At 38.4% G+C, this 115,343-nt stretch carries 107 protein-coding genes, 4 tRNA genes and 4 pseudogenes (1 of these 115 only partly in view); 42 read left to right on the top strand and 73 right to left on the bottom strand.

Going from position 1 to position 115,343, the window contains the following annotated elements; genetic code table 11:
* Positions 1-570: pseudogene (locus E4N78_RS12310) on the top strand (PD-(D/E)XK nuclease family transposase); it begins 430 nt to the left of the window's first position.
* Positions 571-651: 81 nt separating this feature from the next.
* Positions 652-1,179, top strand: coding sequence for a TDE2712 family protein (locus E4N78_RS12305; RefSeq protein WP_002667070.1), 528 nt, complete (start codon positions 652-654; stop codon positions 1,177-1,179).
* Here the strand turns inward: E4N78_RS12305 and E4N78_RS12300 are convergent.
* Entirely contained in the window at positions 1,151-1,918 is a 768-nt protein-coding gene (locus E4N78_RS12300; RefSeq protein WP_255810827.1) for a TrmH family RNA methyltransferase, read from the bottom strand. The two genes, E4N78_RS12305 and E4N78_RS12300, sit on opposite strands and share 29 nt — an antisense overlap.
* A gap of 92 nt (positions 1,919-2,010) precedes the next feature.
* Here E4N78_RS12300 and E4N78_RS12295 point away from each other — a divergent pair, with 92 nt between their 5' ends.
* On the top strand, positions 2,011-2,667 hold the full coding sequence (locus E4N78_RS12295) for an HAD family hydrolase (RefSeq protein ID WP_255810826.1): 657 nt from the start codon (positions 2,011-2,013) through the stop codon (positions 2,665-2,667).
* 19 nt (positions 2,668-2,686) lie between these two features.
* Here the strand turns inward: E4N78_RS12295 and E4N78_RS12290 are convergent, their stop codons facing one another.
* The 5 genes from E4N78_RS12290 to E4N78_RS12270 all read right to left on the bottom strand — a co-directional run bounded on the left by E4N78_RS12290 (position 2,687) and on the right by E4N78_RS12270 (position 8,540).
* Positions 2,687-3,313: a diacylglycerol/polyprenol kinase family protein gene (locus E4N78_RS12290; RefSeq protein ID WP_255810825.1), complete on the bottom strand. Its 627-nt coding sequence runs from the start codon at positions 3,311-3,313 to the stop codon at positions 2,687-2,689.
* 4 nt (positions 3,314-3,317) lie between these two features.
* The gene (gene mgtE / locus E4N78_RS12285; RefSeq protein ID WP_255810824.1) at positions 3,318-4,676 is read right to left on the bottom strand and encodes a magnesium transporter; all 1,359 of its coding nucleotides are present in this window, start codon (positions 4,674-4,676) and stop codon (positions 3,318-3,320) included.
* Between the two features lie 73 nt (positions 4,677-4,749).
* Positions 4,750-5,547: a 16S rRNA (uracil(1498)-N(3))-methyltransferase gene (locus tag E4N78_RS12280; protein WP_255810823.1), complete on the bottom strand. Its 798-nt coding sequence runs from the start codon at positions 5,545-5,547 to the stop codon at positions 4,750-4,752.
* Positions 5,548-5,561: 14 nt separating this feature from the next.
* Positions 5,562-7,352: a DNA repair helicase XPB gene (locus E4N78_RS12275; RefSeq protein WP_255810822.1), complete on the bottom strand. Its 1,791-nt coding sequence runs from the start codon at positions 7,350-7,352 to the stop codon at positions 5,562-5,564.
* Between the two features lie 111 nt (positions 7,353-7,463).
* Positions 7,464-8,540, bottom strand: coding sequence for an IS30-like element ISTde2 family transposase (locus E4N78_RS12270; protein ID WP_255810821.1), 1,077 nt, complete (start codon positions 8,538-8,540; stop codon positions 7,464-7,466).
* Between the two features lie 231 nt (positions 8,541-8,771).
* Here E4N78_RS12270 and ileS point away from each other — a divergent pair, with 231 nt between their 5' ends.
* From ileS to E4N78_RS12250, 4 genes are read left to right on the top strand one after another with little or no spacing between them, the layout of a single operon-like run.
* Complete coding sequence (gene ileS / locus E4N78_RS12265; RefSeq protein ID WP_255810820.1) at positions 8,772-12,074, top strand: isoleucine--tRNA ligase; 3,303 nt, start codon at positions 8,772-8,774, stop codon at positions 12,072-12,074.
* Entirely contained in the window at positions 12,058-12,903 is an 846-nt protein-coding gene (locus E4N78_RS12260) for a hypothetical protein (protein WP_255810819.1), read from the top strand. Before ileS ends, E4N78_RS12260 begins: the two co-directional genes overlap by 17 nt.
* Positions 12,904-12,917: 14 nt before the next feature.
* Positions 12,918-13,163, top strand: coding sequence for an FmdB family zinc ribbon protein (locus E4N78_RS12255; protein WP_255810817.1), 246 nt, complete (start codon positions 12,918-12,920; stop codon positions 13,161-13,163).
* A gap of 6 nt (positions 13,164-13,169) precedes the next feature.
* Positions 13,170-13,529 carry a zinc ribbon domain-containing protein gene (locus E4N78_RS12250; RefSeq protein WP_255810816.1) on the top strand — a complete coding sequence of 120 codons (360 nt, stop codon included), beginning with the start codon at positions 13,170-13,172 and terminating at the stop codon, positions 13,527-13,529.
* Positions 13,530-13,535: 6 nt separating this feature from the next.
* On the opposite strand, the gene E4N78_RS12245 is transcribed toward E4N78_RS12250, so the two are convergent.
* From E4N78_RS12245 to E4N78_RS12210, 7 genes and pseudogenes are all read right to left on the bottom strand, one after another.
* Entirely contained in the window at positions 13,536-14,789 is a 1,254-nt protein-coding gene (locus E4N78_RS12245) for an HD domain-containing phosphohydrolase (protein ID WP_255810815.1), read from the bottom strand.
* A gap of 63 nt (positions 14,790-14,852) precedes the next feature.
* A pseudogene (locus E4N78_RS12235) lies at positions 14,853-16,142 on the bottom strand (cobyrinate a,c-diamide synthase).
* Between the two features lie 3 nt (positions 16,143-16,145).
* Positions 16,146-16,814 carry a precorrin-2 C(20)-methyltransferase gene (locus tag E4N78_RS12230; RefSeq protein ID WP_255810813.1) on the bottom strand — a complete coding sequence of 223 codons (669 nt, stop codon included), beginning with the start codon at positions 16,812-16,814 and terminating at the stop codon, positions 16,146-16,148.
* A 1-nt stretch (position 16,815) separates the two neighbouring features.
* Positions 16,816-17,571 carry a sirohydrochlorin cobaltochelatase gene (locus tag E4N78_RS12225; protein WP_255810812.1) on the bottom strand — a complete coding sequence of 252 codons (756 nt, stop codon included), beginning with the start codon at positions 17,569-17,571 and terminating at the stop codon, positions 16,816-16,818.
* A 151-nt stretch (positions 17,572-17,722) separates the two neighbouring features.
* Positions 17,723-19,195 (bottom strand): M16 family metallopeptidase, encoded by a 1,473-nt coding sequence (locus E4N78_RS12220; protein ID WP_255810811.1) that lies wholly within the window; start codon positions 19,193-19,195, stop codon positions 17,723-17,725.
* Positions 19,192-20,655, bottom strand: coding sequence for a M16 family metallopeptidase (locus tag E4N78_RS12215; RefSeq protein WP_255810810.1), 1,464 nt, complete (start codon positions 20,653-20,655; stop codon positions 19,192-19,194). Before E4N78_RS12215 ends, E4N78_RS12220 begins: the two co-directional genes overlap by 4 nt.
* Before the next feature lie 118 nt (positions 20,656-20,773).
* Positions 20,774-22,018 carry an MFS transporter gene (locus E4N78_RS12210; RefSeq protein ID WP_255810809.1) on the bottom strand — a complete coding sequence of 415 codons (1,245 nt, stop codon included), beginning with the start codon at positions 22,016-22,018 and terminating at the stop codon, positions 20,774-20,776.
* Positions 22,019-22,158: 140 nt separating this feature from the next.
* Here E4N78_RS12210 and E4N78_RS12205 point away from each other — a divergent pair, with 140 nt between their 5' ends.
* The 8 genes from E4N78_RS12205 to E4N78_RS12170 all read left to right on the top strand — a co-directional run bounded on the left by E4N78_RS12205 (position 22,159) and on the right by E4N78_RS12170 (position 28,814).
* A complete protein-coding gene (locus tag E4N78_RS12205; protein ID WP_255810808.1) occupies positions 22,159-22,524 on the top strand; it encodes a GntR family transcriptional regulator in 366 nt (121 codons plus the stop codon).
* A 17-nt stretch (positions 22,525-22,541) separates the two neighbouring features.
* Positions 22,542-23,411: an ABC transporter ATP-binding protein gene (locus E4N78_RS12200; protein WP_255810807.1), complete on the top strand. Its 870-nt coding sequence runs from the start codon at positions 22,542-22,544 to the stop codon at positions 23,409-23,411.
* A gap of 1 nt (position 23,412) precedes the next feature.
* Complete coding sequence (locus E4N78_RS12195; protein WP_255810806.1) at positions 23,413-24,105, top strand: hypothetical protein; 693 nt, start codon at positions 23,413-23,415, stop codon at positions 24,103-24,105.
* Positions 24,106-24,273: 168 nt separating this feature from the next.
* Positions 24,274-24,474 (top strand): hypothetical protein, encoded by a 201-nt coding sequence (locus E4N78_RS12190; RefSeq protein WP_255810805.1) that lies wholly within the window; start codon positions 24,274-24,276, stop codon positions 24,472-24,474.
* A 55-nt stretch (positions 24,475-24,529) separates the two neighbouring features.
* Entirely contained in the window at positions 24,530-25,267 is a 738-nt protein-coding gene (locus E4N78_RS12185) for a DUF6895 family protein (RefSeq protein WP_255810804.1), read from the top strand.
* Positions 25,268-25,390: 123 nt separating this feature from the next.
* Positions 25,391-25,987 carry a hypothetical protein gene (locus E4N78_RS12180; protein WP_255810803.1) on the top strand — a complete coding sequence of 199 codons (597 nt, stop codon included), beginning with the start codon at positions 25,391-25,393 and terminating at the stop codon, positions 25,985-25,987.
* A gap of 62 nt (positions 25,988-26,049) precedes the next feature.
* Positions 26,050-27,750, top strand: a complete 1,701-nt coding sequence (locus tag E4N78_RS12175) for an ABC transporter ATP-binding protein (protein WP_255810802.1) — start codon at positions 26,050-26,052, stop codon at positions 27,748-27,750.
* A 68-nt stretch (positions 27,751-27,818) separates the two neighbouring features.
* Entirely contained in the window at positions 27,819-28,814 is a 996-nt protein-coding gene (locus tag E4N78_RS12170) for a lipoate--protein ligase (RefSeq protein WP_255810801.1), read from the top strand.
* A 1-nt stretch (position 28,815) separates the two neighbouring features.
* On the opposite strand, the gene E4N78_RS12165 is transcribed toward E4N78_RS12170, so the two are convergent.
* From E4N78_RS12165 to E4N78_RS12150, 4 genes are read right to left on the bottom strand one after another with little or no spacing between them, the layout of a single operon-like run.
* Positions 28,816-29,418: an ATP-binding cassette domain-containing protein gene (locus E4N78_RS12165; protein WP_255810799.1), complete on the bottom strand. Its 603-nt coding sequence runs from the start codon at positions 29,416-29,418 to the stop codon at positions 28,816-28,818.
* Positions 29,402-29,794 (bottom strand): DUF1667 domain-containing protein, encoded by a 393-nt coding sequence (locus E4N78_RS12160; protein ID WP_255810797.1) that lies wholly within the window; start codon positions 29,792-29,794, stop codon positions 29,402-29,404. The genes E4N78_RS12165 and E4N78_RS12160 overlap by 17 nt, the downstream gene beginning before the upstream one ends.
* Positions 29,787-31,106 carry an NAD(P)/FAD-dependent oxidoreductase gene (locus tag E4N78_RS12155; protein WP_255810795.1) on the bottom strand — a complete coding sequence of 440 codons (1,320 nt, stop codon included), beginning with the start codon at positions 31,104-31,106 and terminating at the stop codon, positions 29,787-29,789. Before E4N78_RS12155 ends, E4N78_RS12160 begins: the two co-directional genes overlap by 8 nt.
* Entirely contained in the window at positions 31,103-32,572 is a 1,470-nt protein-coding gene (locus E4N78_RS12150; protein WP_255810794.1) for an NAD(P)/FAD-dependent oxidoreductase, read from the bottom strand. Before E4N78_RS12150 ends, E4N78_RS12155 begins: the two co-directional genes overlap by 4 nt.
* A 114-nt stretch (positions 32,573-32,686) precedes the next feature.
* On the opposite strand from E4N78_RS12150, the gene E4N78_RS12145 reads away from it, so the two are divergent.
* The 6 genes and pseudogenes from E4N78_RS12145 (at position 32,687) to E4N78_RS12115 (ending at position 36,737) form a co-directional block, all read left to right on the top strand.
* Positions 32,687-32,759 (top strand) — tRNA-Lys (locus E4N78_RS12145).
* A 166-nt stretch (positions 32,760-32,925) separates the two neighbouring features.
* Entirely contained in the window at positions 32,926-33,321 is a 396-nt protein-coding gene (locus E4N78_RS12140; protein WP_255810793.1) for a rhodanese-like domain-containing protein, read from the top strand.
* A 98-nt stretch (positions 33,322-33,419) separates the two neighbouring features.
* The gene (locus E4N78_RS12135) at positions 33,420-34,040 is read left to right on the top strand and encodes a DbpA RNA binding domain-containing protein (RefSeq protein WP_255810792.1); all 621 of its coding nucleotides are present in this window, start codon (positions 33,420-33,422) and stop codon (positions 34,038-34,040) included.
* A gap of 84 nt (positions 34,041-34,124) precedes the next feature.
* Positions 34,125-35,196 (top strand): annotated as a pseudogene (locus E4N78_RS12130) (DUF2804 domain-containing protein).
* The gene (locus E4N78_RS12120) at positions 35,193-35,888 is read left to right on the top strand and encodes a YgjP family zinc-dependent metalloprotease (RefSeq protein ID WP_255810789.1); all 696 of its coding nucleotides are present in this window, start codon (positions 35,193-35,195) and stop codon (positions 35,886-35,888) included. Before E4N78_RS12130 ends, E4N78_RS12120 begins: the two are co-directional and overlap by 4 nt.
* Before the next feature lie 255 nt (positions 35,889-36,143).
* On the top strand, positions 36,144-36,737 hold the full coding sequence (locus E4N78_RS12115; RefSeq protein ID WP_255810788.1) for a hypothetical protein: 594 nt from the start codon (positions 36,144-36,146) through the stop codon (positions 36,735-36,737).
* Between the two features lie 116 nt (positions 36,738-36,853).
* Here the strand turns inward: E4N78_RS12115 and E4N78_RS12110 are convergent, their stop codons facing one another.
* Positions 36,854-38,953, bottom strand: coding sequence for a methyl-accepting chemotaxis protein (locus E4N78_RS12110; RefSeq protein WP_255810787.1), 2,100 nt, complete (start codon positions 38,951-38,953; stop codon positions 36,854-36,856).
* A 734-nt stretch (positions 38,954-39,687) separates the two neighbouring features.
* Between E4N78_RS12110 and E4N78_RS12105 the strand changes: the two genes are divergently transcribed.
* Both E4N78_RS12105 and E4N78_RS12100 read left to right on the top strand, forming a co-directional pair.
* Entirely contained in the window at positions 39,688-40,572 is an 885-nt protein-coding gene (locus E4N78_RS12105) for a YitT family protein (RefSeq protein ID WP_255810785.1), read from the top strand.
* A 62-nt stretch (positions 40,573-40,634) separates the two neighbouring features.
* Positions 40,635-41,279 carry a hypothetical protein gene (locus E4N78_RS12100; protein ID WP_255810784.1) on the top strand — a complete coding sequence of 215 codons (645 nt, stop codon included), beginning with the start codon at positions 40,635-40,637 and terminating at the stop codon, positions 41,277-41,279.
* Between the two features lie 141 nt (positions 41,280-41,420).
* On the opposite strand, the gene E4N78_RS12095 is transcribed toward E4N78_RS12100, so the two are convergent.
* On the bottom strand, positions 41,421-42,482 hold the full coding sequence (locus tag E4N78_RS12095; protein ID WP_255810783.1) for an SAM-dependent methyltransferase: 1,062 nt from the start codon (positions 42,480-42,482) through the stop codon (positions 41,421-41,423).
* Between the two features lie 115 nt (positions 42,483-42,597).
* On the opposite strand from E4N78_RS12095, the gene E4N78_RS12090 reads away from it, so the two are divergent.
* Both E4N78_RS12090 and amrB read left to right on the top strand, forming a co-directional pair.
* Positions 42,598-45,396, top strand: coding sequence for a DUF3160 domain-containing protein (locus E4N78_RS12090; protein ID WP_255810782.1), 2,799 nt, complete (start codon positions 42,598-42,600; stop codon positions 45,394-45,396).
* Between the two features lie 36 nt (positions 45,397-45,432).
* Entirely contained in the window at positions 45,433-46,308 is an 876-nt protein-coding gene (gene amrB, locus E4N78_RS12085; protein ID WP_255810781.1) for an AmmeMemoRadiSam system protein B, read from the top strand.
* 31 nt (positions 46,309-46,339) lie between these two features.
* On the opposite strand, the gene E4N78_RS12080 is transcribed toward amrB, so the two are convergent.
* The 13 genes and pseudogenes from E4N78_RS12080 to E4N78_RS12020 form a co-directional block, all read right to left on the bottom strand.
* On the bottom strand, positions 46,340-46,747 hold the full coding sequence (locus E4N78_RS12080) for a DUF3887 domain-containing protein (protein WP_255810780.1): 408 nt from the start codon (positions 46,745-46,747) through the stop codon (positions 46,340-46,342).
* A gap of 5 nt (positions 46,748-46,752) precedes the next feature.
* Positions 46,753-47,283, bottom strand: coding sequence for a YdbT family protein (locus E4N78_RS12075; RefSeq protein WP_255810779.1), 531 nt, complete (start codon positions 47,281-47,283; stop codon positions 46,753-46,755).
* A 10-nt stretch (positions 47,284-47,293) separates the two neighbouring features.
* Positions 47,294-48,232 carry an NYN domain-containing protein gene (locus E4N78_RS12070; protein WP_255810778.1) on the bottom strand — a complete coding sequence of 313 codons (939 nt, stop codon included), beginning with the start codon at positions 48,230-48,232 and terminating at the stop codon, positions 47,294-47,296.
* A 12-nt stretch (positions 48,233-48,244) separates the two neighbouring features.
* Entirely contained in the window at positions 48,245-49,660 is a 1,416-nt protein-coding gene (pyk, locus tag E4N78_RS12065) for a pyruvate kinase (RefSeq protein ID WP_255810777.1), read from the bottom strand.
* Positions 49,661-50,268: 608 nt separating this feature from the next.
* Positions 50,269-50,697, bottom strand: a complete 429-nt coding sequence (locus E4N78_RS12060; protein ID WP_255810776.1) for a hypothetical protein — start codon at positions 50,695-50,697, stop codon at positions 50,269-50,271.
* A gap of 35 nt (positions 50,698-50,732) precedes the next feature.
* A complete protein-coding gene (locus E4N78_RS12055; RefSeq protein ID WP_255810775.1) occupies positions 50,733-51,317 on the bottom strand; it encodes an SHOCT domain-containing protein in 585 nt (194 codons plus the stop codon).
* 14 nt (positions 51,318-51,331) lie between these two features.
* Positions 51,332-51,859: an SHOCT domain-containing protein gene (locus E4N78_RS12050; RefSeq protein WP_255810774.1), complete on the bottom strand. Its 528-nt coding sequence runs from the start codon at positions 51,857-51,859 to the stop codon at positions 51,332-51,334.
* 96 nt (positions 51,860-51,955) lie between these two features.
* Positions 51,956-52,450 (bottom strand): hypothetical protein, encoded by a 495-nt coding sequence (locus tag E4N78_RS12045; RefSeq protein ID WP_255810773.1) that lies wholly within the window; start codon positions 52,448-52,450, stop codon positions 51,956-51,958.
* Positions 52,451-52,956: 506 nt separating this feature from the next.
* Positions 52,957-53,195, bottom strand: a pseudogene (locus E4N78_RS12040) (hypothetical protein).
* 18 nt (positions 53,196-53,213) lie between these two features.
* On the bottom strand, positions 53,214-53,837 hold the full coding sequence (locus tag E4N78_RS12035) for a class I SAM-dependent methyltransferase (protein ID WP_255810771.1): 624 nt from the start codon (positions 53,835-53,837) through the stop codon (positions 53,214-53,216).
* 5 nt (positions 53,838-53,842) lie between these two features.
* The gene (locus E4N78_RS12030; RefSeq protein ID WP_255810770.1) at positions 53,843-54,988 is read right to left on the bottom strand and encodes an immunity 26/phosphotriesterase HocA family protein; all 1,146 of its coding nucleotides are present in this window, start codon (positions 54,986-54,988) and stop codon (positions 53,843-53,845) included.
* Positions 54,989-55,015: 27 nt separating this feature from the next.
* Positions 55,016-56,854, bottom strand: a complete 1,839-nt coding sequence (locus E4N78_RS12025; RefSeq protein ID WP_255810769.1) for a methyl-accepting chemotaxis protein — start codon at positions 56,852-56,854, stop codon at positions 55,016-55,018.
* A gap of 155 nt (positions 56,855-57,009) precedes the next feature.
* Entirely contained in the window at positions 57,010-58,377 is a 1,368-nt protein-coding gene (locus E4N78_RS12020; protein ID WP_255810768.1) for an MATE family efflux transporter, read from the bottom strand.
* Between the two features lie 145 nt (positions 58,378-58,522).
* On the opposite strand from E4N78_RS12020, the gene E4N78_RS12015 reads away from it, so the two are divergent.
* The gene (locus tag E4N78_RS12015) at positions 58,523-60,136 is read left to right on the top strand and encodes an ABC transporter transmembrane domain-containing protein (protein WP_255810767.1); all 1,614 of its coding nucleotides are present in this window, start codon (positions 58,523-58,525) and stop codon (positions 60,134-60,136) included.
* Complete coding sequence (locus tag E4N78_RS12010; RefSeq protein ID WP_255810766.1) at positions 60,120-61,706, top strand: ABC transporter transmembrane domain-containing protein; 1,587 nt, start codon at positions 60,120-60,122, stop codon at positions 61,704-61,706. Before E4N78_RS12015 ends, E4N78_RS12010 begins: the two co-directional genes overlap by 17 nt.
* Before the next feature lie 70 nt (positions 61,707-61,776).
* Here the strand turns inward: E4N78_RS12010 and E4N78_RS12005 are convergent, their stop codons facing one another.
* The 14 genes from E4N78_RS12005 to E4N78_RS11940 form a co-directional block, all read right to left on the bottom strand.
* Entirely contained in the window at positions 61,777-63,501 is a 1,725-nt protein-coding gene (locus E4N78_RS12005; RefSeq protein ID WP_255810765.1) for an ABC transporter ATP-binding protein, read from the bottom strand.
* A 313-nt stretch (positions 63,502-63,814) separates the two neighbouring features.
* Positions 63,815-64,315 carry a methyltransferase family protein gene (locus E4N78_RS12000; RefSeq protein ID WP_255810764.1) on the bottom strand — a complete coding sequence of 167 codons (501 nt, stop codon included), beginning with the start codon at positions 64,313-64,315 and terminating at the stop codon, positions 63,815-63,817.
* Positions 64,316-64,464: 149 nt separating this feature from the next.
* A complete protein-coding gene (locus E4N78_RS11995) occupies positions 64,465-66,201 on the bottom strand; it encodes an ABC transporter ATP-binding protein (protein WP_255810763.1) in 1,737 nt (578 codons plus the stop codon).
* Between the two features lie 148 nt (positions 66,202-66,349).
* Positions 66,350-66,712: a VOC family protein gene (locus E4N78_RS11990; RefSeq protein ID WP_253683444.1), complete on the bottom strand. Its 363-nt coding sequence runs from the start codon at positions 66,710-66,712 to the stop codon at positions 66,350-66,352.
* 29 nt (positions 66,713-66,741) lie between these two features.
* Positions 66,742-67,578: a KilA-N domain-containing protein gene (locus E4N78_RS11985; RefSeq protein ID WP_255810762.1), complete on the bottom strand. Its 837-nt coding sequence runs from the start codon at positions 67,576-67,578 to the stop codon at positions 66,742-66,744.
* A gap of 29 nt (positions 67,579-67,607) precedes the next feature.
* On the bottom strand, positions 67,608-68,042 hold the full coding sequence (locus E4N78_RS11980; RefSeq protein ID WP_255810761.1) for a hypothetical protein: 435 nt from the start codon (positions 68,040-68,042) through the stop codon (positions 67,608-67,610).
* Positions 68,039-68,704, bottom strand: a complete 666-nt coding sequence (locus tag E4N78_RS11975; RefSeq protein WP_255810760.1) for a TetR/AcrR family transcriptional regulator — start codon at positions 68,702-68,704, stop codon at positions 68,039-68,041. Before E4N78_RS11975 ends, E4N78_RS11980 begins: the two co-directional genes overlap by 4 nt.
* Positions 68,705-68,929: 225 nt before the next feature.
* Complete coding sequence (locus E4N78_RS11970; RefSeq protein ID WP_255810759.1) at positions 68,930-70,792, bottom strand: ABC transporter ATP-binding protein; 1,863 nt, start codon at positions 70,790-70,792, stop codon at positions 68,930-68,932.
* A gap of 39 nt (positions 70,793-70,831) precedes the next feature.
* Positions 70,832-71,413: an MptD family putative ECF transporter S component gene (locus E4N78_RS11965; RefSeq protein ID WP_253683449.1), complete on the bottom strand. Its 582-nt coding sequence runs from the start codon at positions 71,411-71,413 to the stop codon at positions 70,832-70,834.
* Between the two features lie 17 nt (positions 71,414-71,430).
* Positions 71,431-73,170, bottom strand: coding sequence for an ABC transporter ATP-binding protein (locus E4N78_RS11960; RefSeq protein ID WP_255810758.1), 1,740 nt, complete (start codon positions 73,168-73,170; stop codon positions 71,431-71,433).
* A 69-nt stretch (positions 73,171-73,239) separates the two neighbouring features.
* Complete coding sequence (locus E4N78_RS11955; protein WP_255810757.1) at positions 73,240-73,593, bottom strand: four helix bundle protein; 354 nt, start codon at positions 73,591-73,593, stop codon at positions 73,240-73,242.
* Positions 73,594-73,651: 58 nt separating this feature from the next.
* Positions 73,652-75,268, bottom strand: coding sequence for an ABC transporter ATP-binding protein (locus E4N78_RS11950; protein WP_255810756.1), 1,617 nt, complete (start codon positions 75,266-75,268; stop codon positions 73,652-73,654).
* Complete coding sequence (locus E4N78_RS11945; RefSeq protein ID WP_253683453.1) at positions 75,268-75,972, bottom strand: energy-coupling factor transporter transmembrane component T; 705 nt, start codon at positions 75,970-75,972, stop codon at positions 75,268-75,270. The genes E4N78_RS11950 and E4N78_RS11945 overlap by 1 nt, the downstream gene beginning before the upstream one ends.
* Before the next feature lie 9 nt (positions 75,973-75,981).
* Positions 75,982-76,563, bottom strand: coding sequence for an MptD family putative ECF transporter S component (locus E4N78_RS11940; protein WP_253683454.1), 582 nt, complete (start codon positions 76,561-76,563; stop codon positions 75,982-75,984).
* 297 nt (positions 76,564-76,860) lie between these two features.
* Between E4N78_RS11940 and fabZ the strand changes: the two genes are divergently transcribed.
* Positions 76,861-77,292, top strand: coding sequence for a 3-hydroxyacyl-ACP dehydratase FabZ (fabZ, locus tag E4N78_RS11935; RefSeq protein ID WP_253683455.1), 432 nt, complete (start codon positions 76,861-76,863; stop codon positions 77,290-77,292).
* Between the two features lie 3 nt (positions 77,293-77,295).
* Here the strand turns inward: fabZ and E4N78_RS11930 are convergent, their stop codons facing one another.
* Complete coding sequence (locus E4N78_RS11930; protein ID WP_255810755.1) at positions 77,296-77,973, bottom strand: CAP domain-containing protein; 678 nt, start codon at positions 77,971-77,973, stop codon at positions 77,296-77,298.
* A gap of 101 nt (positions 77,974-78,074) precedes the next feature.
* Here E4N78_RS11930 and E4N78_RS11925 point away from each other — a divergent pair, with 101 nt between their 5' ends.
* On the top strand, positions 78,075-79,667 hold the full coding sequence (locus E4N78_RS11925; RefSeq protein WP_255810753.1) for a UDP-N-acetylmuramoyl-L-alanyl-D-glutamate--2,6-diaminopimelate ligase: 1,593 nt from the start codon (positions 78,075-78,077) through the stop codon (positions 79,665-79,667).
* 29 nt (positions 79,668-79,696) lie between these two features.
* Here E4N78_RS11925 and E4N78_RS11920 read toward each other — a convergent pair whose 3' ends face one another.
* From E4N78_RS11920 to E4N78_RS11910, 3 genes are all read right to left on the bottom strand, one after another.
* The gene (locus E4N78_RS11920; RefSeq protein WP_255810752.1) at positions 79,697-80,347 is read right to left on the bottom strand and encodes a response regulator transcription factor; all 651 of its coding nucleotides are present in this window, start codon (positions 80,345-80,347) and stop codon (positions 79,697-79,699) included.
* A gap of 53 nt (positions 80,348-80,400) precedes the next feature.
* Entirely contained in the window at positions 80,401-81,321 is a 921-nt protein-coding gene (locus E4N78_RS11915) for an ISAs1 family transposase (protein WP_255812336.1), read from the bottom strand.
* A gap of 66 nt (positions 81,322-81,387) precedes the next feature.
* Positions 81,388-81,519, bottom strand: coding sequence for a hypothetical protein (locus E4N78_RS11910; RefSeq protein ID WP_255810751.1), 132 nt, complete (start codon positions 81,517-81,519; stop codon positions 81,388-81,390).
* 134 nt (positions 81,520-81,653) lie between these two features.
* Here E4N78_RS11910 and E4N78_RS11905 point away from each other — a divergent pair, with 134 nt between their 5' ends.
* The 5 genes from E4N78_RS11905 to E4N78_RS11885 are packed head-to-tail and all read left to right on the top strand — an operon-like array spanning position 81,654 to position 84,900.
* Positions 81,654-82,874: a mechanosensitive ion channel family protein gene (locus E4N78_RS11905; protein WP_255810749.1), complete on the top strand. Its 1,221-nt coding sequence runs from the start codon at positions 81,654-81,656 to the stop codon at positions 82,872-82,874.
* A 59-nt stretch (positions 82,875-82,933) separates the two neighbouring features.
* The gene (locus E4N78_RS11900; RefSeq protein ID WP_255810748.1) at positions 82,934-83,404 is read left to right on the top strand and encodes a flagellar basal body-associated FliL family protein; all 471 of its coding nucleotides are present in this window, start codon (positions 82,934-82,936) and stop codon (positions 83,402-83,404) included.
* 32 nt (positions 83,405-83,436) lie between these two features.
* A complete protein-coding gene (locus E4N78_RS11895; RefSeq protein ID WP_255810747.1) occupies positions 83,437-83,790 on the top strand; it encodes a hypothetical protein in 354 nt (117 codons plus the stop codon).
* Positions 83,787-84,428: an RNA polymerase sigma factor gene (locus E4N78_RS11890; protein ID WP_255810746.1), complete on the top strand. Its 642-nt coding sequence runs from the start codon at positions 83,787-83,789 to the stop codon at positions 84,426-84,428. The genes E4N78_RS11895 and E4N78_RS11890 overlap by 4 nt, the downstream gene beginning before the upstream one ends.
* Positions 84,418-84,900, top strand: coding sequence for a hypothetical protein (locus tag E4N78_RS11885; RefSeq protein WP_255810745.1), 483 nt, complete (start codon positions 84,418-84,420; stop codon positions 84,898-84,900). The genes E4N78_RS11890 and E4N78_RS11885 overlap by 11 nt, the downstream gene beginning before the upstream one ends.
* Before the next feature lie 43 nt (positions 84,901-84,943).
* Here the strand turns inward: E4N78_RS11885 and E4N78_RS11880 are convergent, their stop codons facing one another.
* A complete protein-coding gene (locus E4N78_RS11880) occupies positions 84,944-85,867 on the bottom strand; it encodes a M23 family metallopeptidase (RefSeq protein WP_255810744.1) in 924 nt (307 codons plus the stop codon).
* Between the two features lie 175 nt (positions 85,868-86,042).
* Here E4N78_RS11880 and trhA point away from each other — a divergent pair, with 175 nt between their 5' ends.
* Positions 86,043-86,696, top strand: coding sequence for a PAQR family membrane homeostasis protein TrhA (gene trhA / locus E4N78_RS11875; protein ID WP_255810743.1), 654 nt, complete (start codon positions 86,043-86,045; stop codon positions 86,694-86,696).
* 36 nt (positions 86,697-86,732) lie between these two features.
* Here trhA and E4N78_RS11870 read toward each other — a convergent pair whose 3' ends face one another.
* The 5 genes from E4N78_RS11870 to E4N78_RS11850 form a co-directional block, all read right to left on the bottom strand.
* Positions 86,733-88,346: an ATP-binding protein gene (locus E4N78_RS11870; protein WP_255812360.1), complete on the bottom strand. Its 1,614-nt coding sequence runs from the start codon at positions 88,344-88,346 to the stop codon at positions 86,733-86,735.
* Between the two features lie 123 nt (positions 88,347-88,469).
* A tRNA-Ile gene (locus E4N78_RS11865) sits at positions 88,470-88,543 on the bottom strand.
* A gap of 174 nt (positions 88,544-88,717) precedes the next feature.
* A complete protein-coding gene (locus E4N78_RS11860; RefSeq protein ID WP_255810742.1) occupies positions 88,718-89,527 on the bottom strand; it encodes a DUF4097 domain-containing protein in 810 nt (269 codons plus the stop codon).
* Positions 89,508-90,248 carry a YggS family pyridoxal phosphate-dependent enzyme gene (locus tag E4N78_RS11855; protein WP_255810741.1) on the bottom strand — a complete coding sequence of 247 codons (741 nt, stop codon included), beginning with the start codon at positions 90,246-90,248 and terminating at the stop codon, positions 89,508-89,510. Before E4N78_RS11855 ends, E4N78_RS11860 begins: the two co-directional genes overlap by 20 nt.
* A 16-nt stretch (positions 90,249-90,264) precedes the next feature.
* Positions 90,265-91,200 (bottom strand): hypothetical protein, encoded by a 936-nt coding sequence (locus tag E4N78_RS11850; RefSeq protein WP_255810740.1) that lies wholly within the window; start codon positions 91,198-91,200, stop codon positions 90,265-90,267.
* Between the two features lie 227 nt (positions 91,201-91,427).
* Between E4N78_RS11850 and E4N78_RS11845 the strand changes: the two genes are divergently transcribed.
* Together E4N78_RS11845 and E4N78_RS11840 are read left to right on the top strand one after the other, a co-directional pair.
* Positions 91,428-93,413: a DUF3833 domain-containing protein gene (locus tag E4N78_RS11845; protein WP_255810739.1), complete on the top strand. Its 1,986-nt coding sequence runs from the start codon at positions 91,428-91,430 to the stop codon at positions 93,411-93,413.
* A 295-nt stretch (positions 93,414-93,708) separates the two neighbouring features.
* Positions 93,709-95,250, top strand: a complete 1,542-nt coding sequence (locus tag E4N78_RS11840) for a sigma-54-dependent Fis family transcriptional regulator (protein WP_255810738.1) — start codon at positions 93,709-93,711, stop codon at positions 95,248-95,250.
* A gap of 54 nt (positions 95,251-95,304) precedes the next feature.
* On the opposite strand, the gene E4N78_RS11835 is transcribed toward E4N78_RS11840, so the two are convergent.
* The 3 genes from E4N78_RS11835 to E4N78_RS11825 all read right to left on the bottom strand — a co-directional run bounded on the left by E4N78_RS11835 (position 95,305) and on the right by E4N78_RS11825 (position 96,143).
* A tRNA-Arg gene (locus tag E4N78_RS11835) sits at positions 95,305-95,378 on the bottom strand.
* 13 nt (positions 95,379-95,391) lie between these two features.
* Positions 95,392-95,464: transfer RNA gene (locus tag E4N78_RS11830), tRNA-Pro, on the bottom strand.
* Positions 95,465-95,525: 61 nt separating this feature from the next.
* Entirely contained in the window at positions 95,526-96,143 is a 618-nt protein-coding gene (locus tag E4N78_RS11825; protein WP_255810737.1) for a hypothetical protein, read from the bottom strand.
* Positions 96,144-96,294: 151 nt separating this feature from the next.
* On the opposite strand from E4N78_RS11825, the gene serS reads away from it, so the two are divergent.
* The gene (gene serS, locus E4N78_RS11820) at positions 96,295-97,563 is read left to right on the top strand and encodes a serine--tRNA ligase (protein WP_255810736.1); all 1,269 of its coding nucleotides are present in this window, start codon (positions 96,295-96,297) and stop codon (positions 97,561-97,563) included.
* Positions 97,564-97,639: 76 nt separating this feature from the next.
* Here serS and E4N78_RS11815 read toward each other — a convergent pair whose 3' ends face one another.
* From E4N78_RS11815 to E4N78_RS11795, 5 genes are read right to left on the bottom strand one after another with little or no spacing between them, the layout of a single operon-like run.
* Positions 97,640-98,092: a hypothetical protein gene (locus tag E4N78_RS11815; RefSeq protein WP_255810735.1), complete on the bottom strand. Its 453-nt coding sequence runs from the start codon at positions 98,090-98,092 to the stop codon at positions 97,640-97,642.
* Positions 98,089-98,304 (bottom strand): hypothetical protein, encoded by a 216-nt coding sequence (locus E4N78_RS11810; protein WP_255810734.1) that lies wholly within the window; start codon positions 98,302-98,304, stop codon positions 98,089-98,091. Before E4N78_RS11810 ends, E4N78_RS11815 begins: the two co-directional genes overlap by 4 nt.
* Complete coding sequence (locus E4N78_RS11805) at positions 98,297-98,689, bottom strand: YraN family protein (protein WP_255810733.1); 393 nt, start codon at positions 98,687-98,689, stop codon at positions 98,297-98,299. Before E4N78_RS11805 ends, E4N78_RS11810 begins: the two co-directional genes overlap by 8 nt.
* Entirely contained in the window at positions 98,689-99,954 is a 1,266-nt protein-coding gene (locus E4N78_RS11800) for an HD-GYP domain-containing protein (RefSeq protein WP_255810732.1), read from the bottom strand. The genes E4N78_RS11805 and E4N78_RS11800 overlap by 1 nt, the downstream gene beginning before the upstream one ends.
* A gap of 30 nt (positions 99,955-99,984) precedes the next feature.
* Positions 99,985-100,236 carry an EscU/YscU/HrcU family type III secretion system export apparatus switch protein gene (locus E4N78_RS11795; protein WP_255810731.1) on the bottom strand — a complete coding sequence of 84 codons (252 nt, stop codon included), beginning with the start codon at positions 100,234-100,236 and terminating at the stop codon, positions 99,985-99,987.
* A 124-nt stretch (positions 100,237-100,360) separates the two neighbouring features.
* Between E4N78_RS11795 and E4N78_RS11790 the strand changes: the two genes are divergently transcribed.
* A complete protein-coding gene (locus E4N78_RS11790) occupies positions 100,361-101,842 on the top strand; it encodes a Do family serine endopeptidase (protein WP_255810730.1) in 1,482 nt (493 codons plus the stop codon).
* 244 nt (positions 101,843-102,086) lie between these two features.
* Here the strand turns inward: E4N78_RS11790 and lnt are convergent, their stop codons facing one another.
* Complete coding sequence (gene lnt / locus E4N78_RS11785) at positions 102,087-103,661, bottom strand: apolipoprotein N-acyltransferase (RefSeq protein WP_255810729.1); 1,575 nt, start codon at positions 103,659-103,661, stop codon at positions 102,087-102,089.
* A 62-nt stretch (positions 103,662-103,723) separates the two neighbouring features.
* Here lnt and E4N78_RS11780 point away from each other — a divergent pair, with 62 nt between their 5' ends.
* The 3 genes from E4N78_RS11780 to E4N78_RS11770 all read left to right on the top strand — a co-directional run bounded on the left by E4N78_RS11780 (position 103,724) and on the right by E4N78_RS11770 (position 107,681).
* Complete coding sequence (locus tag E4N78_RS11780) at positions 103,724-104,878, top strand: galactokinase (RefSeq protein WP_255810728.1); 1,155 nt, start codon at positions 103,724-103,726, stop codon at positions 104,876-104,878.
* A gap of 65 nt (positions 104,879-104,943) precedes the next feature.
* A complete protein-coding gene (locus E4N78_RS11775) occupies positions 104,944-105,624 on the top strand; it encodes a tetratricopeptide repeat protein (RefSeq protein WP_255810727.1) in 681 nt (226 codons plus the stop codon).
* A gap of 2 nt (positions 105,625-105,626) precedes the next feature.
* Entirely contained in the window at positions 105,627-107,681 is a 2,055-nt protein-coding gene (locus E4N78_RS11770) for a 6-bladed beta-propeller (RefSeq protein WP_255810726.1), read from the top strand.
* 22 nt (positions 107,682-107,703) lie between these two features.
* Here E4N78_RS11770 and mnmG read toward each other — a convergent pair whose 3' ends face one another.
* From mnmG to E4N78_RS11730, 8 genes are all read right to left on the bottom strand, one after another.
* Entirely contained in the window at positions 107,704-109,590 is a 1,887-nt protein-coding gene (gene mnmG / locus E4N78_RS11765) for a tRNA uridine-5-carboxymethylaminomethyl(34) synthesis enzyme MnmG (RefSeq protein WP_255810725.1), read from the bottom strand.
* Between the two features lie 15 nt (positions 109,591-109,605).
* Positions 109,606-110,898, bottom strand: coding sequence for a M18 family aminopeptidase (locus E4N78_RS11760; protein ID WP_255810724.1), 1,293 nt, complete (start codon positions 110,896-110,898; stop codon positions 109,606-109,608).
* Between the two features lie 220 nt (positions 110,899-111,118).
* The gene (locus E4N78_RS11755; protein ID WP_255810723.1) at positions 111,119-111,691 is read right to left on the bottom strand and encodes an electron transport complex protein RnfA; all 573 of its coding nucleotides are present in this window, start codon (positions 111,689-111,691) and stop codon (positions 111,119-111,121) included.
* Between the two features lie 2 nt (positions 111,692-111,693).
* Complete coding sequence (gene rsxE, locus E4N78_RS11750) at positions 111,694-112,353, bottom strand: electron transport complex subunit RsxE (RefSeq protein WP_253697305.1); 660 nt, start codon at positions 112,351-112,353, stop codon at positions 111,694-111,696.
* Positions 112,354-112,923 (bottom strand): RnfABCDGE type electron transport complex subunit G, encoded by a 570-nt coding sequence (locus E4N78_RS11745; RefSeq protein WP_255810722.1) that lies wholly within the window; start codon positions 112,921-112,923, stop codon positions 112,354-112,356. It abuts the gene before it with no gap.
* The gene (locus tag E4N78_RS11740) at positions 112,920-113,936 is read right to left on the bottom strand and encodes an RnfABCDGE type electron transport complex subunit D (protein WP_255810721.1); all 1,017 of its coding nucleotides are present in this window, start codon (positions 113,934-113,936) and stop codon (positions 112,920-112,922) included. Before E4N78_RS11740 ends, E4N78_RS11745 begins: the two co-directional genes overlap by 4 nt.
* The gene (locus tag E4N78_RS11735) at positions 113,936-115,051 is read right to left on the bottom strand and encodes an RnfABCDGE type electron transport complex subunit C (protein ID WP_255810719.1); all 1,116 of its coding nucleotides are present in this window, start codon (positions 115,049-115,051) and stop codon (positions 113,936-113,938) included. The genes E4N78_RS11740 and E4N78_RS11735 overlap by 1 nt, the downstream gene beginning before the upstream one ends.
* A gap of 19 nt (positions 115,052-115,070) precedes the next feature.
* Entirely contained in the window at positions 115,071-115,313 is a 243-nt protein-coding gene (locus tag E4N78_RS11730; protein ID WP_255810718.1) for a biotin/lipoyl-containing protein, read from the bottom strand.
* Between the last annotated feature and the right edge of the window lie 30 nt (positions 115,314-115,343).

Raw genomic sequence — 115,343 nt, 5'->3', positions numbered from 1 at the left:
TTAAAGACGGAGCCCAAGGAAGATGACTTTTTGTACGCTATAAGCCTTTCTGTTTTCGGTTGCGATGTTCCTAAAAACGCAGAGCTTGTAAAGATGCCTGAAAGCTCGATAATTCAATATCTTTATGTTGAATTAAACGAGCTAATAGTTTATACTATGAAAAAGAGATTGGAAGAGTATAGCTTAAAAGATTTTTGGATAAGGTTTTTGGCCAACTATGAAGAAGACAAAAAAAGCGGAATGTTGGAAGAATTGTGTAAATTAGAGGAGGGTATAAAAATGGCAGAAGCAACACTCTTTAGGGTAACTGATGAAGAGAGGCGAATGGCAATAGAACTCTCTGACGAAAAATACCGGATGTATGTGGAAGATGAACGCAGTGCAGCTAGAAGAGAGGGCTTGGCGGAAGGCCAGGAGAAAGGAAGAAGCATAGGATTGGCAGAAGGCCGAGCTGAAGGTTCACATCAAAAAGCCATTGAAACGGCAAAAATCATGAAAAACATGAATTATCCGCTTGAAGATATTTATACAATCACAGGGCTTTCTAAAGAAGAAGTCGGAAAATTATAGGCGGCTTTTAACTGTTACTCATTGAAAAAAAACGGCAATAGGTGTAAACTCTAAGCGGTTAAAACTTATGGAGGTTTCTTTATGAAAAATATAAAGATTGATTTTGATGTTTTGGAAATGATGATTTTCTTTTGGGAAAGCGTAGCTTCAAAGGATAAGATGGGTGACGATTACTTTATGAGCATTGCCGAAAAGCCTCAGATGGAAGTCGTTTACAATGAAGACTTTTCGAAAGATTCCGTCCGCAGGGTTATGTCTGCAATTTCCAATAGGGAAAAACTGAATAACCGCACTTTAAGCGAGAGCCGCTTTTGGAATAACAATATGTGGATTTTGGAAGACTTGCAGACCATGCATAATATGATGGCTCCGATTAAAACGCTAAACCTTGCAGAGCTTACGGAAAAGTACAAGGCCTCAACAAAATTCGATGAGATCGAGCTCATCTTTATTCCTGCCCATGCAGAAGAATTTTATATTAAAGGAAATAAAATTTATATTAACTTTTTTAAACTTATTCCAAATTATGAAGATCCGAAAGATATTAAGATTGCGGGTCTCCCCTTAAAAGAATATGTAATTAAAAAGATCGAGGGTTTGTTGCACTAAGACTATGGCAAAAAAGGGTTGCGGCTTGAGCGACATTTAAGCTTTCCACATTGCCGCTTCCCTTTATTTTTACAAGGTGGGCACAAAGCTTTTTAGCCTCCTCGCTGATTCCCCTCTCTTCATTTCCTAAGACAATAACACAAGCCTCATCTTTTTCGACTAATCTTCCAAGGTCAGCTATTTCGTGGTGAGCTCTTAAGTCCGTACCTATACAGGTGAGCCTTCCTCGGCACTGTCGCAAAAACCAAGCCGTCGATGAAACCTTAAAGATTTTTACAAATTCCATTCCGCCCTGCGCGACCCTATAAGCCGAGGTCGTAATCGAGGCCTGTTTATCTTCTTTTGTTAAAACTATATTTTCTATACCGAAAAAAGCGGCACTTCTTATTATTGCTCCCAAGTTGTTTGCATTTCCTATTTCATCGAGCATTAGAACATGTCCTTTATTTTGAGCCCACATGTTTATTTCTTCATGCTCTAAAACAGGAATTTCAGGCTCAAAGATCATCGCCGTTACACCCTGATGATGCACCGATTCCGAGAGCTTTTCCAATTCATCCTCAGAAACTATTCTATATAACCTTTTATTGGAAGCCAAATACTTACAAACTTCGCCGAACTGCTTTGCTCTTTTTTCCGAAAAAAACAGGCGGGAGATTTTTTCGGGATGATGTTTTGCCAAAGCAAGACAGCTTTCAAAGCCGCAAACCGGCAATTCTTTTTCAAATTTTTTACCCATGGGCTTATCATACACAAAAAGCAGAACAAAGGGAAGTAGACTTTTAACTTTAGCTTGAATAGTTTTTTTATTTTTGTTAGAATAGAGGCCTTATGAAAAAAGCATGTATTTTTGATTTGGACGGGACCTTAACTAACTCCCTTTATTCGATAGCTCATTTTGTAAATACTGAAACGGCTAAATACGGCATACCGCCTGTAGATGCGGAAGAATTTAAAATCTTAACCGGCAACGGAGCAAGAAAGCTTATACAAAGAGTTCTTGAACGTGCAGGAAAAAACGATAAGGCCTTAGAAGAAAAAATTCTTACAGAATATAATGCAGCCTATGATGCCGATCCCGTTTATCTATGTGAGGCCTATCCGGGAATTAAAAAGCTTTTAGCGGATTTAATCAAAAACGGGATTTCGGTCAATGTGCTTTCAAATAAGCCTCATTCCACAACAGAAAAGGTTGTTAAGACAATCTTCGGCGAAAACACTTTTTCATGTATCTTGGGAGCCCGGGATTCGGTGGCCCTAAAACCTGACCCTGCAGGTGTCTATGAAATTTTAAAAATTCTCAAGCTCGAAAAAAAAGATTGCCTTTATATAGGAGACACGGCAACGGATGTTCAAACCGGAAAAAATGCAGGTCTTTTTACAATCGGCGTTTTATGGGGTTTTAGAAAGCGCCCTGAATTGGAACAAGCCGGAGCCGATGCAATAATCTCAAGCCCTGAAGAAATCTTAAAAATAGCCTTAGGCTAATATTTATATAGCCTCTACCTTAGACTCCCAATATTAAGGCAGCCCCTGCACAGACAAGCGGTATCAGTATATTGTCAAAGTCTTTTAAGGGAAGAGCTTCCGTTCCCGTTGCAATGGCTGCTATAAAAAAGCTTTTTATAAAACTCCTGCTTATAGCAAGGGTAGAAATAAAAACGGCTGTAAAGCAGGCGGCACTTCCTGCTATAGTTTTGTCCTTTGAAATGTTTAGGTGCTGCCTTCCAAAAAATTTTCCGACAAGGCTTGCAAGGCCGTCTCCGAGGGCCAAAGCCATAATCCCTATACTTGCTTCCTTAAATGGGAAGATAAGAAGGGCGCTTATAACGCCTATAGAAAGAGTTACTGGACCCAGCACAAATTTTCCCCTATCCCGTTCTCGTGCAGCAAAGCCCGTAATGCTTGAAACCATAAAAATCTGATAGCCCTTTAATCTTAGAATTTCAAAGACTGTATAAAGACATGTTATTATGGATAAGGCTATAACTGTGGGATAAAAAAAATATCTTGCAAAGAGAGGAACAAGGGCTGTACAAAGATGAATAGTTTTTCGGAAGGTTTCCTTTATCAAATCTTCGACCCTTTCATTTTGAGAAAGTTTTTTATACCGCAGATTTCTTAAAAAACTCATAGGCTTAAAACATTCCTGCACACAAAACCGTAGCTATCTTAAAGTAAAGAATCAAACTTACAGTATCTACAATGGTTGTAATCAGGGGGCCTGCCATAATCGCGGGGTCGAGTTTTAATTTTTTTGCCATAATGGGGAGAAGACCGCCGGTAATTTTTGCTACAGTTACGGTTGCAACAAGGGTAGCACCTACAGTAAGGGCTATCATAGGATTTTTCCCGCCTAGGAATACGGATTTTAAAAAGCTAAAAAGGCCTAAGGTAAAGCCCACCAAAACGGCAATGCCCAACTCCTTAAAAAAGACCTTTTTCCAATCCTTTAAGTCGATTTCTCCCGTAGCCAAACCTCGGATAATCAATGTTGAAGATTGACTGCCCGAATTACCGCCCGTGTCCATCAACATAGGAATAAAGGCAGTCAAAATAGTCATTGAGGCAAGCACATGGGTGTAGCGCTCGATTATAGTTCCTGTAAATGTTTCGGATACCATGAGTAAAAGAAGCCAGCCTATTCGGTGTGTTGCAAGTTTAAAGATTCCAGTTTCAAGATAGGTTTCTTCGTTAGGCTGCATAGCGGCCATCCTCTGAAAGTCTTCGGTAGCCTCCTGCTCCATAACATCCATTATGTCGTCGACGGTAATGATACCGATGAGGCGGTTTTCGTTATCGACAACTGGAAGAGCCAAAAAGCCGTATTTCTTAAAAGTGAAAGCAACCTTTTCCTGATCGTCATGGGTGTTTACGCATATATATTCTTTATTAAAAATCTGTTCAATCTTTTTATCCTCATCGGCAAGCACCAATTCTTTAAGAGAAATAAAACCTTCAAGGACTCTATTTTTATCGGTAACATAACACGTGTAAATGGTTTCACTTTCCAAGCCTATCTTGCGGATATAGTCAAGGGCCTGCTTTACCGTCATCCCTTTTTTTAAGCCTACATACTCTATGGTCATAAGACTTCCCGCCGAGTCCTTGGGATATTTTAAAAATTGGTTGATGAGCATCCGCTCTTCCTTGCCCGTATTTTTTAGGATTTTTTTGACGACATTTGCGGGCATTTCTTCAACAATGTCTACCATATCATCTAAGAAGATTTCATCCAATATTGAAACAAGCTCCTTATCGGTAGCGGCGGCTATAAAACGGCTTTGCTGTTCTGTGGGTAAAAGGGTAAAAACTTCGGCTGCCATGCTTTTAGGCAGCATTCGGAACATAAGAATGGCATTTTGTGCAGACTCGGCTTCAAGGAATTCGGCTATATCGACTTCGTTTAACTCGGCCAATGTCCGCTGTACTTCAATATACCGTTTTTCGGATAATAAATATTTTATTTGTTCAAACTTGTTTTCTTTCAATTCCATATGATACCCTCCGAACGATATTTTAGGGAGTATATCATATTTTTAAGAAAAAATATAGGGGCGGAAGATGACCCTATTCCCAAAAGCCGTTGTTTGCAAGAAGAACGGACAGAGCAGAAGTAAGGGCGGTTTCGGTGCGTAAAATGCGTTTTCCCATGGAATAAGAAATAAAGCCTTCGGAAAAAAAAGCTTCCCTTTCATTTTGAGTCCAACCCCTTTCGCTTCCTATTGCGATAAGAATGCTTTCACCCTTTGTCATTCTAAATGTTGAAAGGGAGGGGAAATCGCCTATGTCGAGGAGCACCTTGCTGCCCTTGAACGAGGCGGCCTTTAAATCTTTTAAGGCTTCTTTTACCGAGCCGCAAAAAGAAAATTCGGGCAGCAGGGTCTGGCCGGCTTGCGAGATACCGTCTAAAAGATATTTTTTTATTTCTCCAGGGCTTGAAAGGTTCGATTTTAAATAGGAACGCTCCCCCAATTCCGTACCGCATAGTACGATTTCTGCAAAGCCCAAACTCGCAGCGTCCCTCAGGATACGCCTCAGCTGAATGGGGCGGGGAAAGCCCAGAATTATTTTTATGGGCGGAAGGGGCAGAGGCTTACTCTCAATTTTATCGGCATCTGTGTTATCTAAGTTTTTATCGGGTTCATTCGGACAAAAGGAAAAAACTATTTTTTCTTCTGAAAGGTGAGAGATAAGAGCTTCGCCTATTTTTCCGTTTATGATTCCGGCCTTAAAAACATCGCCTTCTTTTAAGTGCAAAACCTTTTTTATGTGAAGATAGCGTTCATCATTTTTGTAAAAGACACAGCCGCCGTTTATACAATCGGGATTTACACAATCATCATCTGAAAACAAAACAATATTCATTTATTTTCCTTAAATTAGGATGAGCTTTCCTCGCAAATATCCAATTCGGCTTCGGTAAGAATCGAGTAGTCATAGCCTTGCTCGGCTAAAAACTTTTGACGTTTTTCGGCGAAGCCCTCTTCTATAGTTTGGCGGGTTACAATGCTGTAAAAATGTGAATCGCATTCTTTAGGCCTCAAGATTCGGCCCAAACGCTGAGCTTCTTCTTGCCGGCTTCCGAAAACGCCCGAAACCTGAATAGCCACGGATGCATCAGGCAGATCAATTGCAAAATTTGCAACCTTAGAAACCACCAAAACATTTATCTCTCCCTTTCTAAATAAATCATACAAAAGCTCCCGCTCGGCATTCGTATTTTTTCCCGTGATCAGGGGGGCATTTATTTCTTTTGCAATCGTTTCGAGCTGGGACAAGTACTGCCCGATTATAAGGATTTGATTTTCCTTGTGCTTGGTCAAAGGTTTTTTTACTATTTCGAGCTTTGCAGGGTTTTCGCTTGCAATGCGGTGCTTTTCGCGAGTGGTACCCACTGCGTACTCTATCTCTTTTGAAGGAGCAATGTTTACCCGGATTTCGGTACAATAAGCTTTTGCTATCCAGCCCTTTTGCTCAAGGTCCTTCCAGGGCACATCGAATCTCTTAGGCCCGACAAGGCTGAACACATCGCCTTCACAGCCGTCCTCTCTCACAAGGGTCGCAGTAAGCCCGAGCCTTCTTATAACTTGAAGCTCTGCCGTAATTCTAAAAACCGGAGCCGGTAATAGGTGAACCTCATCATAGATGATAAGCCCCCAAGCCCTCTCTCTAAAAATCTTAAAATGAGGGAAGGCCGCATCGGTGTTGGGCCTCCAAGTGAGTACCTGATAAGTCGCTATCGTAACAGGCCTTATTTCCTTTACCTCGCCCGTGTATAAACCTATATCCTCATCTTTTATGTTTGTCTTATCCAAAAGCTCCCGTCTCCACTGGTAAACGGCTGCTACATTGGGGGTTAGAATAAGGGTGCTTGTTTTAAGAAGGCTCATCGTAAGCATTCCGACTATGGTTTTTCCCGATCCGCAGGGAAGAACAATTGTGCCGAAGCCGGTTCCTGCCGACTTATCGCCGACAAAGGAAGAGGCCGCATCCCGCTGATAATCCCTGATTTCAAATTCGGTACCGCTTGAAGTCTTTTCTTTTAGGGAAATATCCAAGGGCTCTCCGTCGCGGAGGGGAACCTCATCCTGCACGGGCCAGCCCTGTTTTAAAAGAGCTTGCTTTACAGTTCCCCTATTTAAAAGGGATATCAAAAAAGAGTTTTCCTCATCGGGGTCTTCTATTAAATATTTTAAAAGAATCTTGCTGCTTTTTAATTCCTTAAAAATAAGAGCATTTTCAGGCTTAAGGCGCAAAAATTCCGCATAGGGAGTTTCGTGCTTTATTCCGTCAGCTTGATTTTCGCCGCTTCCTTCAACATCGGTCTTCTCCTCAGCTCCATTTTTTTCTTCTTGAGGCTTTTCAAGGGGGAGGAGCTTTATTTTACCGTAACGGCCCATCGTTTCTTTCATCCAAACCAAGATAGAGTCGGGAACCTTAAAGCGGGAAAAGCCCGTGAGAGTTTTCATAATAGAATCGGCTGAAAGCCCGACACCTGCCGCATTCCAAAGCGAGAGGGGGGTCAGCCTGTAAGTATGAAGATGTTCAGGCGACTTTTCAAGCTCCGCAAAGGGAATAAGAGCAAAGCGAGCCTCATTGGCTTCCGGGTCGTGAATATCCAAAAGAATGGAGCGGTCTCCTTGAATTATAAGCGGTTTAGATTCTTGCATAGCCTGCCATTATACACTTTTAGAGGGGACAGTTCAAGTTAGGGAAAAGCTTTTCAGTATGAGATATAAATTGTAAGAGGTATTGCCCAAAAAATACCATTTTTATGAAATTCATGTATACATTTGATTGGCCGTTTTATAGCCAAACATCCGTCTAGGATAATTATTTATCCAATTCTCTACTTGTTTTATTTGTATGTCACTATATTTACTTATATCTGCTCCTTTTGGTATAAAGCGTCTAATTAATTTATTAGCATTCTCATTGCTTCCTCTTTCCCAAGAACTATAAGGATGTGCATAATAACAAGTTGTCCTTTTTTCTCCTTCTTTTAAACAAGAGGTTTCAAGGCCTTCTTGGTCTAAAAATTCAGTCCCGTTATCCATGGTTATGCTTTTAAATATTTCTTTAAACTCATCTTTATATTTCATCTCAAGCATATCTATATTTTTTTTAATACTTTCCTGTTTTTTATCGGGGATTTTAAATATTAATTCTTTTCTAGTAACTCTTTCAGTCATAACTTGTAAGCAGCATCTTCCTTTACCTATCACCAAATCCATTTCCCAATGTCCTTTTTCCTGTCTTTTATTTATCTGTTCACTTCTTTGTTCAATACTGCGTCCTTTTATGTTGTTTTTAGCAATTTTGCTTATTTTTTTATATTTTCGTTTAGTTTTATTGCGTTTTACAGGTAAATCTTTGTTTGTAAGCCTAGAAAATTCCCCTCTGTCTATCATATTGTATACAGTTTTGGTGCATATCATAACCGGAAACTGTAAGCCTAGTTCTTTTATTTGTCCTATAGCGGCATCAGGAGAAAATTTATTATCCGCTATACATGTTTCCAAATAATGTAAAAGTTTTTTATCCTTACCTATTTTTAAACCACGGCCTTTTAGTAATTTCATTTTATAGGCTCTTTGTTGTCCTTTTCGTGCCGAGTAAACTGTCTTTTCAAGATAGTCAGGAACTTTTGGATTACGGCTTACATATGGATTTTCTGTTACTTTTATTACCATTCCCCTTTTTATCTCCCTCTGTATCGTTCTTCTATCCCTATTTAAAGACTGTGCAATTTGCCTTGCATTATAGTCGCTTTTGAATAATGCTTCTATCGCATATCTTTCTTTTTCGCTAAGGTGTTTCCATTTTTTACTTTTTATGGTATCATTCTTCTGGTTCATCTGTTCCCCATTATCTTTGTTTTTCCTAATTTCATTATAATGGTTTTTTGGTTCAGATGAACCTTTTTTATTTATTTTTAGGGCAATTTATTTTACAACTTACCCTTTTCAGTATGAGATAAAAATTCGGCTTTTAGTTTTATTAAAACTTAAGAACTAATTAAGGCGTTGTACAATTTTTAAAAAAATAGTATAATTCTTAACTATAATTTTTTATTTTGGAGTTTTCTAATGTATAAACCTGTAGACCCTAAAGCTGATTTTGCAAAACAAGAAGAAGATGTTTTAAAATTTTGGGAAAAAAACGATGTGTTTAAAAAATCCGTTTCATTACGGGATGGGGGAGCTAACTATGTTTTTTTTGACGGCCCTCCCTTTGCTACAGGACTGCCTCATTTCGGTCACTTTGTTCCCGGAACAATTAAGGATATTATTCCGCGATATAAGACAATGAAGGGCTTTAGGGTAGAGCGCCGCTTCGGGTGGGACTGCCACGGCCTTCCCGTTGAAAATTTAATCGAAAAAGAACTTGGGCTTAATTCAAAGACCGATATAGAAAAATATGGTATAGATAAATTTAACGAAGCCTGCCGTGCCAGCGTTTTGCGTTATGTAAAAGAATGGAAACAAACGATTACACGCTTAGGCCGCTGGGTTGACTTTGAAAACGATTATAAGACCATGGAACCGGCCTTTATGGAATCTATTTGGTGGATTATGAAAAGTCTTTGGGAAAAAGGCCTTTTGTATGAAGGCTACTATATTCTTCCATATTGTCCGAGGTGTTCTACGGTTCTTTCAAACCATGAGCTTAACTTAGGCGGCTACAAGGATGTTCATGACCCTGCAATAACCGTACGCTTTAAAGCTCTTTCGCCTGTAAAGACTTCTCCTGCAGGCAAGGCCTTTGAGGGAAAAAACGCTCTTCCTTCCGATACCTATCTTTTAGCATGGACAACCACTCCTTGGACTTTGCCGAGTAACCTCGGGCTTGCTGTGGGTGCGGATATCGACTATGCCTTAATAGAATATGACGGAGCTCACTATATAATGGCCGTGCCTCGGCTTGAAGCTTATTTTGCAAAGAACGGAAAAGAAGAAGCAAAAGAGTATAAGCTGATTTGGACAAGGAAGGGTGCAGAGCTTGAAGGCTTGCGGTATGAGCCCCTCTTTCCTTATTTTAAAAACCTCGCCGCAGATGAAGACGGAAAAAACGCTGAAGCGGGGCAGGGTGCCTTTAGGGTTTTGATAGGCGACTTTGTTACAACCGAGGACGGAACGGGAATTGTTCACACGGCTCCCGGCTTCGGTGAAGACGATAACCGGATATTTAAAGATACCGGAGTTCCGACCGTTTGTCCTGTCGATGCCGAATGTAAATTCACTAACGAAGTTTCCGACTACCAAGGCCTTTTTGTAAAAGATGCAGACAAGCAAATTATGGAAAAGTTAAAAGCCGAAGACAAGCTCTTTAAGCGGGCTCAGATTTTACACTCCTATCCGCATTGCTGGAGATGCTCAAGCCCATTGATATACAGGGCCGTTGCAAGTTGGTTTGTTTCGGTTACAAAGATAAAGGATAAGCTCCTTAATGCTAACTCAAAAATAAATTGGCAGCCCGACCATATAAAGACAGGCCGCTTCGGAAAATGGCTTGAGGGTGCACGAGACTGGGCTATCAGCCGAAACCGGTATTGGGGAAATCCAATTCCTATTTGGAAGTGTGCCGATTGCGGTGAAACAATTTGTGTGGGAAGCAGGGAGGAATTAAAAGATCTTTCAGGCGTGTTCCCTGAAGATATGCACAAGCACTTTGTCGATAAGATAAGTATTCCCTGTAAAAAATGCGGCGGAACGATGAAGCGTGTGCCTGAAGTTTTGGACTGCTGGTTTGAGTCGGGTTCGATGCCCTATGCTCAGCAGCACTATCCTTTTGAAAACAAAGAACACTTTGAAAAAAACTTCCCTGCCGATTTTATTTCAGAAGGTTTGGATCAGACCCGCGGATGGTTTTATACTTTAACGATTTTAGCGGCGGCTCTTTTTGATGAGCCGGCCTTTAAAAACTGTATCGTAAACGGCCTTGTGCTTGCCGAGGACGGTAAGAAGATGTCAAAGTCCTTACGCAACTACACCGATCCCAACGAGGTTATAAAACAATTCGGCGCTGATGCCCTCCGGCTCTTTTTGATGAACTCGAATGTTGTAAAGGCTGACGACTTAAAATATTCTGATGAAGGAGTGCGAGATGTTCTTAAAGGAATTTTAATTCCTTTTTGGAACAGCTACAGTTTCTATATAACCTATGCCAATATAGACGGAGTAAAGCCTCCTCATAATGCAAAGCTTGACGGAAAGGATGAGGGGGTAGAAGAATTTTTAGCTAAATTAAATAATCCCTTAGACCTGTGGATCTTATCGGTAACCGAAAAACTTGTTGCCGATGTAACGGAAGCTCTCGACAAGTATGACCTTGCTCAAGCTATTCCGCCGATGGTAGAATATATTGACCTTTTAAATAACTGGTATATCCGCCGTTCCCGCCGCCGCTTTTGGAAAAGCGAAAATGACGGGGACAAGGCTCAAGCCTACGAGACCCTCTACCGTGCCTTAAAGAAATTTTCTCTTGTTGCGGCTCCGGTAGTGCCGTTTATTACGGAAAGCATTTGGCAGAATTTACGGACCGAAAGCGATGCTCTTTCTATCCATCTTGCAGACTATCCCGAGTATAACGAAAAGATAAGAAACAGTGAGCTGGAATTTAAAATGAAGACGGTTCAAAAGGCTGTTTCAATGGGAAGAGCCCTGCGTTATCAGTTTAACTTAAAGATAAGGCAGCCCTTAAAGGCAGTCGAAATAGTAACTCTCAATCCCGAAGAAAAAAGAGTTCTTTTGGAAATGGAAGAAAGCATAATCGAGGAGCTCAATGTTAAAGAGGTTATCTTCCACGAAAAAGAAGATGAGCTTGTAGAATATTCGGCCAAGGCTAATTTTAAAGTTCTCGGAAAAGAATTAGGCCCCCTTATGAAAAAGGCTGCTGCCATAATTGAACAGATGAATTCAAGTGAAATTCAAAACATAATGGAGGGAGCTACTTTAAGTATCGACATCGAAGGAAAATCGGTAGAAATAACCGCCGATAAAATTGTGATAAATAGAATCGAAAAGGCCTCCTTAAAAATAGTAAATGAAGGAACCCTAACCGTAGGTCTTAATACCGAGCTGACTGAAGAGCTTTTGATGGAAGGTTATATCAGGGACTTGGTAAGAGGTATTCAGACCTTGCGTAAGGAATGCGGCCTTGATGTTACCGATAGAATTAAACTTTATCTTTCAGCCTCTCAAAAAAATGCCGATAATAAAGAGCTGGAAAAAGCTTTTGAGCTTTTTAAGGACTATGTTTGTGATGAAACCTTGACTGTGCAATCCTCTTGGCTTAAAACCGGAGAATTGACAAAGCTCGGTTCCATTAAAACAAGCCTTGTTGAAGCCGGCGATTATGAATGGGAGATTGGAATTGAAAAGAATAATTAGAAATACCCTTGCTGCACTCATTTTTATTTTGGTTTTTGCTTCATGTAAAACCGCACCGCCTCTTCCGGGGATTGTAAGACCCTTCGGCATGATAGGCGATGATGCCGATATGTATATTTATATGCCTATCGAGAAAAATAAAAAAATAGCGGAGCCTATTTTGACTTCTGTCGGCGGAGACTCCATGAAGCAGGCCTTGAGCCGGACTACAGCAGTATATTCCGGTGTATTTATAAAAGACAGGCTTACGGAAATTAGGATTTGTTCTACTGGTAAATATCCATACGGAATGACTGACAGTATTTTTAAGAAGAAGAACGGATGGGAGCCTAAAAAAACAAAGGAAAAGTATAAGTATTATAAATCGTCCTATGTTGATGTTTCTATTCCATCTCCTCAAATAGCCTGTCTGGTTATGGGCCCTAATGACAGGCAGAATATGGAAGTTTTTTTAGGAAAGTTGAATAAGCCTGAGGAAGCTCTTTTTCCACAGCGTTTTGATGCCCTTGTAAATTCCGGTTCTCAGGATATAGGGCTCTTTGTAAAAAACGGGGACTTTTTTTTAGGACAGATAATAGGGGTTCAGCTCGGGCTTCCTGTAGGTGTAATAGAGATGTACTTAAAAAAGAATCCGGAAGTTGAAAATGAATATCTATACGATTTAAGTATCGAAACTAAAAATTTGATGACGGCTTCCTTATTGAGATTGTTTTTTAAAAATCAGCTTAAAGCTGATGTAAAACTTGAAGAGAATAAGCTGATTATAGAAAACAGATCCGTTACTGAAGCTAAAATTATCGAAATAATAAAGTCTTTATATAATTATTAAATGGGAGTTTAAAGATGCCAACTTATGAGTATGTCTGCGATTCTTGCGGTCATGATTTTGAGGTTTTTCAGCGAATGAGTGATGAACCTATATCCGTATGTCCTGAGTGCGGTAAACCTGTAAGAAGAGTTATTTCCGGAGGTTTAGGAATTAACTTTAGAGGATCCGGTTTTTATGTAAACGATTCTTCTGCTCCAAAAGCTGCATCAGGCGGCTGTTCAGGTTGTTCTTCATCTTCATGCTCAACATGTAAGCACTAGGATTTTATGGGCAAGGTAGAAAAAGGGCATCTGCCTAAGTTTTTTTGCGAAAACTGCGGGAAAGAGGTAAAACGGAATACTAAGGTATGTCCTCATTGCGGACGTTTTTTTGCTTCGGTAAGATGCCCTTCTTGTAATTATATGGGGCATACGGATGAATTTATAAACGGATGCCCCTCTTGCGGCTTTGCTGTAAGTTCCGACTCCAATAAGAACACAAAAAAATATCATAGGAATAAACTAAAAGAATACCGCTCAAAATATAAATCCAATAGGTACGATGATCCTCTTCCTTGGTGGATTTACAGCCTTGCTATAGGCGCTTTGGCTTTGTTGCTTATCTATATTTTTTATTTTAGGACTTAATAAAAACTATTCATCTGCAAGATGGGCTTTAATGGCTTGGATTCTTTCAAGCACTTCAAAGAAAGCTTTTGCTATTTCCGGATCGAATTTCTTTCCGCTCATTTTCTTTAATTCTTCAAGTATGTCTTCTTCGGTCCATGAGTCTTTGTAGGAGCGCTTTGAAGAAAGGGCATCGTAGACATCGGCCATTGCTACAATTCTTGCTCCAAGAGGGATTTCTTCTCCTCTAAGTCCTTGTGCATAGCCTGTTTTTTTATCCGTTTTTAGCGGGGCTCCCGTTTCTATATCAATATGTCCGGGATAACCTGTCCCATCCCAGTTTTCATGATGGCGCAAAGCTATTTCCATTGAGAGCTTATCAAGAGGGGAGTCATTTCCATTAAACAAACGGGCTCCCAGCCATGTATGGGTTTTCATAACCGAGAATTCTTCATCGGTTAACTTTCCGGCTTTTTTTAAAATCAGATCCGAAATTGCGACTTTTCCAATGTCATGAAGCATCGATGCAATTTTTAGGTAGTCACGGTATTTTGTTTGCTCGGACATAGGTATGCTGTTATTAAATGCCCATCTATCATAAATTTCAACGGAATAATTTGCAACTCTGTTTACATGCATTCCCGTTTCCCGCGGATCGCGTAGTTCAGCCGTCTTGATCATACGCATAACCATTGCCCTTGTTATAAAAGCATGTTCAAGAGCTATTCCGGCATTTGAAGCGAAATGACTTAGATAAATTTCATCATCATGAGAAAAGGCTTCCGGTTGACCATCTTTGTTAAGGGCATTTAGTACTTGAAGGACTCCCAAGAGCATTCCCGACATAGAAAGAATAGGGATAGTTAAATTTGAAACGGTCTTATAGCCTGTTTTTTCATCCGTAGCTTTGCCGAACTTAAAAGGTTTATCGGCATCAATATTGTAAACATCCGGAATATTTATAAGTGTTTTTGTATTTGCTGCGTATCCGGCTATTGTATGATTATCTATAGGAAAATCAAAAAAGATATAAGGAAGCTTTGTTCCTGCCGGAAGTTTTTTTTGCAGGGTGTTATTCTGGGCGTATCGTATTGCAAGCCTGTCCCCTTCAGCTATATATATTGAACCGGCATCAGCATTTACAACACTCCGAGCTTCAGTAAGTATTTGCTCTAAAAGAACATCAACGTCTTGAACACTGTGTATCAAAGATTCCGTTTCAAGGATTTTGATGAGAATTTGTTCCTTTGACAGCTCTTTATATTTATTTTTTTCTGTCATACCTAATATTATATTATATTCTAAAGAAAAAGTCTATATTTTTTGAAAAATAAAATTTACCGTCTAAATTTGTATCAAATTATAAAAATTTTCAATATTATATATAAAATGGATGTTTTGAAAAAGACCTAAACAGTTTTTATATATATAAGCATCTTTAAAACTCAAAGTTGAACAAGGTTTTTTAACTGTGAAAATAGGAGGAATTTCAGTTAATGCTTTTGATTTATGGTATTCGGCGGCATTTAAGATAGTTCCTTTTTTTCCTAAAATACAGTCCTGCATAAATTCAAGTTGTTTATATCCGAAATTTTGCAGGGTTCTTGTACTCTCAACCGAACCTTGAAAAATTCCGCACATTTTAAAACCGTCCAGGTCTTCAAAAAGATAGGATAGACCTTCGCCTTCAGCTAGGATTTTTCCGCCGGCTTCAGCAAACTTTTTGATTGCCGTTTTTATTTTAATATTTTGAGAAAGAGCATCCTTGTATTTATTTATTTAGCCGCTTCCGAAATATAGAAACTTACAGTCAGGCAGTTCCGTATCTTTAAGGGGCGAAAAATAATTTACCTCAGTGCTGTTTTCAAGTAAAAAGATATTTTCGGAATAATATAAATTAAAGGCCTCATCCATTGCGATTGCAGTGCGTGTATTCGTTTTTTTTATTTCTATCTTGTTCCCTGTTTTAAGAGGCTGAAATAAGTTTAAAAGTTTTTGAATGTCTATATTTTCTTTTACGATTTTATATAGAACATCTAAAAATTTTTTATCCTTTAGCCGTTCATCTATGTCGAGGCCGAGACATGATTCTTCAATTTCGAATTCGGAAATTTTAGGAAAAAAGCCTAAGACTTGCAGAGCAAGATTATCCTCAATCATCTTCTTGTAAAGAGGAAAAAGTTTAGGGTTGAGTTTATTAAGTATAATTCCCTTTATTCTGTTTTTTGAAAATTCGATCATTCCTTTAAGTTTTGGAATAAGCGTAAACATTTCGCCCTGCGGTGCGTAAACCAAAACAATATCGCTTCCGATTTTTTCTGCCGTATCAAAGGAAGAATTTTCCGAGGTAGTTCCCATTCCGTCGAAGCAGCCCATCACTCCCTCAATAAGGGCGTATTCCGAGTTTGAAATATTGAGCGAAAACTCCATTCCATTTTGATCCATCATAAATGGATCGAGGTTTCCGGCTCTTTTGCCTGAGATGATTTCCAGTATTTTGCGGTCAACCTGATCGGGGCCTGTTTTAAAAGCGGAAATATCAAAGCCTTCTTTTTTTAAAGAATAAAGAAGGGCTGAAGATATGATAGTTTTTCCCGAATTGCTGTTCGGGGCGGAAATCATTATGCCTTTCATCTTCTAATTTCCTTTTTGTTTGCGGGCGATGATTAAGGATATATAATCTTCGTCTTCTAAAATTTTTTCTTTTTTATCTTTGGAGAGGATTGATTCATGTTCCATTGTTGCTCTTTTTATATAAACATAGTCAAAACCGTTTTTTTCAAATTCTTTTAGTATAAGACTTTTTTGTTTCGATGTTTTTAAAAGAGCTATAGATGAAGATGAATTTAAAACTTCTTCATTTAAATGATCTGTGATTGTAAGCACCTCAGCTTTTTCGGCAAGAGGAATTTGTGCTCTTCCTGCAGCAGCCACTGCAGAAGGAATTCCTGAGATAATTTGCAAATTGATTTCCGGTATTTGAAAATAGGGCATCATGTAAATAAATGTGCTGTATATCATAGGATCGCCTATAGTTAAAATAAGGGTATTCGAATTTTCTTTGGTTTTTTTAAGTATTTTTTCGGCTTGAATTTTATAATCTTCTTCAGATACAAAGCCCATAGGGAAATCAAGAAACAAAACTTCTTTGTCTTTTATAAAATCTTTTACCGTATCTAGGGCCATATTTTTTCCCTTATTGTTGGGAGCAAAAATAAGGTCTGCATTTTCAAGAGCTTTTACTGCCTGTAGTGTAAGATACTCCGGAGACCCCGGACCTGTTCCTACCGCGAAAATATTTTTCATTTTAACCTCTATGGCAATTGATTGTATTTTCTAAAGACTTGTAAAGTATTTCGCGGATCATAGGATATTCGCCCAAGCCTTTTAGATTGGCATTAACCTCGTAGCCCTCATTTTTTAAAATGGTGAACCAGCTGTCTTCTTCATCTCCTGCCATATCGTTGTGGGCATGGTCGCCTGCAACCATCATGAACGGATAAAGCTCAATTTTTTTTATTTTGCGTTCGGCAAGAATAGGTAAGATATCCTTTAGTTCTACGGAGCCTTCAACTGTTCCTATCAAGACATTTTCAAGACCCTGCGAATTGAGTTTATTTTGCATGATCTCGTAGAATTTATCTGCCTCATGTGAAGAACCGTGTCCCATAAAAACTATTGCCGTATCATCTTGGGGCTTTTTTAATTCGAGAGCTTTTATAATTTCATCCAAGTCTGCATTTTCATGTAAGAGGGGTTGACCCAAAATCGTATTTTCAAATTGCAGCTTTTCATATTCTTCTCCCGGAATTATATGAGTCGGTTGTATGTAAATTTCGGAGAAGTCTTTTCCTTTTAGTTCTTGGATAATCTCTTTGGGAGATGCAACATTGATGGAGTCTCTTTTTTTAAGAATGGCTCTAACCATGTTTGAAGTATAGGCTTTAAAAATTTCATAATCTTTAAACCTGCCGGCTGCTTCTTTTTCGATAGTATCAATAGTTTTTTCTCTTGTTTCGGCATAGCTTGTACCGAAACTTGCAATTACGATGGCCTTTTTCATTTTGTTTCCTTTAGGTGTTTTCAATCAACTATCTAACAAGTATAATGAGAATGGCCTCAAAAATCAAGACCGATAAGAATTTTAACTCTTTAACCGGTCTTGATTTTCAATTTTGAATTTTGAATTAAGGTTTTTGGATTACCTTAAAGTTTTATTTTTTTACATTACCGGTAAATTTCATAAACTTGGATTTATCCAGTTTTGACAAGGTAGCGGAATCCGCAACGACTATCCAGCTTACTTTTCCGTTCACTATATAATCATTTGTAACCCTTATAATATCCTCAGAGGTAATTGCATTTATCTTATCTATCATTCGCAGATACTCATAAGGATTTCCATAATAGGCTTGACTGTACATAATTTGAGCGGCTGCATCCGAATTGGTAAGTTGGTTTCCGAAAAAGCCGTTGATAAATTTGGATTTATAGGCTTCAAGGTTTTCGGCAATCGGTGCATAAGTGTTTCCGCTTGATTTTGTTACGCTTCCTTCACCGGATTTTATTCCCTGTCCTTTTAGGTTAATTGTTTGTCCTGAAGCTAATACTGCAATCGCTTCATCAAAGGCTGTCTTTGCTTTTGTGGGTTTATCCGATTTAAAGACTACAAGGGAGCCATAGGTTGAATTAAACCCGTGAGCGTTTGTCCATACCGAATAACAAGCAGCATTTTGAGTTCTTACAATTTCAAAAAGAAGTTCGTTTAAGATTGTATAGGTAAATCTTAATGTTGTAAAATCTTTTGATTGTACGGGCGGAATTATATAGTCTCCTCTTATGTAAGCAATTCCCTTGGACTCTTCAAAGGCTTCCGTAAAAAGATTTTGTTTTATGTCAAGCTTTTTTACTTCGGGTATCTTATTTTGTTTTACAGGAATTTTACCGACGGTTTTGTTTAGTTGTGAAATGAGATCCGATGTTTTAAAGTTTCCTACTGCAACGATGAACATTCTATCGGCTGTAAGTTTTTCGGCATACCATTGTTTTAAGTCTTCAATTTTTATAGTTGAAACGGAGCTTTCCGTTCCGTCTTTTTCGATAGAATAAGGATGGTCCTTAAAAATTTTTTCGTGAAGCTTTGTTACGGTAAAATCATAAGGATCGCTCATTCGTTTTTTGATGTCCATTAAAGCCGCTTTTTTTACAAGTTCCAATTCTTTTTCATTAAAGACAGGATTTATGATCGAATCGGTAAAAACATCGAGCATTTGATTCCAGTATTTGTCGATGGTAGTCAAATTGAGCCACGAAAGATCTATTCCGGTATTTGCACTCATGGTACTTGAGTTTTCAGAAGATATTTTTTTTATGTCTTCATAGGAATATTTTTTTGAACCTCTCAGCATCATACTTAGAGTTAAAGATTCCAAACCGTCTTTTCCTTGGGGTATAAGGGCGAGACCGCCTGAATAAACTACACTCATTGTGAAGATTCTATTGGTATCTTGTTTTTTTACAATTACCTTAATTCCGTTATCCAAGCTATATTCACTGATCAAAGGAACATTGGACTTCATAAAGCTGCTTGCATTGTCAAGCCCTTCAATTTTCGGGGCGGGCGGAGTTGTTTTGCATGAAAACAACAGTGCAATTATACATAGTGTAATAAATATCTTTTTTTTCATTTTTTATCTCCCCACCAAAAACAATTTTCTCTGGTTATAAGATTAAAGTTTTCTTTTTTAAATGCTTCAATTTCATTTTTATAGTCTTCGGCATTCATTCTTACAATGATAATCGGCTGATTTTCTAAAACATATTTTTGTAAAAATGAATCGATATCGGCCTTTGTTACCTTGTTCATATTTTTAAGATAATTGAAAAAGTAATCGGCAGAAGCTGATGACCACCAAAAGGATAGAGTTTCAACAAAGTCGTCCGGTTTTTCCAAGCCTAAAATTTCAGCATCTTCCAATTGACGCTTTACAATTTCAAATCCTTTTTTTTCAAAATAGGCGGCATCGTTTTTAGTTTTTTCTATTTCAGCATAGATTGCTTTTTGGAAATTTTTAGCACGTCTTCCGGTTGGGACTGAGGGATCGACAAGAGCTACAGAGCCGAAGCTGATTTGGCCTCCATCCCTTTGGGTATAATAATTTGCCCAAGTTTGATCTTTTTCATAAAGATTGGGAACGGCTTCAAAAATATTCTTTTTAAATTGACCTGATGGCAGATCGTAAAGCGAAGTCCAGATATCGGCGGCATAGGTAGGTTTAGGCTCTCTAACTACATCAGGCCCCCTCATATACGTATAAAAAACCGCAAGCCCCTTATAAAAACTGGGATCCGGATATACGAGATAAAGAGGTTCTTTTACGGCAGGGAAAGCTTGAGGATCCGGCATGGGGTTCCAAGGATCTTTTCCTTTTTCCCAATCTCCGTAGTATTTTTTTACTTCATTGTAAACCTCTTTAGGATTTACATCACCTGCAACGAAGATTGCCGCATTATTGGGAATATAATAAGTCTTTTGCATCTCTTTAAGCATTTCAGGAGTTGCAGCTCTGATAACCGCATCATATCCTCCGACATCACGCCTCCACGGATATTTTGAAAACATCCTTTTTGTTACAGTTGCACTGATAGGAGCTCCCGGATTAGCTCGATTTCCGTTGATTTCGTTACATACTACATCTTTTTCGATTTCGAGTTCTTCTTTATCGAAAAGAGGATAGCGCATTGCATGAGACCAAAACTCCAAGCCCTTATCGGTTTTGTCAGAAGGCAAGGTTATGTAATAGGTTACATATTCGGTGGAAGTTCCTCCGTTCCAGCCTGCTACGCCCAGCTCCGTCATGGCTGCCGAAAATTGTGTTTCGGTTTGATACTTTTTATTTCCTTTAAAGAGCATGTGCTCATATAAATGGAAAATTCCGCAAGTTTCCGGCGTTTGGGTAAGGGCTCCGCACCTAAATGTTACCTGAATACGGGTAAGGGGTACTGCATGGTTTTCGAGTACAAAGAGCTCCAAACCGTTATCAAGCTTAAAAAAGCTCAATCCCGGAACAGGTGTGGATTCGGCAAACACAGGGCTGATCAGCATTAAAATGATAAGCATTGCCGAAAAAACTTTAATACGTTTCATTCAATTTCCTCCATAAAAATATTAGATCTAAACATTATCACCTAGACCATAGAATAATTGTAACACAGGTATTAAAATTTTTCCAGCTAAAAACTATTTTTTTTAATTTTAGAGGAGCCTATTGATTGTCTACATAATCGGGCAGTCTTTTTTCGATACTTGTTACGGTTTTGTTTAAACGCATGAGAAGACAGCTTATAATCAGCAAGATTCCGGATATAATAAAGATGAGGCCTATACCTCTGCCCTTTTCATTCATAAGAGGTTCAAAAACATAATCGGCAAGGGGGCCTGCACATAGATATGCAATCGGTGTAATTGCCGCTAAAATGGCAGTCATAAGAGCACCGACTCGTCCTAAAACATTTCTTTCTATCTTAATTTGAAAAATAGACATGAGGAGAGTGTTTACATATGGAACGGGAAACATAAAGATAAAAAAGCCGCCCGTAATGATAATCCGGTTGAGCGTTGTTCCTGAAATTATAGGCCCTATGCTGCACAAGGATAATATTAAAAGAATACGTTTTATTTTATTTTTAGTATCGGGGATGAGGCTTGAACAAAGTCCTCCTAAAAGCATGGCAAGGCCTATGCCGGCTTGTACATTACCGTAAGCTTGAGAATTGTAAACACTCATCATAAGCGGTCCTAACAAAATCATTGAAAGGCTTGCAATAAAATTTAAAAAAGCAAAAAAAACTATCAGCTGCATTAAGCCTTCTTTTTGTATAAGATATTTCCATGCGTATTTCAGATCTTTAAGAGCCGCTAAAACTAAAGAGTCCTTTGTTTTTTCAATTAATGGCTGAGGTATTTTTATAAAAGCAATGGAAGCTAAAGCAAAAAAGAATGAAACAAAGTCGATGATAAATAATCCTTTTAATTCTATCAGCGGATATAAAAAGCCTGCGATAACAGGAGCTAATAAATTTTGTATCGCAGATGAAAACTGTAAAAGTCCGTTAGCTCGTGTAAGCTTATCGGTAGGTACAAGCATGGGGATAGATGCACCAAAGGCCGGATTTTGAAATGTGCCCAATGTCCCTGAAATAAATACCAACGGGTAGACCATCCAGAGTTCAAGTTTGTTAAAGATGAGAAGGGTAACTATTAAAATTTTTAAAAAGGCATCGATACTGTCGGTAAGAAGAATAATAGCCTTACGTTTTTTTCTATCGGCAATTGAGCCTGCAAAAGGGGCAAACAATAAAGCCGGTAAGACCGTGCATGCTGCACTCATTGCAAAGGATGCCGCGTTTCCCGTTTTTTGAAAAATCCATATTCCGAGTCCGAAGGCAGAAAGAGCCGAACCTAACATCGAAATAAATTGTCCGAACCAAATAACTATAAATGTTTTCATTGTGTTTTCCTTAGAGCAATTCATTCTATGCTTTTTATATAAATTGTCAAGAAGTTTTAATTTTTTCAATTTCCCTCTTGACAAAGATTGTTATTCTGTATATATTTAATATATACAGAATAACAGGAGGCGGAGTAAGAGTGAATATTTTTTTAAATAATTCTTCAGGGATTCCTCTTTATGAGCAGCTTTCAGAACAGATAAAAAATCAAATTTTATTAGGCTCTTTAAAAAAAGAGGAGCCGATGCCTTCGATGAGGGCTTTGGCGGCATCTTTGCGTGTGAGCGTCATCACTACAAAGCGGTCTTATGAAGACTTGGCTCGCGAAGGCTTTTTGTATTCGGTTCCTGCAAAGGGGTATTTTGTTGCCGATGTAAATTTTAAAAAGATTGAAAAATCAATAAAAAAAAGTATCGAAGAAAAATTAAAAGAAGTTTGCGGTCAAGCAAAAAAAATTAATCTAAATGCTGAGGAACTATATGAAATCCTTAGGCGTATTTATTAGGTTTATAGGGGGTGTTTATGATATCCGATGATGTATTAAAAATCGAAAAACTTACATTTTCGATAGGACGCGGTAAAAAGGTTTTTTCGTTAAACGATATTTCTTTTTCGCTTCCGAGGGGCTGCGTTACGGGTTTGATAGGAGAAAACGGTGCAGGGAAAACAACCCTTATCCGCCTCCTTCTTGATATGTACTTGCCTGAAAGCGGAAAAATTTTTCTCTTTGGTGATGAGCTTAAAAGAGAGAATATAGAAATAAAGGAAAAGATAGGTTTTGTTATAAACGATAATTTCTTTTCTCCATTATATACGGCTAAAAAGGCAGGAAAATTTTTAGCGGGAATTTATAAAAATTGGAATCAGGAGCTTTATGAAAAATATCTAAACGATTTTAAAATTCATCCTTCAAGGCTTTTGACTGCCTTGTCTTCGGGAACTATGCAAAAGCTTCAAATTGCTATAGCCCTCTCCCACGGGGCAGAGCTTTTGATTTTAGATGAGCCTCTTAATTTTTTAGATCCCGTTTCTAAAAAAGAATTTTTAGATCTTTTAAGAAACTTTATGCTTGATGAAAATCATTCGATTTTAATTTCGAGCCATCAAACAAATGAACTTGAAAAAATTTGCGATGAGATTATTTTTATAAGCGAGGGTAAAAAGGTTTTTGATTCTTCTTTAGAAAATATAAATAAAAATTACGGGCTTTTAAAAATAGATGAAAAAACTTTTAAGTCATTTTATAGTAATGATTATATCGGTTATAGAAAAACCGACTATGCTTATGAGGTTTTGGTTTCGGATAAGGGAAATCAAAAATTTACCGGAATGGTTTGCGAAGATGCAAGTCTTGAAGATATTATGTATTTTTATACGAGGAGAAAAATTTAAAATGAAAAAAATAAGGGCTATAATATTTAATTCTATGCATAGTGTAAATTTTGTATTGGGAGGAATTTTTTGTTTAATAGGTTTTATCGAAATGATTATCGGTATGCTGATGCCAATACCATTGGCAATGAAGATATTGTTTTTTCAAGGTTTAATATTTTTTTGTTATGGCCTTATTACAAATCAGTTTAGTCTATATGATCAAACTTTGGTTTTTATCTTAACGCCGGTAAGGGGAAAAGAATTTTTTAAAGCTAAACTTATTTATTCGATTTTTACTTCCTTTTTTGCGCTCATGTTTTTAGGTCTTATTTTATTTTTAATAAATATTTTTATTCCGATATGGGATCTTAAATTTATGATTTTTATAGGGCTCATTTTGTTTCCGTTTATAATTGCTTTTAGTATGATCTTATCAGCCTTGTCCATTAAAGGCGGCCTTCTCAGATTTATTATTATGATTGTAGGATACGGCTTATTTCCTGCAGTATCTATGATTATGATTTCAGATTTGCCTAATTTGGAATTGATAAAATCTTTTTTTGAAAGAGTATCGTATCCCTTGTTTATTCTTGCGGTTTATATTATTTCTTCACTTATAGTTTTAATTTCTTATTTTATAGGTAAAAGGAATTTTAACAAATTCAGGTTTAAAAGTTTTATGATTATGAATCAACGGAATAGGAGGGGGTAAGGAGAATTAGGGAAATTTGAAACTTTATAAAAACTGATTTTGTCCATATTATTACAAATTTTAAGATTTTATTAAAAATATAATATTTTTGTAATAAAGACTTGACTTTTTTTGTGGGGGGGGGGTATACTTATTTCCAAAGATGAATTTTAAAGATAAGGATAGGAAATGCTTAAATTTTTTAAAAAGGTATTTAGACCCTATGCGAAAAAAAGATTTTCAACTGATGATCTATTGGCCGAAGCAATTTTTTCCGGCGGTATTTTTATCGCTAATAAAGATAATCATTATATCCTTGTACAGTGGGCTGATGACCTTGTTGAAAATATAGATAATTCCGTTTTGAACACTGTCATTCCTTTGGTGTAAAATTATGTATCAGAATTTAAGTAAAAAATCGTTAAGTTGGATAAAATCTAATTTAATGACTTTTCTAAAATTGGCAAAAATCTCATATAAATTAGGTTTTGTGTATAAAGCCTCAGCCGAATTGCTCTTCACTTCTATTTTTAAAAATCATAATGATGAATTAGACAGCGAAATATCTTTTAAATTAAAAAACATCCAAAAAAAGAAACCGATTTTTAACAGCATTTCACAAAAAGATTTCGGCAAGATCATTTTAATGATTTTTTTTAATAAAGAGCAAAATTTTACAAAAACGGCATTAGATAGTGTAAATTTATTACCGTATAGAGAACAGCTGGAATTTTCTATGTATCTATCTTTATTAAATAATTCCCCTTCAATTAAATTGCCGGATGACAAGATTCTGGAAAATACTCTTATACATCAAAAACTTTCCGCCGGTAATTTTGAGATAATGGACATATATGAACTCACGCATGAAATTATGTATCTCACTATGTTGGGAAGGAATAAACATCAAATTTTATCGGATAATTTAGAATACCTGCGAGCTGTTATTCACAGTCTTTTAGATAGAATGATAACGGAAAAAAATATAGATTTAATTGCAGAATTAATATTGGTAAGTCAATTATTGAATATTGAGCTTGACGGAAAAATAAAAGACAATTCTTATGTATTGTTGGATGCTTTTTTGGAACAAAATATAAATAAGTGCGGTATAAGTATAATACTGAATAAGCAATTTAATAAGATATATCATCAAATGCTTGTTATTTCTTTATTGAGGTAAAACATTATGGATTTACATTTATACGAAAAGTATTCAAAAAAGTATCACAAAAAAGCAAGATTAGGTATAACATTAAAAACATATTTGCTATCTATTAAAACTTTTTCAATTTATACTAAGCTTATGGGTAAAGATGCTTTTTTTTGCCCTGAAGTAAATAGTTTTTTCTCAAAAAAACAGGTTAGTGATTGGCTGATATTTAAAGACATCCCTCGCTCATATATCTTTAATTATATAACTGCCAGCCGTCTATTAAGCGATACACAGTTTAAAGAATCTTTTTTAGATACTCCTATTCCTGAGTATATAGATAAAAAAGAATTTCTAACTTTTACCGAAGATCCCTCCGCCCGATTATTAAAGGACCTTATTCAAAATAAACATCTTGAAAATTTAGATTATTATAAAAATTTGGTAAAAATAATAAACGGAAAACAAACTCCTTTTTCTTTGTCTGAGATTTATTTTTTGTTGTGTTTTTCTGCCGCGTTTTCAAAAGAAGAATTATCGTCTTTAATATCAGACATAGAATTTTCATATCATTATAATAATTTAAAAGAAAATGCGGAATATGAACTTCTTCTTTTAATGCTTCTTATAGAAAATTCTGATATTAAAGATAAAGAAAAAGATTTAAAACTCATTTTAAGAAGATTCGATAAATTATCTTTTGATGGTAAATTTATAATTACGGCTTTATTGCACATATACCGCTATTGAATATTTATACTGAAATTGATAAGATGGCTTTGTATAAAAGTTTGTTGAGGAGAACTTAATTTATGGATAAATCGGCATTTAAGAAGTTAAAAAAAAAGGTTCCTATAAATATGGGATCTATTGTTTTTGCCTGTGTCTTGGTCGGGCTTGGAACGGTTGTAAGTTTTGCAATCCCTTGGTTTGCTAAACTTATTTTAGACGGGACTGACAGCAAACAATATCTTATAACATTAACCTGTGCGGTTTTGATTTCGGCAGCGGTAAGCGTTATAGGCAGATATATATTTAATAAATGTGCAATTGTGTGGATTTCTAAGCTGCGTTCCGATATTGCAGACCATATTTTCGGTGTTAAAATGAAATTTTTTAACAAAAAAAATTCCAGTGAATTAAGCAGCGAGATATTAAACTTTACCGAAAAAATAAAAGACCTGTTTACTTCAACTACAATGCATCTGATATCGATAGCTATAAGTTCCATAAGTGTTGCGGTTCTTTTTGTTTTAAGCTGGAAACTCACATTAGTGATGATGGGTTCTTTGCTTGCTCTTGTTATAGTTATTTCACCTATCAGTTCTATGAACTCTAAGGTGTACAAAAAAAATCAAGAAGCTCTCAATAAACTTATCGGTGCTTTAAGCAGTATTTTTTTAGAAATAAAACTTGTTAAAAGTTATACAGCCGAAAAAACCGAAGCAATGCGGATAGGTAATTTAAATACGGAAGTAAAAAAATTATCGGTTAAATCCGTTAAGATTGAAGCCGGTATAGAGCCTGTCATTATGACAATCTTTATACTAAATTTGTTTTTTATCTTTGTATACGGCGGTTCTTTGGTTGCAAAAAATGAAATGACCATAGGTGCTTTGATCGCATTTTGTTTATATCTTTTTCAAATAATTACACCCATGGTTAATATAGGAAACTTTTTTAAGGATATAAAAAGCTTAAATGAAATATCGGATAATATCGTAAAAATATTTGAACTTGAAACCGAAGAAACCGGAACAAGACCGGTGGGCGATGTTTTAAAAACCGAAAGCATTAAATTCGATAATGTTTCATTTAAATATGACGATGATGCGGTAATTTTAAAGGACTTGTCCTTAGAGATAGAACCTAAAAAAACTATAGCCATTGTAGGGCCGAGCGGAAGCGGTAAGTCTACTCTTTTTAGTTTGTTGGAACGCTTTTATAATGAGTATGAAGGAAGAATCGATATTGGAAATACAGACATAAACGAATTTGATTTAAAGGACTGGCGTAAAAAAATAAGCTATGTTCAGCAAATAAGCTCAACGACAGAAGACAGTATTCTTAACAATCTTACTTACGGAAATGACAACCCTGTTCCGCCCGAACTTATAGAAGCCTCTCTTAAAAAAGCAGGTATATATGATTATGTAAACAGCTTACCCGAAAAGTTAAATACCATTGTGCAAGAAAAGGGAAGTAACTTTTCAAGCGGGCAGCTCCAGCGTCTTATGATTGCAAGAGCCTTAATCAAACAGCCGGATATTCTCCTCCTTGATGAAATAACTGCAAGCTTGGACAGTGAAAATGAACTTTTGGTAAAGACTACTTTAGATTCTATAAAGAACGAAAAAACTATTGTAATCATTGCTCATCGTCTTTCAACGGTAACAAGTGCGGATAAGATTGTATTTTTAGACGGAGGTAAGATAACCGGAATCGGTACCCATGAGGAGCTTTTAAAAACTCATGCCCTATATGAAAAATATGTAAATAACCAATTGATATAGGGTGACTCTAAAACTTCTTTTGGAATTTCTATATTGAATAAAAATTTATTTTATTGTATAGTGATTTTATGAAATACTTAGAAACTTATTCAAATGATCCTGAATATAATTTGGCTTTTGAGGAATATTGTTTTAGGCATCTGCCGCTTGAAAACGATGAATACTTTTTTTTATGGCAGAATGGGCCTGCCGTAATTATAGGTAAAAATCAAAATGCTTATCAGGAAGTAAACGATGATTATGTGAGTGAGCATAATCTTAAGGTTGTCCGCCGCATAACCGGAGGCGGGGCCGTATATCACGACCTCGGCAATTTAAATTTTTCTTTTGTTGCAAAAACAAAGGAAAATCAAACGATTGATTTTAAACGCTATTATATTCCGATTATAAATGCCTTGGAAAAAATCGGCGTTAAGGCGGAGCTTTCAGGCAGAAACGATGTTACTATCGACGGACAAAAATGTATCGGTGCTTCACAGTCTGTTTGGCAGGGCAGGGTTTTGAGTAACGGCTGTATTCTTTTTGATGTCCGTTTGGAAGAACTTTCAAAAGCTCTTAATGTGCGTAAAGAAAAGCTTGAATCAAAGGGCGTAAAAAGCGTTCGAGCCAGGGTTACAAATATAAAGCCCCACTTAAAGCGGGATATTTCGGTTTCGGATTTTAAGGCCGAATTATTAAAAGCCATCTTTGAGCTTGAAGGTCAAGAACCTGTAGAATACAAACTTTCCGCCTCGGAGCTTGAGGGTGTAAAAAAAATATATGCCGAAAGGTTTTCCCTTAAAGAATGGAACTATGGAGCTTCTCCCAAGGCCGAATACTCCCACTATGAAAGGTTCCCCATAGGAAGCATTGAGGTGTTTTTTAACATTAAAAATGCAAAGATTTCCGGTTTAAAAATTCACGGAGACTTTTTCGGTACAAAGGATGTTGCTGAAATTGAAAAACTCTTGGAAGGCTGCGAATACGAAAAAAATGCCGTAAGCAAAAAACTCGCGGAAACCGATTTAAAAGCCTATTTCGGTGCAATCGAAAAAGACGAATTTATAGAAATGTTTTTTAGGTAAACTATATCTCAATTATCTTGTCGGCGATTTTTTTTGCAAAGGGTGCATCGTGGGTTACGCAGACTGCGGTGCGCTTTTCTTTTTTGACAATCGATAAAAAAAGATCGGCAACCTTGTACTTATTTTTTTCGTCGAGGGAATCGAATGCTTCATCGAGAAGAAGAAGCGGAGCGGGATAGCTTAGCGCTCTGGCAAGTCCTGTTCTCCTTTGCATTCCTCCTGAAAGCTCGGCGGGTAAAAAGTTTTCAAAGTCGGAAAGGCCTAAAGCTTCTAAATAAAAAAGAGCCTTTTTTTTATTTTCAAGTTTTGAAGAATTTTTTGAATTCAAAACATATTCTATATTTTCTACGGCAGTTAGATGAGGAATAAGGCGCATGTCTTGATAGGCCATTGCATAGCTTCCGCGAGCCGGCCGGTTTTCTATTCTTCCCGATTTTAATTCAAGATTCCCTGAAATAATTTTTAAGAGGGTGCTTTTTCCGGCCCCCGATTCGCCTAAAATACAGGTAACTTTTTGTGCAAGGATTTCAATATTGAGGTTTTGAAAAACCTTATGCTTTGAGTAATAAAAGGTTCCCTCATGTATTTTAATCGGCCTTTCCATTTTTAATCCTTACTGAGCGGCTTGCGACTATATCTATTCCTGTATTCAGCACATTTTCAATTATCACATCGCCCATCTTTTTAGGAGCCTGAGTTTTGACGGTGTTTATTTCTTTCATTACATCGAAGATTAAGGCCTTAGGAATTGGGCTTGAGGTTTTTACGGGAAGGGAGGGAAGAACTCCGCCCTCGATTATTACGGTAGAGCTTATGTTTCTTCTAGGGTCCTTAATTTCCTGCATCGCGTAAAGTTCGCCGCCCTTGCATAAATTTCCTGTAACGGTAATTTCTCCCGACTCTTCTTTAAATACCGAAAGTTTACAGCCCCGCGGACAGGATACGCATGTAAATTTTTCTTTTATCAATTCTCTACTCATCTAAAATTACCTCCGCAGTTATGTCTTGGGTTAGGGTCTTTAAGGTAATAAAGTTTAGGGGAATGTTTATCATCTCGGACGGAACCATCTGACTTGTTTTCTTTTGTGCAAGGATTTGTTCACCCGATTTGATTATCAGGCGGGCATTTTTATAAACCGAGTCAACTCTCATAAAGAGGGAAGCTCCGTCGATGTTCCCCGTATTTATTTTATTCGGAACAATGTAGCGGATTCCTTTTTTAGCCGTTGTTTTAATAAAAGCGGAACCTGAGGTGTTTGTGCCGAATTTATTTTCCGCGGCTTTACCCTTTTTATTGTTTTGGGCAAAGAGGGCTGCGTTTTTTCCGGCAGTTCTGCTTTCTTTTGTAACAAAGTCTACGATGTCATGAACATGGAGAACATTTCCGCAGGCAAAGATTCCGCTTGTTTCGGTTTCCATTCCATTATCGACAAAGGCTCCGTTCGTTATCGGGTTGAGAGCTATGCCTGCCTTTTGGGTAAGCTCGTTTTCGGGGATTAGACCTACGGAAAGAAGCACCGTATCGCAGGAAAATCCTTTTTCGGTTCCGGGGATTTCCTTAAAGGAAGAATCTATTTGGGCTATTGTAACTCCCGTAACCCTGTCCTTTCCGTGGACGCAGGATATGCTGTGGCTTAAAAAAAGAGGAATACCGTAGTCTTCAAGGCATTGGGCTATGTTCCGGTTTAGGCCGCTTGAGTAGGGCATGATTTCGACAACCGCCTTTACCTTGGCTCCTTCTAATGTCATGCGGCGGGCCATAATTAAACCGATGTCCCCTGAGCCGTAGATTACTACTTCTTTTCCGACAGAAAAGCCTTCGATGTTCATAAGGCGTTGAGCCATGCCTGCATTAAAAACTCCCGATGGGCGGTAACCTTTTAGTGCGATAGCTCCTGCCGTGCGTTCTCGGCAGCCCATAGCAAGCACTACGGCTCCTGCTTTTATTTTTTTTAATCCTTTTGCGCCGATGAAGGTAATTTCTCTTTCCTTTGTTAAATCTATTACCATTGTATTGAGAAGGATATCTATGTCCTCTTTTTTTACCATGTTTATAAAGCGTTCTGCATATTCGGGGCCGGTTAATTCTTCTTTAAATTCGTGAAGGCCGAAGCCTGCATGGATACATTGATTTAAGATTCCGCCGAGTTCAAAATCTCTTTCTATTATGAGAACGGAAGATGCTCCGTTTTTTTTAGCTTCGAGGGCTGCCGCCAAACCTGCCGGGCCTCCGCCTATAACGGCGACCTCGTATTCGTTCTTACAATCTTTTTTATCGTTTATGTTTATCATTCCGCACCGCCCTTTAGTTTTCCGTAAACAATCGGAGAATTTTTTCTGTCCTTTTGAATTTTTTCAATCGGGATTTTTAATTCTCTTGAAAGGATTTGGAGGACATGGGGCTCGCAAAAGCCTCCCTGACATCTTCCCGAACCTGGGCGTACCCGCCTTTTTATGCCGTCAACCGTGCGGGCTCCCGCAGGGCGGTGAATAGCTTCGACGATTTCGGCTTCGGTTACGGTTTCGCAGCGGCAGATAACATGGCCGTAGAGCGGATTTTCTTTTATAAGAGAATCCTGTTCTTCTGCACTAAGGCCGGCAAAATGTCTGATTGCTCTTCGATTTTCGTTAAAGTTTTTCTTTTTATTGAAGGGAATTTTTAAGTCATCGGCTTCTTTTTTTACGAGCTCTGCAACATATTCTCCGATGGCCGGAGCTGAGCTCAACCCAGGCGATTCGATTCCGCCTGCATGTATAATTCCCTTGGAATTTTTTGAAGCATATATCATAAAGTCTCCCGTATCGGGTCTTGCTCTGACCCCTGCAAAAATACGGATGGTGTTTTTAAAATTGAGGGAGGGTACGGTTTTTAGAGCCTTTTCTTCTACCTGAGCTAAACCTTGGGCTGAAACGGAGGTGTCTTCGGCATCGCCGATATTTTCTGCTGAAGGACCGACTAAAAAATTCCCGTGATAGGAGGGGAGAACTAAGATGCCCTTTCCCATCTTTGAGGGGGCCTGAAAACAGATATGATTTACAAGATTGGTATAGCTTTTATCGAAGAGGCGGTATTCCCCGCGGCGGGGAAGAATTTTAAAATCTTCATCTCCTGCCATCTTTGCAATCTTATCGGAATAAAGCCCCGCAGCATTTATCACCAGCTTGGTTTTAAAACTTTTTTCTTCCGTTTTGCTTGATTTGGTTTTGATTGTATAGGCTTCGTTTCCTTTTTCAATTGCGGTAACTTCATTTTCGGGAAGAAAGTCAACTCCGTTTATTACGGCATTTTCCATAAATGCCGCCGTCATATCGAAGGGACAGATTACCCCTGCCGTTCCGCAGTAGATTGCACCTACAGCTTCTTTTGAAAGATTGGGTTCTTCTTTTAAAAGCCTTTCCCTATCCCAGATTTCCAAGCCTTCAACTCCGTTTTTTAAACCTCGTTCGTAGAGGGTAGAAAGTTCTTGTTTTTCTTCTTCGTTGAAGGCTATAACCAGAGAGCCTAATTGTTTAAAGCGCAGATCCAATTTTTCTTTTAAGCTGCGTACTAAAAAATTACCTCTTACATTTAGCTTTGCCTTTAAAGAGCCTTCTTCTGCGTCATAGCCCCCGTGGATAATTCCGCTATTGGCCTTGCTTGTACCGCAGCCGAATTCCAATTCTTTTTCGAGGACGGCGATTTTTAACTCGTACTTGGAAAGTTCCCGTGCAATACAGGCGCCTACAACTCCTGCTCCGATTATTATTATGTCGTACATATCCTTTGATAATATCACTATTTTGAGGCTTAGTCTATATGAAAAAAAACGATTTTTATTCGATATAGCATTGACTTTTTTTTTAGATTCTTATATAATCAAAACTCGTTTTACGGGCCATTAGCTCAGCTGGTAGAGCAACAGACTCTTAATCTGTGGGTCGCAGGTTCGAAGCCTGCATGGCTCAATTTTTTTATTTGGTATTTTTTTCCTGATTATTTCATCTTCGAGTGAAATTTAAGTCTAAACTCTTCAATAAGACGTTAGTATCAATTTGAACAATATTTATTGACTCATAATAAGAATTTGTATAGATTCATATCATGTCAAAATATAATTTAGGAGCAATGACTATGAAAAAAAAGATTGTTTTTTTACTTATGGTAACTATGATTTTTATTTCGGCCTCGTGTGATAAAAAGGCCTCGGACAGTATTATCCGCATGAGCGGCTCTGAACTGGAATCTATATTAGCAGATAAGGCAGAAATAAAAAATTATCTTATAATTGATGTGCGTGAAGATGACGAGTATAAGGCAGGACATGTTCCTTATGCTATAAATATAAGCTTTCAAGAGCTTGAAAAGCGTATTTCAGAAATTTCCGATTGGAAAGAAAAAAATGTAGTTGTAATATGCCGTAGCGGAAGAAGGAGCCGCATAGCAGCCGAGACTTTGGTTAGACTAGGCTTTAAAAAGGTCTTCGATGCTGACGGTGTAATTAAATATAACTATAAATTGGAAAAATAAATATCTTATATTTAGCTTTTGATTTTATAAAAAACTCATTGAAAAGGGCTTGCTTAAAAAGCAATTATATGGCAATATAGCCTTTTAGGAGATATATCGTGTCAAAAAAAATTATGATCGAAGAGGAAGAACAGTTAATTTCTTCCCTAAAAGATGTTATCGAGGCTATTAAAACACAGGAAAATCCTGAAGAATTGAATTTATATCGATACATCTTTAAAAAAGCTGTCCCGCTCACGATGCGGTCTTATGTTGCCGCCTACCTTATTAAGCAAGCGGGAATCGGGGGAACCCGTATTTATAAAAGAGATGGCCGAAACGGTACAGGAAAAAATTCTTTTAGGCTAAACCCTGCAAAACCGGCAAGGCCGAAAGTAATATTAGCGGAAGATGAATCTACAAGCCTTTTTATTGGAGTAGGGCGTAAAAGAGGTATTTTCCCTAAGGATATTATCACCTTGCTGATTCAAGGTGCGGGGATTTCACGAGAACATATTGGAGATATCAGGATTTTGGATAATTATTGTTTTGTACAAGTTATGCAGGATGAGGCTGAAATTATCATTGAAAAACTTAATAACAGCTACTATCGAGGCAAAAACTTGACTGTAAGCCATTCAAGAAGGCCTGATGATGAAGATGATGCAGAAGCCGAAAAGACTTGTGATAATGAAAACTATGAAGATGTAGAAGACACGGACAGCCGAGCCGAAGAATAATGATGAAGCCCTCTTGAAGTTTCAAGAGGGCTTTTTTATTGCAGAGGCTTTTATTTTTTTGCAAATTATGCTAACATTATGCCTATGGTTAATGATGATTTGTACACACGCAAGATAGAACCTGCACCCGATAGGCCTGTACAAAACGGAAAATCGAATTTCGGCACTTTTTCAGGCTGCTTTAAAAAATTCGATATAAAAGGACTTTATCGGGTGTTCGGTAATCTTCCGCTTCCCAGAATAATTACCAATGGGCGGATTTCGGGAACGATGAGGTTTCTATTCTGCGATGATGATATAATAGGCGAAATAGCATTTTTTTCGTGCTATATTTTTTCCTTTATGGAAACAACTTTTTGGGTTCGTAAAACTCAGCAAAAATATGCCTATCGGCAATACCTGCCGGGCGGCTTTATTCATATTCCTAAACATATAAGATACAGCGTTACTGCCTGCCGCAAGTCATATAGATATGCCCGTATTTTTTCCCGCCTGTCGCATGGAAAACTTCATGCCGACTTTGACTTTTCTGCCCGAGACTCCCGCCCCTCATGCGAAGGCCGTTTGGATCTGGATATTCGGGATAAAGAAGCCTTGGATTTTTCGTGCGTAATTCCGAACTATGTAAGCCGGCGCTGTATGGCTATGTACATGCAGACAGGAACGGTAAAGGGCTGGATAAGTTTGGGTTATAACGAAGATATTCAGCTAAAAAAAGAAACGGCCGTGGGCGTTTTTGATGTGAGAAAGTCCTATACCGGTTTTAGGTCAAAGCGCACCCTTGTAAACGGACTCGGCAAGCTGGATGACAAGGCTTTGGTTTTTTATCTTGCAAATTCCGATAGCTGCTGACAGCAATAAGTATAATGATAATATGATGCTCTATGACGGGAAGCGTACCCCTCTTCCTCCGGTAAAAATAACCCGTCCCTTCGGCATCATGGGAAAATGGATAATACAGGACACCGAAAGCATGGTAGACCTTGTGTTTCTTCCTGTTTCAAAAAATTACAAAAGAGTAAATGCCGGAATTTTTAGGACAGAGTACAATACCGTTTACGGTCATTTTGAAGGTACCCTGTTGACAGCTGACGGAGAAGAATTAAAGCTAAAATCTTTTCCCGGCATAGCTAAAAAATATAATATCAGAATATGATGCTTAGAATAGAAGGAATGGAAATTGAATGGGCGGAATCAAAGGGGCGGAAACTCAGGCTTACCATATCGCCTAAGACGGCTATTCCCTGTATCCATGTTCCAAAAAACTATTCTCAAACTAAAGCCTTGGACTTTGTAAAAGAAAATATTGCATGGATCAAAAAACATCAAGAGCGAATAGAAGAAAAGATTTTTAAGAAGAATATAAAAGCCTCATTAAAGGAGGGCTCAACTGTAAGTTTATGGGGAGCCGATTATAAAATCAAAATACTGCACGCCAAAAAAAATGCAAGCGTCGCAGTCGATGAAGACTTTATTTATTTAAAAGAACCTTTCGGGGCGGATCCTAAAAAACGGTCTTCAATTTTGAACCGCCTTTATAAAAAAGAATTGGAGCTTTATGTGGAAGAAATCTTGCCCTTTTGGGAAGATAAGATAAAAGAATCCGCCTCCGAGATAAAATACAGGGATATGAAAAGCAAGTGGGGCTCCTGTAATTCTTATACGGGTATAATTACCTTAAACACAAAGCTTGCTGCCTTTCCTTGCGAATGTGCCGAAATGGTGCTGGTGCACGAGTTCGTTCATTTTAAGGAGAGGCTCCACAATGACCGCTTTAAGCGATACATGACTAAATATCTTCCCGACTGGAAAGAAAGAGTTAAGCTCTTAAATTCTGAAGACTATTAGGGGCGGAGACAATATTTTATAGTTAGTCAATTTTTATTGTTGGGCTTTTTTAATTTAACCGCGGAGGGCGCAAAGAACGCAAAGAATTTTTAAAGTGTCTTTGTAAAGGACATCTTAAATTATCCTTGGTGCTCTTTTTAAAACCATCGGCCTATTATCAGCTCATCGTTACCATTGGAAGCGGCTATCTATGTTTTTAGTCATTGACCACGATGTAAAAATAAGGTAAAATACATTTTATAAGGAGAACAGAAAATGAAAAAGATTATTTTAGTTCTATTATTTTTACTTTCTCTTTTTGGATGCTCTTTTTATAAAACAACACCATTTGTTGTTAAAAATAATTCTAATTGGAATATTGTTATCTCTGTTAACGATTGTTATGAAACAGGAAAAAAAAGAAAACATCTTAATTATATGATAAAGGCCAAGTCTTCTTATACATTGAATCTTTATACCAAAGGAGAATGTGACTTAATAAGTGTGAACGGGGCAAAAATAATAAAAAAAACCGGCTCGGAATTAATTTTAGAAAATGATATACCGAAAAAAATAAAAGCTATAAACCAAACCGGTAAAGATATTTTTTTATCAAATATACCGGCTTTGCCGTGTTCTTTAAATAGCTACTATGTCGAGCATTATATTCCATTATTTAGTTCTACCAAAATAGAAAGCATACACAACACCCATCTGTCATCAAAGGAAATAGACATATATGCATGGCAACTGGAAATTTCTAAAACAGATGACGAATTAAATAGTCTACCAATAGGAATCAAAAATACCGGAAATTTTAAATATAAATTTGAAAAAGTAGGAAATCAAATTTATCTGCATTTATTTTAAAAATGTTTTGAACATGGCCTAATAAAAGTACATTAATCGATAAGGGTTAATGTGTAATGAGTAATTAAGTTATCAGCTATCGATTACCGATTATTCATTACACATTATTAATTAATTTAAACTTTAAATTTTCCGACTTCTTTAGAAAGATTTTCAATGCTCTCTTTATTTTTTTGGCTTATCGTGTTTACTTCCTGTACGGCATTGCTAATCTGTACGGCACCGGAGGCCATCTCGTTCATACTGTCGGTGATGACGCGGGTAAGTTCATCGAGTTTTTGCATCTCCTGAGCAACATTCTCACCGCCGCGGAGCATTTCGGCAGAACCGTCATTTACTTGATTTGTTACCATATTGATGTCGCGGATAGCAGTAAGTACTTCCTTGCTGCCGTTTTCCTGCTCGCGCATAGCGTTCATTAGATTTTGGCTCATCGTTTTGACATGCTCTGAAAGGGCGAAAATGGCATTGAACTTTTCTTCTGCCGTTTTTGCAGAGTATGAAAGAGTTTCAATTTCTCCTGAAAGCACTTTAAGCGTTTCGGTAATGGTTTTACCTTGACTGGAAGACTCTTCAGCGAGCTTACGAATTTCGTCGGCAACGACGGCAAAGCCCTTGCCCGCTTCACCTGCATGAGCGGCTTCGATTGCAGCATTCATCGCCAAAAGGTTGGTCTGGCTTGCAATGTGTTGTATAACACTTGAGGCTTCCAATAGACCTCCTGACTCTTCGGCAATACGCTGGGTAACAGTGTTTGCTCCTGTAACTGTTTCCTTGCCGTCAGCCGTAGCGTTTGCAAGGGTTTTTATAACATCATCGGTTTTACCGAGAGTCTGTGTGATAGAAGCTATGTTTCCTACCATTTGCTCGACGGCGGAAGAAGACTCTGCAACACTCGCCGCTTGATTTTCAATATTGCTGTTCAGCTGTTTTATGGTGCGGATAATTTCTTCGATGGTAGCCGCCGTTTCGCTGACGCTTGCCGCCTGTGTAAGGGCTTGCTGCTTTACCCCGTCGATGTTCGCACTTATTTGGTGTACAGCACTTGCCGTTTCAGTCATATTGCTTGCAAGTTCGTTACCGATATTTGTCATGTCTATAGTATTTTTGCCGACGGTTTTAATCGACGAGCCGATTTTTTCTATTGTTTCATTGAAGTATTCAGATAAATCGGTAACTTCATCGTTGCCGTGTACGGGCAGGCGGACGGTTAAATCCCCTTCACCTTGGGCTATATCTTTAAGGGCCTCAACGACAACCTTTATAGGTTTTATCATGTGGCGGGCAACAAAAAAGACAACAATTAGAGCGGCTGCTAAAGTTATTGCTCCAATAACCAGCATTTTAATCCGAAGTTCATTGACGGTTCCCATGAATTCGTTTACGGGGGCATTTATAATAATAGTCCAGTCAGTTGTTTTCATCGTGGCATACGAAGCAATAAAATTTTCCCCTTTATATTCATAATATCCTACAGAAGGTTCGTCAATCTCTACTGCCATTTTTTCGAAAGCGGCACACGACGCGAGTGATGAATCGGTTTTAGCTTCTTCACGGGCATTTGAACGCGTCTTAACTAGGTTGAAATCTTTATCTGCGATGGTGGTTCCTGACTTATCCAGAATATAACATTCGCCTGTCTTGCCGACTACGATATCGTCAATTAGTTCCGAAAGTTTTTTTGCATCAATATCCGCTGCCAAAACACCTATGATATTGCGGTTATTGTCATATAACGGGACTGAAATGGTTAAAATAAATTTACTGCTCATAACGGCAATAAACGGTTCCGACAAAAAATTTTTCCCACTCATAGAGGCTTTAAACCAGCCGTATTCTTTAATTGAGATAACTCTGCCATCTGAAGAGTACATATTACCATGTGAGTCGGCAATAACCGGATCGAAGAGATCTTCGTTAAAGGCAATCTCTTTTTCCAGACGCACTGCTTTTTCTGCATAGGACAGTTCAGTATTACGGAAGGCAGGCATCCGGGCAAGTCCTTCAAAAAATTGCCATAAAGCAGTTACGCGACCGTCAAGAATTTCTGCCGTATCTGTTGCTTTGTCAATCAGATGCGTTTCAATCTTTTCGCTTACAGCTTTTCGGGCAGTACGCAATGCTATAAGGGTAAGAATAGTCCCGACTACAAAAATCAATGCACTGAACACAATCATCAATTTGTTCCGCAATGAAAAACGATGTTTCTCTTTCATTTTAATCTCCTCTTTTAGGATTATTATGTTTTTTGGATTGAATTGTCCCAATCCTTAAGACATCCGCTGAAAAATGTACATCCTTGTACATTTTTCAGCTTAGAGTTTTAGACTTGCGTCTAAAACTCTTGGAAGTTTGGAACCACCGCCGTCCATGGCGGTTGGGGAATGTACATCCTTGTACATTTTTCAGCTTAGAGTTTTGCATTAGCAAAACTCTTGCAAGTTTGGAATCACCGGCATCCGTGCCGGCTAATGAAATACCTCCTTGTATATTTATTAATTGCAAGTTTGTTGTTTTAATTTGTTGTACAAACTTGTTATTGTTTAAAACCTCCGGCTTCTTGTCGGGAATTATTTTTGAGAATAGTTTTTCTGTGTGCTCTTTGAAATAGTTTTTTTTGAAAATAGGTAATCGGCAGCACAGATATCCATTTGTTTGCAAAAATCGGGTAGTATAACCATTTTTTTTATTTTGTCTAGTAGTTTTCGAGAAAAAGTTTAATTTTTTTTCTAACAAAATACCGTGTTGCAGCATGGGCGGTATTATAGGGTAAAGGGGTGGAACTGTCAACTATGCGTGTTGTTTTATCCGTTTATTCAGAACGAGAAATTATATGTTGTTTGTCTGGTGCCTCTGTTGATTTTTTTAAGAAAATGGTGTAGTATAATTTCTGTTTGTAAATTCGTATCTGTTCTGTATAAAAAATTCTATTATTTGGAGAATGTACATTATGAATAAAATATTACCCGCCAAACATCTTTCTACAAAGTTTGTTATAGGTGTCTTGCTGGATACTTTTTGGGTTTCTGCCGGAAGTATAATAGCTGCCGTAGCTTTACAGTTTTTTCTTATCCCCGGAACAATTGCACCGGGCGGTGTCAGCGGTTTGTCGGTTGCAATCGAAAAACTGACCGGTATAAGAGTTTACATATCGAATTTAATTATAAATGTTCCTTTATTTATTTTTGGAGCAAAACTTCTAGGTAAAAAGTCCGCCATTTTTACCCTCCTTTCTATTTTGGTGCTTTCGGGGGTCTTGGCTATTTTGCCCCAAGATTTTGTGTTTACCAATGACCTTTTTTTACAGGCAACTTTCGGAGGGATCCTATTAGGCGTAGGTTTAGGGATTGTGTTTAAACGCGGCGCTACTACAGGGGGAACAGATCTTGCAGGAGCTATTGTAAACAAGCATTTTCCCGGATTAAGTATAGCAAAGGGAATGGCTATAGCCGATTTTGTAATAGTAGCCTTTGCAGGTGTTGTAGATAATAATCCTAACACCTCACTTTATTCTTTAATAGCTCTTTTCTTTTGTACAAAGATAGCGGATATGATTCTTGACGGTTTAAGTTACTTTAAAGGCTTTTTCATTGTCAGCTCTAAGCCGGATGAAATCGGAGACGCTCTTATGAATAAATTGGAAAGAGGTGTTACCCTCCTTAAAGGAGAAGGCATGTATTCAAAGCAGGATCGGCCTGTGCTGCTCTGTGTTGTAAGCCGTGCTCAATTTGTCAGAGCAAAAGAAATAATAACCGAAATAGATGAAAAGGCTTTTATCATGGTCTGCGATATGCAGGAAGTTTACGGCCTCGGCTTTAAACAAAAAATAAAGTAAACGGCTGTTTAGTGATTGATAAGTCATTGACGGCAGATAGATAATTATGGTACATTTTAGATATGGATTCAGGAATTTTTATAACGGATAATAGATTAAAGTTTTCTCAAGACCTTGCAAACCGCCTTAGAGATAAGGGCTTAAAGGTTTGTCTGACATCGGAATATCGGGGAGACGATGAAACAAAGAGTACTACTACCGAAATAGAGTGGAACCGTTCATCTCTTTTTTCTTTACAAGCTATTCCTCTTAAACTAAAAAATATAAATATTGCAGCTGATACATCAGTTTTAGTTTTTGATGCTCCGGCTTATTCCAAAATATATTCGGTAACGGAAGCCCTTTCAATAGACAAGACTATAAGCGATCTTGTTTCGGCAAATGCCGCTCTTTCCCTTGTTTTAAAAAACTACTATATAAAAAAAGCACAAGGCCGCTTAATCTTTGTTCACCGCGATGCGGATATTCCTTGCGGTAATCCTAATGTTTCGGCTGCCTCTGCGGCTTTTGCCCGTATTGCAGAAGAAACGGTTGATGCTGTAAGAAAGGCAGACCTTCCCGGTGTGCAAACACTTTTGGTAAAACTTGAAGGTTTTGAAGATGAGACCTTTGTCGATTGGATATGCAATCAGATAGCTTCACCGGTTTTGTCCCGAAGTCCCGGACGATGGGTAAAAGCAGGGCAGCGCAGCTTTTTCGGTAAATAAGAGTTTACAGTTATAACTGTTTAATTTAACCGCCAAGTTCGCGAGGGACGCGAAGAAATTTTAAAGGAGTCTTCATAGAGATTCTTTAATTAAGCTTTGCGGTCTTGGCGTTCTCCGCGGTTTCTTTCGGTGTTTTTTGCTTTATATGAATGGGGCTTTTAGCCAGGTTAGTTCGTGTTTGTTTGCCGTAAGATGGACAATCTTCGAGTTCGGAATTGCCGCAAACTTTTTAACGGTTTCGTTATCGGGCTCTCCCTGCATCTTTATTGTGCAAATAAATTTTTCGCAAAGGCCCGAGTCAATCCATTTTATAACCCAATCATAAAGCCTGGGAGGATAGCAGATTACATCGGAGCAAAGCCAATCTATTTTTCCTATTTCTTCCGGCTTTAAGGTGAAGGCATCATGTTTTATAAATTCTATATTTTTTTTTGCCATTAAATCGGGCCTCAAGGGGCTTCTGTCGATTGCGATAATCTTGCAGCCCAAACTGTCCAGCACCCAGCTCCAGCCTCCCGGGCAGGCTCCGGCATCAAGGCAGAGGGAATCGGCTGCCGGCAGGGGATCCTTTTTTTGGGAAGAAGCTGCGGCCATGGTTTCGGCCTTTTCAGAAAGGCCATTTTTCTCTTGATATTTTTTTAAGTAAAAATTTAAGAGAGTTAAGGCTTCCCACATTTTTAAGTAGGCTCGGCTCGGCGGATTTATCTTATCTTCCTTAAAGAAAATTTCTCCCCGCGGGAAGGGACTAGAAGTTTTTGCAGAAGCGAAAATTTGGTTTTCGTTTAAGAGGGTCCAGATTCCCATTTCGGCTGACGGAACATCGTAGGGGAATGTCCTTTCTTTTTTGCTGATAAAGGGAAGCTTTTTTTCGATGAGCTCTGCACGTCTAAAACAGTTAAATGGAACAAAAACCCAGTTTCTCTGGATTGAACGCAAAATATCGGCAGCTTCGCTTATGCTTGAAAACTCGGCTATAAAAGGTTCTTTCATACAAAGGCGGTTCCAAAAAACATTTTTTGGAAAACTTTCTCTGTAAATAATATTTCCGTAAATTCGTGCATCTTTTGGAAGTTGGGTAATTTCCAGAGGTTTATCCGTATGCGGAATTCCCAATTCGTCGAGAAGATGATTTTCAAATTGAGGAACGGTAAGCCAAGCCCTGCCTTTTAATAATTTTATACGGGAATCGTCTTTATTCAGCATAATCTTTAGTATTCTCTCAAAGGCATATTTTCTTTTTTTTGCTTTAGCTTGTCAATCGGGTTCGTTTGTGCTATTATAAAAGTATGTAATATCGTTTTCATGGAGGAGTTTTAGAATGTTTCAATTAAAAAAGAATATTTTTATTTTTGCAGCGGTATTAGCTGTTTTATTATTTTTTTCTTGCAGTGCAAAAAAAGAAAATAAAGCTGCCGTCAATACGGCCGAGCCTAATGAAGTTAATGTAGAGGATATTGCCGAAGTATCAGAGGCCGAAGAACATGAAGGCGTTTTGCTTGCAGAGGAATGTCTTAAAAAAATAATGTATAATAATAATTTGAATGTAGAATTTGAGAAAAGGTCAAATGTATCTTCTGCTCACCAAAAGTATTTAAAAGATAAGCTTGTTTTTAAAACTTTCCCTTTCAATAAGGTGCAAGAAGGAGCGACAGCTGTTGTCGGAAGCGATCTTTGTTTATTTTATCCTAATGCAGAATTAAAATCTCAAGAAGACCTAAAAAAGCTGCCTGCGGGAATTCCTGTTCCGTTCGGCACGGTTTTGAACATTGAAAAAGAACCGATAAGGCTTCCGTTTGATGCCGATGATGAGTTCGATTTCGGTGTTTTTAAGTTTCAAGAAAATCAAAATTATTTTTACCGTACAACATGGAACGGAGAAAAAGGTCTTGTCTTTGGAGCCGATCTTACAGGTATGAATAATGATTTGAAAATAAATCAAGTTATTTCTATGCGTTATCTGACCGACGGTGCTCCTAAAGAATTTTATACGGTATTCGGTTATGAATTTTTAAGCAAGGCTCATCAAGCTGTTTTGGAGAGGGATAGGCTAATTTTTGAAAAAGTTAAACCCGATGAATATGAGCTTCATATGATGTCCGCTGACGATATGATTGCCTTGTACAGAAATCATTATGGTTATCATTACGAATCATATGAAGATAGTTATGATTCAAGTTTTTTTGGAAATGACGGCACTACACTTTTTATTACCACCGATTTGATGGCCCATGCAAAGCATCTTCTTTTTGATAGGACATTGCAAAATATTGAAGAAAATTTTTTTGTCCCCAGACTTCTTGAGCTTGTAACAGCCTTTGACGATAGTTTAAATAATGTAAACAAAAAAGGCTTTCCTACGGTAAGACCTGAAACCTTAGAAAAGGCTAAACTATATTTTCAAACTGCCCGTGCCCTCTTGGAACTTGCTCCTAAATCTGTAATTCAAAAAGATGAGTACGGCTCTGATGAAACTGTTTATAAAGAGCCCAATAAAGATGAAGTTCTTGCAAAATATCCCAAAACGGTAAGTGAAGAAATAGATCTGATTGATAAGGCTCAAGGCCCTGCGCCCTCTCCTCTTTTTACTTTTGAGGATGGTGCTTTTACAAAAGAAGATTATTCCCAATATAAACCGAGAGGTCACTATACTAAAAACGGTATCCTGTCCGCTTATTTTAGAGCAATGATGTGGTTCGGTCATGTTCATTTTTTAATTGCCGACAAGGGGCCCGAGGTTTTGGAACAGGATGGTAAAGCTGCTTCCGATGCTTATGCTCTAACTTTGAACATGGAACCCATAGCTCTTTTGATTACCGAGCTTGTAAAAAATGATGAAGAGCTTTATAAAAAGTGGTCGGCTCTTTTTGATCCTATAACCGATTTAATCGGCCTATCCGATGACCTATCTTTTAAAGAGGTCTTGCCCCTCTGGAAAAGCTATGATGTAAAAGACTTTGAAAAATGGGCAAGCGATAAAAACAATCTGTTTGCATTTATGAAATCGGCTCACGAAAAGTTAAGACCTCCGGCTATAGCGGGCTCTTCCGCTTTTTACACAGCTTCCGAAGGTACCGATGAAGAAAGAAAGCCTCCAATGGGTTGGAGACTTTTCGGTCAGAGGTTTACTCTTGATTCTTATATTCACAGCTTGGTAAGCTCTCCCAGACTGTATGGCCGTGCACATGTTAAGGGGTTGGATATTATGAAGGCTCTGGGTTCAAAGTCTGCCGATTTATTGCTTCAAAAAGATTACTCCGATTTTCCTGAGTTAAAAACAATCCTCGATAAAATCGAAAAAGAAGCAGTAGCTTCTCCCGATAAAATATTGGGAAAAACTTATTACGGTAAAACCCTAAACGAGATAAGCTTGCAAGCCCGTTTTGAGCAAGGCTCAGGCTTTTATTTTACCGAAAGCCCTGCATGGAGTGTAAAATCCTTATTGTCGGCTCACGGAACATGGGCTGAGTTAAGGCATGATACTATTTTATATACAAAGCAGTCTGCCGCAGAGCTTGGAGGCGGTCCCGGTCCCGACCTTACCTATAGGGTAAAGAAGATTCCCAATCCGGTTCACTATATAGAGCCTAACTTGGCATTTTGGAAAAACGCTGCTTCTTCTGTGGATGTTCTTATAAATGCATTAAAGCCTTATAAGCTCATAGATGAAAAGAATTTACAAAAGCTTGAAATGTTAAAAGACGCTGCCTTACATGCTGCCGATATCGTTAAGCTTGAAATTGCGGATAAGCCCGTTTCTGAAAAAGACCTAAAATGGATATCCTTGATGCCGGGCTTCCTTGCCCGTATTCTCATGCCTTCCATAAATGCAGTTGTTGAGCCTGAACAATTGCGCATGGCCTTGGTTGCCGATGTGTTTACAAATGGAGAAGAAGGCTTTGTCCTTGAAACGGCTGTCGGTATTCCCTATAGAATCTATGTTCCCTTAAACGATGCTCAAGGCGGAAAAAGAATAGCTGTAGGTTATTGTTTTAATTACTATGAATTTGAACAAGACATATCCAACCGTCTGACAAATGAGGAATGGAAAGAAAGAGTTTATTCTAATGAGGACATGGAGGACTTAAAGCCTTTCTGGGCTCAGAATATTTCTTTTTAAAAGAAGCATTTTTGCCGGACATGAATTTTAGATAATATGAAATTTCTAAGCATCGTTTTTTTTATTTGTTTTTGTCTGACGGCTTGTACGGGCAAAAAAGGCGGGGCGGAAGATACTGAAAAAATTTTCCGAACATGGAGCTATGATGGGGAAAAGACTCCTAAGACGAGGTTTATCCCCAAGGAAGCTTCTTTGCCGGACGGAGCAAAGCCTTGGGGCGGGACGGTGAGCCATCATCTTCTAACCGATGCCTTAATAGATGATTGGTTTACCGAACTTGCCGAAGCAAGAAAGATAAAACCTTTTTATATTTTAAGCCCTTCTCATTGGGGCCTTTCTCTGTACGATTTTTCTTTAACAAACGGATCATGGCAAACTAAGGACGGCCTTGTCAACTCCGAAAAGGATAAGGCTGAACACTTATCCCGCCTTTTTGATGTGCCCTTTGATGATAAGGTTTTTGTTTATGAGCACGGTGTTTCGACCTTGATTCCATACATAAAAAAATACTTTCCCGATGCAAAGGTTGTTGCCATCGCTTATTACGGAGAGCCTCCCGTAAATATGAATCTTGCAACTAAACTTTATAAGACGGTAACAAAAGTTTTTTCTATCAAAGATAAGGCTTCCTTCCTTTTAATTTCTTCCGATTTTTCTCATAAATCCGATATAGAAAAAACTGCCGAAAAGGATGCAAAGTCCCGCTATTTTTTGACAAGTTTAAAACCTTCTGCTTGGACGCTCGGTATCTGCGATAACAGACCTGCAATGTATTTGCTTTCAAAATTATTTACAGAAAAAACTCAATGTACAATTCAAAGAAGTACTAATGCCTATAAGCTAAGCGATGAAACTGACCCTGAAGACATAACAAGTTATTTCTTTACATACTTTTGGGAAAAAGAAGATTAGTCTTTTAAATTGTTTTTTATACTTTCTAAATCTATTTTAAAAAGAAGCCTATCAGCTTTGTGTCCTTTGCAAAATTGAAAGTGTAGCATAGAGTTTTATTTTCGTATCCTGCCTTGACGATAATAACTCCTATAACCTCGCCTGAGTTTTTATCCTTTGTTTCTAAAAAATAAGCTTCTTTTGTATAGAGGTATTTTCCGGCAGGCTCAAAAAATATTTTAGTATTTAAATTTATAAATTCTTCATCCAAGTTTTTTTTAAACTCTTCGGTACTTAAGTTTCTTATGCCTTCCCAGTCCTTATCGTTTATCATAAAAATAATTTCTTCAGCCTTTTCTTTTAAAAAGGGAATGTGAAATGTTTCCGATGCCTCCTTAGGCTTACAGCTCCATAAAAAAGAAAATAAAACAAAAGGAAAAAATATTTTTAATGGTTTCAAAATGTTTATTCCTTAGGGTTTAAAATATCGGCTGCAACTGCATTAAAAAAATCTTCTGCCGCATTATCGTTTTTCCGCCTTATAATATCTTGAACTTCTTTAAGCTCTTCAAGCTCTCTTTTAAGCATTTTTGTTTTATCATTATCTATTACTATTGTCTTACCGTCCAGTAAGATCATTTTTACTTCAGTAAATGTTCCAAAACGAGCAGGCCTTTTAAAAGTTTCAACTTCAATACTGTGAATTACCGAAAAATTTATCACTGTAGTTTTCGGAAATAAAATTATTCCTTTTTTTTGTACAGCTTCTTCCTTTGTGATATTAAAATACCATGAATTTTCAATTAGACCTGCTATTAAAAATATTAGTCCGAATATTATTGCAACTATGGAGTATTGTCCTTCGGCAATTGTTTTAAAATTCAAATATAGAATGATAGAGCCTATAATAACGGCAAGAAGTCTAAGCCATAATTTTACGGTAACAAATTTAACTATTCTGTCATTTTTAAGATCATTTTTTTTATCGTATTTCATAAAATTCCCCTTATATTATTTCTATTTCAGCTGCCTTTCCATTCCTATCAGTTGAATCTCCTCCTCTAGGATTAGGCATTTTAAACACTCTGAACTTTACGGCTGTTCCTTCCTTTATAAGCTTGTCCCTGCATTTTTTGTCGATATTTGTAAACGAAAAGAAGAAGTCTCCGTTTTCGTTTTCTATAATACCGTAACGGTTCATCAGCCGTTTTATTTTTCCTTTTACTTTTGGTGTTTCATTTTTCCGGGCGATGGCCTTTATCCAATAATTGGGAGGAACCCTGTCATCTGATCTTAATTCAAAGTCATCGGATAGGGCATCAATTATTTCGCGTAATGTGTTGTGACTGTAGGAGCGGGGATCGAATTCAGGCATAAAGTTTCTTATAGAATTTCCCAAATCAGAAAGACTTACCCAGCCTTCTTCAGTCATGCGGGAGTTTCTGTAAGCATGGCAGATAAGGTCATCAAGGGATTTAAATTTTTTACCTGTTTTAGAATCTTCTTCATATTCTTCCGTTTCATCAAAGTTTTCAAGATACTTAAATTCATTACAGGCATTTACCCAAAGCGGTTTTGCATTTGATCTTCCTATTCCTAAAACATAGAGTCCGTACTCCCTCAATTTGAGGGCAAGGCTGTAGTAGTCGGAATCTGTAGAAACTATGCATACGGCATTTATTCCTTGATTAGTGTTTGCAAGCTCAATTGCATCCATTATGATTGTGTTGTCTGTTGCATTTGGTCCGTTTCTAAATTGCTGGACAGGCCGGATAGGTACTTTTTCAAGCGAATTTTTCCAGCCGTTCATATTGGGTGTTGTCCAGTCCCCATAAAGTCTTTTTATTAAAACATCACCTTCTTTTGAAACTTCGGAAATTATTGAGTCAAGATAAGAAGGCGCTATGTTGTCTCCGTCAATTAAAAGAGCATATTTTTTTTCCATAGTTTAATTACCTTATTCTATTATTTCTACTTTTAATAGGTTTGTAGAACCTGCCTTACCTATAGGGATGCCTGCCGTAAGGATTGCTATATCGCCTTTTTTTACATGGCCTGTGTTTTTTGCAATTTGCGAACAAACATCGAACATGTTGTCGGTTGATTTTATATGATCAGCTAAGACAGGATATACATCCCAGTCGAGGGCCAGCTTCCGCATAACCTGAGGGGATTCCGTTATTGCGATAATCGGTACCTTGGGTTTAAACTTTGAAATAGCTCTCGGTGTTATTCCTGAAGCGGATGCCGTTATAATTGCATTTGCATCGAGGGCTAGGGCTGTAGAACAGGTAGCTCTTGCAATGGCATTTGTTATTGTGATTTCATGCAGTGAAACATTTTCAAGAAAAAGTTTTTCATAGTCTAGGGTTTCTTCAATAGAGAGGGCTATGGAGTTCATCATAGCAACCGTTTCGACGGGGTACTCTCCTGCTGCCGTTTCGCCCGAAAGCATAACGGCAGAGGTGCCGTCAAGGATAGCGTTTGCAACATCGGTAACCTCAGCCCTAGTAGGACGCAGGTTGTGGGTCATAGATTCTAGCATCTGAGTTGCGGTGATAACCGGCTTTCCTGCAATATTTGCTTTTTTTATCAGCTGCTTTTGAAGATGAGGAATTTTTTCCGGCTCTATTTCTACACCCATATCTCCCCGGGCTACCATTATTCCGTCGGCTTCCGCTAAAATTTCATCTATGTTGTCTAAGCCTTCTTGATTTTCAATTTTTGCTATAATAGCGATTTTGCTTTTATGTTTTTCCAAAAGTTTTCTTATTTGGATAATATCGTCGGCTCTTTGTGTAAAGGATGCTGCAATAAAATCTACATCATTTTTAATTCCGAATTCGATATCGGAGATATCCTTTTCACTCATGTAAGGAAGGTTTACCCTCAAGCCCGGAATGTTGACCCCTTTTCGGCTGGTTAGAGTGCCCGAGTTAACTGCTACGCATTCTATATCCGTGCTGTTTAAAATATCTATGACCTGTAATTCCAGCATTCCGTCATTTATAAGGATCCTGTTTTTTGGCTTAACCTCGGAAGCAAGATTTTTATATGAAATACTGCATATCTGGTTTGTGCCTATTACATCTCTGGTTGTAATGATAAATTCCTGCCCTTGAACAATCTCTACGGGCTTTTCAAAAACTCCCAATCTGATTTCAGGCCCCTTTGTATCGAGTAAGATAGCCACAGGCATTTTGAGTTCTTCTCTGATTTTTTTTATTCGATCTATTTTAACCTGGTGTTCTTCATGGCTCCCATGTGAAAAATTAAGGCGGCAGACATTTAGACCTGCCTTGAACATTTCGGTTAATACTCTTTCTGATTCGGATGCAGGACCTATTGTACATACGATTTTTGTTTTTTTCATAAGATTCCTCCAAAACTTATTTAAATATGATACTATAAATCGCAAAAAAATTCAAATACCTGAGATAAGACAAATTATCTATAAAAGGAGTATGGCTATACTAAAATTAACTGTTCAAATATAATATTTTACGAGAAGTTTTATGAAAAAGATACTGTTATTAAATGCAAATCCGAGAAAAAGTTGGAATACTGCACAAATAAGCTTAAGCCGTTAAATTGCGATGTTGGCTTGTATCAAGAGATCCTTTTTAAGGTTTTCTGAGGCTCATTATTCCTGCAACATAGTCAGTGGCGTATATACAACAAACAAAATAATCATATTATTCATCTGACCTATAATATCATCTCTTTTTCCTATTACCATTATATCACATTTTGACGTTTATTTGAAATGCCTAACACTTTTTTATCTTTCTCGTCAGGATTATGAACGGTGTTGAGGCTGTAGCAGGTTTTGCCGTTCCGCCTTAATCTTTTAACTGCTAAAACTTTCCGGCTAATCTGTAAAAGGATTAGCCGAATTTTTATGGGACTGCTTCCTATGAAATGATTCGTTTTATTTGCATATTAAAGAGGATACAGAAATTCATGTGCTCGCTAGAATTTTTACTTACCTTTTACGCTACGGTATGCTTCATATAAAACAAAAGGCATCATTCCTATTTCATCAACTCCTGTCGGACCATATTTATTTGCTGCTTCTTCTCCATTTAAGGAAAAATAATTTAATTGAAACATCATATCACCTCCCATATTATGAATAAGGAACATCATTTTTAGAGGCTGACCTTTCATATTTCCTGTGTATGTTACAAATACTAAACCTGAGTCGGTGTCTGGAGTATACTCCCATTTAGAATCGCTGCAAAGTGTTTGCATCATTTCTCCTATTGTAACATCGTAAGTAACCTCAGCAAAATACCCGTCTTTTACCGTATTAATGATGGTATTGTATATTTTTCTCTTACCACATGAATACAGTATTGCGATTATCGCAATAATAACGATAACAAAAGTAATTATTTTTTTCCCCATTTTAACAATCCTATTATTAAAAATATTTTTGAATATTAATTATTAAGCAATTTCTGTTTTTGAGCTTCAAATTCCTCTTGTGTCAAAATACCCTTCTCTTTTAAATTTGCAAGTTTCTCTAATTCTTGAACAAAGTCTCTTGTAGGTTGTGAATAAGTTTGAGTACTTTCTTTAGAAATTTTCGCTACAGTTGAGGCTACATTATTTTGTTGTGTAGGAAGCAAAATACCTGCATTAGACAGAATAACTCTGCTTTCTTCCGACTCAGGTACATATCCTTCGGAAATACATTTTTTTATATAGTTAAAAAAATAATTTTTTGTAACAACTATGTTTAAAACGAATAAACCTATAAGTGCAATAATACCAAGTCCCGGTAATTTCATTGAAGCGAATAAGGCTAAAGCTACAAAGGGGGCAAAAAAAGAGCCAAATATAGTTGCAACTCCTTTCCAATCTATTGGTCTTACATTAAGTGCAGGGCAGCCGAAACCAACTGCTAAATAAAGCTGTAGAAAATTTAATTTAATTTTTTCAGGGCATGATTCAATAACAATGTCATTAGCTCCCTGTTTTTTTAGTGTAATTGAAATGTATCCTTTTCTCTGTTTCTTTGACATATTTATTCTCCTTATTAAATATTTGTCATAATTTTTTTCTTTCGATCTTCGAATTCTTCTTGATTTAATATTCCTTTATCACGAAGATTTGCCAACTTTTCTAATTCTGTAAAATGGTCTATGGCACTATTAGTGTCATCAGGTTTAGATACGCTGTACCCATAAAACTCATCGTTTATGCGGTTAAAGACTTCTTCTATTGCTGTTTTTACAGTATTTTTTTGATAGAAAAAAAATACTATAGGAATAAGCCATCCTACTGTTGAAAATAATAGTATTATAAGAAAAACCCAGAACATAACAGATGTTTTATATTTTACTTCCGCATTAATAAAAAATCCGTCTTCTTTCTGTTCAATACTAACTGTGGTTATATCAGCTCTATTGATTGAACCGAAAGTTGGGTTTATCACCTTTACAACTAAAATATCTCCGCTTTTATTTGTTTGCGATGATATTTTCCGGAACTGAGTTTCCAATGCTTCAAACACATCATTTTTTGATTGTTTGGTTTGGATACGCCTGCTTACATCAAAATTCATAAAATCTCCTATCTCTATTTTTATTTATAAACTAATTATAAATTTTAATTAGTTTATAAGTTTTTTATCCTCAAATTTTTGAAGATAAAGATATTTTTAGTGACGCTTCTTTCGATATGTCCAATCTTTTATTTTGAGAGTTTTACCTTTATCATCAATTTCTATTTTAAGAGTCTCGACTTTTCCTGCTTTTTTTCCAGCCGTATATTCCAAAGTAAGTTCATCGTTTTCAACATGCCAATCACCTTCTGCATTAGCCCAATCGCTAACACGGTAGGCTAGTCTAAGGTCATTTCCCGGCATACCAATGAAGTCATTTGTGGAATAAGTGGCAACCCAATTATAAGCAAATGTCCCATCATCATACAAAACCAGTTCATTCTCTGCAAAATTATTACTCCAATCTACATATGGTCTTGAATCACTTCCATCATAAGTATGTATCCATGTCCCGATATACTTTGATTTTTCTGTACAACTAATAATGCTAATCATAATTAATCCCATAACTAGTACTCCGCGAAAAGACCATGGGCAATCTGATATCCTGAAATCTACATTTTTATTATTGGTAGATTTTCTTCTTATCATATATTTTCTCCTTTATAAAAATTTATTTTCTATATTTCCCCGTTCAACCCGCAATCGAAAGGGTTCCGCACAGACGGATTTTGCAAAGAAAAGCCGGCTGTCATTTCGTACAGGTTGACCGTAAAAACCTAGGTTCCTAAACCGCCCTGTTAAATTGTAAAACAAAAATCTTGATTTACTTTCAAATTTAATTTCAAGGCGGTAAATATATAAAAAAGCACACAAGACAAAAGAAGCTGCTTGTCTTATGTGTTTATTACAAAAGAGAAAAAAATAATGATATAAAAGATTTTGACTTAGTTTATAAATTGTGTCGTTTTGACACACGGGGGGGGGGGGTAAAATGGCACAGTGTTTTATTTATAAGAGTACTGCGGGCTTTTACCTTACTTAAAGCATTTAATGAGAAATTTTTAAAAAAATATAAACTCAAAAAATCTATCATAAATTGACCTTAGCATAAAATATCTATTCTGTCAATCACTGTAAATAAGTATTGTATAAATTTATAAATCCTTCTGCATTATAATCTCATCGTCGTCTTTGTCGATTTCATAAAAGCCGAAATTTTCATATAGGCGTTTTGCTACTATATCGCCTTCAACATAGCAAAGAGGATTGTAACATTTGAGGCTGCAAAATTTTTTTGTTCTTTTTTTACGGAAAGAGAATTGATTATTCTCCAATTATCGGGGGTAATCTCTTTAAATTCAATGTTATAGAGAGTAGGGTGGTTAGTTTTCATAAAAATATAATATAAAGTTTAGGTGTAAATTTCAATAGACCAATAATATTTATTGGAAAAATATTTATAGGTTTTGTCTTTTAGTAAAATTTTAAATCCTTTTTCGGTATAAAAGTTTTTCATTATTTCATACTCGGTGCCGTCTTTAAGTTTTCGTATTTGATAGGTATTGCCGTTTTTATCGGTTTTGGATATCGGAGTACTTTCTCCTTCCACAAAAAGGTTGTCCATAAAGAATATTAAAGAAGGCTTTTTAGTTTTTTCTATGAGAGTTTCGACAAGATTTAAAAATTCATGTTTTGTAAGATGACTTGCCAAAAAGCCTATAAATATGCCGTTGTATTCGTTATTAGGTTTATAGTTTCTATAATCCAAAATTGCAAATTCCGGCTTGCAGACTTTAAATATTTTTTGTTTTGCAAGTGTCAATACTTCCTTATTAATGTCGGTTGCAAGTACGGTTTTCGCAGTTTCTGTTAATGTTTCCGTCCAAAATCCGGTTCCGCAGGCGAGTTCTAATACATTCCTGTTTTGGAAAAGTTCTTTAATATAATCTTGATATTCAAGAATGCTTTTTTGTCTTTCCGGTTTTTTATATATATCTTCATATTCTTTTGCTCTTTTTTTGTAATATTCTATCATAGGTTTTACTTTTCCTTTGCGAGTTTTAAGTTTCCTTCATAATCCAGATCGCCGTCTAAACCGAAGGCCTTGAAAATTGCATTTTTATCTTTTTTGTTTGCCGGATTATTTAAGCTGCCGCCGGCTGCGGGATAAAATGGAGCATTGGATTTTGCTTTTATACATTCTTCCAATTTGTCTATCTCCAAGAAACAACCTATTAATTCCGCTCTGTAATTTTTATGATACCAATCTTCATCCTCGTATAGAGCATATTCTTTTAAAGACATTTCTTTATATATCAAGCCGTATTGAAGATAGGCAATATCTCTGTCCTGATAATTTATACTCTCGCTTGTCGATATCGGAGCATCATTTAAGTCTTGATATGTAACTTTTCTGTTTCCGATAATTTTATATTCGCCGTAATAGATATTGTTATCCATAAGGGGCTGTGCGGGGAGGGATAAGTTTTTTTCTAATTCGTCAAGATCAATGTTAATGCTGCCGCTTATTTTATGATAGATCTTTACAATTAAAGCCGTTCCCATCAAATTGTTAAGACCGTAGTTTTTATTCTTTTTAAATTCGGGCGTTTTTCTTAACTTAACAATATCGATTAAAATTTTACCGAAGCCGTATTGCCGTCTTCCTATTTTAAAAGCAAAGATATCCCCTTCCTTATATTTTTGATGCTCTCTTTTTTCATTTTTAAAATTTTCCAAATCGGCTAAATCTTCTTTCGATGTTTCCTTTATCCATTTTTCGATCCAAGAATTCAGGGCGGAAGCCTTGCTTTCTTCTAACCTTTCGGAATAATATGTTTTTTGTGTGGTGTAGTTTCCTATGCAAACATATCTGCTTTCAAATGAAAAATATAAGCCTATTCCTCTAAATAATTGAGTTGCCGTAAAGTTTAATTTTTTCGGTTTTCCTTTTACCGTTTTAGGCAGTACAATAGTTCTGTTTTCGGCAGTTGTAATATCAAGTTCGCTTTCTTTATAGTAAAAAGCCTCGCCTTCAGAATCCGATACCGAAATTTCTTTTTTGATAATATTGCCGTCAAAGTAATAGAGGGTGCCTTTTATATTCATTACTTCCCAGTGATCTTCAATCGGATTTAAACCCAGATATTTTCTTTGCTCGTTGGTTAAAATAAATTGTTTAGTCATACTTTTCCTCCTCAAGCCGGCAAAACTTTATATAACGAGTTTCTCCAAATATGAAAATATTTTAGAAACTGCCTGCTTGTTTTCTTCGGTCATATTCATAGCTCTGTCTATCTCGCTTGCAATAAGTTCCGATTTTTGATTGATTTCATTCATATTACTGCTTATGTTTTTAGAAATGTCTACAAGCCTCGTCATTTCTTTTCCTGCTTCGGTGTTTCCTATAAGCATTTCTTCAGACCCGCTTCTTACTTCAGAAGTTATCTGCATAATATTTTTTACTGCTCTAAGTATTTGAGAGCTTCCCGTGTCTTGTTCATTCATAGCATTCATTATTTCGCTGTTTCTGTTGTTGACAAGGTTAAGAATACGCATTACTTCCGTAAACTGTGTTTCGCCCATAAGAGAAGATTTGGTTACTTCTTCTATCTGATTTTTTAATTCCGTTAAAACGGTTGTTATTACCTTGCCCTGAGTGCCGGACTCTTCGGCGAGTTTTCGTATTTCATCGGCAACAACGGCAAATCCCTTTCCTGCTTCTCCTGCGTGAGCAGCTTCAATGGCTGCATTCATAGCCAGTAGGTTTGTTTGACTGGCTATGTTTTGGATGACCGAAGTAGTTTCTAAAAGGCCTTCGGATTTTTCGCTTAAGGACTTAACAAATTCGTTTGTTTCCGAAATGGATTTTCTTCCCTTTTCGGCTGCGATATTTAATTCTTCCATAGAACCTAAGTTGTTTTTTAGAACTGAGGTAATTGACTTTATATTTGCCGTCATCTCTTCAATAGCAGAAACAGATTCAGTTACGGCAGAAGATTGATTTATAATATTTTTGTCAAGCTGTTCAATATTTTTTGCAATTTGTTCTAATGTGGATTGAGTTTGCAAAACTCCTGAAGATTGGTTTTGAATACTGTTGTTTATTGAAGAAATATTCCCCGTAATTTGATCCACTACATTTGAAGCTGTTGTCATATTCGATAAAAGGTTATGGGCAATATCCTGTGAGGTTTGACCTGTGGTTTTTACATCATTAAAAAATTTTTTATTAAAATCTAAAAGTATATTAAAATCTTTTATTAAAAGAGCCGCCTCATCTCTCGAATCTACCATAAGAAAATCTTGATTATAATTTCCTAAAGACAAATTTTTTATTGCAGCCTGGAGGCTTGAGATTTTCTTTTTGGTCGACTTGGTTATAAGAACTATATTTATTATTGAAAGAATTATTCCATAGCTAAAAAGCGGAAGAACCTTTGTCAAAAGCTGTATATAAATATCGTCAGTTTGTGTCCTAACTAAAGGAGCCATTGTAAAAAAAGAAGTTGACAGAATACTTAAAATACTTACGAGTGCAGTTCTTCGTGTCATCGAAAGGTCTAAGTGATTTTCTTGAACCGGTAAAAAAGCTGCCCATTTTTCCAATGCTCTTATCATAAAAGAACCGAAGAATATTCCAATTAAGAACATATTTCCCATAGTTATACTCATATATGAAATGAATGTTCTTGTTTGAGAGATTAGACCGGATTCCAAGGAAGTAAAAACCGGTCCGAAAACAGCAATCATCAGCGGGATGGTAAACGCAATTTTTACATATAATGAGATATTCTTCTGTGCCTTTATAGGGTTTTCTTTCCAGTTTACTATTGACGGCATTATAAATTTCCATTTGATGAGGGGATTAAAAATAGATGTTATCATTATAACTGCAAAAGTCTTAGTTCTAAGGATATTCATAACATTCCCTGAGCTTCCTACGATTCGGTTGGTTAAAATGGTCGATAAAATCCATGCCAAGTTGGTTAATAAATCAAATACCAATATTTTTTTAGACGGACTATAAATGTCCTCATTTTTTTTGCTCATAGTATACTCCTTCTATATCTTTGAGGCTTTTAATTTTACTGTAAAATGCATATTGTGGAATTTTATTGAGAAAAAAGAGCATGATTCAGTATTTTCGTTAGGTTATCATATAAATAAATTTTAAATAGGTAAGTTACTTGAAAATAGATAAATTTTCAATTTTTTTGCCATTTTGTGATACCCGATCTCAAAAGCTTGAATTCCCGTATTATCAAAATAGATATGGGTATTGCACTCAGCATTTCAATGAGAAATGTACCATAATAAATCCCTGCAATACCGGTAAACATAGGAAGGATCAACATTACCGGAATATAAAATACGATTTGCTGTAAAATCCCCAATATTGAGCTGATTTTTCCTTTGTTGACGGCAGGGAAAAAAGCTAGAGCAAAAAAGACTAGGGGCATAACCGGAAGGAGAGCCATGTAAATCCTAAAATAGGAAATATTGTGAATGTTTAAGTGAGGATTTTTCATCATCAAGGAAACCGCTGTTTGAGGGAAGATAAGCATTAAAATCCATAATGGAGCTATTAGAACAATGGCTGCAAATACAAATCTCTTAAAGGCTGAAATAAGGCGGTCCGTCTTATCTGCTCCGAAATTTATTCCTATTATGGGGGAGAGGGCAAACATGAAGCCTCCTATCGGCTGCAGTATAAATGAAAAGATGCGGGTAATGATTCCGTAAAAGGCAATGTCGTCCTGTGAGCCGTAGTGGTTTAATACATTTAAAACTAAAAGCATTTGAATAGTTCCCATAAACTGCATTATAAAACTTGCCAATCCCATCGAAATAATCTTAGATATAATTTCTCCGTTCATTCTGATTGTAAATACTGAAACCGGAGAATCAGGATTCTTTTTTGCAAAATAAACGGTACTGATGATAGCTTGTACCGCCATACCGATATTTGTTCCTATGGCGGCACCTTTTATGCCGAAATTAAAAATCACCATGAGTGTATAATTTGCACATCCATTGACAAGCAGGCTTATCCCCATAATTGCCGCTGCGGTTTTCATTTTTCCTTCGGAACGGATGAGGTTATTAAGAGCAATGGCATATATCCAAATCGGAGTGCCCCATAAAATGGTGCGGTAGTATTCTCCTCCATGTATTAGGGCCTTGCCTCTGCCTCCCATTAAAAAAAGAGTTTGCTCCGAAAAAAGAAATCCTAAAGTCATTACGATTACACTTATTATAAGTGTCAAAAAATTTACATTGCCTAAAATCTTTTTTTGAATATTTTTATCTTCCGCACCGATTGCAATACTTGAAAGAGTTCCGGCTCCCGAGCCGATGAGAATACCTAAACCTATTATTGTTATGAGTGGAGGCAGGGCTACCGAGATACCCGCAAAAGCTCCTTCTTCGGCAAAATGTCCGACAAAGATTCCGTCCAGCACATTGTTTGCTCCCAGTAAAATCATTGCAATAACGGCAGGCCATGAAAGATCAAAAATAACCTTCCACAAGTTTTCGTTTAAAATAAATTCTTTTTGCTTTTCATTTTCCATAGTGTAAGAATTCCCAAATCATATAATGCGGAATTTAGTTGTCTTTGTCAATAGTTTTTTCTATTCTCAAATCAATTCTTGACAATAATCAGGTAAGCTGTTATAATTCTGAATGTTAGCTTATGCTTACGAAAGGAGGCCTTAATTGTTTAGGTTTATCATAAAACGAAAAGTATATTTTGTGCTTTTTTTTGTTTTAAGCGGAATCGATTTGTTTTTTACGATGAAGTTTCAACTATGGAAGGGGCAGCTTCTTGATACGGCCTTAGGGAAAACCGCTTATTCTCTTTATACCTTGATGCTCTTGTGTTTAGGAGCGATGGTCTTTGCTTCTTTATTTTCTTATCTTTACAGTCTTGTAAAATCGAAACTTGTGGTAACTGCCGAGGCCGATTTACGGAAAACTTATTTTGATGCCCTTCTTAAAAAAACGATGGGAGAATATATCAACATCCCTGAAGGAAAAATAAGTGCCGATTATACGGATAAGATAGATGTTATAAGCGGTCAGTATTTTTATGTTTGGACGGCTTTGACCGACAATGCCTTGATATTCTCGGTAACGGTAATAACCCTTTTGACAATAAATATACAGGCGGCCATTGTTACCGTTCTCTTATTAATGATTCCTCTTATTGTTCCGACTGTTTTAAAAAAGATTTTGGCTAAGGTTTCAAAGGAAAAGATGGAGGCCGTCGAAAAACATTTTTCAGCCGTGAGAACTTGGTTAAAAGGAATTGATATTATAAAAGTTTTTTCTTGTGAACAATATATAATTTTCAGATACGATAAGATAAACGAATTTTTAAGAAAAAAACAAATGGATGCCATAAATGTAAGTTGTCTTGAAATAGGGGTAAGTTTTTTTGTATCGGCTATCGTTAATTTGCTTATGACGGCTTATTGTGCATATTATGTTTATAAAGGTGTTTTTTCTATCGGAGAATTTTATACCATAATGAGCCTAATCGGAATTCTGTCCAGACCAATGTATTGGACAGCGAATTTATTAAAGACTTTCTTTTTTTCCCGTCCTGTCCGTGATGCAATGATTGAATTTATAGATGCTAAAACGGAAACAGGCGAAATAGGAAACTTAAACGAATTTAACATTGATGCTGTAGGCTTATCGTTTTCATATAATGAAAAGAAGGTTTTAAATAATACCGATTTTACATTTAAGCAAAACGAAAAAATTTTGATCCTAGGGGAATCGGGCTCAGGAAAGTCCACGATAATGCGGCTCCTTTTGGGAATGTATGCTCCGGATTCCGGTTCGCTTACAATAGGCAGAGCTGCTCCGAAAAAATTAAAAAATATTGCCGATATAATTTCGATTCAGCAACAAGAAGCCTATATCTTTAAAATGAATCTCTTGGATAATTTGTTTTTAGATAAAGACATAAGCGAAGAAAGAGTAAAAGAGGTTCTTGATTCCTTAGGTTTAAATAAGTACACGCAAGATAAATATTTAAAGGAAACCGTCATAGGGGAAACTTACGGTTTTTCAGGCGGAGAAAAAAAGCGCATAAGTATTGCAAGAGCTGTTTTGCATAAACGCCCGATAATGATATTCGATGAACCTCTTGCCAATATAGATGATGAAAATATTGAACGGGTAAAAAAATTAATTTTCGGTATAAAGGATTCTACCGTAATAATTATTTCGCACATTGCAGATGCAGAAACAAAAAAAATGTTTGATCGAATTTATAAATTTGATACAATTGAAAGGAGATTATATGAAGAAGCTGTCTAATCTTGAAAAATCGTTTATATTTTTGGCTCTTCTATTTTTAATTTTTTCGACAGCCGCCGTTACGGCTTTTTCATGGCTAAGTGGAAAAATAGCCGATTCTGCCGTAAGCAAGGATATTGAAAAAATAATTATCTTTGTATCTGCATATTTTGTTGCAATACTGGTGAGGGGAGGAGCGCACGGGCTTTATTCTTATTTTTTCGGCAGGTTTAAAACAAACCGTTTGAAACTTTTACGGCAAGGTCTTTTTCATTCTTGGGTAAAAGCCGACTATGAAGAATTCTATAATATTGAAGAAGGGAAGAAAATTTCTTATTATCAACAGCAGCTTCCTTCTCTCGAAGGGATATACTATCAATCCTTCTATGGAATGGGACAGATTCTTATGGAAACGGTTTTTGCTTCAGCCCTATTTTTATATGTTAATATAAAATTAGCTATTGCGGGGCTCTTTTTTATTTTTATTACTTCGATTATTCCTCAAGTTTTTAAAAAGCTCTTGGATAAAACTCAATCCGAATCCATAGAAAGTGTAAATGAGCACATGGGAGAATTTTCCGATTGGTTAAAAGGCTTTGAGGTAATAAAAAATTACGGAAGCGAGGGGCGTTTTCAAAACCTCTTAAATAAATCGGTAGAAAAGCTGGCAAAAAAACAATTTTCGGTTTCAGCGGCAAATGTTGCATCACAGAGTCTTTCATTTTTTGCATCTCAATTAAGTATAATTGCAGTTGCTTTTTACGGCGTTTATATGATTAATAAAAATGAATTAAGCATAGCGGAGTTTATGATGGCTAACGGCTTGGTTGTACAGCTAAGGTCTCAAGTTTATTATATCTCTATGTATGTGAACCGTTTTATTATGAGTAAGGTTACCTTTGAAGGTTATAAGACCTTGATAATTAAGGAACCGGAAGAAGAAAAGATTGAAGCTGAAATTTCTTCGGGCGATATATCGTTTAATGATGTAAGTTATGCTTACAGTGAACTGCCTGTTCTTCAAAATGTAAATAAAAAATTTACCGATAAGGGAATACACATCATTTACGGAGAAAGCGGAAGCGGAAAATCTACTGCGATGAAAATTCTTTTAGGTCTATTAAAACCTAAAGGCGGAAACATAGTATTGGATGGAAAAAATATTCATTCCATAAAAAACAGGTCAGACCTTATTTCGTTTTTAGCCCAAGAAGCCGTTTTCTTTGATGATACCTTAAAAAACAATTTAACATTAGGCGAAGATATTGCAGAAGAAAAAATATTCGGCTTAATGGAAAAATTAGGCTTGGAAAAATTCGCGAATAATGAAGCCTTAAATATGGATTTTACCCACATCGAAAACAAATTTTCAGGCGGTGAGTTAAAGCGTTTAAGCTTTGTGCGAACCCTCTTGAGGGATACGCCTGTAGTAATTTTCGACGAACCCTTTGCAAATATAGATGCCCAAAATATAGAAAGGGTAGAAGACCTTATTTTAAGTCTAGATGATAAAAAGGTTTTTATAGTAACCCATCAGCTTAACGAAAGGATCAAAGAAAAAGCCTCTTCCCTCTGGAAAATAGGAGCTTGACGGTTGGAGTAATGGATAATTACAGCTTTATTGTAATTATCCATTACGAATTAAAAATTAACTAATTAAACTAATACACCCATTTTTCCGTGGCTGTAGACTTATCAATCATGTTTTTGTACAGCTCGGATTTTTGTAAAAGATCCGAGTGTTTGCCTTCCGCTTCTATTTTGCCTTTGTTCATGACGATAATTTTATCTGCATTTTCGACGGACTTTAATCTATGCGAAATGATGATAACTGTTTTATCTTTGATAAGTTTATTTAAGCTTTCTTGAATCTTCATTTCGTTTTCGACATCGAGGGAAGCACTGATTTCGTCCAAGATAATGATGGGGGCGTTTTTTAAGAAGGCTCGGGCTATCGAAAGTCGCTGGCGTTCTCCGCCTGAAAGACGGCTGCCGTTTTCGCCGACAAAGGTATTCCAGCTTTCGGGCAGTGCTTCGATAAACTCGGTACAGTTTGCAAGGCGGGCGGCTTCCTTTACTTCTTCATCAGTGGCATTTTTATTTCCGACGCGGATATTTTCCATAATCGATGTGTTGAATAAACCTACATCTTGGAACACAATCGAAATTTTTTCAAAAAGACTGTCGGTGTCGATTTTTGCAATGTCCTTTCCGTCGATAAGAATCTGACCCTTGTTGTAATCATAGAGACGAGAAGCCAAACGGAGTACGGTAGTTTTTCCGCAGCCTGAAGGACCGACAAGAGCTGTAACCTGATTTTGCTCGGCTGTAAAAGAAATGCCGTCAATAATTTTTTGCCCGTCATTATAAGAAAACTCAACATCTTTAAATTCGATGCCGTATTTTTGTAGGTTTGCAGGAGAACCTTCCTGTACCTCGGTTTCGCGCAGCTCATTGATACGCTTAACGCGTGAATCGATGTACATAATCTCTGCAAGGTTTGCTTCGACTGCTGCAACCGCATCGATAATGCGTGAGGAGGCAATGACATAGCCGATAAAATACAAAAGAGAGGCGGTTCCGGCTAAGTACATTTTTAAACCGAAAAAGACCGTTATCCCGACCGAAAACTTGAGTGCCGCCAGTGCGATATTGAGCGGAATCGCTTGATGGGCTTCAACCGATAGGTGAAGTTTTTCAGCTTCATCGACATTGCGGTTTAATTTTTCTGCAACCGTATCTGTGCGGCCGTAGCTTTTAATTTCCTGTTGAAGCTCAATCGCTTCCTGAAAAAATTCTGAACGCTGTCTTTGTTTGTGGAAGTCTCTTGTGGTTTCCCGCACTTGTATTTTCTTTGATAAAATAAGCAGAATAAAGCTCACTACTATCGGTGCAAAGACACAAAGTCCCAAGGCCGGATGAGCTATAATCATCATTGTGCCGATAATTACAAGATAAATTACCAGTCCTATTGTCTGCGGAATGGCGTGGCTCAACGCATGCTCAAGAGTTGCGACATCCGCCATAACGGCTTGCGATAAGTCGGAAATATCGTGCTTGGAAAAATATGCAAGCGGCAATGCCTTTAAGCGGTTTGCAATTTCGACACGCAGTTCCTTACATTCTTTAAAAGTTACCGTGTACAGCGTGTTGTAATTTACATGTAAAAGAATGTACATTACCACCGCAATGGCAGCAATAAGGCCGGTATAAAAGTAAGCCGTTTTAAGCGAGCCTTCAAAATAGCCCTGCAAAAAAAAAAACATAATCAAAAACATCGGCAGGATATAGGCGATGTTGGAAAACACCGACCATACCGAAGCCGTAACCAAATCCCGAGCCCCTTGCTCGGTAACTGCAAATAATTTTTGTAATTTTCGTTTCATATAGATCTCCATTGTTAGGGGGAGAGAACACCCCGTTCAGAGCAGGGTTTTCTCTCCCCCTATAACCCCCTCTTTTTCCCGCACTGCCAAAGGGAGTTCCCTTTGGAAACCCCTTCTTAATTTTTACGGCGGTATTGAAAAACCCTTTAGAGGGTTACAATAATTTAATTCACCCCGTCTTTTATTGCTAGGAGTGGGGTATTTTAAGTTGAAGCACTCAGCTTTATTTTTAGCCACGAGCTTCAACATCCGATTTACTAATTGCAAGGTACGGATGGATTTTGTACTAATTATCCATTACCAATTACCCGTTTCACATTAATTTTTTTCTTATCCATATTGATGGAATACAGCGGTTTACTCGTTTGCAATAGTCTTCGAATTCTTTTCCGTATAGATTTAAAAGCCATTTTTCTTCCGTGAACTTCATAAATATAGTCATGTAAAGCCAGTATACTGGCGGCAGAATAAGCAGATATAAGTTGCAGGCTAGTAAAACCGCACCTGAACAAGCAAACAAAAATGCTGAATAAATAGGATTGCGGACATGAGCATATATTCCATCAGTAACTAGTGTGTTCGTTTTTATTTTGCTGTCAATTCGCGACATAAATACTGCCGAACACCAAAGGTATATACCTGCTGCAATTAACAGAATTCCTGCAATACGGAATACCAATTCAAATCCGCTTACTGTAGGCGGAATAATTTTGAGCTTAGTCAGAATAATACTTGCAGCTGTAACGGCTATAGTAGGTCCGACATAGATAGGCCCCACACCGATAAGCGGCAAATGATTTTTTTGTTCACTCATAACTTCAATCCTCCGATTTCCTTTACTGCCTCTCCTTTTGAAAATAGGCGGAGCAGATGCTAGGAGCGTATAAAAAACACCCGCAGGCGTACTTGCTGTACGTCGAGGACTGTTTTTTATTAAGCGACAACGCAGATGCCCGCATATTTTCAAAAGCGCCATTCATTTGCTTGCGAATACAGTTTCTGCAGTTTGCTGTACTTTCCACCTTTTTCCATAAGCTCTTTGTCGCTGCCGCGTTCTATTATGTTTCCTTCTTCGACAACCAGAACCTCATCGACATTTTTAATGGAGCTTAATCTATGAGCAATCATGATTACCGTTTTGTTTTTCATCAGATTGGAAAAGGCCTGCTGGATTTCGTATTCGTTTTCAGGGTCGGCGGCTGCTGAGGCTTCGTCCAAAATAATGATGTCCGCATTTTTTAAAATAGCTCTGGCGATTGCAATGCGCTGGATTTCTCCTCCGGATAAATGCACACCTTTTGAACCGATGAGTGTTTTTTCTCTTTCGGGAAATTTTGCCAAAATATCTTCACATCTGGCAAGGCGGAGTGCGTTCATCACTTCTTCATCGCTTGCGTTTTTGTTTCCCATTTTCACATTTTCAAAAATACTTGTTTTAAAAAGTTTAGATGTTTGGAAAACAAAAGCGATATTTTTCATTAAGGCGTTTTTGGAGTACGAGGCAATATTTTTTCCGCCGATTAAAATCTCGCCTTCATTTATTCTATAAAAACCTGAAATAAGTTTTGCGATTGTACTCTTTCCTCCGCCCGATGAGCCGACAAGGGCGTATGTTTTATTCGGTTCAAGTTTAAAGCTTACATTCTTTAAAATCTTTTCTTCATTATAGCCGAACGAAACATTTTTAAATTCAATACCGAAGTTGTCAAATTTTTCTTCCGTTCCGTGGGTTATGTTATCCTTGCTCATTTCGGTAAAAAGATTTTCCAGTTTGTCTACGACGCTCTTTGCCTGAAAGTTGTACATGCCGACATACATAACACGCATAAAAGAAGCAAAGAGAACTCCTGCAAAGCATACATAAAATACGATTTTTGCAATGATGAGATTTCCGTCCGCACCCTTATTCATAAAATAAATTGCTGCAGGGATTGTAAAGGCGGCAAACAAATTGAACAGCACTTGAAACATAACATAGGGACTTCGGCAGCTGAGCGTGTACTTGTATGCCAAATCGGAATAGTCGGTAATTGCCGTGTAAAAAGCCTTAAATGATTCCACCGTGCTTTTAAAGATTTTTACTACCTGCATTCCGCGCACGTATTCCACCGCTTCGCTGTTCATCCTTTCCAAGGCAGCCATGTATTTTTGCATAAAGTTCTTATTGCCCATCATAAACATCATCTGCACACCGCCGATGACCGCGATAATGCTTAGCAAGATACCGAGTTTTATGTCTACCATAAAAACAATGATGAACATTAAAATCGGAGTAAGAAGAGCGGCAATGTTATCGGGAATAAGATGTGCTACAATCATGTGCGTTTCCTGCGCATTGTCGTCGATGATTTTGCGAATCTTTCCCGAATTATTTACGTCGAAAAAAGCAAAGGATGCATTCATCAAATGTTTGATTGCCTCTTTTCGTAAATTCGATTCAAGACGGAAACCCAAGACATGCGATGCCCATAGGGACGCAAAATACACAACCGAGTATCCGAGCATAAGAGCGACAATCACCGTTGCATAAAACGAGCCGTCCATAACGCTTTTTGTAACCAAAAAGGCGTATAAAAACTTCCATAAATACCAAAATGCTCCCATTTGGCAAGCAACGCCTAAAGCGGAGCAAATAATGGAAATATACACACAGTGTTTTTTTTCAGGTGTATATTTCAACAATCTTTTATATGTGTCCATTCAGACCTCCTATACCGATTAATTATGTATTTTTGAGCCCAGTCGTTTTTCCAATCGCCAGTGCGGCGCTTTGCCGTCGTCCGCCCAATATTCATCCATCGAAATAATTTTATCGTTCTTTAATTTTATAAACGATACGATCGCTTCTTCAAGCCCGCTTGTTTTCAAAAAACTCCAGCCAATGCCCGTCGGGGTCTTCGAATGTCAGCAACTTGCCGTAAGGCTCTTCTCTGATGTCCCCGATCAATTTGACGCCGAGAGAAACCGACTGTTTCCGCATCTTTTCGATATCATCTACCTCGAACATAATTCGTGTTTTCGCAGGCCGCACTTTGCCTTTTTCGGCAGGGCGTTGCAAAAGGGCGAAGGCTGTTTCTCCCATATCGAATTCCGCCCAAGCACCGTCTTTTTCAATAAACTTGAGTTCGAAACCTATATTTTGGTAAAAGCGGAGCGACTTTTTCAAATCGCTCACATAAATCCAGCAGGCATATATTTTTTTTACTTTCACTTACAGATGTCCTCCGCAACGATATTCCGTCAGTTGTTTTTACTCTCCAGCTTTTTTATCGCTCTGTTTTCGACCAATGTTTTCATTTGGGCAATAGCCGTTTTATTGAGTTGGATAAGTCGCTCGCTTTGCGGTAGTCCCTGTTTAATAAGCAAGGCGTTAATGCTTTCCAAATTGCTGAGCACCACCAACTGTTCAAGTCCTGCATAGTCGCGTATGTTGCCGCTCAATTTAGGATTACGTTCGCGCCATTCTTTGGCAGTAAGGCCGAATAATGCCGTATTAAGTAAGTCAGCCTCATCGGCATAGATAAGTGCCGCCTGCTTCTTACTTACCTCTTTCGGGATAAGACTTTCTTTTATCGCATCGGTATGGATGTGATAATTGATTTTGGCAAGGGTACGCTGCAAGTTCCATTCAAGTTTGAGGCGGCTGTTTTCGTCTTCTTTGAGCCGTTGGAATTCTTTGATGACATAGAGCTTGAACTCTATCGAAATCCACGAAGCGAACTCCAAGGCGATGTCTTGATGAGCGAAGGTGCCGCCGTTGCGTCCCGATTTAGAGACTATGCCGATAGCATTGGTCGTTTCTATCCATCGTTTGGGGGTGAGAACAAAACTGTTCAACCCTGCCTGCTTTCTAAACCCGTCGAATTCGACGGGTTTAAAATCGGGATTATTTATTATCTCCCAAAAACCCAGCAATTCCACCGTATTACGGTTCCGCAGCCAATTTTTAATAATATCATCGGTATGCTCAGTATCCTTATACCGAGCAATATCCGTCAGCGAAATGTAATCGTTTTTATTGCTTTCATAAAGTGCAATATCAAAGCCTTGTACGTTTATCTTCCTGTTCTTTGCCATTTCCTTCTCCCTTTTGCGCGTCCTGTATTCTATTTCAGCTTGCTTTCCATTATTTTGACCCATTCGGCATCCGTTTTTATCAGCCGGTTCTTTTTTAAGTTTTCTTTCATAATCCACTTGATATGCTTACTCTTTTTTTGCAGCAATTTTTCAAAAGCTTTTTTTCCTCCTACAGGCGCATGAACAATCGCCACGCTCCAGCCGTAGCCGAGTGCTTTTCTAAGCGAATCTTCTTCATCGGTGAGCTTGTTGTCGTGGTCAAGCGTTGCCGTTATTTCATCTAAAAGATTGATTACATGAACGGCGACTGCTTTATCTTTTAACAACTTCGGTTCGCACAGCCCTGCGACTACAGCTCTTTTTTCATAACCATTTCCCTTTTCCAAATTGGCTCGCGGACCGGGAAGATGCGAGTTTTGTTTCAGCTGTTCGACCGTGTTTGCTTCTTGATATGTCGCATTCATAATCTCTTAAGTCCTTTCACTTGTTCCATCCAATATTGTTTCCAGCCGGCACAATGGTATACATTAAAGTCGAGCACATATTTCACCGCTTCCGATTTTTTCAAATTATGATAAAAGATCTCTTTTAAATTTTCAAAATGGGACGTTACCATGACATGAATAAAAAACCGTATACGGCGCGACATTTTAACGCCGTCGAGTTTCAGCCATTGGAAGGTTTCTTTTTCAGTTACAGCGATTGCCTTATCGAAAATACGCTCATAGGAACTTCCCTTTGAACAGCAGACAATCAGTTTCATTGCATCCCAATTACCGTAAAAAAAATCTATCATTCTTAAAAACCGGCGTTGCGATAGTTCAGTAATTGCGGAAAGGTCGCTCGTTTTCATACCGAAATTTTCAGCGTCAAATACATCACGATGTGCCATTATATTTAAAAATTCATCGAACACGCCGCTTACAAGAGCTTCGAATATGCAGTCCTTATTATCAAAAAGGTTATACAGCGCCCCTGTCGTAACCCCCGCCTTTTTTGCAATGGCACGCACGTTAGTATCTGCAAAGCCGTTGGTAAAAAACTCCTGTTTTGCAGCGCGTAAAATCTTTGCCCGTGTGTTTAGCTCATCCTTATCGGCTAATATTTTTCCCTTATAGTTGTCCATATTTATAATAACCATTCTACTAATTAAGAACAATGTTACTAAAAAGAATTAAAAATGTCAAGCAGGGGTTACTATTATCATCGCAGTGCAGGAACCATAAATGGGATAAGCCTTGCCGGTTCAATGAAGTGAGCCGATTCTCCCGGTAGTATAGTTCCTGCAAATCAGTTAAACCGCGGACATCAAGCGAGACAAGCTCATTGCTGCAGCAGTTCAGCTTAGTAATTATTCTCCCGCAGCCAGTTTCCAGCTTATGCCCGATTGGAAGTTGTTCCACATGCTGTTGTACATGCCGGTCTTTGCTAAAAGCTCTGCATGAGTTCCGGTCTCTTCAATTTTGCCCTCATTGATAACGCAGATTTGATCTGCATTGACGATTGAAGAAAGACGATGAGCAATCATTATTACCGTTTTGTCTTTAAGTAATTGACTTAATGTTTTTTTGATTTTATGTTCGTTTTCTGCATCGGCAAAGCTGGTAGCTTCATCGAGAACAATAATCGGAGCATCATGCAAAAGGGAGCGGGCAATCGCAAGCCTCTGTGCTTCTCCTCCGGAAAGGTATATTCCCTTAGTACCGTATACCGTGTCTATTCCGTCAGGCAGCTTTTCGATAATATCCATGCACTCTGCTTTTTGCAGTACTGCAAGGACTTCTTCGCGTGTTGCATTTTTTTTACCGTAGCGGATATTTTCAAAAATGCTTTCGTTAAAAAGTTTATTTTCCTGAAACACAAAGCTGATAAGGTGCATTAGGTCATCTGTTTTGATATCTTTGATATTTACGCCGCCGATGGTAATTTCTCCGGAATCGGTCTCCCAAAAGCGTCCGAGTAAATTGACGAGGGTGGTTTTTCCGCCGCCCGAAGGTCCGACAAGGGCGGTCAGAGAATGTTCGGGAAGTTTAAGAGAAATGCCGCTGATAGCCTTTTTAAAAGATTGTTCGGCAGTTTGTGTCTCTTGTGTTCCTTCTTCTTTGTAAGAAAATACAACATCCTTAAACTCAATATTGAATTTTTTCGGCATAACCGAATGTTCCGGTTCTGGGGCAGGCTTTTCATTTAAGATAGCTTCGATGCGGTTGAGGGCATCTCCTCCTTGAAGATTCAAAGTTGAGCCGTACACGATTTTTATCATCATATTAAATAAAACAGGCGAAAGAGAAAGATAAAAAATAAAGCCGTATAAAAACTTTGCATAAGGCTCGCCATCTCCTGCCGTTCCGGCAAAGATAAATGCGGCGGGAACCAAAAAGATAAATCCCGCTTTTAATAGAGCAAGAAAAACTGCAAAGCCGTTTTCCCAAGCAACGGTATACTTTAAAACATTATCGCGGTAGTTTATAATCGAACTGTAAAAATCCTTAAAGCGGTGTACCGATTGATTAAAAGTTTTAATAACCGAAATACCGCGGATATATTCCGTACCGGCACTGTTCATTTTTTCAAGTGAGTTTTCATAGCTTTCCATAAATCCCATTTTTTTGCCCTTTGCCATCATCACACCTTGAAGAATAAAGGCGATAACAAGTGTCAAAAATGAAATAAGGCCGAATCGCCAATCAAAAAAGAAAAGCAAAAACAAAACGGCAATCGGACTAACTATATTTTGTACGACATCGGGCAGCATGTGTGCAATAAGACCTTCAAGCGAATGGACATTTTTTTCAAATACCTTTCGCACAGAACCGCTTGCATGTGATGTGTGCCAGCCGACCGGAAGGCGGGCAAATGTTTCCGCCAAGCGCATATTCATATTCCCCATTAAATTGAATGCGGTAATATGCGAACATATAAGAGCACCGAAGTACAAAAGGAAACCTGCTGCTGCAGAAATAAGAGCCGCCGCTCCGTAAAAAATCATCCGGTTTATATCGATCGGCACACCCGACATATAAGCTGAAATAATATCGCGCATAACATAAAACACAACTGCATACGGAATAAGCAGTGCAACCGTACTCAAGCTCGATAAAAAAAGCGACACATAGATAAAGGGCTTATGCTTCCCCGCATAAGAGAGAATGCGGCTTACAACCCCCGCCTGCTTTTCCTTTTTAGCCTTCTTTTTTTCTTCATTTGTCTTCATAGTATTACTCCTTCAAAATAATTTGTAATTCTTAATTACTTAAACCAACCCTGTTTTTTCAAAGTGTTTCTTTAAGAACTTTTTACCCAAAAGCCCGCCGAGTAATCCGCCTGCAAAAGAGGTCGCGTAGAGAATCGGCATAATCCAGATAGGCAATCCCGTTAATTCAGCGGCATAGGCGGTTCCCATCATTTTTTCGGTGAGAGCAAAATATTGCTCTTTTAAAATAAAAATTTGCCAAAAGCCTCCGCACAATGCTAACGACATAACAGCATAGCTTACTATGTTTCCCTTTGCGGTATTATAACCGAGCACCTTACGTACAATTTCCGCAATGGCGGCAACTATAAGCGAATGGATTGCAACGACCGGAGTGTGTCCCATTAGCGTCATCAAACAGCCAGGAATAGCGACGAAAATAAAAAGTGCAAAAGGCTTTTGCACCTTGGCAAGTAAAAACAGTACTGAGATTCCCAACATTACACTGACGGCAAAAGGAACCGCTAAAAAAGTCAGCACCAAAAAACCAAGGGGAGTTCCAATTACAGTCAACCCAACAAAATAAATAACGGAAAAAATGGCGATATTTATCAAATCCTTTAAAACCAATTTGTTGTTCATAACAACCTCCTTAAAAATCAAGCACTCCAGTTTTCACTCTCCTTTTGCAGCTTATACATCATTGGATACGATGACTTTCCTTTCATCAACTCTTCATGTGTACCTATTTCTTCTATCGCTCCGTCTTTGAGAACAACGATTTTATCTGCATTCTCGATTGTTCTCAAACGGTGAGCTATGACTATAACTGTCTTATTTTTAACGAGCTTGCTCAATGCTTCTTGAATTAAGGTTTCGTTTTCGGGGTCGAGGGCTGCTGTTGCTTCATCGAGGAGAATGATCGGTGCATCTTTTAAAAGAGCACGGGCTATGGAAAGCCGCTGTCTTTCTCCGCCGGAAAGCGTGTAACCGTTTTCGCCGATTACCGTGTCGTAACCTTGCGGCAGTTTTTCGATAAAGTCGGCGCAACGTGCGGCTTTTGCGGCTGCAAGTACCTGCTCCCGTGTAGCATCTTTATTCCCGACAAGGATATTGTTGTATACTGTGTCATTAAAAAGCACTACATCTTGAAAGACGATTGAAAAAGCGGTCAAAAGGGTTTCAGGGTCTACGGTAGAAACATCCGTGCCCCCCACGCTCACCGTGCCGGAAGATGCATCCCAAAAGCGGGCTGCAAGACGGGCAATCGTTGACTTGCCGCAGCCTGAATGTCCGACGAGGGCAGTGATTTCTCCCTGCTTGGCAGTAAAGCTGATATTGCGTACCGTATCGCGGCTTGCATTATCATTGTATGAAAACGAAACATTGTCATATTGAATATCGTAGCCCTTGGGGTTAAAAGTTTCGCTCCCTTTCTGCTTGGGGTAGTTTATGATTTCCATTTGGCGTTCAACTGCCGTGCGTGCGTGGAAAAACTCGCCGAGCAGCATAAAAACGGCGGTAAGGGGTTCAAAAATTCTTCCGGCAATCAGCAAAAAGACGAGGTAGGTAAAAAGCGGGAGACTTCCCTGTGCATACAAAACTGCCCCGACTGCAATAACCAACGGAAATCCGAAGCGGATAATTATGATGGAACCTATCATAGTCGAGCCGACAAATAATTCAGCCTTAACCGCTTCTTTTGTGCTGTGTGCAATATCGTCTTTTACCTTTTGTACATAGCTTTCTTTTTTGTCGGAGGATTTAAGCACCTTGATATTGTCGAGCATTTGCTGAATGGAATTGTAAACGCCGAGCAGTACTGTGTTAATTCTAATTGCATAACGGCGGGCTTGTTTGCGTGATGAGTATACAAGCAAAAATCCGAAAACGGAACAGCTGAAAAGGGCAATCGTCATGCGCCAATCAAAAAGAGCAAGCATTGCCGCCGATACAATAATTGAAATTGCCGCCCCGAATAACTCGGATGCCGTGTGGCTTAGTGCGTGTTCCATTGTAGCAACATCGTTTAAAAGCGTTGCCGTCAAATCCGATAAGTCTTTTTTTCCGAAATACGAGAGAGGCAGCTTCCTGATACTTTCTGCAAGGGAAATACGCACATTAGCCGATTCGTCGTAACAGGTTGTATAGGTTTTGCGGTACTTGAGTTTTTCAATTAAAAAAAGCACAATAATGATCAGTACACAAATCCCTAGATAAATCCACGGATTAAAAGCTGCAAGAGAACCGCCTTGAATGGGCTTTAAAAGTTCCTGCAGTGCATAAAATGAAAGTCCCAACGGAACAATCAAAAACAAATTCCCGAAGGTAGTAACAGCTACTGCCTTGTTTAGATCCCGCGCTCCCTTGTCTGACAGCGCAAAATAATTCTTTAACATAATTCCTCCTGTAACTAATTCATAATTTTTAATTCATAATTAGGAATTGAGTTGCCTCCTCATTCATAATTAACTATGAGACTTGGTTTTTGTTATCGCAACTAAGATTTTTATAACTTCTTGACAATCTTCATATATGCAAGAAAAATCTTTTTCACTGATGTATCCGCTTTCATGCAAAAGTTCCAGCCAATATTCCGTTTCACTCGCTTCTTTAAGAGAAATATACAGTTTTGCGTAAAAATCGGCTTTACTTTGCCCGCGTATCGCTTCTTTTACATTTGCGCCTATACTCGTCCCGCTTTTTAAAAGTTGTTTTGACATAATAAACTCATGTTTTTCATCGCACAGTTTTTTATACAGCCGAATAATCTTCAACGCAAAATCTTTAGACTTATCAACAATAACATTATCAGTTTTCACCACACCTCCTGTAATTAATTCATAATTTTTAATTCATAATTAAGAATTGAATTAACTCCTAATTAAGTACTCCATCTTTCAAATAATTAAAAACCTCTTCGGCTTTTTCTTTTGTAAATTCCGAATGAGAAATCACAGCTCCTTTTTCCATTAAAATTATTTCGTCGGTAACCAGACTCAAAAATTCAAAGTCATGACTGATAATTAAAATAAGAGTTTGATTCGAGCGTATCGAATTAATCAGCTTGGCCGTTTCTTTCATGTGAAAGTAATCCATTCCTGAGGTCGGCTCATCCATGATGATAATACGCGCACCTGAACTGATAGCAGCTCCTATCGAAACTCGTTGTTTTTGTCCTCCTGATAAACTTAATGGGTGCTTATCTTTTAGCTCCGTCAAATTCATCGCCTTTAAAATAGCTTCAACATCTGGAACTCTTTTTTCCTTGTTTTCATCTTTGGTGTTTTGCTCGGGTTTAATCTTTTTATTTTTACCGAGAGCTATTTCATCTTCAACGCTTTCGGTAAAAAGCTGATAGCCTACATCCTGCAATACCATGTACGAAAGCTCAAGCCGTTGTTTGGTATTAATCTTTTTTCCGTTTAATAGAACGGAATCTTTTTTTGCTTTGAGTAAGCCGGTAAGACATTGAGCAAAGGTGCTTTTGCCTTGACCGTTTTTTCCGGTAAGAGCGATAACCTTGCCGAATTCCATTTTTAAATTTTGCACACGGAGAAAATCGTCTTTTCCTTTTTTAAAACAGTAGAATAAATTTTCTACAGTCAGGTATGCCGATTTTGTTTCTTCCGAATTTTTATCTTCTTTATTTTTACGGATTGTTTCCGAGGTTTGCACCTGCATATAATCCGAATCTTCCAAACGGTTAAAAACACTTTTGTTCATTGTTATGGGACGAAGCAAGAATTCTTTTCTATTTTGTTCAGAAAGAGCAAGAAATTCTTGTTGAGAAAATCCTTTTTCAAGCTTGCCTTCTTTTATTAAAAAAGCCCGATCTATAAGGCCATTTAAAAAATACAGGCGGTGTTCACTTATGATTAAAGTTTTACCCGACTTTTTTAAAAGACTAATAACCTCAGCTATTTTTTCTATATAATATAAATCCAAATTGGATGTGGGCTCATCCATAACGATGATATCCGTATCGGCAGCAAGAGCAGAGGCTATAGCAATCATCTGTTTTTCTCCGCCTGAGAGATTAAAAATATTCCGGTCAAGCAGATGTTTAATATTTAAAAATTCCGAAATAAAGTTGAGCCTTTGATGCATCTTTTCAAAAGGCGTTCCCATATTTTCAAGAAAGAAAAGAATTTCCGAAGTGGTATCCAAATTAAAAAATTGGGATTTGGGGTTTTGGAAAACCGTAGAAACTTTTTTTGAAATATCGTAAATAGGTTTTTCTTTTATCGATTCTCCTAAAATTTTAATTGAACCTAAAAGTTTTCCTTCATAATAATTCGGAATCAGGCCGTTTATTGTACGCAGCACGCTTGTTTTTCCGCAGCCTGAAATTCCTGTAAGTAAAATACATTCTCCTTTTTTTACCGAAATGGAAATATCGTTTAGTGCGGATAAGTTTTTCCTGTCTGTCTTATCCGTATTTTCATAAGCTTGATAATTAAAACATAGGTTTTGAAGATTGACTGCCGTTTCCATTATGCTTGTATCCTCGTTATTCCTGCAGCGATAAAGACTGCTATTATGTAAAGAAAAATAAAAGCATCGGCCGCCGTAAAGCGGGAGGTTTTATAGCGTACTTTTTTTGCCGGAGCGTCTACGCCCTTGGTGTGTCCCGCAGCAGCAAGTTCATCTCCGATTCTTGAAGCGGATGAAAGGAGGGGAACCATCATATATTCAAGTGTCAAAATAGGTCTACTGATTACATTTACCGCATTAAGACCGATACCCCTCATCTTCATTGCATTTTTAATATGCCCGTACTCTTCTTTAAGTGTCGGAAAAAATCTGAACATAACTGCAATGGTGATCACAACCGAAAACGGCAGTTTTAATTTTTCAAGAGCGTTCATCAAAAGACCGACAGGTGTTGAAGAAATTAAATAGTTTCCGGCAACAATGGGCATCATAAATCTGCGTACCATAAAACCTACAGGCATTACAATACTTGTAACGCCGGGAATATCTTGAGGCAGATAGGTAAGTCCTGCAAGAAATAAAAAGACCGCCATCAATTTTATTGCCGATTTAATTTGTCTGTTCATCACAAATAAAAAGGCTAAAAGAGCGGCACTTAAAATTTCTACATATATGGGAACAAGAATTGTGATAGATGCTCCCATTGCCAGAACTAAAAATATTTTTGTCCGCGGATCAAGGACCAATATTGCTCGTTTTTCCATTCAATTTTTTTACAGAAGACCTGCTTTTTCAAAGTGTTTCTTTAAAACTTTTTCACCCAAAAGCCCGCCGAGGAGTCCGCCTAAAAATGCTGTAACATAAAGAATCGGCATAATCCACCATGGAAGACTCGTCAATTCTCTTGCGTAGTCGGTGCTTATCATTTTTTCAGTGAGAGCAAAATATTGATCTTTTGAAAGGAAGATTTGCCAAAATGCTCCGCAAAGCCATAAAGACATAATTGAATATCCTGCGATACTGCCCTTTGCCGTATTATAGCCGAGTACTTTTCGTACGATTTCTGCAATGGCCGCAACGATTAGACTGTGGATTGCAACTACAGGTGTGTGTCCCATGAGGGTCATAAGACATCCGGGAATTGCTGCAAAGATAAAAAGGCCGAATGGCTTTTGCACCTTTGCAAGCAAAAACATTACCGCAATTCCTAAAATTAAACTTACGGTAAAGGGAAATGCCAAATAGGTTATAACCAAAAAACCTAAGGGCATACCGATTACAAAAAGTCCTACAAGATAAATAACGGAAAAAATGCCGATATTGATTAAATCCTTTAAAGCTAACTTGTTGTTCATAAACAATCTCCTTATTTTCTTATTACCGAAAAATACAGCCGTCGTTTAAAGTGACGGTACTGTCATCAACAGCTAATATTATACAAAAAATAGAAATTTAGTCAACTATCGGTAACTTTTTTTCGGGGACTATGACGATTATAAACGGTAAGCTGTCCGGCCGTTTTTTTTATAGTGTTATTAACAAGTGATTTTGTAGTCCTTGTTTAATCTTATTATTTTGTGTAAAATTGAGGGATTACAAATATTGATTGCCATATTAAGATATTACTTTTATGGAAAATTAAGGAGAAATCTATGAGTATTACAAAAGATATTGAAAGCTTAATCCCTCACAGAAAACCTTTTTTGTTTGTGGACGAGATTATCAGTGCCGACGAAAACGGGAGTGTGAGTGAACACGTCTTTACCCAAGACGAATTCTTTTTTAAGGGGCACTTTCCCGAATACCCTGTTGTGCCGGGGGTTATCCTTGTAGAAACAATGGCTCAAGCCGGAGGAGCTGCTTTGAGTTTTCAAAAGATTTTTGAAGAAGGTTCTTTATTCTTTTTGGCTACAGTAGATAAGGTTAAATTCCGCTCTCAGGTTAAGCCCGGCGACAAGGTTAGAATGGAGGTTACGAACTTGCGTGTATCTCCCCGAATGATTAAGCAGGCAGGTAAGGCCTATGTAGGAGGAACCCTTGCCGCCGAAGCCGAATGGATGTGCCTCGTCGGCAAAGAAGCTTAAAGCCTATTTTGAAATATAGTCCCCTGCAAAGTCCATAACGCTTACGGTACCGTAGGGGGCATTAGCCTCGTTGTTATAACCTATACCGACCTTCTTAAATTCCGGTTTGAGGATATTTATGCGGTGTCCGCGATCCGCCACTCCGTCGTCGATTAAAAGCTGAGCTACAATTTCTCTCCCTGTCTTAGGGCCGTATGCACAGTTTTCTCCGGCAGTTATAAGCACCTTTCCATAACGGTTCATACGGTCAAAGGGAGAATATCCGTCGCTGCCGTAATGACCTGTTTTTCCTGTTTTTGCTTGGTCATCGGCAAGCCATTGGGCGGCAGAACACAGGCCTTTTTCGATTTCTAAAAGATCCATGGGGTTTGTCTTCATCAGAACATCGATACATTCTTGTACTGCTGATGCCCCCTCATTTGTTAATATAGGAATTTGTCCCGGAGCTTTATAAAATTTTCCGTCAAAGTATTTCAATCGAGGTTTAATTTCTTCTTCGGCATATTTTTTAGGGTTGCGTCTTACCCTGTTAAGTTCAATTAGAATATCTCTTACGATAGGGCTATGTGCTGCATTATCATTTGAAGGAACATGTTTGGATGCCGGCGAAGAAAGACTTCCGCATGAACTTAAAAAAATAAAGACGGCAAATATCCAAAGTGCAAATAATTTATTTTTCATATCCTTACCTCCGAAGAATTGAATGTATAATTATAGCATGGATTATGTCTTATATCAATATTACTTGATAATTTTTATCTTATCAATTATACTTTTTAACTATGGAATACACAAAATCGATTGAGGAATGTATCAATGCTATTGAGGTTGTAAATTGTTTTGGAAACGATAAATCTCTTATAAATTCTATAGAGTATGATTCGCGTAAGGTTCGGCCTTATAGCTATGATGATAAGACAGGCATAAAAAAAGGAGCCGCCTTTTTTGCTCTTCCCGGGATTCATACCGACGGAAAAAAATTTATAAATTCTGCAATCGAAAATGGAGCTGTTTGTGTCTTTTATGAGGGAGATTTAAATAATCATTCTTGTGATGAAATTTGTTTTATTCAGGTAAATAATGTGCGCAAAACTATGTCCAAGGTTTCTGCCCTTCTTTATGATGAGCCGTCAAGAGCACTAGGCCTAATAGGCGTTACCGGAACCGAAGGGAAGAGCAGTACTGTTTCTTTTATCTTTCAGCTTTTAAACCTTTGCGGAAAAAAGGCCGGTTTTTTTTCTACCGTCGAATACTCCATAGACGGAAATGTAATTCCGAATCCGGAACATCAGACCACTCCCGAATCTAACATCGTTCAGCTGCGTCTGGCTCAAATGAGGGATTCAGGCTGCGGCTATGCCGTAGTGGAATCCTCTTCTCACGGCCTTTCTCCGAAAACGGCCCGTCTTGAGGATGTGATCTTTGATGCAGGTGTTTTTATGAACGTAACTCAGGAGCACTTGGAATTTCACGGAACTATCGAGCAGTACCGATATGACAAGGCCAATCTTTTTAGAGCTCTGGATAAAAATCCGGGAAAAGGATTTCCCATATTCGGAATAGTAAACTATGAAGACCCGTCCGCTCCTTATTTTATGGAAGCAACTCAAAAAAATGTCTACCCTTTTAGTACCGAGCCTAAAGACCTACGAAAGATTGAAGAACATGAAGGCCTTTTTGCAAAGGATATTGAAGAGTCTTCAACCGGAATTAAATTTACGCTTTGCGATTTTTCCTCAAAAAAAGAATACGGATGCGAATTAAAACTTGCAGGAATCTTTAATGTAAAAAATATTCTCGCCTCGGTCTTGGCAGTACAAAGAATTACGGGGCTTGATATCGCGTGCATAATCGAAAAACTTCCTCTTGTAAAACCCGTAAAGGGAAGAATGATGCTGATAGATGAGGGGCAGGATTTTGAAGTGCTTATCGATTATGCTCACACGCCTTCTTCTTTTATGACAATTTTTCCTTCAATAAAAGAACGCATAAAAAAATCGGGAGGGAAGGTTATAAGTCTTTTCGGTTCAGGCGGAGAAAGAGATGTAAAAAAGAGGCCGGAGCAGGGAAGGATTGCCGCCATATATTCCGATATTGTAATTCTTGCAGACGAAGACCCTCGAGGCGAGGATTCCGTTGAGCTTTTGGAAATGATAGCCGCAGGCTGTCCCGAAAAAAAACGCGGAGAAGAACTATTTATAATCCCCGACCGCCCCTCTGCCATCAAAAAAGCATTCAACCTTGCAGGTAAAAACGATGCAGTCCTCCTTTTAGGAAAAGGCCACGAAAACTCCATCATCTTTAAAGATCGAATCATGCCCTACGATGAAGAAACAACGGCAAGAGAATTGTTAAGAGGGATGAGGGGAAAATAAATAAGCAAAAGAAAAATTAGCTTAAATCTTTACACAATCCCGTTTTTAAAGGCAAAGGCGGCAAGCTGTGTCCTATCGGAAACAAATGTTTTATCGAATATTATCGAAATATTGTTTTTTATTGTGCCTTCCGAAAGTCCCTGTTTGTAGGCAATCTGTTTATTGGAAAGCCCTTCTGCAACCAGCCTTATAATTTCTATCTCTTTTTGGCTCAAACCGAACTCGTCTTGAATTTCAGTCAAGGGCCTTATAACTCTTTCTTCCTCTTCATGATTTTCAAAAAGCATGGTTTTTGCGACTTCAGGATTTATAACGATGTTCCCTGAAATTGCAGCCTTGATTCCGTCATAGATTACGTCCGGCGAACTGTCCTTTAAAAGATAGCCCGATGCTCCGTATTGAAGGGCTTTTTGAATATATTCGGTATCGTTAAATGTTGTGAGAATCAATATTTTTATATCGGGGAAACTCTTTTTAATTTTTTTTGTTGCTTCTACACCGTTACATTCCGGCATCCTTATATCCATTAGGATTAGCTCAGGATTTTTTTCTTCGCATATTTTTAGGGCATCGTTTCCGTTGCTGCCTGTTGCAATAACCTCAATATCGGGATAGGATTGAAAGATAATTTTTAGTCCTTCACAGATGAGCTTTTCATCGTCTACAATAGCTATTCTCATAGTCTTAATATAACACAAGTTTTGCAAGTGAATCAAGAACACTCCCATGGAAATCAATTTTGTAATATTTTTTTGATAAAAGATATATCCATGAGAGCTTTAAACATAATGTGTGACAAAGAAGATTTAGGTGCATTTTTTTGTTTGTATCGCGAGACCAAATTTAACGCCACTTTCCGTCCTATGTTCAAGGCTTGTTGTAGATTTTTATCTAAAAGCCGACAAAAGTCTTCTCTAAAATGAACATCTAATAACCAATGCATGGTTTCTACAACCCATTCTTTTCTTGCTATATCCAATAGCTGTTGAGCTGTAAGTTTTCTGCTCGAAATATAATAATGCCATTCATCACTCTTTCCTTTCTTACTCTTAAACTCTGAATGAATAGCTCCAATACAGCTTAACCCCTCCCATTCATCCGTATTATCCATCCAACCTAAATTAGTTGTGCAGAAGGCTGTTCGCTTTTCAACTCTTTCACGATTTTTTTCACTTTTACAAGCCGTGTCCATTTGTTTTCTTAGAATTTCATCTTGAACATATTCTTCAATATCCGCTTTTAATAAAGGCTGGTTCCCTTTTACCGACAATAAATAGTCCCCTTTTCCTTCTTTTATGATTTTTGCCGTTTCTTTTTGACAATTTAAGGCATCTGCAACGATTATATGCCCTTTTATATTAAGAGTTTTTATAAGAGATTGAACCGTAGGTATCTCATTTGTCTTTCCTTTAACACACTTTTGTGCCAATGTTATACCAAATTCTGCAACTTGTGCAGAGACTATGTGCAGCGGACTTTCATAGCTGCTCATTTTATCTGTTGAACGGATAGTTTTTCCGTCTATCGCTATTGTAAGAGGCTTTTCTGTACCGTATTCTTTGATAAGAGCTTCAGCCATATTCATAAAACATTCGTTTAATGAGTCTATGTTTATCAATTTAAGTAGACAGGTTAGCCAATAATAGCAAGGTATCTTTTATGCCGAATCTTTATTGAGCCTATCTTTATAATGTCGGCAGTTGCCCATTCGTGTATTTCTCTAATGTTTTACGCCGCAAAGAAGTCCAAGTAGTAATATTTTTAAAGCTTCATTTACGCTGTAAAAATATCCGTCGTAATTGCTTATTATTTTGATGTCGTTAAAGTAATCAAATATATTTTCTATTTCCATACCTACATTATCGGCAGTTTTTAGTAAAATTGATTTCCGTGGAACACTCCTTTTCAAAAGCTCTTTACAGACTTCACTTTTTTAATTAAAATTAAAGAATATTTATTTTAACATTTTAAGAGGTATTATATTTTATGCAAAATTTATTGGATAATGTTCAAAAATGGCTTTCGGAAGATTCAGTGAGAGGCGATATTTTTTGGCTGTTTGCCGTTTTGGCTGTTTCTTTTATTCTTCATAAAGTGTTAAAGAAAATACTGTCGGGAACGGTAAAAAAAATACTGTCCCGCATTACAGCCAAAACAAAAAGCAAACTGGATGATTATATTTTTGATAAAATTCATGTAGAACGCATTTCGCTTATTATATATATTTTTGCTTTTAATTTTTTGTCGCTAAAATTAAGTTTCGGAGCGGGGCTTATGCAAAAACTTGCAAGCCTTATTTCGATATGGATAATAATAAGACTTTTGCACGGCCTCTTAGACGGACTTACAGCCTATACCGAAAATGAACCCCGATTTGCGGGAAAGCCATACCGCAGTTATATTCAGGTTTTTATCTTAATTGTTTATATTGCAGGCTTTATCATCGCTGCAGGAACAATCAGCGGAAAGTCCCCATGGTCTCTTTTAAGCGGAATAGGAGCTATGACGGCTGTTCTTCTTTTGGTCTTCCGCGAGACGATTCTTTCTTTTGTGGCAAGCCTCCAGATTTCTTCCTACGATTTGGTTAGAAGAGGCGATTGGATTTCGGTTCCTAAATATGATGCCGACGGAGATGTTACCGAGGTTGCCTTACATACGATAAAAATTCAAAACTGGGATAAGACTATTTCCGTTTTACCGACAAGCGACCTGATGCAAAGCGGTTTTAAAAACTGGCGCGGAATGCAGGAAACGGGCGGAAGGCGTATCAAGCGTTCAATCTTTTTGGATGTTTCTTCCGTAAAATTTATGGATGAAGAGCTGAGGCGAAGAGTAGGGAAGATAGACCTTTTAAAATCCTACTTTGCCGAAGTTGAAAGCTCGGATATAAGTGCCCAATACGGCAGCGATACGGAGCATCCCTTAAACGATAGAAGGCTTACCAATATCGGCACATTTAGAATGTATGTTACGCGCTATCTTCAAAGCCTTGATACTTTAAGAAAGGATTTGACCTTTTTGGTGCGGCAGCTTGAGCCGGGAGCTACAGGCGTTCCCTTGGAGATTTATGTTTTTACTGCAACCACCGACTGGGGAGAGTACGAAAAAATTCAAGCCGATATTTTTGACCATCTTTTTGCGTCTGTTCACGAATTCGACCTTAGAATCTTCCAATATCCTGTAGGCGGTTTTTTGGCAAACAAGTAACAGAGCAAATAAACTAAAGTCTCTATTGAATATTCGGCTTCCATTTTATATAATTGAGTATGCTTAAAAATAAACGGAAGGGCTTAAAATTATATAAATTCCTTAAATATGTGCTTTTTGCAATAATCCTTATTATAATTGCAGGTTCCATTTTTTCTCTTTTTAAGAAAAAAAATACCGATGAGGCTTTAAGACCTGAAAGTCCTTCGGAGATACGCGGAAAAAAGGCTCTTTATTCCGATTTAGGAAAGCTTAGAATTTCTACAGCCGATACCACCCCCGGAACCCTTGTCGTTTTTCCCGTTTTGGAGTATAATTCCGAGGATAAGGCCTTTGAAGAGGAACTTGTTCAAAAGAAGGAAGATATAAGGAAGAGTATAATTGACTGGTTTTCGAAAAAAACCGTATATGAGCTTTATACCATGCCTGAAAACGAGGTTAAAAAAGAAGTATTGGCCGAGATAAATTCTATTCTAAATTTATCGCGTATAAAACGCCTATATTTTAAAGATTTCGTTATTTTGGAATAAGGTTCCTAAAATCATATTTTGGAGGAATTGAAATGAACGGACAACCCGTTGCGGCTGCGCAAATTATTATAGCTGTTGTTCCTATAGTCGGTATTGTTATGGCCGGCGTTTTAATTTTTTTCTACTTATTTTGGCGTAACAAGCAGATAATCTGTCAAATTCAAACTAAAACATATATTCCGATAAAATTTAATTTGTCGGGTTTTTGCCTTATTTCGGGTATTCTTTTGCTGATGATAGGGGGCGTATTGACCGTTCTATTTTCGGTAATAGACGGACTGAGCTATGTACTTTTAGGCGGTCTTGTACCCTTAAGCTGCGGTATAGGCCTTTTGCTCTACTATTTTATTTCATCTAATGGCAGAAAAAGGGAAACTGAAAGATGATTAAATTTTCCAATTTACTCAGAAAAGAATCTCCTGAAGCCGTGCAAGACCGCCTCTTATGTAAGGCCGTCCTTGCAGGAAATACCGAGACCTTCAGCCTCATTGCTGCAAAGTATCAAAAGCGTATCTATTCTTTGGGGATGAGCTTTTTTAAAAACCATGATGACTCTGAAGATTTTGTACAGGATATAATGCTTAAAACTTTTTCGGCTCTGCCTAAATTCCGCGGAGAGTCTTCTTTTTCTACATGGCTTATGAGGATTGCCTATAATTCGGCTATCAACTCTGTTAAGCGTAAAAGAGAATTCGTTTCTGCCTTTGACGATTTTGAAATAAAAACAAACGATTTAACTCCCGAAGAAAAGCAGATCCAAAATTGTGTAAAAAATGCAATCAGGCGGGCTGTAAATGACCTCCCCGAAAAATACAGAATATGTATCGACCTTTATTTCTTTTATGATATGCCCTATGCGGATATAGAATCGGTTACGGGTATACCCGTAAACACTATTAAGTCCCATATTTTCCGCTCAAAAAAAATATTAAAAACCGAACTTGAAAATCAAGGAATTTACGGACAAGAAGAAAGTCCTAAATATCCCGTTTTATTTAAATTGAATTTAGCCTATGACATGTAATGAAGCTATTAACCGTTATATGATGCTTGATAAGCATGAGGCGGTTCCTTTTGCAGTTACTTTCCATCTTTTGAGGTGTAAAAAATGCCGCAGCCTTGTCCGTGCTCTTACTCAAGCCTCGAATCTATATATCTCTTCTTTTAGGACCAAGGCAGATGAGATTCTTACCGAAAAAACTATGGTAAAGATTAATGCTGCAGTTCCGGATCTTTTAAGCCTTCAGGCAGAAAAATATCAGCTTCCTAATGTCAGCATCTTACCATGGGCTCTTGTCGGCTTATTGATGATTGTCGGCCTTGCTTATATACCGTTTACAGAAATAGGTAAATGGGCAGCAGAGAATTTTAAGCTTAGTTTTGTAGTTCCTTTTGCTCTTGTATTTGCCATATTTGTAAGCGTTTATTCAGCTGTCTTTGTTTACCGTAATCTTGACTTTTTTGTAAAAAAGCTGGATTTAAAGGATCAAAAATAGAAAATATGTAAATATTTCTAGAATATCTTATAAGAGCTTTAGGTTAATTCCATACGGCGACAGGATTTATCGTAGCTCCGTTTTTGTAAACCGTAAAATGAACATGGGGGCCGGTACTTCTTCCTGTTGTGCCTACGGTTCCTATCTTGCTTTGTGAAGTAACATACTTTCCGCGAGAGGTTATAATCGTATGCATGTGTCCGTAAAGGGTTTGATAGCCTGAGTGATGCCTTATTATTACATAGTTACCGTATACATTACTGTAGCCTGTTGCAGCCACGGTTCCCGGAAGGGCTGCATAGATGGGGGCTCCATGATATGTTGCAAGGTCTATACCGTTATGAAAGCTCCTGTTTCCTGTAAAAGGGTCCCGTCTCCAGCCGTATCTGGATGTTACCCTGTATCCTCCATGTATGGGAGACTTAAAAAGGTCTCCATTTATTTCTTGAAGGGTTACCCAGTCCAGTTTTGCATCAGGCAAGAATATTACTGAACCTGCTTTTAGTATGTTGTTATCCGAAATGTTATTGACCAGAGCTAATTTTTCAAGTGAAATTTTATAGGTGTCGGCCAATTTTTCAGGCGTATCGCCTTTTTTCGGAGTATAAACAATTCCGTCCATTGAGGGTATTTTCAACAGCTGTCCTATTTGAAGAGTTCTTGTGTTTCTAAGTTTGTTTAAGCTTATAATTGCATCCTGACTTACCCCATATCGGGAGGCTATCTCGCCTACCATGTCGCCTTTTTTTACCGAATATACTATGTAGTCCAAGGGGGGGAGCTTTATTTCCGAAATTTCCTTATCAGGTCTAAAAGTCGGCAATCTTGTATCTCCTCCGCCCATTCCCCCATCTAATGAGTTTTGAGATAGATTAATAGAATCAAAGCCATCTAAGGCAAAATAGACTGTACCTAGTACAAGGAGAAAACCGATTATACCTGCAAACAAATAATGAGTTTTTTTCATTTAAACCTGCACAACTTTTTATATTTAATTATCGGCAAAAAAACATATTTTCTTCACGCTTTCAGCGTTAAAATTATACTAAAAAAGACAAAAAAATGCAACGGATCAAATCGCCTCTTTTTTATTAATATTCCCCATGCAACCTTAACTCCCTTAAACTGTCTAAATAATAATTATGAAAGAAGAAAAAATTAAACGCCGATATTCTATAGGTGAAGAAATTGCAAATGCCGTAACTCACGGAATAGGGGTAGGTCTTTCGATTGCGGCCCTCGTGCTTTTAATTATAAGGGCTGCCCGTTATGCTCCGCCTGATTTAAAGGCCGGTTATGTAGTAGGCTTTACCATTTTCGGAGCCTCCTTGATAATCCTCTATCTTTTTTCAACCCTATACCATGCTCTTCCGCTAAAAGCAAAAAAAGTATTCGGCATATTCGACCACTGCTCAATCTACATACTGATAGCCGGAACCTACACTGCCTACTGTCTTTCTGCCCTCAACGGAGCTGTCGGCTGGACAATCTTCGGCATTATCTGGGGAATGGCTGTCCTAGGCATAGTTTTATACTCGATATTAGGAAGCAGGGTAAGGGTTCTATCGGTTATTACCTATATCCCTATGGGTTGGCTCATCATTTTTGCCGCAAGGCCTTTAAAAGAACAGCTGCCGCTTTTAAGTTTTAAGTTTTTAATTGTAGGCGGAATTATTTATACTGCCGGTTGTATTTTTTATGCAATGAAGAAAGTAAAATGGGCACACAGCATCTGGCACCTCTTTGTTATAGGCGGAAGCATAATGCACTTTTTTTCGCTTTATTACAGTTTGTAAAAAGAAAAGAAGATTTTAATCTGAAAGATTTTAAGCCTATACAGTTTCGCTTAACCACTCGCTCACAGTATTTTCTTCCGCATTAAAGCTGACGCCGATAAGCACTATCTTTTTGTTGTCCGCCTTGTACCTTTCGGCATAGTTTTTTTCTTTGATTTGTTTTAAGGCATCTTCCGCACTTTCCTTTAGCTTAAACTCAAAGATGTAAATTGCCTTTTCGGTTTTTACAAGGCAGTCGGTTCTTCCTGCAGAGGAGGGCGTTTCCACTTCGACAAACTGTCCCATAAGGGCAAAAACCAAGTAAATACAAACTTGAAAATTATGCTCCCTCAATGCAATGCTTTTATCGGTATCTTTTTTTACAGTATCGTAGGGGAGGCTCGCCATTATCGACTTTAATCTTTGCATAAACTCATCTATTTTTCCCGCTCTTAAATCCTTTGTAAACTGAACCACATTAAAAGAGGTATTGGTAAAGCTTATATTTGAATATTCGGGTAAAAGATTATATAAAAAGCCGTAACGAACTTCCTCATTCGGAAAGCCAAGCCTATACATCTTATATTCTTTATCATAGCCTTTTATCGTTAGGTAGCCCGATTGAAACAGTACGGGTATAATTGAGTCCACACCGGCCCTGTAATCGGATAAAAATGCTGAACTCATCTCCACATTTCCGTCCAAGTGGGGAATGTTGTAGTTCTCCCTTTTTAATTCGTTTACCAAAAAGGTCGGAGTACCTGTTGCAAACCAATAGTCTTCAAATCGTTTTGAAAAAAAGACATTGAGCAGACTGAATGGGTTGTACATTGTTTCCGTTTCGTAAGAAAAACAATAACCGTCATATCTTTTCTTTAAGGCCGAAATACAATCCTCATAGTTGAGCTCGTTTTTTTCGGCTAGGGTTTCTATTTCGGGGCGGAAGGTTTTTACTAATTCTTCTTGACTTATTCCGCAAATAGCTGAAAACTCAGGGTTTAGACTTATATCGTTTAGATTGTTTAAATCGCTGAAAATACTTACCTTGCTGAATTTTGTAACTCCCGTTAAAAAGGCAAATCGGATATACTCATCATTGCTTTTTAATACGGAGTAAAAAGCCTTTAAGACAGCCTTGTACTCTGTGTTTAATTCTTCATTTACTCCCATTGTTTGAAGAAGAGGCTTATCGTATTCGTCAATTAGTATAACTACCTGCTTGCCGGTTTTTTCGTAGGCAGTTCTTATAGTTCTTTCAAATCTTGAACCTAAACTGTCTATGCTGTCGGGGGTAATTTCATATTGTGTTTCTATATTTTTGAGTAAAAATCCTAATCTTTCATTGAGGGCATCTGCATCGGCATACCTACCTACATTAAAATCAAAATATAATATCGGATATTTCTGCCATATTTCTCGATTTTCTTTTTCGGCTTCTTCCAGTTTTTCGATTGCCAGGCCTTTAAATAATTCTTTTTGACCTAAAAAATAGGCTTCTAATGTTGAAAGAAAAAGGCTTTTACCGAAGCGGCGGGGGCGGCTTAAAAAGTAAACCTTACTTGCACTAGCAAGACGGAAAACATATTCCGTTTTATCAACATAGAGGAATTCTTTTTCTCGCAAATCTTTAAAACTTTGTACGCCTATAGGCAGTTTTCTACTAAAATCCATCATAGTTATTAGTTTATCATAAGGATTGGGGCTTGTCAATTAAGGAATTTCCCATCGAATGGGAAACTAAAGGTTTTTTTTGCAGCGGCATAATTCGGCTGCACAAAAGATTAAAAAGAAAAGTGGGCCCAGCTGGACTTGAACCGGCGACCCGCGGATTATGAGTCCGCTGCTCTAACCAACTGAGCTATGGGCCCTTAAAAAGAGTTTTGAGTATATCAAAAACTTAAAAACTTGTCAATCGGTTAATGAAAAATATACATCCTTGTATATTTTTCATCTTAGAGTTTTGCTTATGCAAAACTCTCGAAGTTGGAACCACCGCCATCCATGGCGGTTAATGAATATACATCCTTGTATATTTTCATTGCTTATTTGCCGGTTTTCGGTAAAAAATTTGCTTCGTTGTTTACCAAATTGGGAGATGGGGTGGGGCCGAATTCGCTGACTCCGTATTTATCGAATTTTTCTGCCGGTTCTTTTAAAGGTGCCGAAAAGCCCAAGTCTATGTCAGAAAAAGAAGCACTCATCGAGATGAATTTTTTAGGTTTGGACGGCGAAAGGGCTAAAATTTTATCGGTATAAGCTTCCCCATCATATAAGAATTTTTCACATTTTTGTTTTGTTACAAAAAGGTTGCAATCCGCCTTTTCTTCGGCTATTTGAATCTTTGCCGTTGAGGTGTTTAAGCAAAAATCGGCCGCAGTTACAATGCCGTTATTAAAGGTAAGGCTGCCGTTTGAAAGTGCAATCAGGCTGTTTTTTAAACGGGAGCCTGTAATTTCAGCCCGATTAAAATTCCCCGAAACCGAAAAATGAACGGCCTTTATGCCTTCAATTTTTATGGAAGAATGACTTGCAAGAATTCTGCATGATTCAAGTAAAAAATCTTTTGGAACATAGATAAAAAGTTTTCCGCTTGCCGGTTTTATCTCGGTAAACCTTAACTTCTTTTTATGTTCAACTATCGAAAGTTTTGTGCCCGCGCTGAGCTCCGCTTTATAGGCTATCGTGTCCCCGTCATAGGCACTTATAAAAATATCGACTTCCGACACGGCGGCTTCTATGTTTACAACCCTCTTTTGAACCCTCGTCAAAGCGTCAAAATCTTGAGCAAAGGAGTAAAATATGAAAAGAGAAAAAAAACATAAACCAAAAAGTTTAACCTTCAATTTTTGCATTTTCGTTCCAATAATAGGAATCGGGATAATTTCTTTTGCCGAAAATTGCCGTACCTACTCTTATTAGGGTTGAGCCTTCTTCGATAGCAACTTCAAGATCTCCCGTCATTCCCATAGAAACAACCTCCATCGAAACATTGGGAATGTTTTTTTCGGTTATTTCTTTTCGAATTTTTTGCAGGAGCTTAAAACAAAGTCTCACCTTATCCATATCATCGGAAAAAAGACCTATTGTCATAAGGCCTTTTATTTTTAAGCAGGGAAGTTTTGCAATTTTTTCGGTTAGAGCTAGAGCTTCTTCAGGCTTACATCCGAATTTGCTTTCTTCTTGAGAGGTGTTTACCTGAATTAAAATATCCATGGTCTTCCCCTCGGGTTCAAGTCTTTTGCTAAGCTTTTCGGCTAAGTCAAGCCTGTCGACAGACTCAATGCAGTCGGCATATTTTATTACGTCTTTTATCTTATTGGTTTGCAGATGCCCTATAAAATGGGTCTCGTGTTTTACCGATGAAAGAGGCTCATACTTTTCGCATAGCTCCTGAACCTTGTTTTCTCCTATTAAAAGTTCACCGTATTCAAAGGCCTTTAAGATTCTTTCCGGTGTAACGGTCTTTGTTGCCATAAGAAGCCTTACCTCTTTAAGATCCCTTCCGCAGGCCTTGCAAGCTTTTTCCATCCGTCTATGCACTTCTTCCAAATTTATTTTAATATCGTCCTTCATTCTTTCCTCTTAGGTTTTATCCCTTAGCTCCTACAAGATAAAGATACTGAATTGGGAGCCCATATATTTCAGCCTCTTCAAACCCTTCAATCATAGGAAAATAGGTATAGGTACGCCCGTCGATAAGTTCGATGGTAATCATAAAGCCTAACTCACTATTTAAGCTGTAGCTTGCTTTTTTTATATCCATTAAGCTATGCGGTTCAATATATTCGGAATCTTCGTTTTGACCTGCAATAAGTTCGCAAATAAATTGTTCCGTCCATCCTTGATGCATATCCATACATTGGGATGCGATATAATCAGGTTTAATATACTGCAAACAAGAAGCCGCATCATGGGCATTAAGAACTTTTACAAAACCGTTCAATAATATATTGTAAACATCTGACTCATCATCGGTTTCTTTTAGCACATAATCATTAATGCGGACAAATTTTTCATTTTTCCACTTAAAAACCATACAATCAAGCTGGTTTATCATTACCGCAAGCGAAGTATTATCCCGCAGCGGATAAAAACGTATCAAATCATTCATACCTTCAAGTGCAGGGCTTTTTTTTACCTGTTCTTTTATCGTTTTTATGCCGTAATCATTCGTTTCGGAAAATTTGCCTTTATTGTAAAGGTAAAAGACCTCGGGCCCGGCACCTCCGTAGCTTACCAAAATAAGCTTTTTACCGCCTTTTAGATTCCAATAGCACATTTCAAAACCGTACTCGCTTTTAAGGCTCAAATACCGGTTTTCCTCATCGCAGACCTCAATGTACGAATCCCTGCGTGCTGTATCCAAGTTAAAATTATCAAAAACAGGCTTTAATACCTTTTCAGGTAAAAGTTTAAAAAGCATTTTGATCGTTACTGCATCTTCTGCAAAGACTGCGGAAGCGCCTGCCGCTAAAACGGCAAAGATTAAAGTAATCGATATAATTTTCTTTTTGATATTAAACATAGGTTCCTCCACCGATGATAGCTCATTATAACATAGTTTATAGTATTTTCCAAGTAAGATTACAGTAATTTTTTCAGATATAAAAAGAAACCGCAAAGGGTAAATTTAAGAATGCATTATTAAGACAGAATCAAAAAATCTTTGCGAAGTTGAGTGTGAGCTCAACGCTTTGCGGACCCTTGAGGTTAAACAAAAAAACCCCAAAAAGTTGTAATTTATGGCGAAAAGTGCTATACTGTACGATAAATTACAAGTCTCTATTTCCCCTTAACAAAGGAGTAATCGGTAATGAAAAAACTTTTAAAGATTTTAACAATGGTTGCAGCAGTGCCGGCAGCCGTACTGTTTTTGCAGGTTGCAAACAGTTTTTAGAAGACCCTGAAGAATTTTTAAGCTATTGGGCGACGGAAGCCTTTATCGACCGGAATATCGTGATAAGTCCGGCTCCCTATTATGCGTCCGGCTCGAGCATTCCCTGTGTGCCGTCTGCAAGCGACGTAACGGTTACTATGAAAGTGCACAACCCCAAAAACTTCACGTTTATAATGCCGAATGCTCCCGGAGCACCTTCTGATATTGTAAGGTTTGGGGACGGCAAGGTAAAAGGATCGAGCAGTGCTAAGCCCGTATACGGCACCGATTATATGCTTGAGCCGATTTCGGACGGTAAAGCTCTCAAATTGACGTATACCAACGCCTTTTTAAAGGCAAATGAATGGAGTAGCGCAAACATAGGATCCACGATTACGTTGTACAGTATTGATGGCAGAAAATTCAATCATACTTATTCATTCGATTTGGAAGCGAACACGCCGCCGCCTGAAATCGGCGATATAACTATAGCACAAACGAACAACGACAGATATTATGTTTTGTGCTTTAAGGTAGACGATTCGGCTATGAATAAAAGCATCCCAGGCGGAAAGCTGCACAAAGATTTAGGCCTTGTCATTACTAAAGAGGGCGGAGAAACAAAGAAAATACCGCTTCCCATAGGAAGTTCCGGATTTGCTGTAGACCCGGCAAACGGCCTTTTGTCGTCAGCTTCGCAGATTATTGCCCCTGTCCCTTCAGGAACATGGAAGGTCTATTTTAAAACCGATACGGAGCTTACGGCGAGCACGCTCCCCCAAAAATACACAGTCCGGCTGACCGATAAAAAAGGCCTTTCTTCGGAACCAAAAGAAGCGAAGACCTTAGGCTCTATCCCCGATATAAGCGTTGCTGATACAGCATGGAAAAATTTAAAACAAGCCGTAGAAAATGCCTCTGAAAACGGCGTTATAACCGTCATGGGTAATGTTAAAGCAACAAGCGCTCCCGGCAACTCAGGTCAAATAGAAATCAGCAAAGACCTCACCATAAGGGGAAAAAAAGAAGATGGCTCAGACACTCTTGACGCAAACAGCGATGCAGGTGGGAAAGCTGCGCACCGTATTTTCAAAATAACCGGAGCCGCACGGGTGCAGATGGAAAACCTTACACTGATAAACGGCAAAGAAACCTCAGCTTCATATACACTCGGTTCAGGCGGCGGCGGTATTTTAATGGACGGAACAGCGCATCTAAAGCTTACCGGCGTAACGATACGAGACTGTACCAGCAAGGCGCCCGGCGGCGGGGTACGAATGGATCATGCTCTTCCAGGCGGCGGAAAACTTACGATGAAAAATGTCAAAGTTATACACAATACAGTTAAGAATGATGACGGAAGTGGTGAATCTAGCGGCGGCGGTATAAGTTTGCCAAATCATGCTTATGAAGTTGTTATCGATAACTCCGAAATTTCCTATAACACGGTCGATGTAAGCGCAAAGACAACGCATGGCTATATAACCGTTAAAGCCTGTGGTTTATACGCTGGTAATAAACCAAATTCCAAAACCTATATTAAAGGGCATACTGTAATAGAGGGTAACGGCTATGTTAAGCATGTATCCAAGACTACAAATGTTCAAGGTATTGGTATGTGGATGCAGGGAGGTGAGGTAACAATCGGCGAAGATGACAAGAGTGACGCTGAAAGCCCCCTTATACAAAACCATCAGGTTGGGACTGCTGATGACGTGAAAGGTACCGCAATTTATTTGGAAGGCGGGGCAAAAGTCCATTGGAAGAGCGGGCAAATCAAAAATAACGGCGGTCCAACTAATGCTGTTTTCAAAGGCCCCAGCGCTACATTTGACAATCAAACAGCGTATACAGCGAATTAGGATACAAAGGGTAGAGGTTTGATGGATAATGGGCAGCTGGGCTATATCAAAGTTTTTTAGCTTCATAAGTTTGGCTGTTTCTGTTTTAGTTTCATAAAAAAAATTACTTTGCGAAGTTGAGCGTGAGCTCAACGCTTTGCGCTCGCTGCGGTTAAATAAAAGAATATAAACCGCAATGGTACAAAAAAAGGTTAGCCTCGAAGCTCCGCTGGCTGTACGCCTCGAAGCTCCGCTGGCTGTACTTACCCCTGACTCCTTTTGACAAAGGTTTATAATGCGGGTATAATCGCAGGGTATGAACAAGGCTATATCCGTTTTAAATAAAACCAATCCCATCTCGGCCGAGCAGGCATTGGAGCTTATTCTTGAGGCTTTAAGAGAGCTGGTCGATTATGAGCTTGCTGTTGTGATGGGCTTTGAAGATAAAAATGTTCTAAAGGTAAGAAAGGCCATAGGCCCGCTTTCTTCAAAATTATTGGACGATTTTACGATTAACTTAAACAAACGGAAAGACATTGCCCGAATTTTAGATGAAAGAAAGGCTTTTTTGTTTGATGAAAATATTCCCCATGTCGATACCTATGACGAAATAATGAAGCTGCCAGAAAATCATTCTTGTTTGGTTGCCCCTCTTTACATAGGAGATAAGGCTATCGGAATGATGACCTTGGATCACAGTATGTGTTCCCGCTTTACGCCCGAAATCGTCCGTTTTATATCTACAATTTCAAAACTTATTTCGGTTGCTATGGTCCAAACTGATGCCTCCCAATCCCTCATTCAAAGAACCGAAAGCCTCCTTCTCGAAAGGAATGTTTTGCTCACCGCTTCGACAAATGTTTTTAAGGATATGGTCGGTTCTTCCCGGGCTTGGACTACGGTTTTAGATTCGATAAAGCTTGTTGCGGCCTCTGATGTGCCGGTTTTAATTTCGGGCGAAACGGGAACGGGAAAAGAGCAGGCAGCCCGCACCATTCACAGACTTTCCAACAGGGCCGAAAAACCTTTTGTGCCCGTAAACTGTTCTGCCCTTGTGCAGAGCCTTGCCGAAAGTGAAATCTTTGGGCATGAGAAAGGTGCCTTTTCGGGGGCTGCGGCCTTGCGGAAGGGGCGGTTTGAACTTGCCGACGGCGGCACCCTCTTTTTGGACGAGGTAGGGGATTTGCCCTTTGATTTACAGCCCAAACTTTTGCGTGTTCTTCAAGACGGAAAATTCGAGCGTGTCGGCGGGGAAAAACCCGTTTCTGTGGATGTGCGCATAATAGCCGCAACCAATGTCGATTTGGCCGAGGCCGTTTCGATGGGGCGCTTCCGTGAAGACCTGCTTTACAGGCTTGACGTTTTTCCGCTAAGGCTTCCGCCTTTGAGGGAACGAGATGACGATACAGCCCTCTTAGCCGAGCATTTTATTTCGGATATACGCAAAAGGAAGGGCTTTGAAAACACAAGCCTTTCGATGGCTGCAATCGAAAAACTTATGTCTATGCCTTGGCATGGAAATGTCCGCGAGCTTAAAAACGTTGTAGAGCGGGCTGCAATTCTTTCGCAAGGCGGAGAAATTCCTGCCGAACACTTGGTGCCGGGAACAAGAGAATTCTACATTTCAAACGCTGCTAAAAAGAAGCCCCTAAAGCCTGCCGTAAATAAGGAGGCCGAAAAAGATAAGGTTTTGCCTGAAGATATTAAACCCTTTGATGAGGCCCAAACCGAGATTATTCAAAAAGCTCTTTTAGCCTCAAACGGAAAAATTTACGGCAAAGACGGAGCTGCCGCTCTTTTAAACCTAAAACCGGGAACGCTTCAAAGCAAGATGAAAAAACTGGGCATTAAGTACTAAAAAAGCCGATTAAGTTATCTTGTTAATGTACAAGGCTACTTAATCGGCTTTTAGCGAGACCGGAGGGACTCGAACCCCCTACCTACTGCTTAGAAGGCAGTTGCTCTATCCTGATGAGCTACGATCCCAAGGTTTTAAGGATCGGGATGGAGGGATTTGAACCCCCGATCTTCTGGTCCCAAACCAGACGCCTTAGCCCCTAGGCTACATCCCGATGCGAGTAAACATAATACGTAAAACAGGCATCAATGTCAAGACCTTGGGGCAAAGGTTATTTAAAATTTGACTACTAATCCCAGCTTTATATTTATAGACTTTGCCATATCAGGCAGTGAGCCGGATTTGATACTTGTTGTGGTGGTGTTGCTACCTCTTTTTGTTGATTCATTTCCTGCTACAGGTTTATAGTATAGTGCCGAAGCTCCTGCATACATTCCGAATTTTCCTGTAAACATATAAGAAGCGGTAAAATTTATTCCACCGCCTACATTGAAGTAACTTACGGTTGTTTTATCACTTGTGCGAAAAGCAGATCCGCCGAATGCAAAAGCTCCGCCCAACAAAAGCTCAAAACCTTTTCCGGGTTTAAATATATAGCCTACTCCAAGCATTGTATCGTTTACAAATATATTGTTAAATGTAAATGTAGTGTTTGCAAAGACGGCCCAGTTTTTGGGAAGAGGATAGGAAATACCTATATTGATTCCTCCCAAGTCTTGTAAGTTTATTTCATGGTGTCTAAAGCCGTCAGAACCATAACCTCTGATTGTATGTAATTGATGATTGGTATAAGCCCCTCCGGCTTCCAAATTTAAACCGACCGATTTTGCCGTCAGCATACCTGTAAAAACCGACGCAAAAACAAGACAAACAAAAAACAGTTTTTTGTTCATAAAATTCCTCCAAATGAATAAAATTGTATTATAAATACTTATATTTTATTTAAGTATCCGATAATTATCAAAAGTTGTCAAGCTGTCTATGAAATTGTTATCGCTAAATTTTAGACTTGACAGAATTCAAAATAAAAAGTACAATTTTGCTATGTTAGACTATAAATTTATTAAAGAAAATCTTGAAGCCGTAAAAGAAAATATAAAAAACCGGCACATGAATGCGGATGCCGATAAGGCAGTAGAACTATATGATAAGCGTACTGCCCTTGTTACTTCTTTGCAGAACCTGCAAAAAGATCGAAACGATAACTCCCAGTCAATGAAGCAAAAATTAAGTCCCGAAGAAAGACAAAAATTAGTCGACCAAGGAAAGGCTATGAAAGAAAAAATCGCCCAAGTAGAAGCCGATCTTGCTGAAGCCGAAAAAGCCCTGCATGAGGCCGTAAGTAAAATTCCGAATATGGCTCATCCCAAAGCCCCAGTCGGCAAAGAAGATTCGGACAATTTGGAAGTTAAACGCTGCGGAACCGTGCCCAAGTTTGACTTTGAGCCCAAGGATCATGTTCAGTTAGGCCAAGATTTGGATCTAATCGACTTCGAAGCCGGCACAAAGGTTTCAGGCGTTAAATTCTATTTTTTAAAAAACGAAGCCGTATTTTTGGAGCAAGCTCTTACGATGTACGGTCTTAACATATTGCGGAAACATGGGTTTAAGCCCTTTATCACTCCGGACGTTGCGAAAGAAGAAATCTTATACGGTATCGGCTTTAATCCCCGAGGCGAAGAATCAAACGTCTATTCTCTTGAAGGTGAGGGAACTTGTCTGGTTGCAACTGCCGAGATTACTCTGGGCGGCTATCACTCGGATGAAATTATCAAAAAAGAAAGCTTGCCGTTAAAATACTGCGGTATTTCTCATTGCTTTAGGCGTGAAGCGGGAGCCGCCGGACAGTTTTCAAAGGGCCTTTACCGGGTTCATCAGTTTTCAAAACTCGAAATGTTTGTTTATTGTACGCCGGAAGAATCCGATGCTATTCATGAGGAGCTCCGCTTAATTGAAGAAGAAATCTTCAATGGTTTGGGAATTCCATTCAGGGTTGTCGATACTTGCACAGGCGACTTAGGTGCTCCTGCCTACCGCAAATGGGACTTGGAAGCGTGGATGCCCGGAAGAAACGGAGGCGAATGGGGCGAGGTTACCTCTACTTCAAACTGTACCGATTATCAGGCACGCCGCTTAAATATACGCTACAAGGACGATGACGGTAAAAATAAATTCCTTCATACCCTAAACGGAACTGCGTTGGCAATGTCGAGGGCTATGATAGCCGTCTTGGAAAATTATCAGCAAGCCGACGGTTCCATTAAGATACCCGAAGTGCTTGTTCCCTATTGCGGGTTTGATAGAATCGGTTAAACCGATTGATAAACTTTCTGATAATTTTAGATATTAGGTTTGTATAAAAAAAGGCCGGAGCATTGTCCGGCTTTTTTTATGTTTTTGACGTAAGATCCGAAATATCTTTTTTCCATTGGTAGAGCTTATTTTTATCTTCCCATTCGATTAGTTTTATAATTTTAAAATTTTTACGAATTTTAGGGTTTTCAAAATAGGCAACGGCAAAGTTTCCGTTTCCTATGTAAATGATTTCTTCACCTTCTTTTAATTCTTCCGCTTTTTTTAAAAATCCGATAACGCAGTCAAAATGTACAGGCTGGCCGCTTTCCTTATCGGCGATGGCCGAGTTTAAATCCTGTATAATTTCTCCGCATTTTGTGCATTTGTATTCCGGATATTCTATTTTTTTTAAAGCCGGTTCTTTGTTTTGACCGTGAAAAGTTTTAGTTTTTTTTATTTGTCCGTCAAGAGACCGTTTTTGCGGACTATCACCGCCTTGTTTTTCAGTCCTTTGACTTCTCATAGGTTTAAACCTTCTTTTACTCATACTCTTATCCTCTTTTTGTAATTCGTATTTTCATAATTGAGCCCGCCGTTTAGGACTCTTTCCGTTATGATTGAAGCCAGTCTATAAATAGCTGCATTTATGTACTCGGGGTCTTCAAGTTTTAATTCCATTGCATGAATTTCCTCATTTGTTAATACGGCATTATGGGTAGAGGCATTTTTTTTATGTGGAAATAAATTCGCACTAGTCATAGCAATCTCCAAAGGCGTCTTTTAAATGTAGTATCTCAAGCGGCTGTTCCAAAAAAGGGTTTGATCGTAATACGACCACATCAAATCTTATATACATCTTATTATATTTTCGATTGTTTGCAAGAAAATGTTTAGCGGTTTTTATAATCCTGTCTTGTTTTTTTTTGTTGATAATGAGATCTAAATCGGATAGTTCCGTTTTTAATAAGGTTTTTACTTCTACAAAAACCAAAACCCCGCCGGATGAGGTTTGCTCCGTTTTATCTAAAGCAATTATATCTATCTCACCTGTGCGGGTTCTCCAATTTTTTTCTAAGATAAGATAGCCTTTATTTATAAGCCAATCGGCTATTTGTCTTTCTCCTTTTGAGCCGAGAGAATCCATTATTTGTTTCTATAAGCCCTTGGATCTATAGCCCGAACTATAAAAAGGTTTTTATTTTTCTTTAAATCAATCGGTTCGGAATCTTCATTTAAAACTTCTCCCGTTGCATCGATTAGTACCCGTATAAATGGGCGCATGGGTGCTTCAGGCGAGCTTTTTACTACTCTGGCAAGCGAAGCATCGTTCATTAAAACGATGGAGCCTATGGGGTAGATGCCTATGCTTCTTATCATAACTTTTATTATTTCAGGATCGAAAATTCGGGCATTATCGGCTAAAAGATTTTTCATGGCTTGATAGCCAAGCATCAGATCCCTATATGGTTTGGGGGTTATCATTGCAACAAAAGCATCTGCAACCGTTATGATTCGTGCTCCTATATCGATATCCTTTCCTGAAAGACCGTTAGGATAGCCCTTTCCATCCCATCTTTCGTGGTGCTGCATAATGCTCAAGGCAATTTCCCGCGTGTACATGAGTTCACTCATAGCTGTCTTGTAGGCATAGGCTGTATGGGCAGCAACCGCTTGTTTTTCAACATCAGTTAAAGCCTCTTTTTTGTTTAATATCTTTTGAGGTATTTTCATCATCCCTATATCATGCAGCAAGGCAGCTATAGTTATTTCGTTTATTCTGTTTTTCGGCAATTCCAAGGCTTCGCATAGAATTATGGTTAAGATGGCCGTATTTACGGCGGATCGGGCTAGGCTGTCTTCTTCAAGCTCGGTTCCCAATATAAAGCCCACACAAAGAGGCGGATTTTTTCTTACGAGCTCTATCAACTCTGTTGCATGATAGCTTACCGGAGTATTATCTACGGGGCGTCTTGCTTTAAAATTTTCAAATATTTTTTCAAGGCTTTTTATAATTTCCAAATATTCCGTATGGAGCTGCATGGAGCGGGAATCCTGTGTAAGTTTTAAAATGCAGTCGGCGGAAATTTCTTCAATTTCGGATCTTTTAATTTTAGTTCCGCTGATGGGATAATCTTCTTGAGCTTCCTCTATTTCCTCCGGATCTTCAAGAGCTTCAACCTCATCTAGTTCATCAAGCTCTGCTATTTCATCATCTAAGGTCTCACCTTCCGGTACAGGATCTCCGGCTGTAACAACATATTGAATCTTCCATCTTTTTAAGGTGTTTAACTCATCGTCGCTTAAAGGTGTGCCTCTAAGAAGAAGCATGTTGCGTCCATCGTCAAAGAATACGGGAGCTGAAAAGCGTACCCCTATTTTAAGATCCGTTGTTTTAATTTTTTTTAACATTTTAAATCCCCTTTTTTAACATAAATACAATTATTTTTTTAACAAAAAAGAAAAAATAGCAGCTACAGCTTTGTAGGTATATTCGGGAATACAGGCCCCGATTTCTTGGTGAACAAGAATATTTGCCAAGGTTTCATCTTCCACAATTTTAACTCCATTACGTTCTGCTGTTTCTCTTATTTTTTTTGCTGTAATACCCTTTCCCGCTGCTGTAATTATTGGCGCTTTTGATTGTAAAGTATAGGAAAGAGCAACGGCACAATCGAGTCCTTTTTTATGCATAGCTCCATTATATCACAAATATAAAAAAAAACAAGCAAACAAATAAATTTTCAATTTTTTTTCTATGTAACTTGACTTAAAAGTTATTGTTTTAGTATCATAATTATGTAGTGAGGTTAGATATATGCGTAAATTAAAAAATCCGCTTTCAGCGATGGCCGGAATTTTATTGATTATGCTTGTTTCGGTTGTTTTTCTTTCAGCCCGATGTTCAAGTAATCCCGAAAATGCTTCTACAGTGTATGCAGATCCGGGTTTAAAGACTGAGCTGAGTAAAGAGTCTGTTTCGGCTCTTGAGGCCCTTCAAAAAGCAAATCGAGAGCTTACTTCCATGATTTTACCCTCGGTAGTTACCCTTGATGTTGTAGAAACAAGAAAGGTTCAAAACAATATAGACGGCTTTCCTTGGTTTTTCTTTAACCGCCCTCAGGATCAAAAAGACGGGCAAGGCGAAAGAGAATATGAAGCCGAAGGCATGGGCTCAGGCGTTATCGTTAGAAAGACGGGAAAAACCTATTATGCTTTAACAAATCAGCATGTTACAGGCAATGCCAAGACAATTTCCGTTATGCTTTATAACGGGGATAAGGTTCAAGGTAAATTGGTCGGCTCGGATCAGAGGAAGGATGTTGCCCTTGTTTCTTTCGATTATGATAAGGATTTGAGGGTTGCCGTATTGGGAGACTCAAACACCGTACAGGTGGGAGATCTTACCTATGCAATCGGTGCTCCTATGGGCTATGTGTCTACAGTTACAAGCGGAATTGTAAGTGCAGTAGGCCGTTCAGGCGGACCTAACAGAAATAATATAAACGATTTTATCCAAACCGATGCAGCTATAAATCAAGGTAATTCGGGCGGCCCCTTGGTCAATATCTATGGTGAGGTTATAGGCATAAATAACTGGATTGTTTCATCAAGCGGCGGTTCTCAAGGTCTTGCCTTTTCGATTCCTATAAACAATCTTAAAAAGGCTATCGATGATTTTATCACTTCGGGTGAAATCAAATACGGCTGGCTCGGTGTTCAGCTTCTTGAAATAAACGATAAGTTTAGAGAAAACTTAAACTTAAAGGATATTGAAGGAGCCTTTGCAGGACAGGTATTTTTAGGCTCTCCTGCGGATAAGGGCGGTATAAAACCCGGTGATTATATTACCGAGGTAAATTCTACAAAGGTTAAAAATGTTGACGATATCCTGCGTATTATCGCCGACTTAAAGCCTGGAGAGTCTTCATCTTTTAAGGTTTTACGAAGAGGAAAAGAAATTTCTGCAACCGTAAAAATCGAAGAAAGAGATGAAAAAAACGTAGCCGATTCTTCAAAACTTTGGCCCGGCTTTGTTCCGTCTCCTTTAACTGATGAAATTATAAAGCAGTTAGAGCTTAAAAAAGGTCAAAATGGTGTTTTGGTAACAAGTTTACAGTCTAAGAGCCCTGCTGCCGTTATGAGCTTACAGCCCGGCGATCTTATAGTGAAGGTCAACGGAAAAGATGTAAAAGATGTGTTGAGCTTTTATGATGAGCTTTCAAACGCAAAGGGCGAAATATGGTTTGACTTTATAAGAGAGGGGCATAATTTGGTTACCCCAAAGATTAAAAGATAAAATCTTCAAATAATTTTACCTCCTTATTTGGGCTAAGGCGGCAGCTTAAAACAGCTGCTGTTTTAGCCCTCTTTTTATCTTAGGAGCTTGATTTAAACCTCTTTTTAATTTATCAACCGCAGAAAATATCAATTTTCGAGGATTGATGAATTCCCACTCTTTTGTAAGCGAAGCTGAAAAAGAGCATATAATACGCGATGTTTGCCGAAAGGCAAACTCGTAGTTTAAATTAAGCGACGCTATTTTAGGAGCTTGATTTAAACCTCTTTTTTTCCAAAAAGATATTAAAAATCAATATTAAAAACATCATAAGCGGGAACCAATCCTTATATGAGGCATAAAATGTTTTTGTGTGTTTATAAATGGGGACTTCCGTACAAAGGGATCCGGCTTCAAATAATGGAAGATCTGCAATAATATTTCCCTTAGGGTCTATAACAGCAGAATAACCTGAGTTTGTTGAACGTACCAAGGTTGTTCTAAGCTCTATGGCTCTAAAATGGGCTACTACAAAGTGCTGGTATTCGGCACTCTTTGTTTTAGACCATGAGTCATTTGTTATATTAATCAGTACTTCACTTCCTTCATTATGGAGGTTGACACATACGGCAGGAAAGGCGTCTTCAAAGCATATTGGAACCGTAAAATTGATAGTCTTTCCTTCCGAGTTGGTTACGGTAAATACATTATATTCTTTCCCAGGAGTCCAACCGGAAGAAAAGCCTACGAGCTTATCAAAAAATTTTGCTACGATAGGATTATCGCTAAAAGGCATGTACTCGGCAAAGGCAACAAGCTGTATTTTAGAATAAATTCCTAAGATTTCTCCTTTAGGAGATAAAAGATAGGCTGCGTTATATTGCTTTTTTTCGTCTATATGCGGGGAGCCGACTATGATAGGAGTATCCGTATCGGCTAAGAATCGGGAAAATGGGTTATCATAAGGAATAAATTCATAAAAATCCTCATTGCCCTTGTAAGGAATTATAAGGGATGACTCGCTCCAAACTATAAGATCCGGTTTTGTGTTTGCAGAAAATATTGCCTTACGGCTTAATGTTTGAGAGGTCTTTATATTCTCTTCAAATTGAGAGTTATCCCATGGGTCGGTGTTTTGCTGGATTATCACGGTGTTTAAAAATGTTTTAGGAGCTATTTTTGTATTTAAAATCTTTATTCCATATAGATTTATTATTAAGGTCATAAGGCCTGTGAAGATAATAAGCTTTTTAATTTCTTTTAAACTTGTAAAAAATGCTTTTGAGTTTACCGAAATGGCATGGGCCTGTAAAATTTCACCTAGGCATGCTGCAATAAAAGGGACAACAAAAGATAAGCCCCACACACCGGTTGTGTCTACAAATTGAATAAAAGCTTTTAAATTAAAGCAGATCATAGGGGCAGTTCCCCAAGGGTAGGCTAAAAAACCTGTAGATTTTGAGAATTCCCAAAGCATCCAAATAGAGGCAAAATAGAAAGGTCTTAAACTTTTGTCTTTTTGAAGACCGTGATAAAGTAAAAAACCGAAAGGCATTGCCATAAAAAAATATGCAAGGGTGCTGGCTCCAAGCGTAAATATAGCAAAGTCTTCAAAAAAGGCAAGCCAAAAGCTTGACATCAAATGAACAAAAGAAACAAAAAAACCGTACAAAAATGCAGCTCTTTTATGTGAGCCGCAGTTAAGAAGTGCATAGTATACTAAAACTAATCCTGAAAAACCTGCAAGGGCAGAGCCGAAATTTAAAATTTCGTTGGGGATTCCGAGAGAAAATAGAGCAGAGGACATAAAAATAGTTAAAAAAGATAAAAAAAATCGCATATTTACACATCTATTTAATCATTTTTATTGAAAAATTTCAATATAACGAGTATTATATATTTATGCAAAAAATAGTTACATTTCATATTGACGAATATGGGGACGACCCTGAAGTATGTGCTGCCTCTCCCGGCCGATTTCATCTTCTGGGGGAGCATACATGGTTTGCTCAAGGGAATACCCTATCGATGAGTATAAATCATTATTTGTATGCTTGTGCTTCTAGGAGAAATGACAATAACTTTAGGTTGTTTTCTATATCCCTTAACGAGCGGAAAAAAATATCTTCTTCAGGTTTAAGGTATAAGCGTGAAGATAGATGGGCTAATTCGGTCAAGGCCGTTATTTCAGCCTTTAATGATTTCGGTTATCGTATTTCGGGTTTAAATTTTACAATCTTATCCGAAATACCTGCCGATGCAGGATTAGGTACTCCAAATGCCCTTAAAACGGCAACGGCCCTTATATTGAGGAAGATGTTTGCTCCAAAACTTGCAAAAAGCGACTTGGTTGATATCCTTGAGCATGCAAATATCCAGCACTTAAACACCTATGCCCACCGAGCCGATATTCTGTGTGCCCTTTTTGCAAAATCAAATCACTGTGTGCGTACCGACCATCGAAAAAAAACAGCGGATATTTATCCTTTTCCTATGGACGGTCATTCAATTATATTAACGGATTCGCGTGTTCCCCGTATAATTGCTCGAGAAGAGTTGACGGCCCGTCTGGATGAATGTATAGAAGCTTATGAATTGGTAAAAAAACAGCCGGATATGCCGAAAAATATGATGCATTTGACCGAAAAAATGCTTGAAGAGATCGATATCCCCGAATCTGTCCGCAGAAGGGTAACTTATATTATAAGAGAGTCTTTGAGTGTAGATGAGGCTGTGGATGCCTTAAAGCGTAAAGACAATATAATGCTTTCACGCATTTTAAACCGCTCTCATGACGGGCTTAGAGACCGATTTGAAATTTCATGTCCTGAGTTGGACTGGCTTGTAAAGCGTTCTCTGGAATTTATAGAGCCTTCAGTATCTAATTTGGTTTGTTCCCGTATGACGGGAAAGGGCTTCGGCGGATGTACTTATACAATTTTGCGGGATCAAGATGCAAAAGCCTATATTGAAAAAGTCGGCGATTATGAAAGAATCTTTGGGTTTAAGCCTTTGATATACAGGGCAAAACCGGCGGGCTGTGCAAGAATTTTTTAAGCATTATTTTGCTATTGAGTAAAAGTTTTTTTTTCTGTATAATCTTGACAAAAGGGGAGGGGTCTATGTATTCCGAATTAAAAGAAGGTATTCGTTTATATAACCAAAAAAATTATCAAGAAGCCCTGGTTTTCTTTTTAAGCCTTAGTACTGAAGATGCTCTTATGCAAATCGAAATAAATTATTATATAGGCTTAGTTTATTCACGCTTATCTGAATATGAACAAGCTCTCGAGTATCTGGAACAAGTTGTTACTTCCAGCAAAGATATTGCAAAGGTTTATCAATGCAGATTAATTTTAGCCTTTATTTATGCAAATACGGGCCGAACCCGTCTTGCCGAATTTGAACTTTCAAAATTAATTGAAGCCGGTTATGAATCGGTTCAAGTCTTTTCTTCATTAGCCTATGTTTCCTATGAACATCAAGATACGGAAAAAGCAATAGATTATTACGAAAAGGCCTTAAAGACCGATCCTGAAAACAGTACGGCTTTAAACGGTCTCGCCTATATTTTAGCTGAAAACGGATTGGACTTATCCCGCTCCTTAGTTCTTTGCAAAAAAGCAATTGACAAGCAGCCTGAAAATCCTGCTTATATGGACTCTATGGCCCTTATCTATCATAAAATGAATTTGCCTTCCGATGCAAGCTTATATATTACTAGAGCAAAAGAAAAATTACCCGATAATAAAATTATAGTAAAACATTTTGAAATGATAACTTCCGATGCTCAGGAGGCTTAACCATGAAATTATATATAAAATTGCGCACTGTATTTATTATAAGTCTTATTTTTATTTCTTTTTCTTTATTTTCTCAAGACAGAAATTTTACGGATAAGCCCTCTTCTTCCGATAAACGCGTTGCTTCGGAAGAATTTAGGCGGGGTGTTCAAGCCTATTATCGGGGCACTTTTAATGAAGCCATTTTGCTCTTTGAAAAAGCTCTTTCCCGACTGCCGGAAGAACCCTTAATTTTAGATTGGCTTGGAAAAGCCTATTACAGCTCAGGCGTCGAAGGCTCGGCTTTGACTCAATGGGAATTTGCAGAAGCCTCAGGATATGGAGGAATGCTTTTAAAAAACAAGATTGAAGTTTTAAAAGAAAACAGAAGTTTAACTCCCTATGCTTCCGACAACATAAAATATGTAGAAAACTCGTCCTTTAATTCAAAGAATGGAAATGTTGAATTGTTTCGACAGCCTTTTTCAATAGCTGCGGTTTCGGACGGTTCTTTTTGGATGACAGCTTACGGCTCAAATGAGCTTTTACATTTTAATGTAAACGGTATTATATTGGATAGAACAAAGGGGCCTATTCAAGGATTTGATAGACCTTTTGATGTCATAGAGCTATCGGATGGAAATCTTCTGGTTTCGGAGTTTGCTGTTGATAGGCTTTCTATTTTAGATAAAAACGGTTCTTTTATAAAATCTTTCGGAAAAAGAGGCCGAGGAAACGGAGAGTTTATAGGCCCGCAGTTTTTAGCTGAAGACGAGTACGGTAATATCTATGTTTGCGATTTCGGTAATGCAAGGATTGTAGTTTTTTCTCCTGCAGGAGAACCTCTTTTTACTTTCGGAAAAAAAAGCGGCCTTTTCGGCGGCTTTACTGCCCCCTCGGGTATTGCCGTGGTTGACGGCCTTGTATATGTTGCAGATGCTGTAAAAGGAGCTGTTTATGCTTTTGATACGGCCGGTAATTTTGTCCAAGCTTTATTACCTGAAAATTCGTTAAAAAATATAGAATCCTTGCGTGAATGGAACGGAAATTTGGTTGCATCAGCAGGCAATAAGGCCTATCTTATTGATATAGCTTTTTCTACTCTAAGTGAATTGGTAAGTTTAGGCAATACTCCTTCAAAGATGACTGCTGCAGTTCCGGATGTGAACGGAAACCTCCTTCTTGTAGATCATAAAAATCAAAGTATTGAAATAACCTCAAGAATAAATGAATTGGCAGGCGGCCTTTTTGTATTGATAAAAAAAGTTTATTCCGATAACTTCCCTGAAGTTTTAGTTGAAGTAAGCGTTCAAAACCGTGACGGTAAACAAATTGTAGGCTTGACAGAAGGCAACTTTATTCTAACTGAAAACCATAGACCTGTGGCCGATTATTCCCTTACAGGTTCAGCCTATTTGAATAAAACCTGCGATATAGCTATCGTAGTGGAGCGCTCTCCAAATTCTGCAAAGGAAAAAGCTCTTATTGAGTCTGCGATTAAAGAAATTGCAGAGGCCATGCAGGGAAAGGGAAGGATAAGCATTATTTCGGCTTCGGCTATCCCTATTCTCGAAGGTAAATTTTCACCTATGGATTTGATAAGTCTGCCTAACCGCATAAAAGGGCCTGTTTCTTCAGAATGGAAATTCGATCTTGCCTTGCGCCTTGCAGCAGGGGAGTTAATCAATGCCGAGCAAAAGAGGGCTGTGCTTTTTTTAAATTTTAGTGATCCCAATTCGGATAATTTTAAACAATATAATTTAAATGACTTAGCTTCATATATGAAGAATAACAATATTCGGTTTTATTCTATCAACTTAAAAAAAGGTTCTCCCGCTTCAGAGATGAGCTATCTTGCAAAGAAAACGGGAGGAAAGGCGTTATATGTTTATGCCGAAAAAGGATTAAAACCGATAATCGATGATTTGATTTCAAAACCTATAGGGGTATATCAATTGAAATATACTTCATTGATGCCTACCGATTTCGGCAGAGCCTTTTTACCTTTAGAAGTTGAAGTACAGCTTTTAAAAAGGTCGGGACGGGATGAAATAGGCTACTTCGCTCCGCTTGAATAAAAAGCTAAAATAAGGCTCTTTACTACAAGAGTATAGACAATAGCATTATATCCGAAGGCCTAATCCCCCTAATCCTGCTTGCTTGCCCTATGGTTTCGGGGCGTACTTCTTTTAGGCGGGCTCGTGACTCGGTAGAAAGGCCGGAAACTGCATCATAGTCAAAGTCAGCCGGAATTTTAGTGTTTTCCATACGCTTGACCTTGGCTATCTTCCTGTTTTGAACGGCTATGTAGTGTTCATACCTTATTTCAAGCTCTGCCGATTCTAAAAGTTCTGCGCTGTAATCCTTGGAATTTTCATCTATTGCACATATACATTCAAGGGAAACTTGAGGGTCATGGAGGGCATCGGCAAGACTCTTCCCGATATGGTTTTTAAGTTCGGGATTTTTTGCAATGAGTTCCCTCGTAATCTTTATATCCTTCCATAGCGATATTATTCTTTCTCTGGTTAAAAGTTTTTCCTTTAGGCGGTTTGAAGCCTCCTTGGTTTGAAGGCCTATCTGATAAGCCCTTTCCGTAAGCCTTTCATCGGCCGTGTCATGCCTGAGGTTCAGTCTATACTCTGCACGGGCTGTAAACATTCGGTAAGGCTCATCCACTCCCTGAGTTACAAGGTCGTCTATCATAACGCCTATGTAGGCCTCATCCCTCTTTAACACAAAGGGAATATATTTTTCATCTTTAAATTTTAGAGAGCGTGAAAAAAGGGCTGCGTTTATACCGGCGATTATGCCCTGACCTCCGGCTTCTTCATAGCCTGAGGTTCCGTTTATCTGTCCTGCCAAAAAAAGGCCTTCAATCCGCCGTGTCTGAAGATCCGATGAAAGCTGGATCGGCGAAACATAGGCATAGTCTACGGCATAGGCGGGACGGGTAATTATTACATCCTTAAAGCAGGGAATAGTTCTTATCATTCTGTCCTGCACATCTTCGGGAAGTGAGGAAGAAAGCCCGTTTATATAAAGCTCTTCCGTGTTTAAGCCTTCCGGTTCTATGTAGACATGGTGGCGGTCCCGCTCGGGGAATTTTTTAATTTTATCTTCGATGGAGGGGCAGTAGCGGGCTCCCGTCCCTGTGATTTTGCCCGAAAAAAGGGCTGCCCTGTGAAGGTTTTCTCTTATTATATCATGGGTTTCCCGATTGGTATGAGTTATATAGCATTTTGCATAGGGCCTATGTATTTCCGCATTTGAAAAAGAAAATGGCCGCATAATCTCATCGGCTTCCTGCTCTTCGGTAAGGGAAGAATCAAAGGAGCGGCGGAGGATACGCATGGGCGTTCCCGTTTTAAGCCTGCCCACGGTAAAACCCTTCTTTGCAAGGGCGGGGCCGAGGCCTATGGCAGCTCTTTCGCCGAGCCTTCCGTCGGGAGATTCGTATTCGCCTATGTAAATCTTGCCTTCCATAAAGGTGCCGGTTGCAAGGACTACCGCCTTAGCCGAAAATTCCCTACCTCTTTCCGTCTTTACATACTGAACGCATCCCTTTTCTACATAACCCGATTCATTTGTGTTTGAAGAAACTATATCGATAACGGTGTCCTGAAAAACATGGAGGTTCTTTTCAAGCTCTATTGCGTGCTTTGCCAGTTGAGAATAAAGGAATTTGTCGGCTTGAACCCTCGGTGCTTGAACTGCCGGCCCCCGGCTTTTGTTTAAGAGCCTGTACTGAATCATCGAGGCATCTGCGAGTTTCCCCATTTCGCCGCCAAGGGCATCTATCTCGCGGACTATGTTTCCCTTGGAGATGCCGCCTATCGAAGGGTTGCATGAAAGGCGGCCTGCACTGTCGAGAGTCTGGGTAATCAGCAGGACAGCTTCCCCCATTCTGGCGGAAGCTAGGGCGGCTTCAATGCCTGCATGTCCTGCTCCTACGACTATTACATCATAATCGGAAAATCTATACATTTTCTTGTAAAACTCTTATTTATAAAATTCTGCAAAGGCCTTGGTAATATATTCCTGATCTTCGGTGCCTCCCAATTCCCGCACCGAATGCATACCCAAGATGGGGTTTCCGATATCGACACTCTTTATGTTAAGGTTAGAAACGGAAATCGGGCCTATCGTCGAGCCGCCGGCCATATCGGAGCGGTTTACGAAGTTTTGACAGGGAACCTTCGCCCTTGCACAGATATCCCTAAAGATTGCAGCCGATATACCGTCGGTAGTATAGCTCATAGAAGCGGCGACCTTAATTGCGGGTCCCTTGTTCATAAGCGGGAAGTTTGTAATATCGTTTTTTTCCGTATAGTTGGGATGAAGGGCATGTGCCTGATCCGCAGAGATTAAAAAGGATTTTGCCAAGGCTTTTTGCAATTCTTCAAAAGCATTTCCCTTTGAGGTGCTTACGATTATTCTTTGCAAGGTATCGTGGAGGAAGGGGCTGCCCGCTCCTTGGGCTGTCCTTGAGCCGACTTCTTCGTTGTCAAAGATAGCGGCAACCTGCACAAAATTTGAAGGAAGGGCATCGCCTAGAGCATCGATGGAGGCACAGGCCATTCCAAGGTTGTCTATTCTTCCTACGGAGAAAAACTCATCGTTTGCTCCGATAAAGCAGCCGGGCTGTCTGTCATAGAGGTAGAGGTCAAAGTCCAAAATCTTGTCAACCGTTACTCCGGCTTCTTCGGCGATAAGGTTCATCAAAAAGCCCTTTTCTTCAAGTTTTTCGTTTATTAAAGCGATTAGGGGGAGGGTGTCTTTTTGTTTGTTGAATTTATAGCCATCATTTATTTCCCTATTCATGTGAATGGCAAGGCTCGGAATTGTCAAAAGGTTTTTATCAAAGTTGATAAGTTTTACTTCGGGTTTTAAAAGGTCATCGGTTTTTATGATAACCCTTCCTGCAGCCGAAAGGGGCCTGTCAAACCATGTTGAAAGGATTACCCCTCCGTAACCTTCGGTGTTTAGTTTTAGATAGTGATTGTTTACCTTAATTTCGGGATTTGGCTTTATGCGGAAAGTAGGAGAATCGCTGTGGCTCCCTACAATCCTAAAGCCGTTTTCGGCATTGCCGGACTTGGGCATTTGCCATGCTATTAAGGCACTTCCATTATTTGTTACAAAATATCTTCCTTGAGGCTTTAACTCAAATGTGTCTTCTCTGTTTAAATGAACAAAGCCCTTTGCTTCTAAAAATTCGCCTGCATTTTTTATTGCATGGTAAACCGATGGGCTCTTGTCGATGAACTTCATCAACGCTTCCGCTTTTTTCATATTCTAAGCTCCTTATTCTAAGATATTGAGGATTATATCAGAATATGGAATTCAAGGCAATATCGTACTTAAATTTTAGCCTAATTCTTAGGAATATACGGATTTGTGATTAATGTAATAGGTTTTCCGTCCTCTAAAAAATACACTACAAGATGGGGGAATCAAGTATCAAATGCCGAGGAAATTGTAATTTGTTCCTCGACATTTGAACTTTGATCTTTTAAATCAGTCCTGCAAAGCCTCCAAAGGCCATGGAAAGAAGGGCTGCCGCTATAAAAAGAATGGGCGTTCCTTTTAAGAATTTCGGAACGGGGGCATTATCTATTCTTTGCCTTAAGCCTGCTAAAAGCAGGAGCGAAATCATAAAGCCTAAGGCAGAACCTGCCGCATGAACAAGGGCTTGTACAAAGGTATAGCCTTCATCAATGGCATCGATTGTAACGGCAAGGATTGCACAGTTTGTAGTAATCAGGGCTAAATAAACCCCCATCGAGCTGTAAAGGGCCGGAGCCGCTTTTTTTAGATAGAATTCTACCAGCTGAACCAAGCTTGCAATTACCAAGATAAAGATAAGGGTCTGAAGGAATTCGAGGTTTCCTATCAATACGTAATTGTATATGGGATAGGTTACGGCTGTGGCCAAAAGAGTAACGAAGAGTACGGCCCAGCCCATGCCTACCGATTTTTTTACGTCGGAGGACATTCCTATAAAGGGGCAAAGGGCTAAAAAGCGCATTAAAATTACATTCTTTACAAGGATTGCAGAAAGAAAAATACTAAGTGTTTCGGGCATTTTTACTCCTCCTCTTTTTTAGCTTCCGGCTCAGTTTGCGGAGCAGGCGAACTTTGAATTTTTTTCTTAGGTCTTTCTAAAAGCTTTTTTGCAAAGAGGTTTATCGAAATCATAATACCGAATACAAAAAAGCCGCCGGGTGCATTTGCAAAAAAGCGTATATGATAGGCTTCGGGTATAAAGACGTTTCCTGCCAAGGCTCCCGAACCTAATATTTCTCTTATAGCCGAAATAAGCACAAGAACTATCGTATAACCGACTCCCATTCCCAGAGCGTCTAAAACGGATTTTCCGGGGCTTTCTTTTGAAGCAAAGGATTCGACTCTTCCCATAATAATACAGTTTACAACGATCAGCTTAATAAAAAGCCCCATTGCATCCGATAGGGCAGGGGTATAGGCCTGCATCAATAGGTCTACAATAGTCGTAAAAGAGGCTATTACTATGATAAAAACCGGAATTCTTATGTCCTGAGGAATTAATTTTCTAAAAATACTTATGATTAACTCGCTCATAACGATAACAAAGGTCATAGCAAGACCCATTCCAAGGCCGTTTAGGACATTTGTTGTAACAGCCAGAGAAGAACAGAGGCCTATCATTAAAACCAAAAGGGGATTGCTTCGGATAATTCCGTTTGTGAAAATATTTAAGTTTTTCATTTATTTTCCCTCCTCCAAGTTATTTTTGGCCATATATTCTATTGCCGTAACGGAGGCATCTTTTAAAATTGCAGCAACACCTTTCGATGTTATTGTAGCTCCTCCTATTGCATTTATATCGGCCTTTACCTCAAAGGCTGAATCAAGTGCCTTTCCGTTAAACTGTCCTGCAAAGGGTTCTTCTGCAGCCTTGCTTCCTAAGCTGGGTGTATCGGTAAGCTCTAAGAATTCTATCTTGCGAATTGTTTTGTTTAGGTCTATGGCTATCAATATGGTTGCACTTGCATAGGTGGGCCCCTTAGCGGTTATGGTAAGACCTACGGTTTTTCCGCCGTTTACTGCCGTATAAGCATTTAAAAACTTGGTTTTATTTAAGCCTTCGGGAATTTCCGCACTTATTTCTTTAAAGTCTTCAGCTTCAGGAAAAACGGCCTTTAATGCCCTGTTTGTTTTTTCCGCCTTTACTTCAGCAATTCGCGGGGCTGTAAAGCTGTAAACTGCCGCAAGGGCTAAACACGCTATGACCGCATAGGCTGAAAGGGTAAGGGCCAACTTTATCATCTGTTTCATTTTGCAGCCTCCTTGTTCTTTTTGGGCGGTTTTACATAGCCGTATTTTACGGGTATAATTTTGTTTAAAAACGGCACTACGGCATTCATTATAAGAATACTATACATAACACCTTCGGGCATACCTGAAAATAAGCGGATAAGGCCGGTTATAAGGCCGCAGCCTGCACCGAAAAGAAGTTTACCTTTTGGAGTTACGGGGCTTGTTACATAATCGGTTGCCATAAAGACGGCTCCGAAGGCTAAACCTCCCGAAGTCAAGGTTAAAATAGGATTTATACCTCCGATTGCGGTAATTGCAACGGCTGTTATCATCATAGTAACGGGCGTTCTCCAGTCGATAACTTTTTTAAATAGAAGATACGCAAAACCTAAAAGAATCAAGAGTATGCTTGTTTCGCCTATACAGCCTGCATGGTTTCCTAAAATAAGCTGAGTATAAAGGTCAGTGCTTGAACTCAAGTTTAAACTCTTTGCTATTTCCGAAGCACTCATTGCGATTCCTTCTTTTGCGTTTATGAGCTTTAGAGGTGTTGCCGTGCTCACCGCATCAAAGATTGAGTTTCCGGGCTGTATCCAGCTGGTCATTGCTCCCGAAAAGCTTACAAACATAAAGGCTCTTCCTACCAAGGCAGGGTTAAATACGTTTGCTCCAAGCCCTCCGAAAAATTCCTTGCCTACAACTATTGCAAAAAAACAGCCTAAAATAAGCATCCATATCGGAAGATTCGGCGGACATACAAGGGCAAGCAGAAGGCCTGTAATAACGGCTGAAAGGTCTTTTACCCTTATATCCAGCCTGCATATTTTTCTAAATAAGCTTTCAAATCCTACACAGCAAAGAACCGAAACTATGATTCGAACTAATGCAGGTATCGAAAAAAGATAGATTCCATAGGCTGTTAAAGGCAGCAGGGCTATAATTACATCCAGCATTAAGGTTTGAGTCTTGACCGGTGTTACAACATGGGGAGCCGGAGACATAAAAATTTCGTTTTTATCGGATTCTGCCATTATTTGCCTCCTTCTTCGGTTTTTTTAGCCTCAGGCTCTTGTTTTTGAGCTTCAGCTGCTTTTTTTTCTGCTGCTGCGGCCTTTGCGGCAGCTTTGGCATCTCTTTTTTGCTTTTCTTCCCTTGCTATCTGCTTACCAATCTTAACTCTTTGAACGAGTTTAATGCGGGCAGGGCAGGTATAAGCGCAGGTTCCGCATTCTACACAGTCTAAAAGACCGCAGCGGATAGCTTCTTCGGTATTTCCGGCATTTAATGCTCTAACGATTAAAACGGGAGAAAGGTGACAGCTGCATACGTCAATACACTTACCGCAACCTATACATGGGCTTTCTTCTTCTAAGGAAATTTCTTCCTTTGTCAAAAAAAGTACACCTGAGGTATTTTTTTGAATAGGGAAGTCTGCATTTTTCATGGCAAAGCCCATCATCGGGCCGCCTGAAACTATTTTTACGACTCCCGGTTTAAGGGAAACTACGCTTGGAATAAGGTCCCCGACGCAGGTTCCTATAGGGGCTATTACGTTTAAGGGCTTTTCACAGGCCCCGCCGCCTATGGTTAAGGCTCTGTCGATAAGGGGTTTACCCAAACGGAAAGCTTCGGAGATCGCTTTTAAGGTTCCTACGTTTTGAATAACACAGCCTATCTGAAAAGGAAGCCCTCCTGAAGGGATTTCCCTGTTTACGACTGCATCCGTAAGGGTTTTTTCTCCGCCTTGCGGATATTTTGTTTTACAAAGCTGAACGCTTATATCGTAAGCACCTGCGGCAATCGGATTTGCTTTAATTTTTGAAATAGCCTTTTCCAAAACCGGAACCAAATCTTTTTTATTGTCTTCAAGGGCTATAATTCCTTGTTTTGCACCCACGATACGCATAGTTATGGCAAGGCCGTCGACAATCGTATCAGAATCGCTGAATATGGTTGCGGCATCAGTGCAAAGATAGGGTTCGCATTCCGCGCCGTTTGCAATTACATACTCGATTTTTGTATTAGGAGGAGGGCTTAATTTTACATGAGTAGGAAATGATGCTCCTCCCATACCTGTGATTCCTGCATCCCGGACTCTTTTAAGAGCTTCTTCCTTGGTGCATGTAAAAGGATCAAGGGGCTGCATAAACTCTTCCCTATTTTCTTCATCGATTTCGATTAAAAAAACAAAGATTTTCCGTGTTTCCGGTTACAAGATGAGGTTCAATTTTTTTTACCTTTCCTGAAACGGACGAATGGACTGGAGCCGACATAAATTTATCGGTTTCGGCTATCTTTTGCCCTCTGGCGACCAAATCCCCTACGCTTACAAGAGGTGTATTAGGCATGCCTCCCTGCGTAACAGGAATCCCAAACTGATTTATTTGACGGCAATACCCTAACGACATCGTCGCTTGATAAAACCGCCTTTCGCTCGG

This window comes from Treponema denticola, assembly GCF_024400535.1.
In the GTDB taxonomy this organism is placed as follows: domain Bacteria; phylum Spirochaetota; class Spirochaetia; order Treponematales; family Treponemataceae; genus Treponema_B; species Treponema_B denticola_C.
This window is presented reverse-complemented; position numbering and strand designations above follow the sequence as displayed.

Coding starts and splice junctions, on each gene's coding strand:
- E4N78_RS12165 (WP_255810799.1), bottom strand. CDS start 29,418: ATGGAAAGGCCGATTAAAATACATGAGGGAACCTTTTATTACTCAAAG.
- E4N78_RS11735 (WP_255810719.1), bottom strand. CDS start 115,051: ATGCAGCCCCTTGATCCTTTTACATGCACCAAGGAAGAAGCTCTTAAA.
- E4N78_RS12305 (WP_002667070.1), top strand. CDS start 652: ATGAAAAATATAAAGATTGATTTTGATGTTTTGGAAATGATGATTTTC.
- E4N78_RS12100 (WP_255810784.1), top strand. CDS start 40,635: ATGGATTCAGGAATTTTTATAACGGATAATAGATTAAAGTTTTCTCAA.
- ileS (WP_255810820.1), top strand. CDS start 8,772: ATGTATAAACCTGTAGACCCTAAAGCTGATTTTGCAAAACAAGAAGAA.
- E4N78_RS12275 (WP_255810822.1), bottom strand. CDS start 7,352: ATGCAAGAATCTAAACCGCTTATAATTCAAGGAGACCGCTCCATTCTT.
- E4N78_RS12290 (WP_255810825.1), bottom strand. CDS start 3,313: ATGAGTTTTTTAAGAAATCTGCGGTATAAAAAACTTTCTCAAAATGAA.
- E4N78_RS12300 (WP_255810827.1), bottom strand. CDS start 1,918: ATGGGTAAAAAATTTGAAAAAGAATTGCCGGTTTGCGGCTTTGAAAGC.
- pyk (WP_255810777.1), bottom strand. CDS start 49,660: ATGAAAAAAACAAAAATCGTATGTACAATAGGTCCTGCATCCGAATCA.
- E4N78_RS11855 (WP_255810741.1), bottom strand. CDS start 90,248: ATGAAGGACGATATTAAAATAAATTTGGAAGAAGTGCATAGACGGATG.
- E4N78_RS12070 (WP_255810778.1), bottom strand. CDS start 48,232: ATGGAAAAAAAATATGCTCTTTTAATTGACGGAGACAACATAGCGCCT.
- E4N78_RS12115 (WP_255810788.1), top strand. CDS start 36,144: ATGAAAAAGATTATTTTAGTTCTATTATTTTTACTTTCTCTTTTTGGA.
- E4N78_RS12170 (WP_255810801.1), top strand. CDS start 27,819: ATGAAATACTTAGAAACTTATTCAAATGATCCTGAATATAATTTGGCT.
- E4N78_RS11960 (WP_255810758.1), bottom strand. CDS start 73,170: ATGTTAAAGAATTATTTTGCGCTGTCAGACAAGGGAGCGCGGGATCTA.
- E4N78_RS12095 (WP_255810783.1), bottom strand. CDS start 42,482: ATGCTGAATAAAGACGATTCCCGTATAAAATTATTAAAAGGCAGGGCT.
- E4N78_RS12175 (WP_255810802.1), top strand. CDS start 26,050: ATGGATAAATCGGCATTTAAGAAGTTAAAAAAAAAGGTTCCTATAAAT.
- E4N78_RS12150 (WP_255810794.1), bottom strand. CDS start 32,572: ATGTACGACATAATAATAATCGGAGCAGGAGTTGTAGGCGCCTGTATT.
- E4N78_RS11995 (WP_255810763.1), bottom strand. CDS start 66,201: ATGGACACATATAAAAGATTGTTGAAATATACACCTGAAAAAAAACAC.
- E4N78_RS11970 (WP_255810759.1), bottom strand. CDS start 70,792: ATGAAGACAAATGAAGAAAAAAAGAAGGCTAAAAAGGAAAAGCAGGCG.
- E4N78_RS11930 (WP_255810755.1), bottom strand. CDS start 77,973: ATGAAAAATAAATTATTTGCACTTTGGATATTTGCCGTCTTTATTTTT.
- E4N78_RS11870 (WP_255812360.1), bottom strand. CDS start 88,346: ATGGATTTTAGTAGAAAACTGCCTATAGGCGTACAAAGTTTTAAAGAT.
- lnt (WP_255810729.1), bottom strand. CDS start 103,661: ATGCGATTTTTTTTATCTTTTTTAACTATTTTTATGTCCTCTGCTCTA.
- E4N78_RS11940 (WP_253683454.1), bottom strand. CDS start 76,563: ATGAACAACAAGTTAGCTTTAAAGGATTTAATCAATATCGGCATTTTT.
- mgtE (WP_255810824.1), bottom strand. CDS start 4,676: ATGGAATTGAAAGAAAACAAGTTTGAACAAATAAAATATTTATTATCC.
- E4N78_RS11860 (WP_255810742.1), bottom strand. CDS start 89,527: ATGCAAAAATTGAAGGTTAAACTTTTTGGTTTATGTTTTTTTTCTCTT.
- E4N78_RS12160 (WP_255810797.1), bottom strand. CDS start 29,794: ATGAGTAGAGAATTGATAAAAGAAAAATTTACATGCGTATCCTGTCCG.
- E4N78_RS11840 (WP_255810738.1), top strand. CDS start 93,709: ATGAACAAGGCTATATCCGTTTTAAATAAAACCAATCCCATCTCGGCC.
- E4N78_RS12180 (WP_255810803.1), top strand. CDS start 25,391: ATGGGTAAAGATGCTTTTTTTTGCCCTGAAGTAAATAGTTTTTTCTCA.
- mnmG (WP_255810725.1), bottom strand. CDS start 109,590: ATGTATAGATTTTCCGATTATGATGTAATAGTCGTAGGAGCAGGACAT.
- E4N78_RS12120 (WP_255810789.1), top strand. CDS start 35,193: ATGATGCTTAGAATAGAAGGAATGGAAATTGAATGGGCGGAATCAAAG.
- trhA (WP_255810743.1), top strand. CDS start 86,043: ATGAAAGAAGAAAAAATTAAACGCCGATATTCTATAGGTGAAGAAATT.
- amrB (WP_255810781.1), top strand. CDS start 45,433: ATGAAATTTCTAAGCATCGTTTTTTTTATTTGTTTTTGTCTGACGGCT.
- E4N78_RS12230 (WP_255810813.1), bottom strand. CDS start 16,814: ATGAAAAATATTTTCGCGGTAGGAACAGGTCCGGGGTCTCCGGAGTAT.
- E4N78_RS11895 (WP_255810747.1), top strand. CDS start 83,437: ATGAACGGACAACCCGTTGCGGCTGCGCAAATTATTATAGCTGTTGTT.
- E4N78_RS12250 (WP_255810816.1), top strand. CDS start 13,170: ATGGGCAAGGTAGAAAAAGGGCATCTGCCTAAGTTTTTTTGCGAAAAC.
- E4N78_RS11825 (WP_255810737.1), bottom strand. CDS start 96,143: ATGAACAAAAAACTGTTTTTTGTTTGTCTTGTTTTTGCGTCGGTTTTT.
- E4N78_RS12210 (WP_255810809.1), bottom strand. CDS start 22,018: ATGAAAACATTTATAGTTATTTGGTTCGGACAATTTATTTCGATGTTA.
- E4N78_RS12185 (WP_255810804.1), top strand. CDS start 24,530: ATGACTTTTCTAAAATTGGCAAAAATCTCATATAAATTAGGTTTTGTG.
- E4N78_RS12280 (WP_255810823.1), bottom strand. CDS start 5,547: ATGAATATTGTTTTGTTTTCAGATGATGATTGTGTAAATCCCGATTGT.
- E4N78_RS12220 (WP_255810811.1), bottom strand. CDS start 19,195: ATGAAAAAAAAGATATTTATTACACTATGTATAATTGCACTGTTGTTT.
- E4N78_RS12155 (WP_255810795.1), bottom strand. CDS start 31,106: ATGATAAACATAAACGATAAAAAAGATTGTAAGAACGAATACGAGGTC.
- E4N78_RS11730 (WP_255810718.1), bottom strand. CDS start 115,313: ATGTCGTTAGGGTATTGCCGTCAAATAAATCAGTTTGGGATTCCTGTT.
- E4N78_RS12075 (WP_255810779.1), bottom strand. CDS start 47,283: ATGAAATACGATAAAAAAAATGATCTTAAAAATGACAGAATAGTTAAA.
- E4N78_RS12110 (WP_255810787.1), bottom strand. CDS start 38,953: ATGAAAGAGAAACATCGTTTTTCATTGCGGAACAAATTGATGATTGTG.
- E4N78_RS12060 (WP_255810776.1), bottom strand. CDS start 50,697: ATGGGGAAAAAAATAATTACTTTTGTTATCGTTATTATTGCGATAATC.
- E4N78_RS11800 (WP_255810732.1), bottom strand. CDS start 99,954: ATGTTAAAAAAAATTAAAACAACGGATCTTAAAATAGGGGTACGCTTT.
- E4N78_RS11920 (WP_255810752.1), bottom strand. CDS start 80,347: ATGAGAATAGCTATTGTAGACGATGAAAAGCTCATCTGTGAAGGACTA.
- E4N78_RS12140 (WP_255810793.1), top strand. CDS start 32,926: ATGAAAAAAAAGATTGTTTTTTTACTTATGGTAACTATGATTTTTATT.
- E4N78_RS12270 (WP_255810821.1), bottom strand. CDS start 8,540: ATGAACCAGAAGAATGATACCATAAAAAGTAAAAAATGGAAACACCTT.
- E4N78_RS12245 (WP_255810815.1), bottom strand. CDS start 14,789: ATGACAGAAAAAAATAAATATAAAGAGCTGTCAAAGGAACAAATTCTC.
- E4N78_RS11950 (WP_255810756.1), bottom strand. CDS start 75,268: ATGGAAACGGCAGTCAATCTTCAAAACCTATGTTTTAATTATCAAGCT.
- E4N78_RS12035 (WP_255810771.1), bottom strand. CDS start 53,837: ATGATAGAATATTACAAAAAAAGAGCAAAAGAATATGAAGATATATAT.
- E4N78_RS11925 (WP_255810753.1), top strand. CDS start 78,075: ATGGAATACACAAAATCGATTGAGGAATGTATCAATGCTATTGAGGTT.
- E4N78_RS12055 (WP_255810775.1), bottom strand. CDS start 51,317: ATGTCAAAGAAACAGAGAAAAGGATACATTTCAATTACACTAAAAAAA.
- E4N78_RS11745 (WP_255810722.1), bottom strand. CDS start 112,923: ATGAAACAGATGATAAAGTTGGCCCTTACCCTTTCAGCCTATGCGGTC.
- E4N78_RS11910 (WP_255810751.1), bottom strand. CDS start 81,519: ATGGAAATAGAAAATATATTTGATTACTTTAACGACATCAAAATAATA.
- E4N78_RS12195 (WP_255810806.1), top strand. CDS start 23,413: ATGAAAAAAATAAGGGCTATAATATTTAATTCTATGCATAGTGTAAAT.
- E4N78_RS12000 (WP_255810764.1), bottom strand. CDS start 64,315: ATGAGTGAACAAAAAAATCATTTGCCGCTTATCGGTGTGGGGCCTATC.
- E4N78_RS12045 (WP_255810773.1), bottom strand. CDS start 52,450: ATGATAAGAAGAAAATCTACCAATAATAAAAATGTAGATTTCAGGATA.
- E4N78_RS11905 (WP_255810749.1), top strand. CDS start 81,654: ATGCAAAATTTATTGGATAATGTTCAAAAATGGCTTTCGGAAGATTCA.
- E4N78_RS12090 (WP_255810782.1), top strand. CDS start 42,598: ATGTTTCAATTAAAAAAGAATATTTTTATTTTTGCAGCGGTATTAGCT.
- serS (WP_255810736.1), top strand. CDS start 96,295: ATGTTAGACTATAAATTTATTAAAGAAAATCTTGAAGCCGTAAAAGAA.
- E4N78_RS12295 (WP_255810826.1), top strand. CDS start 2,011: ATGAAAAAAGCATGTATTTTTGATTTGGACGGGACCTTAACTAACTCC.
- E4N78_RS11775 (WP_255810727.1), top strand. CDS start 104,944: ATGTATTCCGAATTAAAAGAAGGTATTCGTTTATATAACCAAAAAAAT.
- E4N78_RS11790 (WP_255810730.1), top strand. CDS start 100,361: ATGCGTAAATTAAAAAATCCGCTTTCAGCGATGGCCGGAATTTTATTG.
- E4N78_RS12200 (WP_255810807.1), top strand. CDS start 22,542: ATGATATCCGATGATGTATTAAAAATCGAAAAACTTACATTTTCGATA.
- E4N78_RS12215 (WP_255810810.1), bottom strand. CDS start 20,655: ATGAAACGTATTAAAGTTTTTTCGGCAATGCTTATCATTTTAATGCTG.
- E4N78_RS11740 (WP_255810721.1), bottom strand. CDS start 113,936: ATGGCAGAATCCGATAAAAACGAAATTTTTATGTCTCCGGCTCCCCAT.
- E4N78_RS12005 (WP_255810765.1), bottom strand. CDS start 63,501: ATGAAACGAAAATTACAAAAATTATTTGCAGTTACCGAGCAAGGGGCT.
- E4N78_RS12190 (WP_255810805.1), top strand. CDS start 24,274: ATGCTTAAATTTTTTAAAAAGGTATTTAGACCCTATGCGAAAAAAAGA.
- fabZ (WP_253683455.1), top strand. CDS start 76,861: ATGAGTATTACAAAAGATATTGAAAGCTTAATCCCTCACAGAAAACCT.
- E4N78_RS11980 (WP_255810761.1), bottom strand. CDS start 68,042: ATGAATGCGACATATCAAGAAGCAAACACGGTCGAACAGCTGAAACAA.
- E4N78_RS11780 (WP_255810728.1), top strand. CDS start 103,724: ATGCAAAAAATAGTTACATTTCATATTGACGAATATGGGGACGACCCT.
- E4N78_RS11805 (WP_255810733.1), bottom strand. CDS start 98,689: ATGGATTCTCTCGGCTCAAAAGGAGAAAGACAAATAGCCGATTGGCTT.
- E4N78_RS11760 (WP_255810724.1), bottom strand. CDS start 110,898: ATGAAAAAAGCGGAAGCGTTGATGAAGTTCATCGACAAGAGCCCATCG.
- E4N78_RS12050 (WP_255810774.1), bottom strand. CDS start 51,859: ATGAATTTTGATGTAAGCAGGCGTATCCAAACCAAACAATCAAAAAAT.
- E4N78_RS11900 (WP_255810748.1), top strand. CDS start 82,934: ATGCTTAAAAATAAACGGAAGGGCTTAAAATTATATAAATTCCTTAAA.
- E4N78_RS11850 (WP_255810740.1), bottom strand. CDS start 91,200: ATGTTTAATATCAAAAAGAAAATTATATCGATTACTTTAATCTTTGCC.
- E4N78_RS11945 (WP_253683453.1), bottom strand. CDS start 75,972: ATGGAAAAACGAGCAATATTGGTCCTTGATCCGCGGACAAAAATATTT.
- E4N78_RS11885 (WP_255810745.1), top strand. CDS start 84,418: ATGACATGTAATGAAGCTATTAACCGTTATATGATGCTTGATAAGCAT.
- E4N78_RS11770 (WP_255810726.1), top strand. CDS start 105,627: ATGAAATTATATATAAAATTGCGCACTGTATTTATTATAAGTCTTATT.
- rsxE (WP_253697305.1), bottom strand. CDS start 112,353: ATGAAAAACTTAAATATTTTCACAAACGGAATTATCCGAAGCAATCCC.
- E4N78_RS12255 (WP_255810817.1), top strand. CDS start 12,918: ATGCCAACTTATGAGTATGTCTGCGATTCTTGCGGTCATGATTTTGAG.
- E4N78_RS12010 (WP_255810766.1), top strand. CDS start 60,120: ATGAAGAAGCTGTCTAATCTTGAAAAATCGTTTATATTTTTGGCTCTT.
- E4N78_RS12030 (WP_255810770.1), bottom strand. CDS start 54,988: ATGACTAAACAATTTATTTTAACCAACGAGCAAAGAAAATATCTGGGT.
- E4N78_RS12025 (WP_255810769.1), bottom strand. CDS start 56,854: ATGAGCAAAAAAAATGAGGACATTTATAGTCCGTCTAAAAAAATATTG.
- E4N78_RS11815 (WP_255810735.1), bottom strand. CDS start 98,092: ATGAGTAAAAGAAGGTTTAAACCTATGAGAAGTCAAAGGACTGAAAAA.
- E4N78_RS11985 (WP_255810762.1), bottom strand. CDS start 67,578: ATGGCAAAGAACAGGAAGATAAACGTACAAGGCTTTGATATTGCACTT.
- E4N78_RS12225 (WP_255810812.1), bottom strand. CDS start 17,571: ATGAAAAAGGCCATCGTAATTGCAAGTTTCGGTACAAGCTATGCCGAA.
- E4N78_RS11880 (WP_255810744.1), bottom strand. CDS start 85,867: ATGAAAAAAACTCATTATTTGTTTGCAGGTATAATCGGTTTTCTCCTT.
- E4N78_RS11890 (WP_255810746.1), top strand. CDS start 83,787: ATGATTAAATTTTCCAATTTACTCAGAAAAGAATCTCCTGAAGCCGTG.
- E4N78_RS11965 (WP_253683449.1), bottom strand. CDS start 71,413: ATGAACAACAAATTGGTTTTAAAGGATTTGATAAATATCGCCATTTTT.
- E4N78_RS11975 (WP_255810760.1), bottom strand. CDS start 68,704: ATGGACAACTATAAGGGAAAAATATTAGCCGATAAGGATGAGCTAAAC.
- E4N78_RS12105 (WP_255810785.1), top strand. CDS start 39,688: ATGAATAAAATATTACCCGCCAAACATCTTTCTACAAAGTTTGTTATA.
- E4N78_RS12020 (WP_255810768.1), bottom strand. CDS start 58,377: ATGGAAAATGAAAAGCAAAAAGAATTTATTTTAAACGAAAACTTGTGG.
- E4N78_RS11755 (WP_255810723.1), bottom strand. CDS start 111,691: ATGCCCGAAACACTTAGTATTTTTCTTTCTGCAATCCTTGTAAAGAAT.
- E4N78_RS11795 (WP_255810731.1), bottom strand. CDS start 100,236: ATGCATAAAAAAGGACTCGATTGTGCCGTTGCTCTTTCCTATACTTTA.
- E4N78_RS11810 (WP_255810734.1), bottom strand. CDS start 98,304: ATGACTAGTGCGAATTTATTTCCACATAAAAAAAATGCCTCTACCCAT.